This window comes from Hymenobacter gummosus, assembly GCF_003970915.1.
Classification (GTDB): domain Bacteria; phylum Bacteroidota; class Bacteroidia; order Cytophagales; family Hymenobacteraceae; genus Solirubrum; species Solirubrum gummosum.
Window position 1 is genome coordinate 57,672 of record NZ_RXOF01000009.1, and the last position, 112,456, is coordinate 170,127.

Below are 112,456 nucleotides of genomic sequence, written 5' to 3' on the forward strand. Positions count from 1 at the left end.
GGTGGCAGAACGTGGCCGAGGTATTCGAAGTGGCCCAGCCCGGGGCAGTAGCCGGCAAGCACGTGCTCATCGTGGACGACGTGCTGACGACCGGGGCCACCCTGGAAGCCTGCGCCGTAAAGGTGCTCGACGCCGGGGCTTCGGCCGTCAGCGTGGCCACCATTGCCTGCGCCGAACACTAAATCACGGATTGGTGCGAATTCGACGGATTTGGCTACGCCTTCCTGCGGTTCACGGATTTTGTAGACGATTGTCGTTCGGGCGCCTGGCTCTATTTGGATTTCATGCCGGCATGTTGAATTGCAACTAAGGGCCGGATTGATCAAGCCGTTAAAGCAAGAAAGCCACCCCGAGGGGTGGCTTTCTTGTTCGGTTTGTTTAGGCTTCCCGAATCGTCCACGAAATCCGTGTAATTCGAAAAATCCGCACGAATCCGTGATTATTACTTATTCGAGCCGGGGTTGATCATGGCGCAGCGGAAGCCGATGGAGGCCGTAGCCGAGTCCTGAGCCATGAAGCGGCGCGTACCGGGCGAGAGCCAGTAGGCAACGTCTTTCCACGAACCGCCTTTGTACACGCGCACCTTGTCGTCGATCAGCGACTGGTAGCCTTTCTTGTCGTACTTCGTCTCTTCGTCGAGCACGCCGTTGCGGCGGAAGGGGTTCAGGTCTTCCATGTCTTCGAACGACAGCGGGCGGTATACGTCCTGCACCCACTCGTTCACGTTGCCCGACATGTTGTACAGGCCGTAGTCGTTCGGGGGGTAGGCGTACACGTACTCCGTAATCATAGCGCCGTCGTTGAGCGAGCCGGCAATACCGGCGTAGTCACCGCGGCCGCGCTTGAAGTTGGCCAGGAACTGACCCATCTTCCGGCCGTAGGAGTTACGCACCTGGCGGCCGTCCCACGGGTATACGCGCTTGTTTTCCTGGTTTTCGTTGCCCACTTCCTGGGTGCCGATCATAGCCTGAGCGGCGTATTCCCATTCAGCTTCGGTGGGCAGGCGGTAGTTCGGCAGGGTGTTACCGTTCTCGATGGAGATTTTGGTCTTGCCCTCCTCGTCGGTAGCTGCTACGTCGCCGGTACCTTCAGCACCGTCGCCGGCATCGTCGCCGCCTTTGTTTTTCTTCTTCTTGGATTTCTTCGTCGAGGTGCCCATGTCGGCACCGGCGGCCAGGTTCTCGTTCACCTTGGCCGTACGCCAGGTGCAGAAGTCGTTGGCCTGCAGCCAGCTCACGCCCACCACGGGGAAGAAGCGGAAGCCGGGGTAACGCAGGTAGTAGTCGACGTAGGGGTCGTTGAACGACAGGTCGCGGGCCCACACGGTGGTGTCGGGCAGGGCCGACTGGTAGAACTCCTCGGAGGAGTCTTTCCGCACGTAGTGCAGGTATTCCAGCCAGTGAATGTTGGCCACCTCGGCTTCGTCCATGTAGAACGAGGCCACGGTTACGGTGCGCTCGAGGTTGTCGTGGGTCATGGCCACGTCCTCTTCGCCCGAACCCAGCACGGTGCGGCCGCCTTCGATGAACACCAGGCCCGGGCCATCCGGAATGCCCTGGTAGTCAGCCACCTTCATGCCTTCTTCGGTGTTGTACTCAATGCCCGTCGTGGACGAGTACTTGCCGGGCTTCTGAGCCGAGGGCGGACCGCTTTTGCAAGCCGACAGGGCGCAGGCGCCAACGACAGCTAAACGCAGGTACTTGGAAAAATTCATACTTGTTTACGTGGAACTCCTTGAGCGGAAAAGGCTTGAGAATGGCAAACTGAACGCAATGTTACGAGTTTTCAGAAGGTCGGACAAGGGGGAGCCGCGTAATTTTTGCGGCGCAGGCGCCGATACCCGGCTTCGAGCAAGTCAATCTTCTGTAAACACAATGTTACCTCGTGGGCGCCGCCGGCTTCGCGGCCGAACCGGTTGAGACTCACGTCGTAACTGTAGGCAAAGCGGAAACCGTTCCAGGCGACGCCGGCCAGGGCCACCAGGCTCTGCTGCGTCTTGCCCGGGCCGGGCGTGGCACCCCGCCAGATCAGCCCGGCGGTGACAGGGGTCCAGGTACCGTACAGGCCGATTTCGGCGCGGTCGGAGCCGCCCTGGTAGGTGTAAGTGGCCGTGGGCGAAAGGCTTACCTCGCGGTACACCCGCTTAACGGTGGCACGGCGGAAATAGTGTTTGTAGCCGCCGTGCAGGCTCAGCCGGAAGGGTAGCCGGGCTTCATCGGCGCGGCCTACGACGGGCTGATTCAGGTGCGACACCGAGGCCCCGCCCCAGGCGCGGTCGGTGTACAGCAGGCCGCCCAGGCCCATGGTGAGGTAGCGCACGGGCTCGTAGACCTGCGGAATCTGCTCGGCCGAAGGGCCGCTGATGGACCCGTTGGCGTCGAACTGGTCGCTGAACACCAGGTTGCCGTAGCTGATGCGCTGGGAGCCGTAGGCCGCATGCGCGCCGGCGCTGACGTACACGTTGCGGGCCAGCTTGGAGTGGTAGGCGTAGGTAAAGCCGCCCTCGAAGCGCGTCATGTCCAGGCCCCCGCCGCGGTCGGCGTTGATGAGCAGCCCGACGGCGCTACGCTGGTCCTGGAAGCGGTAATCGGCCGCCAGCTGGCTGGACTGCAGCGTGCCGATGAGCGTGGGGTACTGGTTGCGGTAGGCCAGCGTGACGCTGTAGTCGTCGAGCAGGCCGGTGAAGGCCGGGTTCAGGTGCAGCCGGGTGGCGTAGGCCTGGGAGTAAAACACGTCCTGGGCCCGGGCCGTAGGCACCAGAGCCAAGCTCGACAGGGCCACCATGCCGCCGGCCCACGCCGCCGCGGGCCGGAGACGCCGGCAAAGCAGAAAGGCGGGCGGAAAAGTGGCGCGCATAGAACCGCGGAAGGGCTGGAATGGCACGCGGTTGGCTACGCGGCGGCCACGCCCAAACGGGGCGGGCGGAGCGTGGAGCCGGACCGGGTGCTAGTTGGGTGTACTAACGGCCGGAAATCCGCGTTTGGTGCGCGGCTGCTGGGTGGCGGAACTAAAATTGCAAATTCGCTCCTGTTTAAGGTGCCACCTCGACTAGCGGAAACGGCTCCCGGAGCGGTTGTGGGCTAGTTGTCAACTGTTTATGCCATGCGAAAATTTTTTCTGGGCCTGCTGATTTTCCTCGTGGTGCTCGTGGCGGCCGTAGCGCTGACGCCAATACTCTTTAAGGACAAGCTTCGGGCCGCCCTCGACAAGCAACTCGCCCAGAAGCTGGCGGCCCGGGTGGAATATGAGCCCGAAAACGTAAGCGTGAGCTTGATTCGCACCTTTCCGGACCTGGACCTGAGCATCGAGAACCTGCGCATCATCGGCAAGGACTCCTTCGCGCTGGATACGCTGGCCTCGCTGCCCCGCCTCGACGTGGGGCTGGATTTGATGAGCGTCATCAGCGGCGACGAAATCAAGATTAACCAGGTGAACCTGGAGCGGCCCGACCTGCACATCAAGGTGCTCAAGAGCGGGCGGGCCAACTGGGACATCGTCATTCCGGACTCGGCCCTGGCCAGCAAGGGCGTGGACACCACTTCCTCGCCGAAAATTGCCATCAAAGGCTGGAAGCTGGACGACGGCCACATCCGCTACGAGGATTTGAGCATCCCCTTCAGCATGGAGCTGCGCGGGGTAAACCACTCGGGCTCGGGCGACTTTGCCGAGGACGTATTCGATATGAAGTCGAACACCACGGCCGAGGCGCTGACCATGGTGTACGACAAGACGGCCTACATCGAGCGGAAGAAGCTCACGGCCGACGTGACCATGGGCATGGACCTGGGGAAGATGCTGTTTACCTTCAAGGACAACCAGGTGCGGCTCAACGACTTCCCGTTCAGCTTCCAGGGCCAGATCGGGCTGCCCAACGAGACGGACATTACTTATGACCTGACCTTCAAGGCGCTGGAAACGGACTTTAAGAACATCCTGAGCCTGGTGCCGGGCGTGTTTACCAAGGATTTCCAGAGCATCGAAACGGCGGGCAAGGTGGCGTTTGACGGCTACTTCAAGGGCGTGCAGAACGCGGTGAAGATGCCCGGCTACGGCGTGAAGCTGCAGATTACCAACGGCATGTTTCACTACCCGGATCTGCCCCAGGCCGCCAAGAACATCAACGTGGACATGAAGGTGGACAACCCCTCGGGCTTCACCAACAACGTGATGGTGGACGTGCGGAAGTTTCACCTCGACCTGGGCAAAAACCCGGTGGACGGCAACGTGCGCATCGACGGGCTGGAGCCGATGAAGGTGGACGGCCGGGTGAAGGCCAACGTGGACCTGGCGGAGGCCACCAAGGTGTACCCGGTGCCGGATATGGTGGTGCGCGGGCTGCTGGCGGTGGACGCCACGGCCAAGGGTACTTACTCGAAGACCCAGATGCCGGTGACCCGGGCCGCGCTCCGCCTGACCAACGGCTACGTGAAAGCCAAGGCCTTCCCGGCGCCGGTGGAAAACCTGGCCCTGAACGGCACGGTGGTGAATACCACGGGGCAGATGAACGACACCCGCATCGACATTCCGCAGTTTAGAATGCTGCTCGACGGGGAGCCGCTGGAGGGCCGCCTGGCCGCCCAGAACATCGACAAGCCGGTGTTTGACGCCAACGTGAAGGGCGTGGTGGATTTGACCAAGCTGACCAAAATCTTCCCGCTGGAGGGCATGACGGTGACCGGGCGCCTGAACGGTAACATTGCCGCCAAGGGCAGCATGGCCGACATCGAGGCCGAGCGGTACCAGAACATCGTGGCTTCGGGCACGGTGCAGGCCCAGAACGTGACCTACAAAAGCACCGACCTGCCCCAGGGCGTGAAGGTGAATGCGGCCACGGCTTCGTTCAACAACGCCAGCATCACGCTGCAGAACATGACGGGGTTCGTGGGCTCCTCGGACGTGCAGGCGTCGGGCGTTATCAGCAACTACATGGGCTACCTGTTTACGCCCGGCCAGCCCCTGCGCGGCACCCTGAACGTCGCTTCGAAGCGCTTCAACGTGAACGAGTGGATGGTGGAGCCAACTGGCGCGGCCTCGGCGGGGGCGAAGACGGCGGCTAAGGCGCCGGCTACGGCCACCGCGGCCGACGGGGTGCTGCAGATTCCGAAGTTCTTCGACTTGAAGCTGAACGCCGACGTGGACCAGGTCATCTACGACAACCTGAAGCTGGACAATCTGAAAGGCGCGCTGACGGTGAAGGACGAGGCCGTGAACATGAACGGGCTGACCTTCAGTACCCTGGGCGGACAGTTTGCCACCAACGGCAGCTACAACAGCCGCGACCTGCAGCACCCCAAGTTCAACTTCGGGCTGAACATCAAGAACCTGAACTTCCAGAACGCCTTTGCCGCCTTCCCCTCGGTGAAGAAGCTCTTGCCGCTGGCCCAGCAGGTGGAGGGCATCTTCGGCACCAACTTCTCGGTGAGCGGGGAAATGGGCCAGGACATGATGCCGGTGTACAGCACCCTGACGGGCAAGGGCCTGTTTGAGGTAGTGCGCGCGGCCGTGGGTACCTCGCCGGTATTCAGTAAAATCAGCAACCTGACGCAGCTGCAGGAGCTGAAGAATTTCGCGGTGAATAACAAGGACGTGGCCGCCGAAATGCTCAACGGCAACTTCATCGTGAAGCCCTTCGACTTCACCGTGGGCCAGATCAAGGCCACGGTGGGCGGCTCCTCGAACGTGTCGGGCGGGGTGGACTACGTAATGGCCCTGGACGTGCCCACCGGCAAAGTGGGCAACGCCCTGAACGCCAAGCTCACTCAGCTGACCGGCGTGCAGGATATCAAGGGCACCGAACGGGTGACCATGGGCCTGAAAATCGGCGGCTCCATCACCAACCCCGACGTGAAGCTGAGCACCGCCGGCACCAAGGCCCAGGCCAAGGACCTGGCCAAAAACCTGGTGACCAGCGTGGTGCAGAGCAAGGTGGACGACGCCAAGCTGAAGCTGGCCGCCAAAGCCCAGGTGGCCCAGGACAGCGCCCGGAAGGAGCTGGAAAAGAAACAGCAGGAGCTGCAGGCCAAGGCCGCGCAGGAGCTGGAGAAAAAGCGCCTCGAAGCCGAAGCCAAGCTCAAGCAGAAAGCGCAGCAGGGGCTGAAAGACCTGCTCGGCGGCAAGAAGAAACCCAGCCAGCCGGCTACCCCCGCGCCCACGCCCACTCCGGCGCCCACGCCCGCACCCGCAGATACCGCCAAAGCCGGAGGGAATTAAGGGTTAGAGGGTATGGGGGTAGGAGGGTAAGAGTTGGTTAACGACTCATGCCCTCCTACCCCATACCCTCTAACCCTAATTCCCCCGCACTACCCGGCTTACCAGCTCGGTGCGGGAGCTGACCTGCAGCTTGCGGTACACGCGCTTGACGTAGGTGCGCACGGTTTCGGGCGAGAGGCCCATGCGGTGCGCCACCTGCTTGTCGCTCAGCCCATCGACGATGCCCTGGACCACGGCCTGCTCCCGCCCGGTGAGCAGGCCGGGCTGCGTCTGGGGCAGAAGATTGAAGTGGGCCAGCACTTTGCGCACCACGGCCGGGCTCATGGGGGCGCCGCCGCGGGCCACGTCGAGTACGGCGGCTTTGTACTCGGCCAGGGAGGCGCTTTTGAGCACGTAGCCGGTGGCACCCTAGCGCAGGGCCTGAAAGATGGTGTCGGCGTCGTCGAAGACGGTTTGCATGAGCACGTCGGCCTCGGGCAGGCGCTGGCGGATGAGCGGCAGCGCCTCAATGCCGCTCAGGCCGGGCATCTGCACGTCGAGCAGCACCACTTGGGACGGGCCGCTGCGCTGCCGGAGTTGCTGGTCAAGTTGGCGGCATCATTACCCAGCAAAAACGCCCGCCCGGCTATCGGGCGGGCGTTTTTGCTGGGGATTGTATCTATTCGGGCCTGACTTACGTTAGGAGAGAAATTTTCAGATTGATGGTGAATAGTATATTTAATGCCATGGGCTAAAAAATAAAGCCAGTATGGCTGTTTGGTTTTGCACTTTGCTTTTAAACAATTTTCTCAGCCCATGAAAGCAAACATTTCCTTCCTGACTGGTGCAATTGCACTAGCCACCCTGCTGGGCCTCGGCAGATGCGGCAAGGACAACGATAAAGCCGGTGCCGCCAAGCTGCGCATCAGCCTCACCGATGCCCCCGGCGACTTCCGCGCCGTCACGCTCGACGTGCAGCGTATTGAGCTGCACCTGAACCCCGAAAACGACCCCAACGGCTGGCAGACCCTACCGTTTACGCCTCAGAGCCTCAACGTGCTGGAGTACGTGAATGGCCGCTCGGCCCTGCTGGTCGACACCGATTTCGACCCGGGCACGCCGCAGGAAATCCGCCTGGTGCTCGGCCCTAACAACACGGTAACTACCCGTAGCGGGCAGACTTACAACCTGAAAACGCCCAGCGGCCAGACTTCCGGCGTGAAGCTGAAGCTGCAGAACGTGAGCCTGGTGGCCGGACAAACCTACCAGCTGCTGCTCGACTTCGACGTGGCCAAGTCCATCGTGGAGCGCGGTAATGGTAATGGCAACGGCAATCAGAACGAGCGGTACCTGCTTAAGCCCGTTATCCGGGTAGTGGCGCAGGATCTGAACGGGGCCATCCGCGGCACCGTGTCGCCGGCCGCCGCCCTGCCCCAGGTGCTGGCCATCCGCAGCAGCATCACCGTGCCCGATACCTTCAGCACCATGGCCGACGCCAGCGGCGCCTACCAGCTCTGGAGCCTGCCCGCCGGCACCTACACCGTGAAGTACTTCCCCACCGGCACCGCGCCTACCGGCCAGGCCGCCTACCGCGAAGCTACCCGCACCGGCATCACGGTAACCAACAACGTGACAACGGTTATCGACAATACCACGCTGCAGTAAAGGCGGCGGTGCAGTAGCAGTCATTGCGAGGCGAAGCAATCCTTCCTCTAGTAGCAACGCCGCTACAATTGGCAGAAACCTAAAAACGGCACCGCCCGGAACCTGGGGTACTTGGTTTCGGGCGGTGCCGTTTGGAGTTAGTGCGTTTGGTGCCGTCGTGCCGCGAGAGGAAGGATTGCTTCGCTTCGCTCGCAATGACAGTGTATGTTACCGTCTACCCTATTCCTTACTCCAGAACGGCCGGATAATCTGCATCATCTCGTCGTGCACGTGGCCATTGCTGGCAATGATTTCGCGGTTGAAAATCGGGTCCCCGTCTTCCAGGAACTGTGTGACGCGGCCCCCGGCTTCGCGCACCAGCAGCACGCCCGCCGCCACGTCGTAGGAGTTGATATTGAACTCAAAGAAGGCTTCGAAGCGACCGGCGGCCACCCAGGCCAGGTCGATGGCGGCCGAGCCGACACGGCGCACCCCGTTGGTTTCGCGCATGAACTCCTTGAGCATGCCCAGGTAGGGGTCGATGCGGTTGAAGTTGCTGTAGGGGAAGCCCGTAGCCACCAGCGACTTGCTCAGCGTGGGCGCGTCCGATACGCGGATGGGCCGCTCGTTGGCGAAGGCCCCGCCGCCGCGCACGGCCCGGAAGGTTTCGTCCTGGTTCACCTCGTACACCACCCCGATAACCAGCTCCGAGCCCTCCATCAGGGCGATGCTGACCGAGTACACCGGCAGGCCGTGGATGAAGTTGGTGGTGCCGTCGAGCGGGTCGATAATCCAGGTGTACTGCCCGGCGCGGTTGGCCGGCCCGGCGGTACCTTCCTCGGTAATGAAGCCGGCCTCGGGCAGCAGCTCGCGCAGCCCCGCCACCACAATGCGCTCCGACTCCTGGTCGACGTACGACACCATGTCGTGCAGGCCCTTGTTTTCGACGCGGCCGCGGTCGAAGCTGGCGGCTTCCTGGCGGATAAACTGGCCGGCCCGGCGGGCTACTTCGGCTACCTGGTGGCTGAGTTGGGTAAGGTCAAGCATGGAAGAATGGTATTGTCATCCTGAGTGCAGCGAAGGACTTTGTTATGTTTAGATAGATTACTAGCTGACGTAATAAGGTCCTTCGCTGCGCTCAGGATGACAGAAGGAAAAAAGTCATTTTACAAAGCGGTGCAGCAGCACCCACGCCAGCAGCAGCACCGCTAGCACCTGCGCGGCGTAGCCCAGCAGTTCGCCGTGGCGGGTGTAGAAGGTCAGCTCGTCGTTGAGGTGCACGGTGTAGCGCGAGGCGGCCTGCACCCACCAGCCCGTCTGCTGCACGATGTCGCCGCGCTGGTTGATGAAGGCCGACACGCCGGTGTTGGCCGAGCGGGCAATGTCGCGGCGGGTTTCGATGGCGCGCAGACGGCCGTAGGTCAGGTGCTGCTGGTAGCCGGGCGAATCGGACCACCAGCCGTCGTTGGTGATAATGCCGATGAGTGTGGCCCCGCGGCGCACGTACTCGCTCACGTAGTCGGAGTAGATGGACTCGTAGCAGATAACCGGCGCCACGCGCAGGGCGGAGTCGGCGGGCGTGGCCGTGCGGCTGCGAAACACCGTGCGCTGCTCCTGGCTGCCGTAGGAGCCCACCACGCCGCCGAGGTTGATGGTACCCAGGGCCGCTTCCAGCCAGCTCGGCACCTTTTCCACGCCCGGCACCAGCTTCGATTTGTGGTACACCTGCGTCGGGCCGGTGGCGCCGTCCACGTGCAGGGCGGCGTTGTACACGTCGTAGTAGCCCACGTCGTCGCGGTGGCGGGCCGTCTTGGAGGCCTGCTCCTTCGAGGGGTAGGTGCCCACCGAGGTCATGCCCGAAATCAGGCGCAGGCCGGGGTGGCTGCTGAGCAGCTGCCGGATGCGCTGCACGTCGGGGCTGGCGTCCAGAGAATGTTCCCAGTGGTATTCTTCCAGCGAAGTTTCGGGCCAGAGCACCAGCCGGGTCTGCGGCGTGACGGTCTGCTCCGTCAGCCGAATCATCCGCTCCCGCTGGGCCTCGGGCGTGATGTAGCGCGCCCCGCCCGCAAACTTTTCCTCGAAGGGGTCGACGTTGGGCTGCACCACCACCACCTCGGCGGCCGGGCCTTTTTCCTGCCAGCGGCTATTGATAACGAAGGACAAGAGCAGCGGCAGCGCCACGGCCAGCACGGCGGGCAGCCAGCGGGTCAGTGTTTCGTTGTTTGTTTTTTGTTGTTCGTTGTTCGTTGCGGCGGCCCTGTCAGGCAACGGCTCGTTGCCAAACAAGGCCCGGAACACGGCCAGGTTGGCCAGCAGCACCCACAAGGAGCCGCCGAGCTGCCCGGTGTACTCGTACCACTGCACCCAGCCCGGCACCGCCGCGAAGCCGTTGCCCAAGGTCAGCCAGGGCCACGACAGGTCCCAGGTCAGGTGCAGCTGCTCGAAGGCCAGCCAGTACACCACGAACGAGAGGTAGCCCACGGCCCGGCCGGCCCGGCAGCGCGTGTGCCAGAAGGCCACCAGCGGCAGGCTCTGCAGGGCCGCGTTCAGCACGTTGGCCGCAATGCCGCCGCCCACCGTGCTGTAGCCCACCCAGTAGGTGGTCAGCACGTTCCAGAGCAGCAGGTACAGGTAGGTCCAGCGCCAGAAGCGGCGGCCCGTGGCGCCCTGGGCGCGCAGCACTTGGGCCAGCCGCAGCAGCGGCACCAGCCCGACGAGCAGCAGCAGCGGGGCGGGGGCCGGGTGCACCGGCCAGCCGGCCCACAGCAGCAGGGGCCCCAGCAGCGTCAGCAGCCAGGGTTTATTCGCGAAGTCCTTGAACGACAATGACAATTTCTCCTTTGATGGTGGCACGGCGCCCAAACTCGGCGGCCAGCGCGGCCAGCGTGTCGGTTACCGTTTCTTCGAATAGTTTGGTCAGCTCCCGGCTCACCGAAGCCGGCCGCTCAGGGCCCAGCGTCTCGGCCAGCTGCTCCAGCGTCTTCACAATGCGGTGCGGCGACTCGTAGAAAATCATGGTTCGGGTTTCCTCGGCCAGTTCCCGCAGGCGCGTCTGCCGGCCTTTCTTCACCGGCAGAAATCCTTCAAACGTAAACCGCTCGGCCCCGAAGCCCGACTTGAGCAGGGCCGGCACGAAGGCCGTGGCGCCGGGCAGGCATTCCACTTTCAGCCCGCGGGCCAGCGCCTCACGTACCAACAGGAAGCCCGGGTCGGAAATTCCCGGCGTGCCCGCATCCGACACCAGGGCCATTTGTTCGCCCTTTTCCAGCCGGTCGAGCACCCGCTGCACCGTCTGGTGCTCGTTGTGCAGGTGGTAGCTGAGCATGGGCTTTTTCAGGTTCAGGTGCTGCAGCAGCCGGCCGCTGGTGCGCGTGTCCTCGGCCAGCACCACGTCGACCTCACCCAGGATGCGGATGGCACGCAGGGTGATGTCCTCCAGGTTGCCGATGGGCGTGGGCACGAGGTATAGGGCAGTCGGGGTGGGCTGGTCGGTGGGCTGCATAAGGACAAAGGTAGACCGCAGATGGTGACGGATACAGGAACGGACGCAGGGACGGTTCAGCCTGCTGTCATTGCGAGGAGGCACGACATTCCGCGCATCAAGCGGCGTCAATCCTTCCTCCCGAGGCACAACGGTTCAACCAGCAGAAGCCAAAACCAACAGAGTTCAAAATACCTCTAAAGAAAGGCAAAACTCCTCCCGTGCTCGGCGCCCTCCACGTTTCCGCGGCGAGCTAGAAACACCCGCGCCGCCCGCCGAAAGCTAGGCCGCCACTTCCTCGCCGCCGTACTCGGCGGCCAGCTTGTCGATGGCCTCGGCCAGCTTATGGTCGCGCTTGGTCACGGTGTTGCCCGCGTCGTGGGTGCGCAGGCGGAATTCCACGGTGTTGTACTCGTTGGCCCACCAGGGGTGGTGGTCCTGGTACTCGGCTTCCTCGGCCACGTCGGTCATGAAGCTGAAGGCCGTCTGGAAGTCCTTGAAGCGGAAGGTGCGGCGCAGGGAGTTGTCAGTTTCAGTCCACATAAGGGTTGGAAGCAGAGTTGAGACGCCGAAAAAGGCCTCGGCCAAGCTACGAAATACGCGGCTTGCGGCGCCGCCACCAGCCGACGCCGCAGGCCGCCAGCAGGCCAACCACGAGGCCGTGGGCCAGCGCATTGCCAAACAGCGTGGCGACCATGTAGCTGCCGCCCCATTCCGGGTCGTTCCAGTTGCCGAGCAGCTCGTCCGGCAGCAGCCAGATGGCCGACAGCCCGGGCTGCATAAACACCAGGGCCAAGACTGCCGCGCCCGTCCACAAACCCGCCCGCTGCGCCACCGTGAGCCGGTATTTCGAGGAAACGAACACGGCCATTATCAGCGGGGAAAGGATGCCTGCAATGACAAGGCCGGCCAGCAGCAGCAGAAAGAAAAACCACATCTATCGGGGGCTTAGCGTCAGAGTCGACTAACGGTCGGACAACCTAACGCGGGCCTGGGTGGGCGGCTTGCAGCCGCGCCCGCACTTCCATCAGGGCGAAGCCCAGCAGGTTCAGCCCGCGCCAGGCGGCCGGGTTCAGGGCCCGCGCATCGTTCTGCGCCAGCCCGATGCCCCAGATGGCGTCGACGGGGCTGGCCTCCACCAGCACCCGCACGTCGGTGCCGAGCAGGAACTCCCGTAGCGCTGGGTGCTGCCCGAACTTGGCTTCGTTGCCGCGCACCACGATGCCGAAGCGGGCCGCCTCCCACCGCTCCGCGTCGAAGCCCCGCACCTGCCGGCCGTATTTCTTGGCCTGATCGGGGTGGGTGGCCTGAATGATGGCCTGCCGGTTTTGCTCGTCGCCGAACAGGCGGGCTTTTTCGGCCATCATGTAGTGCTCGGCCGTGGGGTAGCGCAGGCCCTCCACCTCGAAAGGCGCCGGATACCACTGGCTCAGGCATTCCTTACCCACTTCGGTGGCCTTCGGGGCGGGCGTATGACCCCAGAAAAACAGGTACTTGGCCTGGTGCCCGGCGGCTAGGTGCCGCTGCAGGGTGTCGAGGTCGTAGATATCGGCGGCAAGGTATTCGTGGTCCATAGGGCGGTAACACAGGCTGACAACGCCTCAACATACGCAGCCGGAGCGAATTGGCAACCCAAACCCGGCCGGTGGAGTACACCTTTTCAAAACGACCTTCCTCCTCCCAAGAACCCAAACACCGCTCTTACTCCCATGTCTATCGACCCCAAAAACCGTCCCGTGCGGGAAATTCCCAACGATACGACCGACGAAGAACTGCGGGCTGGCCACATCATCCCCGGGGCCGATCCGCCCAAAAATGAAGATGCCCGCGGCGGCTTCGGCAACCGCGACGGTAAGCAGGGCTTCGGCACCGACTCCTCCGACGGTATTTCGGCCGTTTCGGTAAACGAAGACGCCGACAAGCCCGGCCACCCCGCCGACAACATGCGCGGCGACGATGAAGGCCGCCCCGTGGTGCCCAACGAGGACATGCCGACCCCCGACGTGCTCGATACGCGCCGCCTGCCCGACGCCATCGACGAAATCGAGGGCGACTCGCGCCGCGCCCGCAACGCCGGCGAAGACCTCACCGACGAGGACGACCTCGATGCGGTGGACCGCCGCAACAGCTTCGGCGACGACGAAGACGATGCCGGCTCGGGCCGTAGCGGCGCCGACCGGGGCCGTAGTGCCTCCGCCGGCGGCGCCATCGACTACAACTCCAAGGCCTCCGACGCCCGCCCCGATACCAACGCCGACCTTACCGACCCCGATGCCCAGGAATCGGGCATTGCCAAAGGCTTCTAGCCCCGGCTCGAAGCGGCTGGCTATTTACCACAACCACCCAAAACACCACTGCCATGCCTTACAAAAGCAATAATACCAACCACCAGTCCAAGGAAAACAAAGGCGGCCCCGCCGCCGCCGAGCAGCCCCGCGCTGCCGGCCAGCTGCCCGTAAACGACCGGGATGAGCAAACCGAGGACCGCCTCGAACAGGAAGCCCAGGACGCGCCCCAGCGCCACCCCAACCGCAACCTCGACAAGCCCGAGCTGGACAAGCCTAGCTACGGCGGCGGCCACTAATCGGCCCGATAATCAAAAAAGCACCGCCCAGACTAGGCGGTGCTTTTTTGTTGTGGGCGGTTTGATAGAAAGCGAAAAGCTCATCACGTCGAGCCCCACGAGCACTGATGTGCCGGCGTAACCGTCCACAACCGGAGGAGAGCGAAGCTAAAATCCGTGTCATCCTAAAAATCCGTCCCAATCCGTGATGCGTTACGCCACCACCGACCTCCACGGCTGCCTGCACTCCTTTCGCCAGCTGGTGGAAGACAAGCTCAAGCTCGGCCGCACCGACACCCTTTACCTGCTCGGTGACTACGTCAACAAAGGCCCCGACACCCGCGGCGTGCTCGACTACATCATGCGCCTGCAGGCCGAGGGCTACCAGCTGCACTGCCTGCTCGGCAACCACGATTTGGAGCTGCTGGAAGCCGCCCGCGGCCAGCGCCCCCTGGCCAGCTGGACTTCCGCCGCCGACCACAATATGACGCTGGGCAGCTTTGGAGTAACGCGCACCGAGGATATTCCCGAGGTCTATTTGCGCTGGCTCGAAGGCCTGCCCCTGTCAGTGGAACTGGCGGACTTTGTACTCGTCCACGCCGGGTTTGATTTCCGGCTGCCGCCCGACGAAATGCGCCAGCACCGGCATTCCATGCTCAACATCAAGGACTTCACCTTCGATGCTTCGCGCCTGCACGGCAAGCGCCTGTTGCACGGCCATAACCCCAAGCCCGTGGAGCACCTGCGCCAGCAGCTGGAGCAGCGCAGCGGGGCCGTCGATTTGGACACTGGCTGCGTGTACCGCCACAACCCCGAGCTACGCCACCTAGCCGCCCTGAACCTGGATACCTGGGAACTAACCCTACAGGAAAACATCGAACCGGGCTATCCTATTGGCAAACGCTAGAGCAGGATATGATTATTCAACGGTGCCATCGGTCGGTTTTTGTGATATGCTAAGCCTTGATGCAAAATACAAATTGCTTACAAATGGAATAGTTATATTATTATAATGTTGCTACATGTATCATGTGTTCTTGATATGAGCCAAATTAATTTAAAAGCCTTTTGTGACTTTTTATGTTGTAAGTATTTGAAATAAAGTATTTTAGTGATGATTTAAAAAGACTTTGTTTGCTTGATAATACAAAACAGTTAAAAAAATAGAGGTCTGCGGTAGGATTCCCAAAATGGTCCTTTATATTTGGTTAGTGACATTGGCTGTCATGTGAGCGTGGCAGCGGCTTAATGTCATTTTTTTGATTCCTGCCTATGGCTGACTGACTACTTCTCCCCTGCTTTTCCTGGTAATCAAGCCCCTGTTAGCTGCTTGATTGAGCCGTTTTCAGCGCCTTTGGGCGGGCTGACGGCCACTCCCTTGCCCTGATTGACCCTAGCCTGCTGCCTTTCTGCGCCATGAAACAAACTTTACTTTCCCCGAATTCAACCCCTGCCGAGCGGCCGATTTCGGTCACGCGGCGCCAGGCTTCCTTGGCCATGTGGCTGCTGCTGCTCTCGGCCCTCACCCTGCTGCTGGTGCAGCGCGCCCAGGCTCAGGCCCCGGTGGTGCTGCGCGTGGGCGCCGGCGGCTCCTACGCCACATTGACGCTGGCCCTGAACGCGGTGCCGGCTACCCTGAACGCGCCCTACGAGCTGCACCTCACCAGCGGCAGCACCTTTGAGGAAGACGTCCTGATTACGCGCCTGGCTAGCGCCGCCAACCCACTCACCATCAGGCCCGAAGCCGGCGCCACCGGCATTGTCATCCGCGGCACCGTCACCTTTGGGGGCGGGGCACGCTACGTAACGCTGAGCGGGCACAACGGCAACGCTTCCCGGCAACTGACGGTGCAGCAGGCCAGCACGGCCCAGCCCGCCGTGGCCCTCACCGACGACGCCCACCACATCACCGTCCGCGACGCCCGCCTGCTCGGAAACAACGCCTCGCTCAGCGGCGGGGTGGTGGAACTCGACGGCGGCGCGCTAACGGGCAACGACGACAATACGCTGATGGGCAACTTTATCGGCAATGCCAGCGGCGGGCAGCTGCCGGCCAACTTGGTGTACGCCGCGCCCGGCAACGGCGCCGCGGCCAACGACCGGGTGGCCGTGGCCGGCAACGAGCTGGTGAACTATGCCCAGTGCGGCGTGAAGGTGAGCAGCGGCAACGGCGACGGGTGGCTGATTCGCGACAACAGCTTCTACTATGCCCTCGGCACCGCCCCCACCACGGCCCAGACGGCCATCAGCTTCCTGCCCGGCGCCGCTTCCGACAACAACTCGGTCAGCGGCAATTATATCGGCGGGACGGCCCCGCTGGCGGGGGGCGCTACCTGGGTAAATGCCGGCGCCCAGGACTTTAAGGGCATCGAGGTGAGCTGCGGCACGGCCAGCGGCTCGGCGGCCAACGTGGTGGAAAACAACGTGGTGCGCAACATCAGTCTCTCGCAGCCCAGCAACCAGGCTTTCCAGGCCCTGCTGATGACCAGCGGCCGCAGCGAGCTGACGGCCAACAGCATCACCGGCGTGACCAACAACGGCACCGACGGCGTCAACGCGCTGGTGTCGCAGGCGCAGACGGTGCTCAGCAGCTTCACGGTGGCGCCCGGGCAGGTCATGTCGATTCAGAGCGGGCAGACGGTGGTGACGGGCAACCTCACCATTCAGGGCACGCTCAACCACACCGGCGGCGACATTGTGGTCAACGGCGACTTTACCAATACCGGCGCCTTCGCCCAAACGCTGGGCAACCTGGAGGTGAAGGGCAACATGAACAACACCGGCGTGTTCAGCTGCACCACCGGCGGCGTGCTGCTGACGGGCACCGGGCCGCAGCTGGTCAGCGGCGGGCTGTACTACAACCTGGAAGTGCGCGGCGCGGGCGTGAAAACCCTGGCCGACGACCTTATCCTGGCCAACAACCTGGTGATGAACGGCGGCATTCTGGACACCGGCCCTCTGAACAAAATCCGCCTCAACGCCGACGCCCTGCTGACGGAAACGGCCGCCAGCTACGTGCTGGGCCGGGTGGAAGCCCGCCGCACGCCCCGGGCCGGCACGCCCGAAATCTTCGGCAATGTGGGCCTGACGCTGACCCCGGCCGCCGGCTCCCTGCTGCCGGGCCCGACCACGGTAATACGCACCACCGGCACGGCCGCCACCATCAACGGCACGCCGGCCATCAAACGCTACTTCGACATCACGGCGCCGGTGACCAGCGGGCTGAACGTGGACATGCGCCTGGACTACCTAGCCGGGGAGCTGAACGGTCTGGCCGCCGCCGATTTGCGCTTCTTTAAATCCGCGGACAACGGCAGCACCTGGCAGCCGCGCGGGGTGAGCAGCGCCGGCAGCGGCTTCGCGGTGCTGACGGGCGTCGACGGCTTCTCGCGCTGGACCCTGGGCGAGCTGAACGCTCCGCTGCCGGTGGGCCTGACGGCCTTTCGGGCCCAGCGCCAGCAGCAAACGGCGGTGCTGACCTGGACCACGGCCCAGGAGCAGAACAACCATGGCTTCGCGGTGGAAGTATCGGCCGACGGGCGCAGCTTCCGGCCGCTGGCTTTCGTGAGCAGCGCGGCGGGCCAGTCGACGGCGGCCCGCAACTACCGCTACGTGGACGCGGAGAGCGGCAAGCAGGGCCTGCGTTACTACCGTCTGCGCCAAGTAGACCTCGACGGCAAGGAAACCTACTACGGCCCGCGCACGGTGAGCTTCGACAGCCGCCCCTCGCTGGCGGCCTTCCCCACGGCCTTCGACCAGAGCTTCGAGGTGGAGCTGGTGGCCCCGGGCACCGGCAACGCCGTGCTGACGCTGACCGACGCGCTGGGCCGCGTGGTGTGGACGCAGCAGCAGGAAGTAATGGCTGGTCCGGCCCGTCTGCGGGTGGCCCCGCAGTGCCCGGCCGGCAATTACCTGCTCACCGCCTCGGTGGATGGGCAGCGCTACCAGCAGCGCGTGGTGCGCAAATAGTCTGAATGGCCGGTATGCGGCCCGCTTGCGGGCCACGGTTAGGGAAAACAGTCGACCAGCAGCGGCCCATACCGGTCATTTACAGCTTTCAGGGTTGGTTGGAAGGGAAACCCGTCCGGGGCATCTGCCGCTCCGGACGGGTTTGTTGTTTTGGGAGTATCGACCAAGGCGTGCTGCCGGGCATCAACCCTCATCTGCTCACCATCAAACCATATCTGCCGTGCATCAAACGCGCGCTGCCCAGTGCTTAGACCGCGCTGCCGGGCATCAAACCACACCTGCCTACCTGCAAATCGGAGCTGCCCGTTGTTTAGAAGCTGCTGCCGTGCTATAACTAGACACTGACCACTTGTTAGCTTACACTGACCAGCAATAATTTGATGCTGACGTGCCCTTCGCGGATGCCGACGAGTGGTATTGAGGTGTGGAGTAGCACCAAAGCAACGACGCCCGCGCTGTGGCGCGGGCCTACGGGCACAGGTTCAGCAGCTGCCCCCTGTAGGATCAGCGTAGGCCGTTGCTTTGCAGGGCGCGCTGGGCGGTGGCGCGGTGGGGGTTGCCGGCGTCCTGGGCAGCTTGCTGCAGGGTAGTGCGGGCTTCTTTCAGCTTGTCCTGCTGCCAGTAGGTGAGGCCGAGGAAGAAGCGGGCCCGGCCGGCCAGCTCGGAGTCGGGCAGGCGGCTGACGCGCTCAAAGTAGCTTTCGGCGTACTCGGGCTTTTCCTGGCGTAGCAGGATGAGGCCGTTGTAGTACAGGAACGTGTCCTGGCCGAGGGCGGTGGTGGGCAGGCGGCGCAGGGTGTGCAGGGCGGCGGGGTAGCTGCCCTGGCGGTACAGGTTCATGCTCTGGGTGAGCAGGGGGCGGCCGTCGGTGACGTTGGTGGGCAGGCCGGGGTCATTCACGTCGTAGTCGCGCCAGGCGCGCTCGGGGGCGGGGCGCTTCGGCCAGAATACCACCAGGGCCGCAATCAGCAAAGCCAGCAACCCGGCCCCGATAAGGCCGAAACGTATCTGCCGCTGCCGCACGCGCTGCCGGATGCGCTGCATGGCGGCCGTGCGCTGGGCCACGCGCCGGTCTAAGGACTCGAGGCGCAGGCGCAGGTTTTCGCGGCCGGCGGCCCAGCGCAGGTCGGCGGCGTACTGCTCGTAGGCCAGGCAGGCCTGCCGTAGCTCCCCGTCGACGAGCAGCTGGGCGTCGAACTCGTCCTGCTCGGCTTCGCTCATGACCGCGTCGGAGGCGCGCTCCACTTCGGGCAGGTGGGCCAGCAGCTCGGCCGTGCCGCCGGCCCCGGCGCGGTTCAGGGCCTCGTAGAGCTTGCGCAGGGCGTCGGATTTCTGGCGCCGGGCCACAGCCGCGTTGGGGTAGCCCAGCTTGCCGGCCAGCGTCTCGAAGTTGGAGCCGCGGAAGTAGAACTGGTGGAGCACCAGCTGGTTGTCGGCGGGCAGCTGCAGCAGGGTGCGCTGCACCAGCTGGCGGCGGGCGGCTTCGGGGGCGGGCAGCGGGGCCTCGTCGGGCAGGGGCGAGTTGGTGGCCCGGGCGGTGAGCTGCTGGCGGGCGGCCCCGTAGAGGTGGGCCTTCAGGTCGGCGGGCCAGCGGCCGAGGCGGCCGTCGTTGGCCTCGTCGTAAAAAGCCAGCAGCAGCTCGCGCAGCACGGCGTGGGCCTGCTCGGGCGGGGTGCCAAACTGCCGCCGCGCCCAGCGGCCGAAAACGTCGCGCTGCTGCGCGTAGAAATCGGTGAGGGGCGTCAGCACGCCGGTGCGCAGGCGGGCCAGTTGTTCCGACAGGTGGTTACTCACGGCGGGAGGCAGAGAAGCAATGAACAATTATCAATGAGCAGCCGCGGGAAGGCGTAGCCAATGAACAAGGCTCATTGCCAGCCCGGGATGCGGCGGGTCCGGCGTCATAACGGCGCGGACGGGCTTACGGTTAGCCGGTAAGGTACAAAGTCGGCCGCAGGCTTCGGTTTCCAGCGCGTCAGGCAAAGCGCGAAGTCGAGACATGACGGCCTGCGTTTGGCTTTCCTCTTTATTCCTTCTTCCTTCCTCATTCCCCGCTGCCTACCTTTGGCGCATGGAAACCACGACCCGTACCCTCGCCCCCGACACCGTTGTGTTTGACCTGATCCGCCAGGAGAAGGAACGTCAGACCCACGGCCTGGAACTCATTGCTTCGGAAAACTTTGTGTCGGAGCAGGTGATGCAGGCGCAGGGCTCCATCCTGACCAATAAATACGCCGAGGGCCTGCCCGGCAAGCGCTACTACGGCGGCTGCGAAATCGTCGACCAGATCGAGCAGCTGGCCATCGACCGGGTGAAGGAGCTGTTTGGCGTGGAGTGGGCCAACGTGCAGCCGCACTCCGGCGCCCAGGCCAACGCGGCCGTGATGCTGGGCATCATCAAGCCCGGCGACAAAATCCTCGGCTTCGACCTGAGCCACGGCGGCCACCTCACGCACGGCTCCCCGGTGAACTTCTCGGGCAAGCTGTACGTGCCCTCGTTCTACGGCGTGGAGCGCGAAACCGGCCTCATCGACTGGGAGAAGGTGAAGGAAACCGCCCGCCGCGAGCAGCCCAAGCTCATCATCTGCGGCGCCTCGGCCTACTCCCGCGACTGGAACTACCAAGCCCTGCGCGAAGCCGCCGACGAGGTGGGCGCCCTGCTGCTGGCCGACATTTCGCACCCGGCTGGCCTCATTGCCAAGGGCCTGCTCAACAACCCGTTTGAGCACTGCCACATCGTGACGACGACCACCCACAAAACCCTGCGCGGCCCCCGCGGCGGCCTCATCATGCTGGGCCGCGACTTCGACAACCCGCTGGGCCTGAAAACGCCCAAGGGCGAAATCCGGCCGATGTCGTCGGTGCTCGACGGGGCGGTGTTCCCCGGCACCCAGGGCGGGCCGCTGGAGCACGTCATCGGCGCCAAGGCCGTGGCCTTCGGCGAGGCGCTGACCGACAACTACGCCGAGTACACCCGCCAGATCATCAAGAACGCCCAGGCGCTGGCCAAGGGCTTCGTGGACCGCGGCTACCAGATCATTTCGGGCGGCACCGACAACCACCTGATGCTCATCGACCTGCGCAGCAAAGGGCTGACCGGCAAGCTGGCCGAAAACACCCTCATCAAGGCCGACATCACCATCAACAAGAACATGGTGCCCTTCGACGACAAGTCGCCTTTCGTCACCTCGGGCATGCGCATCGGCTCGGCCGCCGTGACGACCCGCGGCCTCAAGGAAGCCGACATGGACACGGTGGTGGACCTGATCGACCAGACCCTGATGCACCACGACAACGACTCGCGCATCAGCGAGGTGCGCCGGCAGGTCAACGCCCTGATGAGCGAGCGGCCGTTGTTCGTGGGGTAATGGCTGAATGGTTAAATGGCTAAATGATTGGTCGCTCGGGCGCTGACCAACGAAGATTTGGTCGGGCGGCAAGCTTCCGGTGAGCTTTTATCGTAAGGTTGAACCGTCGACCGGCTCCAACCATTTAGCCATTTGACAATTTGACCATTTAACACATCCTCCCTTTGGAGTCTCCTACTCAAAAATTTCAGCAGAACCGGGCTGCGGCCGAGGGGGCTGAAATGTCCTTTATCGACCACCTGGAGGCGCTGCGCTGGCACATCATCCGGGCGGCCATTGCCATCGTGATTTTCACCCTGGCGGCGTTTCTGGCCAAGGACTTTCTGTTCGGCACCCTGATTCTGGGGCCTTCCCGGGCCGATTTCTGGACCTACCGCATGTTCAACGCCGCGGGCGAGTGGATGGGCGCAGCGGGCCTGCACATGGACAAGCCCACCTTCGACCTGCAGAACCGGCAGATGAGCGGGCAGCTGGCCATGCACATCAGCTCCTCGTTTGTGGTGGGGCTGGTGCTGGGCTTTCCCTACTTGTTCTGGGAGTTGTGGCGCTTCATCAAGCCGGGCCTGTACCCGCACGAGCGGGCCAACTCCCGCGGGGCGGTGTTCTTCGTGTCGGTGCTGTTCATTCTGGGGCTGCTGTTCGGCTACTACATTGCCGCGCCGCTGAGCATCAACTTCCTGGCCTCGTACCAGCTGGATGCTTCCATCGAGAACCAGATTGACCTGCAGAGCTACATCAGCACCCTGACCACCATGACTTTGTCGTGCGCGTTCGTGTTCGAGCTGCCCATGATCGTGTTCTTCCTGGCCAAGGCCGGGCTGGTGACGCCCGAAATCATGCGGCTCTACCGCAAGCACGCCATTGTGGTCATTCTGATTGTTGCGGCCGTCATCACCCCGCCCGATGTGTCGGCCCAGATCATCGTCACCATCCCCATTCTGCTGCTCTACGAGCTAAGCATCCACATTGCCCGCATCGTGCGCCGTAAGGATGTCAGCCGCCTCAACCAGGAGCTGGCCGACAACCAGGGCGTTGCTTAACTGTCAAATGGCTGAATGGTCAAATGGTTAGATGGCTAAATGGTTGATTGTTCTTGAACGACCAGCCATTTGACCATCGAGCCATTTAGCCATTCAAAGAAAGCAGAACGACCAGCCATTTGACCGTTTAACACTCTAACCATTCAACTCCATGACTCCTCTCGCCATCGGCTCCGACCACGCCGGGTTTGCTTACAAGGAACTGCTCAAGCCCTGGCTTACCGAGCAGGGCTACGACGTGAAGGACTTCGGCACTTACTCCGCCGAATCGGCCGACTACCCGGACTTTGCCCACCCGCTGGCCGCGGCCGTGGCCGGGGGCGAGTTTGCGCAGGGCATCCTGATCTGCGGCTCGGCCAACGGCGTGTGCATCACCGCCAACAAGCACCAGGGCGTGCGCGCCGCCATTGCCTGGCTGCCCGAGCTGGCCGCCCTGGCCCGGCAACACAACAACGCCAACGTCATCTGCCTGCCTGCCCGCTACGTGAGCGAGGACGCCGCCCGGCAGATTGCCCACACCTTCCTGACCACCGCTTTCGAAGGCGGCCGCCACCAGACGCGCGTCGGCAAGATTGATGCGTGTTAAATGGCTGGTCGTTCTGCTTTCTTTGAATGGCTAAATGGCTCGATGGTCAAATGGCTGGTCGTTCAAGAACAATCAACCATTTAGCCATCTAACCATTTGACCATTCAGCATACCAGCCAGCCATTTGACCACTGCAAAAGCCCAGAACGACCAGCCATTTAGCCATCCAGCCATTTGACCATCATTTCAGCCTATACACCCGCGGCGTGCTGGTGCGCTCGTAGCGGCCGAAGATGGTGGGCAGCTTGTAGCGCAGCTCGGGCAGCAGGCCGGCCTCGTCGATGAGGTAAGGCGGGGGCTGGGGCAGGTTTTGGGCCAGGCGGAAAACGGCGGCGTACTCGTTGAGGCGGCCGAAGTCGCGCTGGGCCAAGGTCCAGTCGAGGTAGGGCGTGGCGGCGTAGTTCTGGACGTAGGCCCCGCGGCCGCGGCCCAGCACCAGCACCGGCTGACCCTGCAGGGCGGCGTAGCGCGGCTCGGGCCGGGCGGCGTACCGGGCTTCGGCGGGCAGGTGCAGCAGCTCGTCGAGGCCCAGCACCGTGCGGTAGCGCACCGTGACTACCGCCCCCACCACCAGCAGCAGCAGCACCTCGGCTATCCAGACCCGGCGCGTGCGCTGCCACAGGTACAAGCCGAAGTAAGCGGCCGGCGCCAGCAGCACCGCCAGCAGCCCCGGCGCCGCCCCCCGCAGCGCCGCCCCCATAACCAATGCCACGGCCAGCCACACCAGCATCAGCTGCTGAAACTTCACCTGAAACACCAGCCCCAGCGAGGCGGTGAACATGCGCAGCACCCCCAGCAGCACCACCACGCCGGGCAGAATCAGCAGCTGCAGCTGCAGAGTGCGGGGCAGGGCATCGGCGCCGGCGGCCCAGTTCAGCATGGGCTCCAGGTGCAGCTGCCGGAACAGCGGCAGCGCGTCGGTGTAGAGAAAGAAGGTAGCCACCACGGCGTAGGGAAACGCGAAGCCGCAGAGCAGCAGCAGAAAGCTGCGGAAGGTGTTGGCCGCGAAGCTGATAACGGCGAACAAGCCCAGCAGCAGCAGCCAGGCCAGGGGCAGAAAGCACAGCGCCGCCAACCCCAGCAGAAAGCCCGCCCGGAACAGTCGGCTGCTGTCGTAGCCCTCCCGGGAGGTGGGTAGCAGGGAGCTCAGGGCAAACACCACGAACGTCTGCCCAATCAGCAGCGGCGAGAGGGTGTCCAGCTCGGCCGAGGCGCTGGCCAGCAGCACGTAAGTCAGCGCGGCCAGGTAGCCCCGCTCAGGGTGCACGTTGTAGCGGTTGAGCACCTGATTCAGCCGCACGGCCTGCACCAGCACCAGCGCCAGGGCCAGCAGGCGGTACAAAAACCAGGAACGCGGCAGCGCCACGTCGAGCAGGGCGTAGACGGCGGCGGCCAGCGGGGCGGTGTGGTCGTACACCTCGCGGTAGAGCAGGGCCCCGGCGTGCAGCCGCTCCCCCACCAGCCAGCCGCGCAGCTCGGCCAAGCTCAGCGGCACCTCGCCCAGCCAGATCAGCGGCAGGCGCAGCCCCAGGGCCAGCAGAATCAGCAGCACCAAACGAGTGGGCAGCGCGCTTCGGAAAAATTCGAGCAAGCGGGTAGGGTCTTGGGAGCTTGGAGTCTTGGGGGCTTGGGTTGACGACCAGCCCCGCTCGTTCAAAGGTAGCGGGCTGCCCCGCAATGTTTGATGCAGCTGCCAGCCAGCAGCCGGGGCCTGGGCCCATAGTCAGCGCGTTAGCCGTTGCTAAAGGCCGTATAGACTGAGCGGCCCGGATAAAACGAGCTGCCAAACCAAGTCCCCAAGACCCTAAGCTCCCAAGACCCCAAACCCTTACCTTTGCGCATTCTATGGATAGCAAACGACAGCAGAAATTCGCCAGCCTGCTCACTAAAGAGCTGGCCGAGGTGTTCCGGCGCGACGTGCCGCACCTGTTTCCCGGCACGCTGCCGCCCAGCATCACCGCCCTGCGCGTGAGCCCCGACCTCGGGGTGGCCAGCGTGTACCTGAGCGTGCTGCTGGCCCAGAACCCGCAGGAGCAGGTGCAGCTGATTCAGGACCACACCAAGGACATCCGCTTCGCCCTGGCCAAGCGCGTGCGCAACCAGATGCGCGTAGTGCCCGACCTGCGCTTCTTCCTCGACAACTCCGCGGCCTACGCCACGCACATGGACAAGGTCATTTCGGACCTGAACATCCCGCCCGCTCCGCCCGAGGACGACGACAAGCCCCAGCGCCCGCGCCTGTTTTCCGACGAAGACTAAATGGCTTTATGGCTAAATGGTCAAATGGCTGATTGTTCAGTACTGCCAGCACGACCAGCCATTTAACCATTCAACAATTTAACCATCCAGACCCTCCTTGCACTACGACCCGATTAAACGCTCCCTGGGCAACGTGTTTAACCGCACGCCCTGGCTGCGCCGGCTGTTTTATAACCTGCTCGACCTGCTGCTGCTGCGCACCTGGCACGTGCACCGGGAGCTGCGCCAGTGGGCTCAGGGCCGGCGCGACCAGCCCCAGAACATCCTCGATGCCGGCGCCGGCTACGGCCAGTACACCTACTGGCTGTCGGGCCTGAGCGAGAAGTGGCAGATCCTGGCCGTCGACGTGAAGGACGAGCAGGTGGCCGACTCGAACAACTTCTTTCGCCAGATCGGGCGGCGCAACGTGCAGTTTGCGGTGCAGGATTTGGTGCTCTACCAGCAGCCCAACTCCTTCGATCTGGCCCTGAGCATCGACGTGATGGAGCACATCCTGGAGGACGTGGAGGTAATGACCAACCTGCACGCCTCGCTCAAGGACGGCGGTATGCTCATCATCAGTACCCCTTCCGACCAGGGCGGTTCCGACGTACACGGTGCCGACGACGCCTCCTTCATCGAGGAACACGTGCGCGACGGCTACAACATCGACGAAATTCAGCAGAAGCTGCGCAAAGCCGGCTTCGACCGCATCGAGGCCATGTACTCCTACGGCCTGCCCGGGCAGATTTCCTGGCGCCTCTCGATGAAGTGGCCCATCCTGATGCTGGGCGTGTCGAAGGCGTTTTTCATCCTGCTGCCCTTCTACTACCTCGTCGTGTTCCCGCTCTGCCTCGTGCTGAACTGGCTCGACAGCACTACCCGCCACGACTCCGGTACCGGCCTGATTGTGAAGGCCTGGAAATAGCCGGGCCGGCGCGTATCTTGGCCAGCTGAACCCGCGTACCCCTTGTTGCTATGCCTGACCGCCACGACTATTCCGAAATCATTGCTGAAATCCTCATCGAACTGCAACGCCAGCGAGAGGTACAGACGCGCATGTTGGAACGAATGGAGCGTAGCGAAGAACGCATGGACCGCAGCGAAGCCGGCTTCAACAACTTCGCTATTGCCGTGCTTGACCACCTGCAAGGTATCAAGGATGAACTGCGCGACGTGAAAGCGGAGGTCAGCCAGGTCAAGGAAGAAGTCAGCCAGGTCAAAATGGAGGTCAGCCAGGTCAAGGAAGAAGTCAGCCAAGTCAAAGTGGAGGTGAGCCAAGTCAAATTAGAAGTCAGTCAGGTCAAAGACGAGGTGAGCCAGGTCAAAGATGAAGTCAGTGACCTGAAAACAGAGCAGCGTCGGACCACGGCAGCCCTCGAACACTTTGCCGACCACGAAGAGCGCCTGCGCCGCCTCGAAGACTTTATGCGCCGCGCCAGCTAACCCCACGGGCCGCTTGTCCGTTCACAAGCCGACTTTTACCGGTTCAGCCGCACCCCACCTTGAACGTTCCCTTCCTGATAGCCTGGCGCTACTTCCGCTCGAAGAAAAAGCGCAACATCATCAGCATCATCTCCAACATCTCCATGATCGGGGTGGCCGTGGGGACGATGGCGCTGATTATCGTGCTGTCGGTGTTCAACGGGCTCGAAGACCTCGTCCGCTCCCTCTACGGAAAATCCGACCCCGACCTGAAAATTACCGCCGTGCAGGGCAAGTCCTTCCCGGTCGACGCTTTCCTGGTGAACCGCCTGAAGGCGGTGCCGGGCGTGCAGCTCGTCACCGAGGTCATTGAGGACAACGCCCTGCTGCGCTACCACGAGCGGCAGATGGTGGTCAAGCTCAAGGGCGTGTCGGAGAACTACTACCAGCAGAGCGAAATCGACTCGGCCATCGTCGACGGCTCGCACGAGCTGCGCCGCAACGGGGAGGACTTTGCCCTCATCGGGGCCGGCGTGCAGCACGAGCTGAGCATTGCCCTCGAAAACCGCTTTGCCCCGCTGCAGCTGCTGTACCCGCGCAACACGCCGGGCAAGAAAACCCTCTCGATGAACCCCGAAACGGCCTTCAACCAGGAGCCCATCCTGGCCGGCGGCGTGTTTTCCATCGAGCAGCACGTCGACGACAGCTACATCTTCGTTCCCCTGGATTTCGCCCAGCGCCTGCTACGCTACGACAACCGCCGTACCGCCCTGGAGGTGAAAGTGCGCGAAGGCCGCTCCCTCGACGATACCAAATCGGAGCTGAAGCAGGTGCTCGGGCCGCAGTTCAACGTGCTCGACTCCGACGAGCAGCACGTGTCCCTGCTCAAGGCCATCAAGGTGGAGAAGATGTTTGTGTTCATCACCTTCGCCTTCATCCTGCTCATTGCCTCGCTCAACATCTTCTTCTCGCTCTCGATGCTGGTCATCGACAAGCGCAAGGACGTGGCCATTCTGATGGCCATGGGCGCCACGCCCAACATTATCCGACGCGTGTTCCTGATGGAAGGCGCCATCGTGGCCCAGGTGGGCGCCGCGGTGGGGCTGGCCCTGGGTATCAGCATCTGCTGGCTGCAGCAGCGCTTCGGGCTCGTGTCGATGGGCATGGCCACCAGCGTGGTCAACTCCTACCCGGTGAAAATGCAGGCTTCTGATGTGCTGTGGGTGGGCGTGGCCATCGTACTCATTACCATCGCCGTGTCCATCCGGCCGGCGCTGAACGCGCCCCAAATCGACCTGCGCGAGAATCTCTAACTGTTCAGCTGGCCGATTTTAGACCCAGCAAAACGCAACCTTCGGGGGTACTTATTGGTAATTGGGCGAAGCCTGTCTGGTCTTCACCCCATGTAAACCAATGCGTTACGCACTATATATAATTATTATGAGAATTTATTTTACTTTTTCTGAAAAAGATTAGATTTTAGCATTTGTTCCTACATTCGACGTTGCTTTCGATGCTGCTGCCATGAAGGTTTCTACTGCACAGCCCTTTCAAATCGTCTACTCGCTGCTTGCGCACGAGTATCTGGGCTATCTGTTTGAGTCTTATGTCGTACAGCTGAGCCCCAAGGGCCAGCTGACCCTGCAGCACCAGAACGTGTCGGCCATGAACGCGGCCGAGTTTGCCGACGGCCTCGACGAGAAGGACTTCGAGCTGATTGCCCTCACCGACCAGATTCAGCAGGACGCGGTTATCAAGGAATTCTGGCCCAAGAAGATTACCCCGGCCGATTTCTTCCTCAAGCAGTACGACCAGGACAAGGGCGACAAAGCCCTGCAGGAGCGCATCAGCCAGTACGTGCAGCAGCGCATGGGCCAGATTTTGCAGCGGCTGCAGGGCAAGCAGGTCTTCATCATGGGCAAGGACGGGGAGCCGACCTGGAAAGAAATCAGCGTGGCGCCCGAGCCGGCCTCGGTGCTGTTTCACTTCCGCCGCAACCCCGAGAATACCCACTACTTCCCCACCATACAGTACCGCGGGCAGAAGCTGGACTTCCAGCAGCGCGACGCGGTGATGGTGTGCTGCCAGCCCGCCTGGATGCTGCTCGACGGCGTGCTCCACAACTTCCGCAACGAGGTGGACGGCAAAAAGCTGCAGCCCTTCCTGTCGAAGAAGTTCATCATCATTCCGCGGCAGGTGGAGGACAGCTACTACCAGCGCTTCGTGGCGCCCCTGGTGGAGTCGTTCGACGTGCACGCCCGCGGCTTCGATATCCGCTCGGAGCGCTACCAGGCCAAGCCCCACCTCATCTTCTCCGACGTGCCCGCCGCCGGCGGCATCGGCTATGATACGGAGGACACCGGCCGCCGCACCGCCCTGGCCGACAACGGGGAGCAGATTCATTTCGACGTGGCTTTCCAGTACGGCAACCACATCGTGCGCAACCACGACAAGCGCGTGAGCGTGCAGCTGGAAAAGACCTCCGACTCCTACGTGTTCCACCGCCTCATCCGCGACCTGGAAAACGAGCAGGTGTTTATCCAGGAGCTGCAGGACCGGGCGCTGGAAGTGCGCAACGGCCGCGCCGTGCTCGAAAAAGCCACCGCCTTCAAGTGGCTGCACTCGCACGCCGAGGAGCTGGCCCGGCTGGGCTTTACGGTGCAGCAGGGCTCCAATTCGGGCAAGGACTACTTCATCGGCACGGTCACCGTCAACGTCGGCATCACCGAAAACAACGATTGGTTCGACATTCACGGCACGGTGCACTTCGGCGAGTTCGAAATACCCTTCGTGAAGCTGCGGCCCTACATCCTGCAGAAGCGCCACGAGTTCAAGCTCCCGAACGGGCAGATTGCCATCATTCCGGAGGAGTGGTTTACGCAGTATTTGGAGCTGTTTGCCTTTTCGGAGGAGCACCACCACACGCTCACGCTCAAAAAGCACCACGTAGCCCTGGTGTCGGACCTGGAAAACGGCAACCTGGCAACGGTGACCATGTCCAGGAAGCTGGAGAAGCTGCGCGGCTTCGAGGTGGTGGAAGACCGGGCCCTGCCGGCGGGCTTCCAGGGCACGCTGCGGCCCTACCAGCAGGCCGGCTACAACTGGCTCCACTTCGTGCAGGACTACCACTTCGGCGGCTGCCTGGCCGACGACATGGGCCTGGGCAAAGCCCAGCCCCTGCACGCCCGCATCCTGACGCCTACGGGCTGGACCACCATGGGGCAGGTGCGCGTGGGCGACGCAATCATCAACTCCCGGGGTGGCCGCTCCCGCGTGACGGGCGTGTTTCCGCAGGGCGCGAAGGAAATCTTCCGCGTCACGTTTACCGACGGTTCTACGGCCGAATGCTGCGCTGAGCACTTGTGGGCCGTGCGCAGCCCGGTGCAGAAGTACCGCGGGCAGGATTACCAAGTGAAGGAGTTGCAGCAGCTGCAACACGATTTGCACGACCAGCACGGCAACACCAAGTGGTTTGTGCCGCTGGTCGAGCCCGTCGCCTTCACGCCCCAGCCAGTAACCATTGATCCGTACCTGCTGGGCCTGCTGCTGGGTGACGGCTGCTTCCGCCGCCACAGCATTGGGCTGACTACAGCCGACGCGGAAATCGTAGCCTACGCCGCCGACGCGCTGCCGGCGGGCCTGCGCCTGCAAGCCGTAACGCCTGAGTCGTACGACTACAACTTGGTGAAGGCCAGCGGCTGGACCAACGCCCTGATGCAGCACATCAAGGCGCTAGGGCTAAAGGCAACAACGTCGAAAGACAAGTTCGTGCCCGATACCTACCTCTTCAATGATGCGACGGTACGTCTGGCGGTGCTGCAGGGTTTACTGGATTCGGACGGTTACGTCTCGAAAACGGGCGAGGTTTGCCAGTACACCACCGTTTCGCCGGCCTTGGCGGAGGGCGTCACGTTTCTGGTGCAGTCCTTGGGCGGCACGGTACGGCAGGCTAGCAAGGAGCCCAGCTACACGCACCGGGGCGAAAAGCGCCTGGGGCAGCGGGCTTACACGCTGACGCTCAGTCTGCCGCCGCAGGTGGCTCCGTTCCGGCTTGGGCGCAAGGCGGCGCTGTACCGGCCCAAGACCAAGTACCAGCCTTACCGCGGCATCAGGGCCGTGGAAAGCCTTGGCACTATGCCTGCCCAGTGCATCAGCGTAGACGCTCCTGACCGGCTGTACGTGACCGACAACTTTGTGCTGACCCACAACACCATTCAGACGCTGGCCATGCTCATGCAGCGCAAGGAGAGTGGCGCGGCGGCCGGGGCGGCTTCGCTGCTGGTGATGCCCACTTCGCTGGTGTACAACTGGCTGAACGAGGCCCTCAAGTTTACGCCCAGCCTGCGGGTGCTGACGTACACCGGCACCTACCGCGACAAAAACGTGGAGCAGTTTGCCGACTACGACCTGATTCTGACCTCGTACGGCATCGTGCGCCTCGACGCGGAGCTGCTCAAGACCTATAAGTTCGACTACGTCATCCTCGACGAGTCGCAGGCCATCAAGAACCCCTCGTCGACCACGTCGCAGGCGGTGCGGCACCTGCACAGCCGGCACCGGCTGATTCTGACCGGTACCCCGGTGGAAAACAGCACGATGGACCTTTGGTCGCAGATGTCGTTTATCAATCCCGGGCTGCTCGGCTCGCAGACGTTCTTCCGTAAGGAGTTTCTCAAGCCCATCGAGAAGGAGAAGGACGAGGTGAAGACGCGCCGCCTGCACGCGCTCATCAAGCCCTTTATCCTGCGCCGCCACAAGGCCCAGGTGGCTACCGAGCTGCCCGAGAAGATTGAGAATCTGAGCTACTGCCGCATGACCGAGGAGCAGCAGAGCTGCTACGAGGAAACCAAGAGCTACTACCGCAACAAGATTCTGCAGAGCATCGAGGAGCACGGCACGGCCAGCACCCAGTTTATGCTGCTGCAGGGCCTTACCAAGCTGCGCCAGATTGCCAACCACCCCCGCATGGCCGACGAGTGCTACGAGGCCGAGTCGGGCAAGCTGCGCGAGGTGGTGCGCATGATTCGCAACGTGGTATCGGAGGGGCACAAGGTGCTGGTGTTTAGCCAGTTCGTGAAGCACCTGGAAATCGTGCGCGAGGCCCTGGACGACAAGCAGATCGAGTACGCCTACCTCGACGGCAACACCCGCGACCGGCAGAAGGAAGTGGCGCGCTTCCAGGAAACGGAGGATTTGCGCGTGTTCCTCATCAGCCTGAAAGCCGGCGGCGTGGGCCTGAACCTCACGGCGGCCGACTACGTGTTCATCCTCGACCCCTGGTGGAACCCCGCGGTGGAAGCCCAGGCCGTGGACCGCGCCCACCGCATCGGGCAGCAGCGCACGGTGTTTACCTACAAGTTCATCACCAAGGGCACGGTGGAGGAGAAAATTCTGGCCCTGCAGAACCGCAAGATTCAGCTCGTGTCGGATTTGATAACCACCGACGAGGCCATCATCAAGACGCTGACCAAAGAGGATATCGAGGAGCTGCTGGGCTAAGGCCCAATCTGACAAAGGCCGCCGTTCGAACGGCTGTAAAACTGCGCCGGCTGCGTGCGTAACGGTTTGAACGCCAGAAGTTGTGAAGCTTCTGGCGTTTATCGTTCTTGGGGCGCCCGGTCGGACGGCTAGCCTCGCTTGGGCGGGCGTTCTGCGTACTTTGCCCTATGCAGTCTTTACTCGACTTCCTGCGCCAGATTCACCCCGTGCCCGACGACGAGCTGGCCCGGCTGCTGCCGCTGTGCCAGGAAGTGGAGTTCGGGCGGCGCGAGTTTATCACCCGGGCCGGGGAGGTGGGGCGCTACCTGTATTTCGTGCTGGAGGGCATTCAGCGCAGCTACCACCTGCGCGACGGGAAGGAGCACACCCTGGCCTTCACCTACCCGCCCTCGCTCACGGGCATTCCCGAGTCGGTGCTGCTGCGCCGGCCGTCCCCGCACTTTCTGGAGTGCATCACGCCGAGCCGGCTGCTGCGCCTGCCCTACGCGCAGTTCGACGAGCTGCTGCTGACTTCGCCCGCCCTGGAGCGGCTGCAGCGCAAGCTCACGGAGCAGGTGCTGGTGGGCGTGCTGCAGCGGCACACCGAGCTGCTGGCCTATTCGATGACGGAGCGGTTCCGGCTGTTCCTGCAGCGCGGTCCGCACCTGCTCAACGCGGTGCCGCACAAGCACCTGGCCTCTTACCTGGGCATGGACGCCACCAACTTCAGCAAGCTGCTGAACCAACTGGTGGTGTGAGGCGGCAAATCTTGGTGCAGACCAAGAGTTGCGGGCCGACGGCGCGGCAGCTTTGGAGCGTCAACCCAAACCGCCCGCTGCTATGCTTACTGCCGTTTCCGCTACCGCCCCCGTTGCCGCGCCGCCCGCCTGGCTCGATGCGCAGGCTTACCCCTTCGTCAGTCATTACCTGGATACGCCCGCCGGCCGGCTGCACTACGTGGACGAGGGCCAGGGCGAAGCCCTGCTGTTTGTGCACGGCACCCCGACGTGGTCGTGGCTGTACCGCCGGCAAATCCAGGCGCTGAGGGGGCAGTACCGCTGCCTGGCCGCCGACAACCTGGGCTTTGGCTTGTCGGACAAGCCCGCCGACTGGGACTACCACCCGAGCCGCCACGCCGACCACCTGCTGCGCCTGCTCGACCACCTCGGCTTGGACGAAGTAACGCTGGTGGTGCACGACTTCGGCGGGCCCATCGGCCTGGGCCTGGCCACCCAGTACCCCGAGCGGGTAAAGCGGCTGGTGGTGCTCAATACCTGGCTCTGGGACGCCTCAGCGCACCCGCAGGCCCGGCAGGCCGACCGGCTGCTGCACAGCTGGCTGGGCCGCTGGCTGTACCTGGGCCTGAACTTCTCGGCGCGGGTGCTGCTGCCCCGGGGCTTCGCCGACAAGGCCCTGCTCACACCCGAGCTGCGCCGCCACTACCGGCAGCCCTTTGCCCGCCGCGCCGACCGCACCGGGCCGTTGCGCCTGGGCCAGTGGCTGCTGCGCGCCGCCGACTGGTACGAAGCCCGCCGGCAGGAGCTGCCGCGCCTGCACGGCAAGCCCGTCCTGCTCGTCTGGGGCCGGCACGACCCGTTTCTGACCGAAGCCGACCTGGCCCGCTGGCAGCAGCTGCTACCCCAGGTCCGCACCCAGCTGCTCGATTGCGGCCACTTCGTGCCCGAGGAAAAGCCGCAGGAGCTGACGCAGGCGCTGCGGGATTTTCTGGGCGCCGGCTAAGCTGGCCGGAGCCAGCTGATTGCCGCTAACGGCTGCGGCCCGGGTTAATACAGCTCGTACGTGTAGGTGGTCGTCCGCGCCTGCGGGCCGTCAAACTCCCGCCCGCTGAATTTCTCCACCGCCTGGGCGAGCAGGCCATTTTGGTAAGTATACAGGCATTCGTAGTTCCAGCCCCCGTCGGTGGACGTGCGGCGGATGAGCTGGCCTGCGGCATTGTAGCTTAGCTCGTACGAGTGACCGTGCAGGCCAACGTGTACTTCCCGGCTGAGCCGGTGGGCGGCATCGTACTCGCCCTGCCATTCCTCGGTGCGGTTGCTGCAGGTCATCAGGCCCGGCTCCATCCCGAACACAATGCGGGTGAGCTGCCCCTGCGCGTTGTAGTGATACTGCTCCGTGCTGCCGCCCGTCACCGATTGCAGCCGGCCGTCGGGGTAGTAAGCCAGCCGGTAATTACCCGCGCTTTTCAGCTGCCCCCGCTTCGTGTAGCGGTAGGCAAGGCGCCTGGTTACCTCGTTCCGCAGGCTATCGGCGCAGACGGCAACTGCTATGAGCTTGCCATCGGGAGCGTAGTCACAGGCAAAAAAATGACTGTAGCCGCTGCTCGGCCGGTCGGGCCACTGATTCCACAGGCGCCGGTAAACGGTATGCCCTCGTTCGTCAAACTGCTCCGTATTCCAGCAAACGTAGCCGGCGTCCGTCGTTTTCTGGCGGATGGTCCTGATGCGCTTCTGCTTGATTTCCGCCATACTCATTGTTCCCTGAATCAGGCGGTTGCCGATAAACAGATCATCCGTGACCTGGGCGTAATCGGGTAGCGCGGCAGCGGGCTGAGCCGGGGCCGCCGCTTCGGCTGCGTGCGGCCGCGCGGTAGTGGCGGGCGCGTCGGGCAGGAAAAACAGCAGGAGCGGGGCGAAAAGACTGGAAAGCATGGCGAAGGAGTAACGCGGCGGCTGAAACGCGGCCGCACCATTGCCGGGCGGCCGCTCTGGCTAAGGATGCTGCTGCCCGGCAAATTCCACACTCAGCGCTGCCACCCGGGCCACGTCCTCGGCCGTGTGCAGGGCCGACAGCACTACCCGCGTAATGCAGGGGTCGGTGGGGGCGGGGTAAGGAAAGCTGGAAATGAGCACGCCGCGCGGCTGCAGGAAGTCGGCCAGCTCGTTGGCGGGCGTATAGAACACCGGGTAGTCGGGCAGGTGGCGGAACAAGTCCAGCCCGGCCGTAGCCGCCGCGAACTGCGCCACGTTACGGCTCAGCTGCGCCCGCGCCTGCTCGTACAGCGCCTGGGCGTGCACAAAAGCGTGCAGGTAGGCCGGCACCACCGGCGAGGAGGCTGCGAAAAAGGCGCTGCGCTTCAGCTCTTCCACGAAGGGCCGGGCACCCAGCACCACCCCGCCCGGCAGGCCGCCGGCCTTGCCCAGGGAGCTGACGATGACGAGCTGCACGCTGGCCGGCACCTCAATGCCGGGCGCAATGCCCGCGCCCCCGGGCCCAATGACGCCGAAGCCGTGCGAGTCGTCGATGAGCAGGGTGGCGGGGCGGTCGGTGGGCAGCTCCCGGGTCCAGCCAAAGTCGTAGGGCTCGGCGCGCAGCGGGTCCAGCGAGTTGGCCACGATGACCACCGGCGCGGGCGTTTCGTGGTGCAGGCGGCGCAGCAGGTGCCGGGCCCAGTCGGGGAAGCTGCGCGGGGTGCTGGTGGGTGCGGGGTGCTCGGTCAGCCAGGCCGCCGGGTGGGTGCCGGGGGCGTACTCGAAACGGCCGGCGCGGGCCAGGGCCTTCACCGCCATCTGCCCGGCCAGGTAGCCCGACGACACCGTGAGGGCCGCGGGCATGTGCGTGAGGTGGGCCAGCAGCTGCTCGGCTTCGTCGTAGATGCGCAGGCGCAGGGAGCTGTTGCGCGAGGAGCCGTAGTTCGAGCCGTAGCGCGCCAGCCCTTGGGCCAGCAGGGCGGCAAAATCGGCGTTGCGGGCCATGCCTAGGTAGCCAGTGCCGCTGCAGTACAGGTACTCGCGGCCGTCGTCGGCGAGCAGGGTGCGGCCGGGCAGGTGGTCGGCGTAGAGCATGGGCGGGGTAAGGAAAGCTGGGCTGTTGGGGCCAGCAACTTACGCGTTTGCGCGGCTCGGCGCTTCCCGCTGCTGCTGCGTAGCTTGCGCCATGCACCTGCTGCTCCGTACCGCCGTGGCCCGGCCGCCCGCCGAAGTCTGGGCCGGCTTCACCCGCCAGCTGTTCCTCGACCTGGCCCCGCCCCTGCCCCAGATGCGCCTGCTGCGCTTCGACGGCTGCCACCGCGGCGACCAGGTGCACATCGAGCTGCACCTGGGCCCCGTGGGCCTGGGGCGCTGGACCTCGCTCATCACCGAGCACGGCGAGCTGCCGGGTGGGGGGCGCTACTTCGTGGATGAGGGCCAGCAGCTGCCGGCTTTTCTGCGCTTCTGGCGGCACCGGCACCTGCTGGAAGCCAGCCCAAGCGGCGGTTGCGTCATCGTAGAAGACATCGAGTACCGCACGCCCCTGCGGCTGCTCGACTGGCTGGCCTACCCCTTCATGTGGGCCCAGTTTGCCTGGCGGCGCCCCATTTACCGGCGGTATTTCGGCCGGCCGTAGCGCGGGCTTTAGCCCGCGTCCGTTGTTTACACCGGGTACTGATTGGTCAACGAAGGAGTCACTACCGGACGGACGCGGGCTAAAGCCCGCGCTACAGCGGCAGCACCATGCGGATGTCGGCGCGCTGGTACTCGGAGGCGGGCAGCGGCGCCTCCACGAAGCCCAGCTTGCGGTACAGGCTCAGGGCCGGGGCCAGCCGGCGGTTGGAAAGCAGCTCCAGTTCGTGGGCACCAATTTCGCGGGCTTTGGCAATGGCGGCCTCGCCCAGCCGCCAGCCGATGCCCAGGCCCTGCGCGCTGGGCGTCACGGCCATCTTGGCCAGCTCGTACACCCCGCCGGGCTCCTTGATGAGGGCGCAGGTGCCCACGATGCGGCCCTGGTGCCGGGCCATGAAAATGTAGCCGCCAAGCGCCAGAATGTAGCCCTCGGGGTCGTCGAGCATGCGGCGGTCCAGCTCTTCCACCACGAAGTAGCGGCTGATCCACTCCACGTTCAGGTCGCGGAAGGCGGCCTGGTGCTCGGGCTGGTAGGGCAGGATATCGACGGGGGCTAGTTGCTGGGTCATGGGGCAAAAGTCGGGTTTGAAGCCGCGAAAAACGCCCCTCCGGCGTCACCGGGCAAGAGCGTACAGCCGCGCCGGGTTACTTACACCAGGCGAAGTTATGGCCGTACGGGGCCAGCAGCCGCGTTTTAGTTGGGGCTGACGCCGCCCGAAAGTTGCTGGCGCAGGTGGCCGCGGCCCCAGTACCACATCTGCTTGAGCACCGGGCACAGGGTGTAGCCGTGGGCCGTCAGGCTATACTCCACCCGCGGCGGCACCTCCGGGTACACGCGGCGCAAAACCAGGCCGGCGGCTTCCAGCTCGCGCAGCTGCTTGGCCAGAATCCGCTCACTGACTGCTTCGCCCAGGTGGCGGCGCACCTCGCTGAAGCGGCGGGGCTGCGGGTTCAGAAAGATGAGGATGTCGGCTTTGTGCTTGCCCTTGATGAGCTGCACCAGGGCGTCGATGGGGTTGTCCATGGGAGAGGGTATGCGGGTAAGGGGGGCGAGGGTGGGAGTTTAGGGATTGGAGGTATAGGTTATCCGCACAATAACGCTTACCCTCCTGCCCTCACATCCTCTGACCCTCTTAAACTCACACCCTCCTACCCGCTTAAACTGCTTAATGTTGGCGAACTTTGCGGCCCTTCGTTCGCGTTTGCCTCGTCTATGCCTCAATCCGTCGCCTCCGTAACCCTCAAGCCCGGTAAAGATCAATCCCTGCGTCGTTTGCACCCCTGGGTGTTTTCGGGCGCCATCGGCCGCATGCAGGGCGAGGTGGTGGAAGGCCAGGTGGTGGCGGTGCACGCCCACAACGGCGAGCTGCTGGGCCACGGCCACTACGCCCCCGGCTCCATTGCCGTGCGCATGCTCTCCTTCGGCCCCGAAGCGGCCCTCATCGACGCCGACTTCTGGGTAGAAAAGCTGCGCAATGCCTACCAGCTGCGCCACAGCCTGGGCCTGACCGGCCAGGGCAGCACCAACGTGTACCGCCTCGTGCACGCCGAGGGCGACGGGGTGCCCGGCCTCATCATCGACGTGTACGGCGACGTGGCCGTGGTGCAGGCCCACAGCGCGGGCATGTACCTGGCCCGTCCGCACATTGCCGCCGCCCTGCGCCAGGCCGTGCCCGGCCTGAAGGCCATCTACGACAAGAGCAGCGAAACCGTGCCCCAGAAGGCCGCGCCCGGCGCCCAGAACGACTACCTCTTCGGCCAGAGCAGCGGCCAGGAGCACGTGGTGCAGGAAAACGGGCACCAGTTCGCCGTGGACTGGGAGACGGGCCAGAAAACCGGCTTCTTCATCGACCAGCGCGACAACCGCGCCCTGCTGGCCCGCTACGCCCCCGGTCGCCGCGTGCTGAACACGTTCTGCTACACCGGCGGCTTCTCGGTGTACGCCCTGCAGGCCGGCGCCGAGCTGGTGCACTCCGTCGACGCGAGCAAAAGGGCCATCGAGCTGACCAACCGCAACGCCGAGCTGAGCGGGCTGGCCGACCGGCACGAAGCCTACGCCCAGGACGTGTTTGCCTTCCTCAAGGACCGCCACAACCAGTACGACCTCATCGTGCTCGACCCGCCGGCCTTTGCCAAGCACCTCTCGGCCCGCCACAACGCCCTGATGGGCTACAAGCGCCTGAACGTGGCCGGTATCAAGCAGATTGCGCCCGGTGGCCTGCTGTTCACCTTCAGCTGCTCGCAGGTGGTGAGCATGGAACTGTTCGAGGGCGCCATCATGGCCGCCGCCATCGAAGCCGGCCGCCCCGCCCGCATCCTGCACCGCCTCACCCAGCCCGCCGACCACCCCGTGAGCCTGTTCCACCCCGAGGGCGAGTACCTGAAAGGGCTGGTGCTGGCCGTGGACTAATAGCAGTTCAGGCGCTGAAGGCCCGGTCGTAGAGCGGTGGGCACTGGCGCAGCCTGCTCGTATCAGGACCTGAACAGCGCGCTGAGCATCAGAATCAGCACCAGCGCGCCGATGATGAAGAGGCCGGTGAAGTGCTTGAGCGGCCGGCCCACGCTGGCCTGGGCCGCCTCGAACGGCGCCCGGTACTGGGCCGGCATTTCCGCGGGTTCCAGCGCCTGTTTGCAAAACGAGCAGACGGACATGCCTCGGCGCTTGAAAGGAAACGTCGGTATCCAGTAAATGTGAAAATACTGCGAGTACACGGCGGCGGTCAGCGCGTCGTGGCCGCAGTTAGCGCAAGTCACGCCGGGCATGGGCCGGGTGCCGGCCAGGCTGGCTTTGGTGCCGAAGAAGATCATAGCAGAAGAGGCGCAGGGAGGAGGCTGCGGCCAAGCTACGGCCGCCGGGCGCACCGAGTTGGCCCCGAACCATTCCCACTCCCGTCCCGCTTCGGATGGCCGTTGGGGCCGTCCACCGGCTAAGCCGTGCAACCCGCCGCTACGGCATGCCCTGCTTCTTGCCCGGCGACTGAGTCACGCGCTTGTAGGTGAGCGTGTTGCCGCGGCCACCTACCGGGCTCAGTTGCAAGCGCGTGGCCGTGACGCTGACCACGTAGTAGCACATCACGTCGTCGGCCGCGCTGCCGCGGGTTTGCAGGTACAGCTCGTTGCCGGGCTTGGCCGCGGGCGGGGCGTCGCAGGGGCGGTTCAGCACCTGGAGGCTGCGCGCTTCGTCGGGCTGGCCGGCGTACCGCTCGATGTACTGCTGGTCGGTGATGGTGAGCAGCGCGTTTTTGTCGTCGGTGGCCTGCCAGGTACCGCGCAGCAGGGCACGGGGCGCGGCGGCCGGGACGGGACCGGGCTTGGCGGCCGGTTTGGCCGGCGACTGGGCCGCGGCGGGGAGCATCAGGAGCAGGCCGGTGGCCAGCAGCAGGTAACGAATCATAACACGAGGAAGTCTGGCCGAAGCTACGCATTGGGGCCCGAACTCCGGGCCATCCGGCACGAGCGCCGCGCCCTGCCTACTTTGCGCTATGCTTATTCGTTTGTCCTGCGCCCTGGCCGCTCTGGGCCTGCTGGCCGCCTGCGAGTCGCGGCGCCCGGCCGAGCCGCCAGCGGCTACCCGCCCCGCTGCCCAGGACTCCGTGGCCACACCGGCTGCTCTGGCACTTCCCGTCGATACTACCGACCTTAGTCAGACCCTTCACGGCTACGAGGAAGGCCGCGACACCAGTTTTCGCGTCGGCGGACAGAACTACAGGCTGCTGCTGCGCGCCGATACCGACTCTACCAAACCCCTGCTGGCCACCACCGAAGGAATTGTCGGCGGTGCGTTTGCCGACGATACCAGCAGTTTCGCCCAGAGCGGGCGGGTGCGCGGCTACGAAGGCGGCCACACCATCAGCCTACTCGACCCCACCGGCCGGCAGTTGTTTCGGCGCCGACTGCGCAAGCAGGACTTTTTCGGCGTGGCCAGCCCCGACATCGTGACGGTGAGCAACCCGGCGCGGCCGCGCTTCCTCGGCTACCACGCGCCCAGCCAGACGCTGGCCTTTGTGCTGGGCATAGGCATTCCGGGCAGCGACGTAGGCCAGCAGTGCATCATCGTGCTGGGCTTCGACGGCCGGGTGCGGCGTCTGCTCCCCAGCTACCAATCCAACTGGAGCGCGGCCGACTGCTCGCCCCGCCTGCTGCCCGATGGCACTTTGCTTACCTGCGAGGGTCTCATCTGGCCCGGCGGACTGGCTCACCTGGGCAAAGTCAAAGCCGAACTGATTGCCGCCTTCCCGCTGACCGATTCGACGCTGTTTACCATGTACCGCTACGGCGAGTACCGGGAGCGGCCCGACGAAGCCAGCGGCCTGCCCCCGACGGAGGTCAGCGCCGGTTTCCACAACCCGGAATGGGTGCCCGATCCGCAGATGCGCCGCTCACCCAATGCCTTCATCATCAACACCCGCGGCCGGGTGCGCCTGCCGCTATTCTTCCGCGGCTACGACGAAGCCATCGGATACTACGTGCCGCGGGCCTACGTGTGGCAGGCGCAACGCTACTACCTGCTCGACGACGACGGCAGCGTGCTGGTGCTCAACAAGCAGAATCCGCGCGACGCTGTGCGCGTGCGCCGCCGTCAACTGCAGGCGTTTCGGGCGCCGCGCCGGCCGGCCGAGCTGCGCTTCGAGCTGGCTTCGACCACCGCCGGCTCTTTCGCCTTCTACGTCGACCCGGCCCAGCCAACCCGGTTGCGCTATCAGCGTATCGACTAGCCCAAACCGTCGAGCCGCCGCGCGGTTTAGCTTCTGACTTCTCTGCCTTCTTCCCGCATGCCCTCATTGCCCGCCGGCCGCAAGCTGCGCCAGGCCTCTTCCCACAAGCAAGCCGTGGCCGTGGTGGGCGCCGGTATTGCGGGCATTGCCGCGGCCGTGCGCCTGGCGGCCCAGGGCCACGCCGTCACCGTGTTCGAGGGCCGCAGCTCGTTCGGCGGGAAGATGCACCAGTTTGAGCTGCCCGGCGGCTACCGCTTCGACGCCGGCCCCTCGCTCTTTACCCTGCCCGGCCTGGTCGACGAGCTGTTTCGCCACGCCCAGCGCGACCCGCGCGACTATTTCCGCTACGAGCGGCTCGACCCCATCACCCAGTACTTTTTCGCCGACGGCACCCGCCTCACCGCCTGGGCCGACGAGGAGAAGTTTGCCCGCGAAGTGGAGCACAAGCTGGGCGTGCCGGCTGCCGAGGTAACCCGCTTCCTGCACGGCTCCCGCCGCGCCTACGAGGCCACTGCGCCCACCTTCCTGCATAAGTCCTTGCACCGCCCCCAAAGCTACTGGAGCCGCGACACCCTGCGCGCCGTGGCCGAAATGCCGCGCCTGGGGCTGCTGAGCACCATGCACGCCCGGCACCGGCAGGCCTTTCCGCAGGACGCCCGCCTGGTGCAGCTCTTCGACCGGTTTGCCACCTACAACGGCTCCGACCCCTACCAGGCCCCGGCCACCCTTTCGCTGATTCCGCACCTGGAGCACGGCCTGGGCGCCTACTACCCCGAAGGCGGCATCTACAGCATTGCCAGCTCGCTGGTGCGGCTGGCCGAGGAGCTGGGCGTGGAGTTCCGGTACAACGAGCCGGTGGAGCAGATTCTAACCGCCGGCGGCCGCGTAACCGGCCTGCGCACCCCGCAGGACGTGTATGACTTTGGTTTGGTAGTCAGCAATATGGACGTGGTGCCGACCTACCGCCGGCTGCTGCCCCAGCAGCCGGCGCCCGAGCGCACCCTGGCCCAGCCCCGCTCCTCCTCGGCCCTGATTTTTTATTGGGGCATAGCTCGCGAGTTTCCCGAGCTGGGTTTGCACAACATCTTTTTCTCCCAGGACTACCGCCGCGAGTTCGAGGCCATCTTCCGGGAGCAGACCGTGGCCGACGACGTGACCGTGTACGTGAACATCACCAGCAAGCACACTCCCGCCGACGCCCCGCCCGGCCACGAAAACTGGTTTGTGATGGTGAACGTGCCCCACGACCAGGGCCAGGACTGGCCAGCCCTGCAGCAGCGCGCCCGCGCCGCCGTGCTGCGCCGCCTGAACCAAGCCCTTGGCCTCGACGTTGCCCCTTTGATCCGGGCCGAGCGCAGCTGGACGCCGCCGGGCATTGCCGCCGATACGTCCTCCTTCGGCGGGGCGCTGTACGGCAGCTCCAGCAATACCATGCTGGCCGCCTTTCTGCGTCACCCGAATTTTTCGCGCAAGCTCGATGGCCTGTACTTTTGCGGCGGCTCCGTGCACCCCGGCGGCGGCATTCCGCTCTGCCTGCTCTCCGCCCGCATTGTTGCTGACCTGATTAATTAAGAATGAAGAATTAACAATTAATAATTGACCTTGGGCACCGGCGGCCGAACAGTGAAAACGGGCCGTCGACACCAAACAATTATTAATTACTCATTCTTAATTATTAATTCTCCTCTCATGCCACAACCTGATCAACTGACCCCGCCTGTGGCTGCCCCTGCTGCTCCTGATGCCACCCCGCGCCGGCTGCGCGTGGCCCAGTTCGTGCTGCTGCTGTTTTACGTGACGGGCTTCGTGGGCCTGGGCTTCTCGCAGGACCCCGGCTTCTACCTGCAGTTTATGCCCCTCACGCTGCTGCTCACCGCCGCCCTGCTGCTGGGCTTCGACCGGCACAGTCCGGCCCCCAACTTCGGCTGGTTTGCCCTCACGGTCATGCTGGTCGGCTTCGGGGTGGAAGTGGCCGGGGTGCAGACCAGCGCCATCTTCGGCTCCTACTCCTACGGCACTACCATGGGGCCGCGGCTGTGGCAGGTGCCGGTTATCATCGGACTGAACTGGCTGCTGCTGACCTACATGGCCGGCGGACTGGCCCAGCGCCTGCCGCTGCCGGGCTTCGGACGGGCCCTGGTGGCGGCCCTGCTCATGGTGGGCATGGACGCCTGCATCGAGCCGGTGGCAGTGCACTTCGGTTGGTGGACCTGGCTGGCCGACGTGATTCCGCTGCAGAATTTTAAAGCCTGGTTTGCCCTCTCGCTGATTCTGCAGGTGTACCTGAACCGCAGCCACGTACAGCCCGGCCGCAACCCGCTGGTGCCCTTCGTGTACATGCTGCAGCTGCTGTTCTTTTTTGGATTGGGCTGGTTGATCGGCTAATTTCAGGCTGCCGCTCCACTTCCCGCCCATCCCCCAACATGAGTCCATCCCTACGCGACACCCTGCTCGACGAAGCCCGCCACCTGTTTATGCGCGAGGGCATCGAGAGCCAGTCGCTGGAGCAAATCATCAATGCCTTAGACGTTTCGCCCGCTACCTTCCGGGAAATGTTCCGCAACAAGGCGGATTTGGTCATGCAGGTGACGCTGTATGACATCGAGCGGCAGAAGCGGGAACACCACGAACTGTTTGCGCGCGTGGCCAGCCCGGTGGGGCGCTTGCTGAGCTTGCTGGAGATGGGCATCCGCGACTTGCGCCAGGTAACGGCTCCGAGCTACTTCCCCGATTTGGTGCAGCACTACCCCGAAGCCTGGGAAGCGGGCCAGCAGCACCTGAATAGCTACTCCTACCCCCAGCTGCACGGCCTGCTCAACGACGGCGTGGTGCAGAAGCAGCTGCGCGGCGACATCAACATCGGGCTGGTCAGCAAAATCATCATTGAGCAGCTCAACATGATGCTCAACGAGCAGATTTTTCCCTCCAGCCGCTACAACATTGCCGAGGTGTTCCGCAGCGTGTACCTCTACTATTTCCGCGGCCTCTGCACCGAGGAAGGCATCCAGGCCGCCGCTACCTATTTTGCCCGCATGTAGCAGCCGGTTGCGGCTGGTCAGGGCACTGATTGTCAGCGGCTGAGTGCTGCAGCGGGAGCCGGGTAGACGAGCCGAATATCGGCCTGCTCACATTATCATGTTATTGATAATTTATTGCATAAGGCGGAGCTTTGCCTAACGGTTAATCCTCCTCCTATGACCAAACACCTACTCCTGCTCTTCTTCGCGCTGTCGTTTCTGGCTTCTTCGGCCCTGGCGCAGAAAAAACCGCTGTCGGCCAAGGCCCGCAAGGCCAAGATTACGGCCGCCGCGGCGGCCCGCAACAAGGCCGAAGCCACCCGCCGGGCCGAGGCGGCCCGCATTGCCGCCAACGCGGCCGTTTCCGAAGGCCCCGATGCCACCGAGCTGCTGCGCATCGACGAGGTGCTGACCGAGGCCACCCTGCGCAGCGACGCCGAAACCATTACTCACCTGCTGGCCGATGAGTACCTCGCCGTCAACTCCAAGGGGTTGATAACGAGCAAGAAGGATTGGTTAGAATCCATTGCCAACGACGAAGCCAAGTGCGACATCAACAAGGGCTTCGACTTCGTGGTGCGCGTGTACGGCAACAGCGGCATGGTCGTGCACAATACCTCCTTCCGCGGGCAGCTCGACGGTAGCGCCACCACCGGCGAGTACCGTATCACGCGCTACTTTATCAAGCGCAACGGCAAGTGGCTGGTGGCCGCCAGCAACACCACTTACGTGGTGCCCGTGCGCCTGACGGCCCTGGCCCAGGCCGGTAAAAAGGCCAAGCGCGAGAAGAAAAAGACCAAGAACTCCTACGCCTCTGAGCGGCGGAAGTAGACTGAATTGGCAAACGGCCTGACGGTTAAATGGCTGGTCGTTCAACGAAACCGTTGGAACGACCAGCCATTTAACCGTCAGGCCATTTGGCCATTTAACTAATCGACACGCGCACCTTCTTGGTGTACTCGCGCAGGGCGGCGGTAAACTCGGCGCCGTGGTCCTTCATGTGGTTCAGAATCCAAATGGCGGCGAAGACGTGGGTGAGCTGCTCCCCGTCGTCGGCGCCTTCCACTTCGAAGGAGGGCTGCCGCTCGTCGAGCAGGGCTTCTTCGGCTTCCAGCAAGTCCTGCAGGGTCTGGTTTTCGACGAGGCGCTTGATAGCGGGGATTTTCATGGTGCGGGGCTTAGCGGATTTTCTCGATCAGGGAGTTTACGGCCTCTTCCTTGCTGGCGGCCACGCTGTCGACGAATTGCCCGTTTTTGAACACGGCGAAGAAGGGCAGGTTGGTCACGTTGGCCGCTTTGCGGGCCTCGGGGCTCACCTCGGCGTTGACGTCAAGGAAGGCTACGTCGGCGTTGCCCTCGGCTTCGGAGAGGCGCTTGAACTTGGGCGAGAACAGGCGGCAGTTGCCACACCAGTCGGCGTAGTATTTCACCACAACTTTGTCGTGCTGTTGTAGAAGCTGTTGGAAGTCAGCGTCAGTGGCTTTGGTAACGGCCATTATGCAGAAGGTAAGGTTAGGTTCAGCGAGGCAGATAAGAATGATTCTTATCTGGGTGCAAACCTAAAGCGTTTTGGGCAGAAAAAAGTTTGGCCGCCGGATTTCCGGCGGCCAGTACCATACGCAGCAGCTCCCGGGCAGGGTTAGGAGCGTTGCGGAAAGATACCCTGCAGCGCAATGTAGTAGGCCAGGGTATTGTAAGGTTGCAGATTGTTGTGCGGCTGGGCGTCGCCGGTGGCGCCGGTGGCCATGTTGCCCGCGCTGCTGCTGTGGTACTGCGGCAGGCCCGAAGCGTTGCTGGCCAGGAAAGCCCCGGCCGGGGAACCAGTGGTGCCCAGCGCGGTGCTGTACGTCAGCTCCAGGACGTGGCTGTGCGTGGGCATTTCCGAGGCCTGCAGCTCCACAGCAGTGCTGCCGCCTTCCGCGCCCAGTTCGCGGTCCGTCAGCCCCGGTCCCTGGCCCCGGCCGATGGGCACGCGGCCGTTCAGGTTGGGTAGGGCGAAGGTGGTGCGCCCGTCGCCGCCGTAGGTGGTGCCCAGCAGCGAAAACAGCGCCGTGTTCTGGCTGATGGCCATCAGCTGCCCGTCGCAGCGGGCGTAGCCGCTCGGGGGGAAGTTGAAGCCCGCCAGGATGATTTCGGCCACGAACGGGGTGCCGCCGCCACCGGTGAGCGTGCCCGCCGTGGCCGTGGCGCCGCGGCCGAACAGCGCCTGGAGCGGCCCGGCCAGGAAGCTGCCCGCCAGCACGCCCGACAGGCGCTTCAGCAAGCTGCGGCGGCCCGGCTGCTCGACGGAAGAAGGAGAAGTGGGCATTGGCATGGCTACCGCGAAGGAAATACGCCCTGGAGGGCAATGACGAAATTGATGGCCAGGAAGGGCTGCAGGTTGAGGTGGGCCTGGCTGCCCCCCACGCTGGTCGATACATTCACCGTAGCGCCGCCCGCGCCGACGGTAGCCAGGGTCGTGTTGGGGCTGCCGTTGTACTGCGGGGCGCCCCCGCCGCTGTCGGCCAGGTAGTGGTGGGCCACCGGGCTGGTCGTGCCCGATACCTGCTGGTTGCCGATGTCGGTGCTGCTCTTGATGCCGTGGATGTGCGGCACTATCTCGCTCAGCGACAGGGTGTGGCTGGCGGTGCCGCCGGTCTGGCCCAGGTTGAAGCCGATGCCATCGGATACCGGGATGCGGCCGCGCAGGTCGGGCAGGGCGAAGGTCGTCTGGCCGTTGCCGCCGTAAGTGGTGCCCAGCAGCGCAAACAGCGCCTGGTTCTGGTTGATGGGTAGCTGCTGCCCGTTGCAGAAAGCCCAGCCCCGGGGCGCGAAACCCCAGGAAATCATCATGATTTCGCCCAGGAAAGGGTCCTGGCCATGGGTCGACAGTACGCCGGCCTTGGCCGCCCGGCTCCGGCCCAGCAGCAAGCCGCCGGTCAGCAGCCCGCCCAGACCCTTCAACCAGCCCCGCCGCGACGACGAAGGCCTGGCCAGATCAGAATGGTTGTTCATGCGCGGAAGAGGTTAGTTGAAGCTCGGAAAGATGCCGTACAGCGAAATGATGTAGTTGACCACCAGAAAAGGCTGCATGTTCTCGTGGGGCTGCGAGCCACCGACAACGGGCAGGTTCTGGGCGGGCTGCTTCACCAGGCTGCCCGTATCCTGGGTGTACTGAGCCGAGCCGTTGGCGCCGTCGGCCGGCACGGCCCCGGAGGGCGAAGCCGTGGTGCCTGGCGAAGTACTGGCCGGCACAAAGTGGCTGTGCGAGGGTATCTGCTGCTGCGTCAGCGTGACTTGCTCCACGCCGCCGGTTTCGCTCAGCGTGTAGCCGTTGCCGCTGTGCATGGGCACGCGGCCGCGCAGGTCGGGCAGGGCAAAGGTCTGCTGTCCATCGCCGCCGTAGGTGGTGCCGATGAGCTGATACAGTGTATCGTATTCGCTGATTGCCAGCAGGCTACCGTCGCAGAAGGCCCAGCCGACCGGGGCAAAGTTGCCGCAGAAGATGCCTATCTCACCCACGTACGGCTGCCCGCCGTTGATGCCGTAAACCGAAGCCCGGGGAGAATAAGTGGGAGCAACTGCCGCCGGCGCTGCCGGCCGCAGCCAGCCCTGCAGACGCTGCAGCCAGGAGCGGCGCGTCGTCAGGGAAGTAGATGCTTGTGCCATTGAAGGAACAGAATCCGGAAGAAAAGGAAAAGCCCGCGCTACGATTCGCGGCGCCAGGCCCCGTTCGTGTAGATGAAGCGCACCGCGTAACCCGGCAGGATGTTGCCCGTGCCGCTGGCCGATACCAGCGGCAGGTACTGCGTGTCATTGTTGACGACCACCAGGCGCTGGCCTTCGACGCCGCTGCCCAGCGTCACGGTGCCGTTGGCGGTGGCGCTGCCGTTGCTGGTGTACTCCACCGTGGTAGCGCCGGGGTTCAGTGTGACGTTGGTGGTGGGGGCCATGATGGCAGTCTTGCTTTCCTGGTTGAAGGTGCCCAGCGACGCCCAGCCCGTGGAGAGGCGCTGGTAGAGGCCGGGCGTGCCGTCGGTTTGGTACACCACCAGGCCTTCCGGCGTGGTAATAAACGTGCGCTGGGCCTGCGTCATGCGCGGAAACAGCAGGCCCTTGGTGGTGCTGTTGATTTCCAGGGCCGCCGTGCCCGCCGCCGAAGCCGTGCCGATGGCCAGGGAGCCGCTGACGCTTTCATTGCCCGTCACGGTATTGTTGCCCGTCACCGTCACGTTGCCCGCGTCGGTGACGCTGATGCCGCCGGTTCCGTTGTTGGAGAGGGTGTTGCCGGCCAGCTTCAGGGCCGTGGTGGCCGTATGGCTGCCCAGGTTGTCGCCGGCGCTGGTCTTGTCGGGCAGCCACAGCCAGTTGGCGGTGCTGGTGGCACTGGCGTTGTAGTAAAAGCCGGCCTGGGCGCCATCGGTCTGGTACACCAGCAGCCCCTGGGCCGGGCTGCCGATGGCCGTGCGCTGGGCGCTGGTCATGCGCGGCACCAGCATGCCTTTGGTCGTGGAGCTGACGTCGAGGATGGCGGTGGTGGCGGGGGAATTATTGCCGACCCCCACGCTTTGTCCCATAGCGCCGGCCGCGGCCAGCAGGGCGCCGGCCAAGAGCGGGTAGAGTTTGTACATAGCAGGCTGTTGAGGTGAGACTTTAAATATAGGATTATTTGAAAGTATTAAGCCTGGTTAATGTATAAGTGTATGACGGTCAGAATAAAGATATGTCTACTGATGAGCTGCTTTTTTACCAGCACAGCCTGGCTGCTGTAGTTCCCGTACCACTTGGCAGCCTTCCAGCAGTCCGCTTATGCGCAACATCGTTTTCTTCGGCGACTCCCTCACGGCCGGCTACGGCCTGCCCGCCCCGCAGGCCTTCCCGGCCCTCATCCAGCAGAAAATCGATGCGCTGGGGCTGGCCTGGCAGTGCATCAACGCGGGCGTGAGCGGCGAAACCACCGCCGGCGGCCTGCAGCGCCTGCCCACGGTGCTCAGCCGCCGCCGCCCCAACGTGTTCGTGCTGGAGCTGGGCGCCAACGACGGGCTGCGCGGCATTCCGGTGCGCGAAACCACCCAGAACCTGCAGCGCATCATCGACGAGGTAAAGCGCCAGTACCCGGAGTGCCGCATCGTGCTGGTGGGCATGGAGTTTCCCTTCGACCTCGGCCCCTTCGGCGCCCACCAGTTCGTGCGCTACGCCCAGGAGTTCAAGGCCCAGTTTCGCCCCCTGGCCGAGAAAAACGGCCTCGACTTCGTGCCCTTCCTGCTGCAGGGCGTACTCGGCCGCCCCGAGCTGAACCTGCCCGACCGCGCCCACCCCAACGCCGCCGGCTACCGCCTCGTGGCCGACAACGTGTGGACGGTGCTGGAGGCTGTGCTGCGCACGGGGTGGTGAAATAGTGAGATGGTGAAATGGTGAGTTTGACGTGCGGCTGGCCCTAAATGCCCAACGGCCCTGACAACAGTTGTTGCCAGGGCCGTTGGGCGTTTGGGGTGAGTGGTGAATAAGGAGCCGCGTGAACGGCAACTCACCATTTCACCATCTCACTATTTCACCGCTACGAAGCGTTGTACATCAGCTCGTAGTACTCCGTGGCCATGCGGCCCGACTCGAACTGCGGCTCCACTTCGCGCATGGCGGTCTGCACGATTTTCCAGTACTCGGCGGGCTTGCCGTAGTACAGGGGCAGGATTTCGTTTTCGAGCACGTCCAGGGTGCCGGCGGCCTCGATGCGGTCCTTGTCGGCGTCGGGCAGCGTGAGGTCGGCCAGGGGGATGAGGAAGCCGTTTTCGCCGTGGCGCACGAATTCCGGAATCCAGCCGTCGGGGATGCTCAGGCTCAGGCTGCCGTTCATGGCGGCCGTCATGCCCGAGGTGCCCGAGGCCTCGCGCGGGAAGCGCGGGGTGTTCAGCCAGATGTCGGAGCCCTTCTTCAGCAGCGCGGAGAGGCCCAGCTCGTAGCCCACCAGCACGGCGCAGTTTTTTAGCGGCTTGCTGCGCTGAATCAGCTCGTTGAAGATGCCGATGGCGCCGTAGTCCTTGGGGTAAGGCTTGCCGGCCCAGATAACCTGCACCGGCCGGTCGGTGCGGCTGACCAGTTGCTCGAAGCGGGCGAAGTCGTTCAGGATCAGGTTGGCGCGCTTGTAGGTGGCGAAGCGGCGGGCCCACACCACGGTCAGCGCTTCCGGGTCGAAGATTTTGCCGGTTTGGTTGGCTACTTCCTTGAACAGCTCCTGCTTCAGCTCCCGCTTGCGGGCCTTTAGGTTCTTCACCGCCGAGGAGCTGGCCGAGTTCAGGGCCTTGTGCAGCGGGGCGTCGCGCCAGTAGGTGCCGTTCTGCGAGTTGGTGATGTGGATGATGGGGCAGATGCCCGCGTTCTGGCCCCACATGTCGCGGGCCACGCGGCCGTGCACCTCCGACACGCCGTTGGCAATGCGGGCCATGCGCAGGGCCGTGAGCGTGTAGTTCAGCCGCTCATTCTCCACCAGACCCAGCTCGCGCACTTCCTGGCCCGAAATGCCGGCGAAGAAGGTCATGTCTTCGAGCAGCTTCATGCCGTGCTCCTCGTTGCCGGCCAGCTCGGGCGTGTGGGTGGTGAAAACCAGGCGCTTCTGCACTTCCTCGAGCTGGCGGCCGTGCTTCTCGTAGAGGTAAAACGCCAGCGGCAGGCCGTGGCCCTCGTTGAGGTGGTACACTTCCGGCACGCGGTTGATCAAATCGAGCAGCTTGCCGCCGCCCACGCCCAGCAGGATGCTCTGGGCCACGCGGGCGGCCAGGTCCTGGTCGTAGAGGTGGTGGGAGATGGTGCGCGAGAGGTAGTCGTTTTCCGGAATGTCGGTGGTGAGGAAGAACATCGGGCAGGTGCCGAACACTTCCGGGGCCAGGTAGAAGGCCTTCACCTTCACCGGGGCCGAGTGGATGCTGATTTCGAACGTAAAGCCGGTGTCCTGCAGGTAGCTGTAGTGCTTCTCGGTGTAGTCCACGCGCAGGGTCTGGTCCTGCTGCCGGCCCTGGTCGTAGTAGCCGTAGCTCCACAGGATGCTGATGCCGATGAGGTTCTGCTTCAGCTCGTAGGCCGAGCGCATGTGCGAGCCGGCCAGAAAGCCCAGGCCGCCCGAGTAGGTTTTCAGGGCCTGGTCGATGGCAAACTCCATCGAGAAGTAAGCCGCGGATTTGCTGAATTCGGGAGCGGGTTGGTAAGACGAAAACGTGAAAGCCATGAGGAAGGGGAAGGGTGAAACACCGCTGGCCGGGCACTGCCGCCATCGGGCTGACAAACCTAAAAAAATGACGCAACAAAAGTGCCGCCGGGGGCAGCGCGGCAAAAAGGTACGAAGGCCGGCGCCACTGGGCGAAATCAACCGGTAAATGGCTGAGCTGCGGGCAAAAGGGCGAAATCAGCGCTTGGGGACGGAAGTATTGATATATATAGCAATTTGCTAGGTTAAAATTTATTAATCCGATAATTTAAGACCCGCTAACTCAGGCTTTTCTGCTAAGTAGCGCTGTTTCCCTCTTTCTCCACCATCAACACACCTTATGAAAATTTCTACTCGTCTGTGGGCGGCGCCGCTGCTGGCCCTGGCCGTCGGCTGCGCCAAAACCGACAGCCTCCCGCCGCAGGGCGCGCTGGCGCCTGTGGTAGCGGGCCAGGCCGCTTCGAACACGGGCTTCCCCGAGGGCTTCGAGTCGGGCACCAAAACGGCCTACACCGCGGGGTCGGTGACGCTGGGCTCGGGCTCCTGGACGCTCGACGACGCGCTGCTCGGCAACACCACCGCCGACCCCAAAACCGGCAGCCAGTCGGCACGGGTGCGCAACGCGGGCGTACTCACGATGAACTTCAACGTGACCGGCGGGGCGGGTACCGTCACCATCGCCCACGCCAAGTACGGTACCGACGCCAGCTCTACCTGGGAGCTGTGGAAATCGACCGACAACGGCAGCAGCTACGCCAAGGTCGGCTCGACCATCACCAGCAGCAGCACCACGCTCAGCACGGCCACCTTCACGGTGAATCAGACCGGCGCGGTGCGCTTCCAGATCCGCAAGACCGACGGCACGAGCAGCCGCGTCAACTTCGACAACGTTGATATTCAGACTTACAGCGGCGGCGGCACGGGCGGTACGGCCAAGAAATTCCTCATCGACGGGGCGCACGGCGAGCTGGCCGGCAATGCCGACTGGGTGTTCGACGTGGACGGCGGCCTGCCGGTGCGCTACCCCACCCCAGCGGCTTCGGGCATCAGCGCCACCACCGCCGAGACGTACTGGACCGGCGCCGTGTCGGCCTGGGGCGTGGCCCTGGTGAAGCTGGGCCACTCGGTGGAGCAGCTGCCCACGGGCACCTTCACCTACGGCACCACCGCCGCCCAGGACCTGCAGAACTACGACGTGCTCATCATCGACGAGCCGAACGTGCGCTTCACCACGGCCGAGAAGACGGCCCTGCTGCAGTTTGTGCAGAACGGCGGCGGCCTGTTCATGATTTCCGACCACGACATTTCGGACCGCAACAACGACGGCTGGGACTCGCCCGACATCTGGAACGATTTGATGAGCGGCAACCCCTTCGGCCTCACCGTCAACCTCGACAACATCGTGGAAAACAGCACCAACGAGCTGGTCTCGTCGACGAACCAGATTCTGAACGGGCCGCAGGGCGCCGTGTCGCAGCTCTCGTTCCACAACGGGGCCACGGCCACGCTCAATCCCACGGCTAACTCCTCGGTGAAGGGCCTGATCTGGCGCAACGCCGTCAGCCAGGGCAATGCCAGCGTGATGTGCGCCAGCAGCACCTACGGCGCGGGCCGCATCGTGTTCATCGGCGACTCGTCGCCGGCCGACGACGGCACCGGCTCGCCCGGCAACACCGTGTACGACGGCTGGAACGAGAACGTGAGCCACGCGCGCCTGCACCTGAACGCCTCGCTCTGGCTGGCCAAGGTGACGAATTGAGGACCAGCGGAAAAGAACGTCATGTCGAGCTTGTCGAGACATCTCGCGTGCTGAGGCCGGATAGTAACTCAATCGTTCAACGAGAAGATTAGTACCCGAGCGAGATTACTCGACTTCGCTCGGAATGACGTTCTATTCCACCGCGGATTCAAACAAAGCGCCGCCGCTTCGGGTGAAGCAGCGGCGCTTTGTTTTGGGGCTGGCCGTCAGCCCGGAATACAGTCCAGCTTTGACGCCCGCGCCGGATGTTTCTACCTTGCGGCCGCGCCGCAGTGGCGCTGATTTCTTGCGTTGTTTTTTTATGCTCCGACTGCCCCGCATTCCCGCTTGGCTACCCCTGCTGCTCTTGCCGCTCGGCGCCGCATCCACCGCCACTGCGGCCACTGAGCCGGCCGCAACTGCTGCGCCTGCCGCCAAGGCCGGCATCACCCGCATCGACCCCACGTTCTGGTGGGTGGGCATGAAGAACCCGGCCCTGCAGCTGCTGGTGTACGGTCCCGGCATCGGGCAGAGCACCGCCAGCATCGAGGGCACGTACCCGGGCGTGACGCTGACGGGGCAGCAGAAGCTGGAAAACCCCAACTACCTGCTGGTAGACTTGCGCATCGAGCCCTCGGCCAAGGTGGGCAAGCTGCCGCTGGCCTTCACCGGCGGCCCGAAGAAGCTGCGCTACCAGTACGAGCTGCGCGCCCGCACCACGCCCGGCGACAAAAGCAAAGTGCAGGGCATCAACTCGGCCGACTTCATCTACTTCCTGATGCCGGACCGCTTCGCCAACGGCAACCCTAAGAACGACGTGGTGAAGGGCACCCGCGCCCCGCGCGTGGCCCGCGACTCGATGTACGCCCGCCACGGCGGGGACTTGCAGGGCATCGAACAGCACTTCGATTACCTCAAGGAGCTGGGCGCCACGGCCATCTGGTGCACGCCGGTGACCGAAAACGACATGCCCAAGGCCAGCTACCACGGCTACGCCCTCACCGATTACTACGCCGTGGATTCGCGCTACGGCTCGAACGAGGACTACGTGCGCTTCGTGCAGCGGGCCCACCAGCAGGGCCTGAAGGTTATTCACGATGTGGTGCTCAACCACATGGGCTCCTACAACTACCTGTACCTCGACCAGCCGGCCAAAAACTGGTTTCACCAGTGGCCGCAGTTCACGCGCTCCAACTTCCGCGACGCGGCCTTCAATGACCCCTACGCCTCGCAGTACGACCGGCGGCAGTTCGGGGAAGGCTGGTTCGATACCACCATGCCCGACCCCGACCAAGCCAACCCGCAGGTGGCTACCTACTTGATTCAGAACTTCCTGTGGTGGGTGGAGTACACCGGCCTCGACGGCTACCGCATCGATACCTACTCCTACTCCGACCGGGGCTTTTTGATGAAATGGGGCGAGGCCATCCTTGGTGAGTACCCGCAGCTGGGCATGTTCGGCGAAACCTGGGTGCAGGGCCCGGCCCAGCAGGCCTACTTCGCCCGCAACGTCCTGCCCGCGGTGGACGGCTTCAAGAGCAACCTGCCGGGCGTGACGGACTTCCAGCTGCAGTACGCCATCAACGACGCGCTGACCAAAGACCCGGGCTGGACCGAGGGCATCAGCCGCATCTACTACACCCTGCAGGCCGACTGGCTCTACGAGGACCCGCTGCGCAACGTGGTCTTCCTCGACAACCACGACGTGAGCCGCTTCCTGTCGGTGGTGGGCGAGGATTACCAGAAGTATAAGATGGGCCTGGCCTGGCTGCTAACCACCCGCGGTATTCCGCAGCTGTACTACGGCACCGAAATCCTGATGAAGAACTTCTCCAACCCCGACGGCAAGGTGCGCGAGGATTTCCCCGGCGGCTTCCCCGGTGATAAGCAGAACGCCTTTACCAAAGCCGGCCGCACCGAGCAGCAGAACGCGGCCTTTGACTACGTGAGCAAGCTGGCCCAGTACCGCAAAACCCACCCGGTGCTGCACACGGGCAAGCTGACGCAGTTTATCCCCCAGGACGGGGTATACACCTACTTCCGCTACGACGCGCAGGGCAACACGGTGCTGGTGATGATGAACGCGGCCAAGGAAGCCCGCAAGGTGGACGGCGCGCGGTTTGCGGAGCGCACGAACGGGTACGCTTCCGCCGTGGACGTGGTGACGGGCGCGGCGGTAAACGATTTGAAAACCTTCAACATCCCGGCCCAGACGGCTTGGGTGCTGGAGTTGAAGCGGTAGTGTATATTTCTCGCAGAGGTCCGCAGAGGTTTACGCGGAGGTTCGCAGAGAATTATGCATGAGAATGATTTATCGTTTGATGTTCGTAAGTCCGCGTTCAAAGTGCATACTGCGCTAGGGCCAGGGTTGCTGGAATCGGTGTATGAGGTGGCTTTAACCTATGAGTTGCGCCAGTTGGGTTATGCTGTGCAGACGCAGGTGCCGCTGCCGATGGTTTATGCCGAGCAGCGGATGGAAGTCGGCTTTCGACTGGACTTACTGGTCGAACGCAAGGTTATAGTAGAAGTCAAATCAGTAGATGCTTTGTTGGATGTGCATCATAAGCAGCTGCTGACCTACCTGAAGCTTTCCGGCTGCAAACTGGGTCTGCTGATCAATTTCAACGTTTCGCGAGTAAAAGAGGGAATAGTCCGCATCGTAAACGGTTTAGAATAGCCTCAGCGGACCTCCGCGTAAACCTCTGCGGACCTCTGCGAGAAACCACACCAGAACAACCAGAACGATATGACCGACCTCACCAACCAAGTTGCCATCGTCACCGGCGCCTCCCGCGGAATCGGCCGCGCCATTGCCACCTTGCTGGCCCTGCAGGGCGCCAAAGTCGTGTGCGTCGCCCGCTCCGAGGATGAGCTGATCGAAGTAGCCCAGAAGACCAACGGGCTGGCCATCGTGGCCAACGTGGCCGACGAGCAGGACGCCCAGCTGGTGGTGGCCGAAACGCTGAGCCTGTACGGCCGCCTCGACATCGTGGTGTGCAACGCCGGCGTGGGCTCCTTTAACCTGCTCGAAAACTTCAGCGCCGAGGAGTGGGACCGGATGTTCGACGTGAACGTGAAGGGTACCTTCCTGCTCTGCAAAGCCGCCCTGCCCCACCTCAAGGAGCAGCAGCGCGGCCACATCGTGGGCATTGCCTCCGACGTGTCGAAGCGCACCTTCGTGCACGGCACGGCCTACGGGGCCAGCAAGTACGCCCAGCACGCCGTGCTCGATGCGCTGCGCAAGGAGGTGCGCGGGCAGGGCATCAAGGTCAGCGTGATTTACCCGGGGCTGGTGGACACCTACTTCAACGAATCCAAGCCCGGCGCGCCCGACAAGCAAGGCACCCACCTGCAGCCGCTCGACGTGGCCCAGGCCGTGCGCTACGTGCTCGAAGCCCCCGCCCACGTGGTCATCGACGAACTGATGCTGCACCCGCTGACGCAGGAGTGGTAATTAGGGTCTTGGGGGCTTGGGGTCTTAGGGGCTTGGCTGTCGTTTAAGAGCACCAAGCCCCTAAGACCCCAAGCCCCCAAGACCCCAATATTTATTCCGCAAGAAAAAAGTCCAAGTTACCAGGCCCCTAAGCCCCCAAGACCCCTAACTTTAGGGCTTATGCGACGCCCCATTCTGGTCACGGCTGCCCTTCTCACCCTCGGCCTGACCGCCTTTTCCCCCTCTTCCGTAGCCCCGCCCTTGGCGCACTACCTCACGCCCCTGCCCGCCGACCCGAACACCACCGACGAGCCGGTGGAAGACCACAAAATCATCATTTACCAGATGATGGTGCGGCTGTTCGGCAACCAGCAAACCGTGAACAAGCCCCACGGCACCCTCGCCGAAAACGGCGTGGGCAAGTTCAACGACATCACCGACAAGGCCCTGCAGGAAATCAAGAAGCTCGGGGCTTCCCACGTGTGGTACACCGGCGTGCTCGAACACGCCACCATGACGGACTACTCCAAGTTCGGCATCAGCCTCGACGACGCCGACGTGGTGAAAGGCCGGGCCGGCTCGCCTTACGCCGTGAAGGACTACTACGACGTGTCGCCGGACCTGGCGGTGAACGTGCCCAAGCGCATGCAGGAGTTTGAAGCCCTGGTGAAGCGCACCCATGCCAACGGCCTGAAGGTGTTCATTGACTTCATTCCCAACCACGTAGCGCGCAGCTATAAGTCGGATGCCAAGCCGGCGGGCGTGGTGGACCTGGGCGAGAAGGACGACAAAACCAAGGCCTTCGCGCCCAACAACAACTTCTACTACCTGCCCGGCAAGGCCTTCGTGGTGCCCAAGGGCGCCGACCCGCTGGGCCCCGCCGCCAAGGGCCCGAAGGAGGACGGCAAGTACCTGGAAATGCCCGCCAAAGCCACCGGCAACGACGTGTTCAGCGAGGCGCCGAGCATCAACGACTGGTACGAGACGGTGAAGCTCAATTACGGCGTGGACTACCAGAACGGCCGCAAGCTGCACCTCGACCCGATTCCAGACACCTGGCTGAAGATGCGCGACATCCTCCTGTTCTGGGCCCAGAAGGACGTCGACGGCTTCCGCTGCGACATGGCCGAGATGGTGCCGGTGGAGTTCTGGGCCTGGGTGATTCCCGAAATCAAGAAAGCCAAGCCCGGCATCCTGTTCATGGGCGAGGCCTACAACAACAAGGAGTACCGCACCTACCTGGAACGCGGGAAGTTCGACTACCTCTACGACAAGGTGGGCCTCTACGACGGGCTGCGCCGGCTGATGACCGGCGGCGGCAAAATCGAGGATATCAACTACGTGTGGAGCCAGGAAAGCCGCGGCTTCTCCTCGCACATGCTGCGCTTCCTCGAAAACCACGACGAGCAGCGCATTGCCAGCAAGGACTTCGCCGGCGACACCAAGCCCGCCATTCCGGCCATGACGGTGTCGGCCACGCTGGGCTCGGGGCCGGTGATGCTGTACTTCGGGCAGGAAGTGGGCGAGCCGGGCCGCGGGGCCGAGGGCTTTAGCTCCGAGGACGGCCGCACCACCATTTTCGACTACTGGGGCGTGCCCGAGCACCAGAAGTGGATGAACGGCGGCGCCTTCGACGGGGGCAAGCTGAGCCTGCAGCAGAAGCAGCTGCGCGACTTTTACGGCCGCCTGCTCAACCTCTGCGCCAGCAGCGAAGCCCTGCGCAAGGGCCGCTTCTACGAGCTGCAGGACGCCAACAACCTCGCCAAGGAGTACGACGACAAGAAGCTCTACAGCTTCCTGCGCTTCACCGACAAGCAGCGCCTGCTGGTGGTGGCCAACTTCAGCCCGACCCAGACCTACGTGCCCACGCTCAAAGTGCCGGACGCCGCCTGGAAGCTCATGGGCCTGGACCCGCTGCGCAACCAGTTCATCTACACCGACGTGCTCAACGGCCGCGCGGGCAGCACCTCCGCCCGCGTCACGCTGCCGCCCTTCTCGGCCGTCATCCTCGAAATCGAACCGAAAAAATAAGCGCAGCCAGCCAAGAACGTCATGTCGAGCGAAGTCGAGACATCTCGCTGGGTAGTAATTCCAATCGTTGAACGATGATTTTACTATCGGACATCAGCACGCGAGATTCCTCGACAAGCTCGGAATGACGTTCTGCTAATTGCTTCCTGCCCCAATTACACCCGCCACCGCATTCCCCGCTCCCGCTTATGGCTTCCGGCGCCACCATCAGTACCTCTACCTCCGCCGCGCGCAAGCCGCGGCTCTCGTTCTGGCAAATCTGGAACATGAGCTTCGGCTTCCTGGGCATTCAGTTCGGCTTCGAGCTGCAGAACTCCAACGTCAGCCGCATCTTCGAAACGCTGGGGGCCAACAAGGACGACATTCCGATCCTGTGGATTGCCGCCCCGGTCACCGGCCTGCTGGTGCAGCCCATCATCGGCTACCTCTCCGACCGCACCTGGAGCCCCCGGCTGGGCCGGCGCCGGCCGTTCTTCCTCATCGGTGCCATTCTGGCGTCGCTGGCGCTGCTGGTGATGCCCAATTCCTCGGCCCTGTGGATGGCCGGCGGCATGCTCTGGATTATGGACGCCAGCATCAACATCTCGATGGAGCCCTTCCGCGCCTTTGTGGGCGACAAGCTGCCCTCGGAGCAGCGCACGTCGGGCTTTGCCATGCAGTCGTTCTTTATCGGCGTGGGCTCGGTGGTGGCGGCCTTGCTGCCCTGGATTTTTGCCAACTGGCTGGGCCTGAGCAATACCGCCCCGGCCGGCGAGATTCCGCCCTCGGTGAAATGGTCGTTTTACGTGGGCGCGGCGGCCTTTTTCCTCTCGGTGCTCTACACGGTGCTGACCAGCAGCGAAACGCCGCCCGAGGACATGGCCGCCTTCCGGGCCGAAAACGCCAAGGTGGGCATGTGGGACGGGCTGCGCGAGTCTTTCGCGGGCATCTTCCACATGCCACCGGCCATGAAGCAGCTGGCCGTGGTGCAGTTCTTCACCTGGTTTGCGCTGTTTTCGATGTGGATTTATGCCACCAACGCCGTCACCAGCAACATCTACAACATGCGGGTGGACGCGCCGCTGTACGAGAAGCTCAAGGCCCAGATAACCGGCGGCGCGGCGGCTAATGCCAACGCCAAGGAGCTGGACGGGCTCAAGCGCGACGTGGCCGAAATCGACAAGTTCCAGGCTGATAAACCCGAGAAAACCCTCAGCCTGAACCTGGCCAACTACGCCGTGGACAAAGCCCCGCTCAGCGCCGAGGAAAAAGCCACTGCCAAGCGCGTGCAGCAGCAGTACAACGACGGCGCCGACTGGCTTAGCCTTTGCTCCTCGGTGCGCAACGGGGTGGCGGCCGTCTTCGCCTTTATCATCCCGCTGATTGCGGCCCGCACCAGCCGCCGCCGCACCCACATGCTCTGCCTGCTGCTGGGCGGCCTGGGGCTGGTGTCGCTGAAGTTCATTTCCAACCCCGACTTCATCATCGTGTCGATGGGCCTGGTGGGCATTGCCTGGGCCAGCATCCTGTCGATGCCCTACGCCATCCTGGCCGGCTCCCTGCCCGCCAACCGCATGGGCTACTACATGGGCGTGTTCAACTTCTTCATCGTGATTCCGCAGATTGTAGCCGCCACCATCCTGGGCTGGTTCACGGTAAACATCTTCCAGGGCAACACCCTGAACACGCTGGTGCTCGGCGGGGCCAGCATGGTGCTGGCGGGCCTGCTCACCCTGCGCGTGCGCGACGACGACGATACCCACGTGGCCGCCGTGATGGAAAACCCTGGCTACGACACGCCGGTGCTGACCAACCCACAGGCGTAAATCATTTGCCTGTTCAACGCGACACCGCCCCGGTTGCCAAGCGCAGCCGGGGCGGTGTCGCGTTTTGGGTAACGGTACGCCGTTTCAGGTGCCCAGCTGCAACCAGTGCTCGGCGGGTTTTTCCTCGGTGAACACGCGCACGTCGGCGCCGCGGCGCACTTCTTCGGGCAGTTCACCTTCCGCCTCCGCGCGGCGGGCCTCGATGGCCTCGGCCTGATAAGGCGTGACGAGGTAGGCCAAGCGGCGCGGGGCCGGCAGCACGCCGCGCAGCTGCGGCCGGAACGTGCGCAGCACCCACTGAAAGTCCTCCGCCGAGGCCAGGCCGCGTACCCGCAGGTCGATAAGCCAGTGGCTGCACTGCTGTGCCCGGGCCAGCTCCAGGGCGGCTGCGTAGCCGGCGCGGTGCTCCTCGGACGATACCGGCCGCGCCCAGCGCAGGAACAGCAGGTGCAGGTCGGGGCGGTAGGAAAGGCGGAGGTAATCCTGGTCGACGGCTTCCATGCGGGCAACTAAGGCAGCAACGATGAGCTTGGCGTGAAAGACGCGCGGGGGCGGGGCAACTCGGCTATAACACGGGCGGGGCGCACGCACGTACAGCCGCAAGCCGCGCTTCCACCCACTCAGCGCCCGTATGCTACCCGTCCACGGCTTTTTTGTTTTGTTTTTCGCGGTTTGCGGAGCCCTGCTGCTGCGCCTGCTCACCCATTGGCGCCGCCCGCGGCCCGCCCGGGCGCGGCCCCGGGTGAGCATCCTGCTGCCGGCCCGCAACGAGGCCCAGCACATCGAGCGGTGCCTGCGCAGCCTGGCGGCGCTGAGCTACCCGCCCGAGCTGCTCGAAATTCTCATCGGCGACGACCACTCCACCGACGACACGGCCGCCGTGGTGCGCCGCTTCATTGCCGATAAGCCGCAGTTTCGGCTCGTCAGCATCGGGGCGCCGGTGGGGCTGGCCCGGGGCAAGAGCAACGCCATTGCCCAGCTCACGCGGCAGGCCACGGCCGATTACTTCCTGCTCACCGATGCCGACATGGCCCTGGCCCCCGACTGGGTGCAGCACATGCTCGGCGCCGCCGAAATCGACCGGCCGGGCAGCCGCGTGGGCGTGGTGACGGGCGCTACCACGGCCACCGGCGGCGTGTTCGGCCGCCTGCAGGGCCTCGACTGGCTGTTCGGGCTGAGCGTGATTCGCCTGCTCTCCGACGCGGGCCTGCCCGTCACGGCCGTGGGCAACAACATGCTCATCACCCGCCGGGCCTACGACGCCATCGGCGGCTACGAGGCGCTGGCCTTTCAGATAACGGAGGACCTGCAGCTGTTCAGCTGCGTGGTGGGCGCCGGCTGGGACTACCGCAACCTCTGGCACCGCGCGGTGCTGGGCGTGTCGATGCCGCAGCCCACGGTGCACTGCCTGCTGGAGCAGCGCAAGCGGTGGATGCGCGGCACGGGGCGGCTGCCCTGGTTTTTGTCGGGCCTGTTCGGGCTTTACGGGCTGTTTTACGTGGTGCTGTTCTTTCCGCCGCTCATGAGCTGGCCCTTTACGCCGCTGGTGCTGGGGCTGAAAGTGCTGCTGCAGACGCTGTTTCTGCACCGCAGCCTGCGGCAGGTGGGCCGGCGGGAGCCGCTGTGGCTGCTGCTGCTCTACGAGCCCTACCTGGCCCTGATGTCGGTGCTGGTCATCGGCTATACGCTGCTGCCGGGCCACATCAGCTGGAAGGAGCGGCGCTACGCCTGGGCCGAGGTGTAGGTTTTCTCGCAGAGGTGCGCAAAGGGTTTCGCGGAGGTCCGCAGAGCTGTTCTTGAACTACTCAGCGAACCTCCGCGGCTCTTCTGCGCACCTCTGCGAGAAACCCGGCATCCGGCCGTTATCTTGCCTTACCGCTGTCCTCTTTTTCCCACCCTGCCACTATGAAACAACTCTACCTGCTGCTGACCGCCGCGCTGCTCCGCTCGCCCCACTTGGCCCCGGCCCAGACGCCCGCCGCCCCGCCCAAGCAGGAAATGCGCGCTGTATGGGTAGCCCACGTCTTCAACCTCGACTGGCCGCGCAACAAAACCCTCACGCCCGCCCAGCAGCGCGCCGACTTCATCAGCCTGCTCGACCGGCACAAGGCCAACGGCATCAACGCGGTGGTGGTGCAGGTGCGCGCCTCGGCCGATGCCATCTACCCCAGCACCCTGGAGCCCTGGAGTGAGTGGCTAAGCGGCACCCAGGGCGTGGCCCCGCAGCCGGCCTACGACCCGCTGCAGTTCATGATTCAGGAGGCCCACAAGCGCAGCCTGGAGTTTCACGCCTGGATTAACCCCTACCGGGCCGTCACCAACGCCAACACCTCCAGCGTGGCCGCCAGCCACGTCTCGCGCCTGCACCCCGACTGGGTGGTGCCCTACGGCACGCTGCGGGTGCTGAACCCCGGCCTGCCCGCCGTGCGCCAGTACCTCACCCGGGTAGTGCTCGACGTGGTGCGCCGCTACGACGTGGACGCCATTCACTTCGACGACTACTTCTACCCCGCCCCGCAAACTGGCCTGACCTTCGACGACGACGCGGCCTTCACCGCCGACCCGCGCGGCTTCACCGCCAAGGCCGACTGGCGCCGCGACAATATCGACCTGTTCGTGCGCACCGTGGCCGACAGCATTCGGGCGGCGAAGTCCTGGGTGAAGTTCGGCATTTCGCCGCCCGGCGTGTGGCGCAACGGCACCAGCGTGGGCGGCACCGCCACCACCGCCTTCCAGAGCTACACCGACATCTTCGCCGACTCGCGCAAGTGGCTGCAGCAGGGCTGGGTGGATTACCTGGCCCCGCAGGTGTACTGGACCAGCACCACCACGGCCGCCCGCTACGACCTCATCGTGCCCTGGTGGAACCAGCAGGTGTCGACTACCACGCCGCGCCACGTCTACATCGGCCACGCGGCCTACAAGGTCAGCGCCACGGCTACCGACGCCTTCAACCAGCCCACGCAGATTCCGAATCAGCTGCGCCTCGCCCGGCAGCAGGGCAACGTGAAGGGCAGCATCTTCTACAAATCCACCGAGCTGCTGGCCAACCCCTTGGGCGTGGCCGACTCCCTGCGTACCAACTTCTACCGTCACCGGGCCCTGGTGCCGGCCATGCCCTGGAAAGACGCCGTGCCGCCCACCACGCCGGTGCAGGCCAGCCTCTGGGACGACTCGCAGAACTCGGGCTTTGTGCACCTGAGCTGGCAGCCCGGCCCGGCGGCTTCGGATGGGCAGCTGGCCCGCTGGTACGTGGTGTACCGTTACCCGCGCCACGCCGGCCCCGCCACCGCCGCCGATTTGGCCAACCCCGCCCACATTGCCGCCATCCAGGACAGCACCCGCTTCCGCGACCTGTGGCGGGGCAGCAGCCCGGCCTACGACTACACCATCACGGCCCTGGACCGCGGCTACAACGAAAGCGCGCCGGTGACTAGCTTCACCATCCTGCTGCCCGCCAAAGCCGCCCGGGCCACGGCCGCCCTGGAGCCTGCCTACCCCAACCCCTTCACCGAAAGCACCGAGCTGCGCTTCCGCCTGCCCGCCGCCGGCCAAGTGTCGGTGCTGGTTTACGACGTGACGGGCCGCGTGGTGAGCCGCCTCGTGGAGGGCCCGCTGACTGCCGGGCCGCACAGCGTCACGCTCCGGGCGGGCAGCCTGCCGGCGGGCCTGTACGTGGTGCGGCTGCGCACCGAAGCCGGTACCTGGCAGCAGAAAGTGCTGCTGACGCGGTAGTGGCTGGATTTTGTTTGCGCCTATCGAAAGCGCCATCCGGACGACGGGTGGCGCTTTTTTTCTTGCTTGCTGCTAATGGCGCAAAAATCAGCCAAACGAATTTCCGCGCTACAGTCTACGCGGTTTTACGCCAGCCCTTCTAGCTGCTGGAAGACGGGAATCAACGCCTGACCTTTTGGCGTCAGGTAATGCTCGACGTGCAGGGGCTTTTCCTTCACCACCACCTTCTCCAGCAGGCCCGCTTCCTCCAGCTCCCGTAGCGCCACGGCCAAAGACTGCTTGTTGGCGCCCGGAATCTGGCGCAGCAGGCTGTTGAACCGCACGGGCGCTGTTACGGCCAGGCGGAAGATTTCGGGCTTCCACTTGCCGGCCAGCAGCTTGAGCAGCGCCTGCGCCGGGCAGGTTTCGGCCTCGTTGGGTAAGTTTTTGATAGTCATAAAATTCTGACTGGTTGACGGGCCTGCTCGCGCGGCGCAACTTTGCGCAAAAGTAACGGACTCGCCGCGGCCCATCCCGCCCGGCGCTGTCTAATAGATTCACCCATGAGCGTTTCTGCCCGCCCACTCTCGCTCGTAAAACCTCTGCTGCTCTTGCTGCTGCTGGCCACGCTGACCAGCGGCTGCAAGGGGCAGACCACCGCCACGAAGATGGAAACCACCAAGCAAAACCCGCTGCTCTGCGACCCGGAATCGGGCGTGTGCGAGATGCCCGTAGCCGCCGCCCCCGCCGTAGCCGCCGCCACGCCCGCGGTGCAGCGCGTCAAAATCATCTACTACACCGACCCCATCTGCTCATCGTGCTGGGGCATCGAGCCGCAGCTGCGCCGGCTGAAGCTGGAGTACGGCCCCGCCCTCGACATCGAGTACCGCATGGGCGGCCTGCTGCCCGACTGGAGCTACAACAGCGGCGGCATCAGCAAGCCCGCCGACGTGGCCCACCACTGGGACGAAGTCAGCCAGTACTACGACATGCCCATCGACGGGGACGTGTGGCTGGAAGACCCGCTGGCCTCGTCCTACCCGCCATCCATTGCCTTCAAGGCCGCCCAGCTGCAGGACCCCGCCAAGGCCCTGCTCTTCCTGCGGGAAATGCGGGAGCTGGTGTTCCTGCGGAAAAAGAACATTGCCAAGTGGGAGCATCTGACCACCGCCGCCACCGCGGCTGGCCTCAACGTGGCGCAGCTGAAAGCCGACTTCGACGGGCCGGCCAAAACCCTGTTCGAGCAGGACTTAGCGCTGGGCCGGCAGCTGGGCGTGCGGGGCTTCCCGACGTTGTACTTCGTCGATGCGGCCGGCGGGCGGGAAGTGGTGTACGGCTCCAAGCCCTACGCGACCTTTGAAGCGGCCGTGCTGAAACTGAACCCGGCGGCCACCAAAAGCCCGTACGGCAAAACCTGGCAGGCCTTGTTCAGTAAGTACGCGACGCTGACGGCCAGGGAGTTTGCGGAGCTGTCGGGCACGCCCCGGGCCGAAAGCGAGAAGGTGCTGAACGAGCTGGCCGCCGCCGGAACCCTGGAAAAGCTGATGACCAAAAACGGCGCCCTCTGGCAGCTCCAGCCGCGGTAAGAGGCTGTCCGGAAAACCCAGCCCGTCATGTCGAGCGAAGTCGAGGCATCTCGCTCGGAGGCTAATCTTCTCGTTGAACGATTGAGTTACTACCTGAAGTCAGCACGCGAGATGTCTCGACTTCGCTCGACATGACGTTCATAAACAGTCATATAAAGAAAAACGCCCCGACTGACTCAGCCGGGGCGTTTTGGTGCTAGTCGAAGCCACGCTTACGCGCCCGGCTTGGCGGCCATGCTCTTTTCGCGGATGGCCTTGAACTCCGAGCCGGGCTTCCACTGCGGGAACGTCGTTTCCTGGCCCAGGCGCTGGCCGATCTGGAACAGCAGGCGGGCGTCCTGCTCCATGCCGCCCAGGTCCATGTCGGCGCGGTACTCGTCGCTGGGCTGGTGGTAGTGCTGCTGCTCGTACTTCTCGTTTTGCTCGCGGGCGTAGTCCTTGCCCTTCTTCAGGCTCTCGAAGCGGCCGGAGGCGTACAGGGCCGGCACGCCCACGTGGGCCAGGCTGAAGTGGTCGGAGCGGAAGAAGTGGCCCTGCTCGGGCGTCTGGTCGGGCACGATGTAGCGGCCCTGGGCCTTGGCGGCCGCGGTGGCGTAGTCGTCCAGCTCCGACTGCCCGTAGCCCACCACGGTCAGGTCCTTCATCGGCCCGAAGTCGGCCAGGGCGTCCATGTTCAGGTCGGCCACGGTCTTGCTGAGCGGGAAAACCGGGTGGGCGGCGTAGTAGGCCGAGCCCAGCAGGCCCTGCTCCTCGCCCGTCACGGCCAGGAACACGATGCTGCGCTGGGGCTTCTGCTTGGCCTGCACGAAGGCCCGGGCAATGCTCAGCATGGCCGCGCAGCCCGAGGCGTTGTCCACGGCGCCGTTGTAGATGGAGTCGCCCTGCACGGGGGCGCCCACGCCGAGGTGGTCCCAGTGGGCGGTGTAGAGCACGTACTCCCGGGGGCGGGTGGTGCCCGGCAGCACGGCCAGCACGTTCTTGGAAGCCCGCCGTTCGATGGTGGTGGTGAGGCTGGTGCTCAGGTTCATCTTCAGCGGCCGGGGCTTGAAGCCGGGCTTGTTGGCGGCCGTCTGCAGGGCGGCAAAGTCCTGGCCGGCAGCCCGGAACAGGCGCTGAGCCGCGTCCATCGTAATCCAGCCTTCCAGCCCGCACTTGCTGGCGCCCTTATCATCAGTCTGCGGAAACAGCTGCTCCCCGGCCCAGCTGCTCTCTACCACCGACCACGGGTACGAGGCCGGCTTGGTGTCGTGCACGATGAGCACGGCGGCGGCGCCCTGCCGGGCGGCCTCCTCGTATTTGTAGGTCCAGCGGCCGTAGTAGGTCATGGCCTTGCCCTTGAACAACGTGGTGTCGCCCACCACGAAGCCCGGGTCGTTGATGAGCACCACCACGGTCTTGCCCTTCACGTCGAGCCCCTGGTAGTCGTTCCAGTTGTACTCGGGCGCCACCACCCCGTAGCCGGCAAACACCAGCGGGGAGTTATTGATATCGATGCGCGGCTGCTCCCGCTCGGTCACGGCCACAAAATCGGTTTTGTAGTTGAGCGTCAGCGGCTGCCGGCCCCCGCTGACGAGCATGGTCCGGGCCGGCGTGGTGCTGATTTCGACCAGGGGCACGTTCTGGAAGTAGGAGCCGTCGGGGCCGGGCTGCAGGCCGAGCTTGCGAAACTCCTCGGCCAGGTACTCCGTGGTCTTCGTCTCGCCCTCGGTGAACGGCTTGCGCCCCAGAAACTCGTCGGAGGCCAGCCGCTGGATGTGCCGGCCAATGTCGGCCGCGCTGATGCCGTCGGCGGGGGCGGCGGTACTGTCGGCCGCGGCGGCGGTGGTGGCGGAGTTGCCGGTCGAGGACGAGTTACCCTGACAGGCGGCCAGGCCGAGGCCCAGCAGCGCGGCCGCGGCGGGCAGGAGAAGTAAACGCATAGGCGGAGGCATAGGAAGGTTGTGCGCCGCAAAATGGGTTTTTTGCAGCGTTTGTGGCGCCCGGTGCCGCGTCGCACTCCGCTCCTGATGCATCTGGGGCGGCCGTTCTTGCTGGGCAGGGAGGTCAGCTCACCGCGCCTGTTTACCGCCGACAAGCGCCAACCAACATCCGCCGGTGGGCCCCACAGAAAATAATAGTTCTAACAGCCAGTGCATTATAGCGCGCAGCCAACGAACGGAAACTTTTTCCGCACTTCATGGCACGGAGTTGGAAATCTGCCGACTACCCCCACGCCTGTTCTGCGCTATGAAAACGTTACGCCTTGCCCTGCTTGCCGCTTCCCTGCTGGTTAGCCTCGCCTCCTGCGACTCCAAATCCAAATCGGAAGACCCGCAGCCCGAAGCCCCGGCCGTGGCCCGCAACCAGATGGACCGCATGTTTTACTACCCGGTCAGCCTCACGTCCGCCGGCATATCCTACGCCCCGGCCGATGTGAAAGCCACGGGCCGCCTGACCACCGACCAATTGCTGCTGTCGTTTGGGCCCGAGGCCGGCCAGGACGCGGTGGATTTCGTGCTCCCCGTGGCGCGGCTGACGGCGGGCCTCACCGGCACCTACGCGCTACAGTCGCTGCCCACGCCCGCCACCGGGGTTGTGCAGGTGGCTTACACGTTTACGACGAGCCGCACCGGCTCCGGTACCAGCGGCCGGCTGTTTCTTAGCAACGCCAACTACATGGATGGGCAGGTGGTCATCACAGCTTACGACCAGCGGCGGCGCCTGCTCAGCGGCAACTACACTGTGCGCATGAACGACATCAGCGACCCGTACAGCACCGCCATGAGCAGCCCGCCCGCCGCCCGCTGCAACCTGACGCTCAACGGCTCCTTCGAAAACCTGCCCCTGCAGTAAGCCAGCGGCCTTCCGCCCCTGTGCACCGCCCCGCGCCGGCTCGTCCGGCGCGGGGCGGTGGTGTTTGGGGGGCCGGCGAAAAGCGCCCACCGTACGCAGCCTTAGCCGCTTAGGTTGCGTCCTTCGCGCGAAATGCCGGCTGGGTTTACGTCAGCCTGCTTACCTTGCTTCCCACTCTCCTCAATCTCACTGTCCCCTTATGACCCGCAATCAACTGTTGCTGCTCGGCCTGGGCGCCTTCCTGACGGCCGCAGCGCCGCAGACGGCTTCGGCCCAGACCAAGGCCGCCGCCAAACCCGCCGCCAAAACTTCCACGGCCACCAAAGCCACCGCCGGCGGCACCGTGCTCAAAGAAAAAGTGACCCGCAAGCCGGGCGAAGTGGTGATTCCCTACGAGAAGTACGTGCTGCCCAACGGCCTCACGCTCATCGTCTCGGAAGACCACTCCGACCCGATTGCCCACGTCGACGTGACCTACCACGTGGGCTCGGCCCGCGAAACCATCGGTAAGTCGGGCTTCGCCCACTTCTTCGAGCACATGATGTTCCAGGGCTCCGACAACGTCGGCGACGAGCAGCACTTCAAGATTGTCAGCTCGGCCGGCGGTACCCTAAACGGCACCACCAACCGCGACCGGACCAACTACTTCGAGACGCTGCCCTCGAACCAGCTGGAAACCGCCCTGTGGCTGGAAGCCGACCGTATGGGCTTCCTGCTCGACGCGGTGACGGAAAAGAAATTCGAAGTGCAGCGCAGCACCGTGAAAAACGAGCGCGGCCAGAACTACGACAACCGCCCCTACGGCCTGGCCTACGAAACCGTCGGCCGCACGCTCTATCCCTACGGGCACCCCTACTCCTGGACGACCATCGGCTACCTGGAGGACCTGAACCGCTCGGACGTCAATGACCTGAAGAACTTCTTCCTGCGCTGGTACGGCCCGAACAACGCCACCGTAACCGTGGGCGGCGACGTGAAAACGGCCGACGTGGTGAAGCTGGTGGAGAAATACTTCGGCTCCATTCCGCGCGGCCCCGAGGTGCAGAACCAGAAGCCCATGGTGCCCACGCTGACCGCGGACCGCTACGTGAGCTACCAGGACAACGTGCGCTTCCCCATGCTGCAGATGGTCTTCCCGACCGTGCCCGGCAACCACCCCGACGAGCCGGCCATCGACGCGCTGGCGGCTATTCTGGGCGGCTCCAAGACCTCGCCGCTGTACCAGAACCTGGTGAAGGCCCAGAAGGCCGTGCAGGCGCAGTCGTACCACCCCACCTCCGAGCTGAGCGGGGAATTCACGATGGTGGCCCTGGGCATGCCCGGCAAGCCGCTGAGCGAGCTGGAAAGCGTGATGCGCGCCTCCATCGAGGAGCTGGCCAAGCGCGGCATTTCCGACGAGGACGTGGCCCGCTACAAAGCCTCGACCGAAGCCGACCTCATCAACCGCCTCAGCAGCGTGAGCGGCAAGGTGACTACGCTGGCCTCGTACCAGTACCAGACCGGCAACCCCAACCGCCTGCCCACCGACCTCAAGCGCATTCAGAGCTTGACCAAGGCCGACGTGGACCGCGTGTTCAAGCAGTACGTGCTCGGCAAGAAGGCTGTCATCCTGAGCGTGGTGCCCAAGGCCAACCCCGAGCTGGTAGCCAAAGCTGACAACTACACCGTCGACAAATCGGCCTTCAAGGCGCCCAAAGACGAGTACGCCGGCCTGAAGTACGTGAAGGCCAAGGACAACTTCGACCGCACGAAGCAGCCCAAGGCCGGCCAGGCCCCGATGGTGGCCGTGCCCGCCGTGTGGAAGGCGGACATGCCCAACCAGCTGAAGGTCATCGGCACGCAGAACACCGAAATGCCGACCACCACGCTGCTGCTCACCATCCGCGGCGGCCACCGCCTGGAGGGCGCCATGCCGGGCAAGGCCGGCATTGCCTCGCTGACGGCCAGCATGATGGAGGAAAGCACCGAGAAATACACCGCCGAGCAGTTTGACGCCGAGCTGGAGAAGCTGGGCAGCAACATCAGCATCTCGCCCGGCGACGACAACACCACGGTGTACGTGCAGACGCTGACCAAGAACCTGGACAAGACCCTGGCCCTGCTCGACCAGCGCCTGCTGCACCCCAAGTTCGAGCAGGAAGACTTCGACCGCCTCAAGAAGCAGACCCTGGAGGGCATTGCCAACCAGAACACCCAGCCGGTAGTCATTGCCAACAAAACCTACTCGCGCCTGCTCTACGGCCAGAACGACATCATGGCCACGCCTTCGTCGGGCACGGCCGCCTCGGTGGGCAGCCTCACGCTCGACGACGTGAAGCAGTTCTACCAGACCTACTACGCGCCCAACATCAGCCACCTGGTGGTGGTCAGCGACGCCCCGCAGGCCACGATTACGCCCAAGCTGAGCTTCCTCAACAGCTGGGCCTCGAAGCCGGTGACGCTGCCCAAGGCTACGGCCTCGGCCAAGACCGACAAGACCAAGCTGTACTTCGTCAACAAGGACAACGCCCCGCAGTCGGAAATCCGCATCGGCTACGTGGGCCTGCCCTACGACGCGACGGGTGAGTACTACCGCGCGTACTTGATGAACTACATCCTGGGCGGCGCCTTCAACTCGCGCATCAACCTGAACCTGCGCGAGGACAAGGGCTACACCTACGGCGCCCGCTCGGGCTTCCAGGGCGGCCACTACGCCGGCCCCTACACGGCCCAGGCCGGCGTGCGCGCCGATGCCTCGGCCGCCTCGGTGAAGGAGTTCATGAAGGAAATCGAGACCTTCCGCAAGGACGGCATCACCGATGAGGAGCTGGCCTTCCTGAAAGCCAGCATCGGCCAGAGCGACGCGCTGAAGTACGAAACCGGCCAGCAGAAAGCCTCCTTCCTGGCCCGCCTGGTAGAATATGACCTGCCCACCGACTACGTGAAGCAGCAGACCGAAATTCTGAACAACCTCACCAAGGAGGACGTGAAGAACCTGGCCGGCAAGTACCTGCCCGAGCAGATGTACATCGTGACCGTGGGCGACAAGAAGTACCTGCCGGAGCTGAAGCAGCTGGGCTACGAGGTAGTTGAGCTGGACGCCGACGGCAACCCCGTGGCCCCGGTTGTAGCCGCCGAGCCCGCCCCGGCTGCCGCCCCCGTAACGCCCGCCACCAGCGACAAAAAGACCAAGGTGAAGGTGAAGGAGGACGGTAAGAAGGACAAGAAGAAGTCGAAGTCGGACGAGGCCAAGTAAGCCCCGCCCGCCTTTCGGCCCGAGTGAAACCGGGGCGCTGCCGCAGTGGCAGCGCCCCGGTTTTTTTGTTGTCTGGCGGGGATGGTTGCAGCAGGCAGCGCGCCCGGCAACTGCCACGGCCCAGCTAACCCCGCGCCGGTGCGGTTCGACACCGCGGCTTCCCGGCCTGTAACCGCGAAGTCGCGGCTGCGAACCGCGAGCTTGCGGTCTGAAACCGGGAGCTTGCGGCACAAAACCGCGAAGTCGCGGTTACGGACCGCGAAGCTGCGGTCTGGAACCGCGAGCTTGCGGCTTGGAACCGCAGCCTCGCGGTGTAGAGCCGCGACCGTGCGGTGCGGAACCGCAACCGACCGGTCCGGCACCACCCGGAGGCGGTACCGAACCGGTCGGCGGCGAACGGTGGCGGGAGCGGGGCGGGCCTAGCCGGGCTGGCTGCCGGGCTTGGCGGGCTTGGCCGCGCCCTGGCGGTACTGATAGCGCTTGCGCATCTGCTGGTAAGGGGCCTGCACGGCGGCGGTTTCGCCCTTGTCCTTGCCCAGGTCCTCGTAGATGTCGTCGGCCGTCACCATCACGTCGGCGCCCACGAGGCGGAAGGTGTCTTCGAGCTTCTGGTAGAGCGGGGCCAGCACCGCCCGGATTTCGCGCAGGTCCTCCATCAGCTGCACGTCGCGCTCGTACTCGGCCAGCACGAAGGAGCGGCGGGTAAAGGAGAGGTCGGCGCGCACCGCGTCGAGGCCGGCCAGGGCGTAAGGCACCCCGTCGACGCCGATGTTGCGCAGGCTGCGGCTGTCTTCGGAAGACAGCGTAACGAGGAAATCGAGCGTTGCGGCCGCGTCCTTGAGGTGCTGAATAACCTGTTGCTTGTCGGGGGCCGTCAGCGCGGCCGAAATACGGTTGCCGTTTTTCATGGCAGGTGGAAATAGGAAAAGTGGTGGGAAGAAAGGCCCCCAGGCCGGCGCGGCGCGGGGGAAATACGAGGTTAGTGCGTCACCTGAATCTGGCGCTGCTCGGTGCGGTTGCCCCGGCGCAATTGCAGGTGGTAGAGGCCGGCGGGCAGCGCGCGGGTATCCAGGCGCAGGCGGCCCTGCGGGGCCTGCTGCTGGCGGCGGGGCTGGCCCTGTCCGTCGTAGAGGGTGGCCTGGAAGGCTGCGCGCTGGCTTTCCTCGATGGTCAGCTCCTCCTGGGCCGGGTTGGGGTACACGGCGTAGGCGGGGCGCTGGTTGGCGCAGCCGGGCGCGTAGGTAACCAGCACGGCGGTGGTCAGCCGCACCGGGGTGGGGCTGCCGGGGCAGGTTCCTGTGGCTTCGATAACGACCGGCATCTGGGTCTGCGTCGGGTCGTTGTCGGGCAGCGTATACTGCACCTGGGCCAGCCCGTTGTAATGGGGCAAAAAGCCCGCGTTGTTGATGTTCCAGCGGTAGTCGCCCTGCACGTTCAGCCCGTTGGCCGACAGGGTCACGGTGGAGCCGGCGCAGTCGCCGTTCACCGTTAGGTTCAGCTCGCTCGGACCCACCGTGACGGGCAGTGTGAGCGGGGCGCTTGCCTGATAACCCGTGCGCGTGGCGCGCACTTCAATTTGGCCCGTACCCGGCGTCGTCAGCCCGTATATGACCACGGAAGGCCCCACGCCCGTGCGCGTCTGGTCAGCGGGGTTGCCGGCCGAGAAGCTCAGCGGCCCGGTAAGCGTCCAGGTGTAGATGGTGCCCGGCTGCCCGGTGCGGGTGGGGTTCACGCACTGGTCGAGGGTGTACGTAGCCGATTGCCCGGGGCAGAGTGAGGTGGGCGCGGTGCTGAAGACCGGCGTTTCGGTGATGCCTGCCAGCTCCCGAAACAGGAAAGCCTGCATATCCGAGTCATTGACCGTGACGTGCTCCGTGTTGGAGGTGGCGGAAGCGTAGTAGGCATCGAAGGGGGTTTCGTCGTTGCACACCAAGTTGTAACCGCGCAGGTTAGCATACGGGTTCGGCAACGTGCCCGTAGATTGGTAGCTGCTCATGGAGCGGTACTGGTAACCCAGCGCGCTGACGGTAGGAATGAAGGTGTGCCGGGGGTGCAGGTTGAAAAACTGCATGTCGTAGCCTGCTTTGTCGTCGGCCTCCTCCCCGATGTCCCGAACCTGTTTCATGGCATCGTACCAGCCGCCGGGGGCCAGGTCGTAACTGCCGTTGGCCTGGGAGCGGGCCACCTCACGCCGGTGGAAGGGCGTGAAGTTGTGGAAGGCCACCACCAGATCAATGTAGCCCTCAAACACCGTACAGTTGTTGTTCAGGTGCGGGGTGAAGTTCATGCGGGCGTTGGAGAGCTTCAACAGCGAATTGCGCGGCACCAGAAACAGCAGGCGGGGATTGCGCAGCCAGATGTCCATGCGCAGGGCCTCGCCACAGGGCGTCCCGTGGGTGGCCAGCTGGCCGTTCTGGGCGCCGTTGGCAATGGCCACGCGGCGCAGGTTCTGGGGGTAGCCAAGCGAGCCGGGCAGGCCGTTGTCGCGCAGGGCGTACATAAACGGGTTGCGGAACGCGGGCGAGCCGGCGGCCGACTGCACCGTTTTGAGGTGGTGGTCGACGAGCATCTGCTGGGCGGCGGGCGAGTTGATTTTGACGTTCAGGTTGCGGTTGGCCGAAGCCGACATCATCCGGTAGAACGACAGAAAATACTGCGCCGCCAGCGGCACGTTGGCGCCCTGGTGCGGGGCATCAAACGAGAGCCACACGCTGGTGCGGTGGTCGTAGTCGGGGTTCAGGTAGGTGGGTTGGCCGTTGATGCTGCCGTTGGGGTCGTTGTAGTATTTCTCCATGAAGGCCAGCGCGTAGCGCGACACCAGCCCGCCCATGCTCGGCCCGATGATGGCGAACTTGTAGGGCTGCCCGGTGGCCGGGTCCACGGCCAGGCGGGGCTTAAGGGTGTTGAGCAGCTGCACCAGCACCATCGCGTTGCGCTCGATGTAGTCGGCCCCGCCGTCTATGTCCTCCGAGGTGCGCCCGCCTCCCTCTACGTCGCGCCGGGATTTGGGAAAGTTCAGGATTATCAGGTCCCGCTGCAATCTATCAAGAGTGGCCAGTACGCCGTTCCGCTGTAACTGATCGTACAGGCTTTCTTCATCTCCAGGTCTTGGAAAATACAGTTTGCGCTTATCCCCAAAATCTATCCCGTCGATAAAAATCACCGGATTCCGCAGCTGATAGTTCTGGGGATTGGCGCCGTACTCCGCCTGCGAAGCGGGGTGGTGCAGCACGGTCAGGTACTCCCCTTCGCCATAGATTCGGCCCACGTTGTAATAGCTGCCGTTGTTGGCGTAGCTTTCAAAGGGAATAGCCGCGCGGACGGTGCCTATCTGGTCGGTGAGCGGGAGCGACACCGCGGCGGGCTCACCCGGGCCGGGGCCGACGACGGGGCCGCCGGGCGCGGCGGCGCGGGCGGCCCCACCAGAGGCGCGCACCACCAGCCGCGCCTGGGCCTGGGCCTGCCCGCCCCCCGCGAAGTACACGGTGAAGCGCAGCAGCTTGCGGCCCGGCGCGGCGTAGCTGACGGCCACGCGCTGCCCCGGCTGGCAAGCCACTGCTCCCTGCCCGTTGTCGAAATCTACCAGCAGGCCGCTGACCCGCCGCCCGCGGGTGCTCAGCAGCAGCTCGGGCGCCACGTAGAAGTGGGCGGCAGCAGCCACGGTATCGGCCAGGGCGGCGGCCAGCGTGAGCTGCCGGGTGTAGAAGGGCGCGCGCGGGCGGCCCGCCACATCGTAGAACAAGCCGTTTTGCAGCGCCAGCAGCTGGTCGGGCATGGCCAGCGTGTCGAGCAGCTGAAAGCGGGCATCGAGCACGGCCAGCGGCACCGAGTCGCGGCGGGCCAGGTAGTCGAGGCGGTCATCGAAGCGCTCGGGGGCGGGCCGGGGCGGCACGGTGTACGAGGCCGCGTACAGCTCCAGGTAGGCCTGGCGAAAGTGCTGGGCCGAGGAGGTGTCGACGGCCGGCTCGAACGCGTGCAGCAGGGCCAGAGGCAGCACGCGGTCGTAAAGCAGGCTGCTGCTGACGCCGGACTTGCTCACGTGCTGCAAGAGCGAGTCGACCAGGCGGGTGTAAGGGTTGGTGGCCGGCATGGGGATGCTGATCGGCGGACCGCCCCCGCCGGGCGCGGCAGCCGTGGTCACGAGTGGGCGCTGGGCCAGCGCGGCCGAGGCGGCCACCAGCCAGCAAAAGAGCCACAGATAAGCGTGTTTCATATGCGGTAAGGAAAAAAGTGAAACAATGAACCTGGCCGCCACCGGGGGCGGCCTGAAAAAGCAATAGACTAAGCCCGCGGCCGGGGGCTAGAAGCGCGCGTCGAAGCGCCCCTGGGTGAGCTGGTGGGTCTGGCCCGTGTTGGGCTCACGCACGCTCATCTCGAAGGTGCCGCTGACCACGCGCGCCACCGTGTCGAAGCGCGTGACGACCAGCTCGCCCACCGCGTCCGGGCCCGTGAAGTAGTATCGGTCAGGTACCGGAGCATGCTCGAAATAGCTACCGCCAGCGGGATTACGGTCGCCGAGGGCGAGGCTAAAGCGTTGGTCGAGGCGGAAGGTGCCGGGCCGGCGAATGTCGGGCACAAAGAAGCCGGCTGAGGTGTCATCGGTAGCGCGCGAGAAGCCCACGCGCAGGGTACGCCCGGCCACGGTACGGCGCCATTCGGCGGCCACGGTGGGGCCGGCCGAAAGGTCGTCGCCCTTGGGCAGCCAGGCCCGGCCGTCGAGCAGGAAGCCGGCCGTGTTCTTGCCCTCCTGCGTGGCCCGGGGCAGCTTTTCTACTTCCGTCTTAGGTTCTTTCTTGCAGCCGGCAGCCAGCAGCAACAGGGTAAGCGGGAACAGGTAGAGCGGTTTCATAGCGGTACGAGTGGAGGGGTGGGAAACACGAATGCCCGCGGCCGGGGGCTAGAAGCGCGCGTCGAAGCGCCCCTGGGTGAGCTGGCGGGTCTGGCCCGTGTTGGGCTCGCGCACGCGCATCTCGAACGTGCCGCTGACCACGCGCGCCACCGTGTCGAAGCGCGTGACGACCAGCTCGCCCACCGCGTCCGGGCCCGTGAAGTAGTAGCCGTTGGGGAAGGCGGCATATTGACTGAACAGGCCATGAGCAGGGCGGTACCCGAGGGAGATATTCGGTGTGCGGTTAAGGAGGAAAGCACCAGCTATAAAAATTTCTGGAAGGAACAGATTAACCGTTACCCTCTCCGACGAAGAACCATTCCTGACCATATACACGGTCAGCGAACGGCCTTCTCTGCGTGCTCCGACTGGTCCACTGGCAGTCAAGTCACTGGCGCTAGGCAGCCAGGCCCGGCCGTCGAGCAGGAAGCCGGCCGTGTTCTTGCCCTCCTGCGTGGCCCGGGGCAGCTTTTCTACTTCCGTCTTAGGTTCTTTCTTGCAGCCGGCGGCCAGCAGCAACAGGGGGAGCGGGAACAGGCACAGCGGTTTCATGGCGGTAACAGTGAGGGGTGAGCAACGACAAGGCCCGCGGCCGGGGGCTAGAAGCGCGCGTCGAAGCGGCCGTGGGTGAGCTGGTGGGTCTGGCCCGTGTTGGGCTCGCGCACGCGCATCTCGAAGGTGCCGCTGACCACGCCGGCCACCGTGTCGAAGCGCGTGACGACCAACTCGCCCGGCGCGTCCGGGCCCGTGAAGTAGTAGCCGTTGGGGAAGGCTTTTTGCTCGTTGTAGCCACCATTGGCGGGGTTCCGGTCGCCGAGGGCGAGGCTGAAGCGTTGGTCGAGGCGGAAGGTGCCGGGCCGGCGGATGTCGGGCACGAAGAAGCCGGCATCAGTGTCGTCGCTTCTTCTGACAAAGCCCACGCGCAGGGTACGCCCGGCCACGGTACGGCGCCATTCGGCGGCCACGGTGGGGCCGGCCGAAAGGTCGTCGCCCTTGGGCAGCCAGGCCCGGCCGTCGAGCAGGAAGCCGGCCGTGTTCTTGCCCTCCTGCGTGGCCTTGGGCAGCTTTTCTACTTCCGTCTTAGGTTCTTTCTTGCAGCCGGCGGCCAGCAGCAACAGGGTAAGCGGGAACAGGTAGAGCGGTTTCATAGCGGTACGAGTGGAGGGGTGGGAAACACGAATGCCAGCGGCCGGCGCCCTCCGGGTGGGAGGGCCATGCGGGCAAGCTGGCAATAGGGGTGTGGTAAGGAAGAAGCGGGAAGCGGTACGTTAAATATAGAACTTTGCCGCACCGGTGCAAGCCCGCGGTGGAATAGTTACAATGCCGGGCTCAGGGCAGGCGCATGTCGAAGCGCCCGTCGGTGGCCTGCACGTCGGGGCAGCCGGCGCGGCGCAGCGTAAACGAAAAGCGGCCCGACACGACGCGCTGCACCCGATCCAGGCGCGTGATGTCCACCACCCCCGCTTGCACGCTCGTGAGGGTGTCGTATAGAGGGCAGGTGCGGTTGTCATCCGCAAACTCCACGTAACAAGGCTGGCCGCTAGCAATAGGATATCGGCCTGGGCCGCTGACGCCGCGCAGGCGGAAGTAAGTGCCTTGTTGAACAGGAGGACGGTCGTTTATCGCCATTATCATCAACCTTTCCTGCCCGAAAGACCCCGTGTAGTCGGCCGTGAGCGTGGGGCTGAAGTAGGCGGGGCTGGCCGTCCACACCTGCCCGTTGAGCCGGCAGCCGAAGGTGTTGGCGCCGGTCTGCGTCTCGGCCGGCAGCGTCTCGGCCACCGGGGGCCGGGGCTCGGGGTCGTCTTTACACTTGGAACACTGCGTCAGCAGCAGCAGGGCGGCGTAGAGTAACAGGCGGTTCATAACGAATGGATGTTGGGGCTGAAAAACACAAATGCCAGCGGCCGGCGCACTCCGGCACGGAGTACAACGCGGGCAAGCTGGCAATAGGGGTGTGGTAAGGAAGAAGCGGGGAGCGGTGCGTCAAGATATAGGCATTCGGCGGAAATGCAAATGCCTAACGGTTATTTCACACGCCGCCAGGCGTTTCAGTGCCCCTGCGCCGCCAGGTCGCCGCAGCGCAGCCAGTTTTCCCAGCGGCGGCGCTTGGGCGCGATGTTGCCGCGCAGGTACTTCTCCATAATCAGCGCGGCGCAGGGCGCGGCCGACAAGCCCCCGAAACCGGCGTTTTCGATGTACACCGCCACCACGATTTTGGGCTGGTAGGCCGGGGCGAAGCCGGCGAAGGTGGCGTGGTCGTCGCCCTCGTCGTTTTCCACGGTGCCGGTTTTGCCCGCCACGGTGATGCCCACGTCGGAGAGGCTGGCCAGCTCGGCGGTGCCGCCGCGGCGCATGGCGGCCACCATGCCCGGCACCAGCGCCTCGAAATGCACGCTGTCGACCAGGGTGTGGTGCCGCTCGGTGAAGCGCGCCAGCGGCCCGCCCTGCCCGATGCCGCGCACGAAGTGGGGCGTGCGGTACCAGCCGCGGTTGGCCACGATGGCCAGCGTGTTGGCCAGCTGCAGGCCCGTCAGGTTGATTTCGCCCTGCCCGATGCTGAGCGAGGCCACCGTGGGGTAGGTCCAGCGGCAGGCCCCGTACACCTTGTTGTAGTAGCCGGGTGCGGGCAGAAAGCCCGGCCGCTCCCGCCCCGCGTCCACGCCCAGCTCGGCGGCCAGCCCGAAGGAGCGCAGATGCCGCCGCCAGTTGGCCAGATGGGCGCTGCGCACCGCGCAGGTATCGGCGGCGGTGGCAGCCGAATCGGGCCGGGGCTCGGTGAGGGCCCGCAGCACCTGGTAGAAGTAGGGGTTGCAGCTGTATTTCAGCGCCATGGTGAGGTTGCGGGCCTGCGGGTGGCGGTGCACGCAGCGCATCAGCGACTGGTCGCAGCGAAACGAGGTATCGGCGTGGATGGCGCCCAGCTGCAGGGCCACGGCGGCGTTGACGAGCTTAAACACCGAGCCGGGCGGATTGGCCTGCAGGGCGGGGCGGTTGAGCAGGGGCTTGTCGGGGTGCTGCAGCAGCTCCCGCCGGGCCGCGGCAGCCGCAGTGCCGGGGGCCGTCAGCAGGGCCGGCGCGTAGGTCGGGGCCGAGACGTAGCAGAGGATTTCGCCGGTAGCCGGCTCCAGCGCCACGATGTAGCCGCGCCGCTCCCCCAGCAGCCGCTCGGCGTAGGCCTGCAGCTGCACGTCGAGGCTCAGGTGCAGGTCCTGGCCGGGGCGGTAGGTGGTATCGGTGGCCCAGGAGCCGCGGCGCCGGCCCAGGGAGTCGAGCAGGGGGTGGTAGTAGCCGCGCCGGCCGCTGAGCAGGGCGTTGTAGTAGCTTTCCACGCCACCGTTGCGCAGGCGGTAGAAGCGGCCCCGCTCCAGGCGCTGGGCCTGCTGCAGGAAGGGCCCGGCGGCGGCCGTGGGGTAACCCAGCACCTGCGAGGCCACGCTGGTGGTGTAGGTGCGCGCCCGGTACTGGCGCACCACCAGCCGCGGCCAGTCGCACTGGTGCAGGGTCAGGGTGTCGGCTTCGGGGGCGGTGAGGGGCAGCACCACGGCCTGGCCGGGCTGCCGGGCGGCGCGCACCCGGGCCTGCAGCGCGCCCTTGGGCCAGCCCAGCAGGCGGTTGAGGGCGGCCGAGTCGAGCGGGGTGCGGCGGGGCAGCGTCAGGGTGAAGTGCCGCCAGGTGCCCACCAGCAGCTTGCCGTTGCGGTCCAGGATGTGGCCGCGCTGGGGCGCAGGCGTTACCTCGCGCTTGGGCGTAAATTGCTCGGGCAGCACCAGCGCGGCCACCGGGTTATCGGCGGGGCCGGAACAGGCGGCTAGCCCACCGGCCAGCAGCCCGCCCAGGCCCGTGAGGTAGCGGTGGAGTCTCTGCCTGAGGAACAGCATGCAGTTTCGGGGTGGTGGGACGTAGCCCCCGGTAGCGCGGTAAGCGGTGAACAAATTTACTCTGGTCGGCCAGCGGTACCCAGGCCAGGTACTACGGGCAAAATCCAAGTTACGGTAATGTTTGGAATGGTCGGGTATCCGGGCTTTCACGGCTCGTCTATCCGCTGGCCTTCTAGGGGCGGGGGCGCCGGACTTCGTTTATCGTGCCAATAACCAGCTTTTCAGCTGGTTCGGGTAGGCGGTACTCGATGTGGCTGATGTTGTTAGCCGATTCGGCCTTGTCGGTATAATCCAAGAGCTGCAAGTCATTCAGCGCAACGCTCAGCTGTGCCTGGCTGCTCTCCACGGTCAGCACATCGGCAGGCGCGCGGCTGATGCCGGTGGCCTGGGGCTGCAGGTAGCAATGCAAGGCGGCCGGCCCGCCGGAGCGCAACGGCAACTCAAAAGTCTGGCTGCGGCCCAGCTGCTGGTTGTACACCGTCAGCCGCTGCTGGTACTCGCGCAGCAGCGGGTGGGCGCGCCGTTGGCTAAGCGTAATTCGGTAAGGCCCTTGGGTGAGCTGCCCGCGTTGCTGCCAGGGCTGAAACAGCGGAAAAATGGCGCTGGGCTTAAGGAGCAGCAGGGCCGCGGACAGTAGCGCCGCCAGGAGTACTGCCGCCAGCCCGCGGTGTCGCCTCAGCCCCACACCTTGGTGCCTTCGGTGCAGTTGCGGCACATTTCCACCTGGTCGCGGCCCTTGAGCAGGGCGCGGCGGAAACCCTGGTACTTGGCCCCGTGCCAGAGCTGCCGGAACGAATGCGTCTGCAGGTCGCCGAGGCGGTATTCGGCGTCCTTGTCGAAGCAGCAGGGCACCACCAGCCCGTCCCAGGTGATGACGCACGAGTGCCACATCTTCCAGCAGTGGTTGAGCAGGCGGTTCTTGATGCTCCACGAGCCGTCTTGATTGTTCTCGTAGCGCGAGTAGTAGTCGATGGTGGGGATGAGCGGGCTGCCCTGCTGGTAGTCGTAAATCTGCGCGGTCTTAAACCACACGTCGTCGACGCCCAGCTCCCGGGCCAGCTCCTTGGCCTCGTCGATCTGGTGCTCATTCGGCCGCACCACCAGGAACTGGAAGATAATGCGCGGGGTCTGCGAGTTCAGCTCCTTCTTGTACTTCACCACCCGCTTCACGCCGTCGAGCACCTTGTCGAGCCGGCCGCCCACGCGGTACTGCTGGTACACCTCCTGGGTGGTGCCGTCGAGCGAGACGATGAGCCGGTCCAGCCCGCTTTCCACGGTCTTTTTGGCGTTGGCCTCGGTGAGGTAGTGGCCGTTGGTGCTGGTGGCGGTATATATCTTTTTACGGGATGCGTACTGCACCATCTCCAGAAACTGGGGGTGCAGGTACGGCTCGCCCTGGAAGTAAAACGTGAGGTACCACAGCCGCGGGGCCAGCTCGTCGATGGTGCGCCGGAACACATCATCATGTAGCATACCGGTGGGCCGGGTAAAGGAGCGCAGCCCGCTCGGGCACTCCGGGCAGCGCAGGTTGCAGGAGGTCGTCGGCTCCAGCGACACGGCCAGCGGCAGCCCCCAGGCGCGGCTTTTCTTGGTGAGCCGGCTCAGCACGTAGGAGCCCGTCACCTGGGCCGCGTTCAGGGCGCGCAGGGGCGTGAGCTTGGACAGGAAGTTCAGCCCGTCCCGGACCGCGGAGGCTTTCAGCTGTGGCATTGGAGGGGCAGGTCGGGCGGGAAGAGGTGGATTCAGCCAGCTTAACCCCGGCAGCGGGCCGCAGGTTATTCGGCTAGGTAAAAATAGCACCCCGCCGCCGAAGCCCACCCGCGTGGTGTCCCGGCTCTGAAGTCGTGGCTCCACAACGTTGACGCCGCGCCATCTAAGCGGCATGAGTTACTTGTAGCTTAAAAGTAGTGGTGCCACGACTGTTGGAGTCGTGGCACCACTGCAGACGATAATCGTCTACAACCGAAGGCAAGCGGAGCTAAAATCCGTGAACCGAAGGAAGGCGAAGCCAAATCCGTCAAATCCGCACGAATCCGTGATTTAGTTTTTCCCCGGCGTCGACTGCACGCTGGTGTAGGTAGCGGCCTTGCCGAACGACTCCTTGATTTCGTCGACGGCGGCGCGGCTGCTCAGGCGCTTGGGTTTGGTATTCAGGAAGGTGCCGTCTTCGGCAATGAGGAAGTAGGCGGGCACTTCCTGCAGCATGTAGGCCCGGGCCAGGGGGCCGCGCTGCCCACCCGGGGCGCGCAGGTGGGTGCCGCTGAGTTTCTTGCTCACCACCAGCTGCTTCCAGGCCGGCTCGTTGTCGTCCAGCGCGATGTTGACGAAGGCAATGTTCTGGTTGTTGAACTTCTTGGCCAGCTCCTGGGCGTAGGGCAAGTCGCGCAGGGACAGGCCGCTGGTGGTGCGCCAGAAGTTCAGGTACACCAGCTTGCCGCGGAACGATTGCAGCGAAACCGTGTCGCCCTGGGCCGACACCAGCTTGAAATCGGGGGCCGGCGAGCCGATGGCGAAGTCCTTGTGGGCGTCGAAATCGGCCTTCAGGATGGGGTAGTACTTGTTTTTCTGGTCGACGCTGGCGCGGAAGTCTTCCAGCATGGCCGCCGACTGCTTCACGTGTCCGAAGCGGAACGACTCCTGCAGCACCCGGCCCATGACGATGGCCTTGGCCGGGCCGCTGAGCTTTTCTTTGGCCAGGTTGTAGCACACCTGGTAGAACTCCGGGTCGCCCTTCTTATGGCCGGCCGCGGTGGCGGCGTAGTGCACGTAGTTGAGCAGGAATTCCTGGTAGTTCTCGTTCTGCAGGGCCGTTTCGTTGTTGATCAGCGCCGCGTCGTTGAGGAAGGAGTAGTAAGTTTCCGACATCTTCAGCCGGCCCTCGGTGGCTACCACCTGCTCGCGCAAATCCTGGAAGGTGAGCCGGTCGTTGGCGTAGCTGTAGGCCAGCTCGGCTTTCATGTAGTTGCGGAAAGCCGGCGACACGGCCTGGTCTTCCAGCACGTCCTTCATAAACTTCTGCTCCTCCTTCTGCCGGTACTCCAGAAAGTGCAGGAAGCCGGGCTCGTAGAGCATGATGTTCTCGGGCAGCACCTGAAAGCCGTCGTTTTCCACGAAATGCTCGTCGAAATCGGCCAGGTAGGTATTGGCTTCGGCGCCCTTGCCCTTGAACTTCACCGACGTGGCCAAGTCCTCGCCCTTGAAGCGCACCTCCATGTTGGTGCCGGGCTCCAGCCACAGGCCGGCCACGTCGTCGGCGTACACCAGGTCGGCCTTGGTGGGGCCGTCCACTTTCAAGGCCAGCCGAAACTCCCCCTTGTCGTTGACCACCGCGTAGGTGAGCTGCTCTTTGGGGTCGAGCGGGTGCTCCCGCACCGATACGGCCACGGAATCGGCCGTTTTGCCGCTGATTTTGCCGGTAAGCACCACGGTGCTTTGGGCGCGGGCGGCCAGCGGCGCACACAGCGCGGCGGCCAACAGGCTCAGAACCGAAAAGCGGGAGGCGAAAGACATCAGGCGGCTAGGTATCTGGGTGAGGCAAAGCAAACAACAACTCTCATACGCGGCCGGGGCCGCCCCGTTGTGCTCCGATGGCTATAATGAGGACGCCAAGGGTTTCACGGGAAAAGTCAATTGCTGAACCGAAGATAAGACGATTGGATATACAAAGTCCAATCCTCAGCCTCACATTTTCGGGGGAGACGCCGAAAAAAAGGCCCTAACCAAATAGTCCGCTCAAAACTTCATCGAGCCGTCCTACCGGGTGCACCTTTAGTCCAAAGCGCCCGAGGTCCAGGCCGCGGCCGTTAAACTGCGAAATGTACATTTCCTGGAAGCCCAGCTTCTCGGCTTCCGACAGACGCTGGTCGAGCCGGCTTACCGCCCGGATTTCCCCGCTCAGGCCTACTTCGGCCGCCAGGCACACGCCGCCGGGGATGGGAATGTCGTTCAGGGAGCTGACGACCGCCGCGCACACGGCCGCATCGAGGGCCGGGTCTTCGAGGCGCAGGCCGCCGGCAATGTTGAGGAACACGTCGTGCTGGCCCAGGCGCAGGCCCGAGCGTTTCTCCAGCACCGCCAGCAGCATCTGCAGGCGCTTGGCGTCGAAGCCGGTGCTGCTGCGCTGGGGCGTGCCATAGGTGGAGGGCGTCACCAGCGCCTGCACTTCCACCAGCAGCGGACGGTTGCCCTCCAGCGTGGCGCCGATGGCCACGCCGCTGAGCTGCTCGTCGCGCTGCGAAAGCAGAATCTCCGACGGGTTCGACACCTGCCGCAGCCCCGAGCCCTGCATCTCGTAGATGCCCAGCTCGGAGGTGGAGCCGAAGCGGTTCTTGATGGTGCGCAGGATGCGGTAGGTGAGGTGCCGGTCGCCCTCAAACTGCAAGACCGTGTCCACCATGTGCTCCAGAATCTTGGGGCCGGCAATAGAGCCGTCCTTGGTGATGTGGCCGATGAGCAAGACCGGCACGCCGGTGTCCTTGGCGTATTTCAGCAGCTCGGTGGTGCACTCGCGCACCTGGCTCACCGAGCCCGCGCCCGACTCCACCAGCTGGCTGTGCAGCGTCTGAATGGAGTCGACCACGACCACGTTGGGCTGCAGCGCGTCGATCTGCTTGAAAATGTTCTGGGTGCTCGTCTCGGTGAGAATGTAGAGCCCGCCGTGCTGCTGGCCCATGCGCTCGGCCCGCATCTTGATCTGCTGCTCGCTCTCCTCCCCCGACACGTACAGGATGCGCAGATTCTTGAGCTGCATGGCAATCTGCAGCATCAGGGTGCTCTTGCCGATGCCGGGCTCACCGCCGATAAGCACCAACGAGCCGGGCACCAGGCCGCCGCCCAGCACGCGGTTCAACTCCCCGTCGTGGGTGTTCAGCCGCGACTCTTCCTCGTAGAGAATTTCGCCCAGGGGCTTGGGCCGGGCGGCCTTGCTGCTGGTGCCCACCGAGGTAGAGGCTTTCCAGGCAGTGGCGGGCGTCACTTCGGCCTTTTGCACCACTTCCTCCACGTAGGTATTCCACTCGCCGCAGCTGGGGCAGCGGCCAATCCACTTGGCACTCTGGGCGCCGCAGTTCTGGCAGAAATAAACAGTCTTGATTTTGGCCATCGGGCTGGTCGGAGCTAAAAGAAAAGAATGCTTCTGGCTGCTAAAAAGTTTGGCAAGAACGGGCTTTTTGCCGGCTTCCGAACGGGGACGCCGACGCCGCAGGGCAGACCCGCCTCGGTAAGCAGGCGGCCCGCTATATTGGGCCGAAATCTTCTCTCAACTCCCATGAACTACTTGCGTCATCTTCTCGGCACCGGCCTGCTGCTGGCGGCCGCCGGCACTGGCTACGCCCAGGGCGTAGTGCCCACGCCCACGCCCGACATGGCCACGGTGGTGTTCTACCGCCCGCCCATGCTGGCGCAGGCCGCCACCAACTTCACCGTGCGCGCCAACGGCGCCGAGCTGTGCCGCCTCAGCAACAAGCGCTACTTCGTGGTCAAGCTCAAGCCCGGCGAAACCTCCTTCACCTCCGTAGCCGGCGGCCTGAACCTGCCCGATCAGGACAAGTTCGACCTGACCCTGGAGCCCGGCAAGGTGTACTACGTGCAGGGCGACGTGAAAACCCGCCTGATGACCGTGAAAATGGTGTTTACGGAAGTCACCGAGTCGACCTACAAGAAGAAGAACGCCGAGCTGAAGCCCGACAACTGCGGCCAGGAAGCCGCCCCGGCCTCCGGCAAGTAGGCCCGCGTCGCCGTCCGCCGTTGCTGCCCTGAACCCGCGGCCCGCCCTACCCGGCGGGCCGCGGCTTTACCGGGGTATGCCGAGGCCGGCCCCGACCTCCGACGCGCTACTGCCACCCCACCGGGCGTCGTTGACATACATACTTGCGGGTGGCAGCCGGAGTCGTGTACTTTTAATGCTATTACCTGCCCTTCGCATGAAACACTTCTCCTCCCCGGCTCTTCTGTCTTTGCTTGTTGGACTGTTGGCGGCCAGTGGCGCCCGGGCCCAGGCTACCCAGAACTACGGCTTCAACGACCACGAAATCCTGCTGCGGGCCCCTTCCGACGGCCACCACGGCCTGGGCTGGTACGGCTTGGCCAGCAGCAGCAAGAACTGGCTGGGCCAGAACATCGACGGGCCGGTGCTCTACGGCTACACGGGCGGGGTGCTGGGCATCAACCGCGGCGGCGCCCGCGCCTCGGTGCTGACGTGGAACTACAACGGCAACGTCGGCATCGGCCTCAACGACCCGCTGTACCGGCTGCACGTCGCCGGGGCGGGCTACTTCACCGGCGCCCTGACCACTACCGGGGCCTTGGGCGTGGGCGGCAACGCGACCATTGCGGGCACGCTGAGCAGCACCGGCACGCTCAGCGGCTCTACGCTGGGCGTGGGCACGGCCGCTCCCGCGCTGCTGCTGCACTTGCTGCGCGACGACACCCCCGCCATCCGCATGGAGCAAACCAACACCGGCGGCTTCACGGCGCAAACCTGGGACATCGGGGCCAACGAGGCCAACTTCTTCGTGCGCGACCTGACCGGTGGCTTCCGCCTGCCCTTCCGCATCCGGCCCGGGGCGCCCACCAGCTCCGTCGACATCAGCGCCACCGGCAACGTGGGCATCGGCACCAATAGCCCGCAGGCCAAGCTGGACGTGCAGGGCAACGTGAAAATCCTGGGCGCCAACACGTTGGAATTCGGCGCGGGCGTGGCGAACAAGCAGGCCGCCGCGGGCACCATCGGCTACGGCAACCTCACGGCCGACGCGCTGAACATTGTGGGGGCGGGCACCACCAATAATGACCGTAAAATAGAGCTGCACGCTGGCGGGGGCGTTACCGTACAGGGCGGCGCCTCGGCCAGCGGGCTTACCCTGCGCGTGGCCAACGGCAATACGCCCGGCCTGCGCCTGGACCAGCTCGGGGCCGGCGGCTGGGGCACCCAGGTCTGGGACCTGGCCGGTAACGAGGCCAACTTTTTTGTGCGCGACGTGACCAATGGCTCCCGCCTGCCCTTCCGCATCCGGCCCGGCGCGCCTACCAGTTCCCTCGACATCAGCGCGGCGGGCAACGTGGGCGTCGGGCTGGCGGCCCCGCAAGCCAAGCTGCACGTGGACGGGAGCGTGAAAATCAACGCGGCCAACACCCTGGAATTTGGGGCCGGCCTCACCGGCAAGCAAACCGACGCGGGCACCATCGGCTACGGTAACCTGACGGCCGACGCGCTGAACATTGTGGGCGCCGGCACCAGCACCGCCGACCGCAAAGTGGCCATCTACTCGGAAGGCGGCCTAACGGTAACCGGCAACCTGACCCTCAACGGCGTGGTAGCCTCCAGCTCCGACGCCCGCCTGAAAACCGCCGTGCGGCCCCTTGCCGGTGCCCTGGCCGGGGTGCAGGCCCTACGGGGGCGGCGGTACCGCTTCAAGCCCGGGCAGGGGCCGCAGGGCGAGCAGCTGGGTTTCCTGGCCCAGGAGCTGGAGCAGGTGTACCCCGAGCTGGTCAGCACCGGCCCCGACGGGCTCAAGGCCGTCAACTACGCCCAGCTCACGCCGGTGCTGGTGGAGGCCCTGAAGGAGCAGCAGCGGCAGATCGAGCAGCTGCGGGCCGAGGTGGCCGCCGGGCAGGCCCAGCTGCGCCAGCAGCAGGCCCAGGCCAGCGCCGGCACCGTCGCCCTGGAGCAGCGGCTGCGGGCCCTGGAAAACCTGCTGGGCGCCAGAGCCGGCGGAAAGTAAGACGCGCTGCCGGGCCTCCGGCTGTATTCTGCTACCTTGGGCCGAAACCCCGCCGCCGCGGGGCGGTTGCTTTCGTGTAGACCTTCCAGCCCGCTTGCCATGCTCACTACCGCTACGCTCACCGCCGAAGACCTCACCGTGGTGCCCACCCTGCATGGCTTGCCCGACGAGGTGCTGCACTGGCTGCTGGCCCACGGCGAGCCGCGCGAGGCGCCCGTGGGCAACGAGATTTTCCGCCCCGGCGAGCCGGCCGAATACATGCTCATCCTGCTGCGCGGGGCCATTCAGCTCTGGCGCGAGCAGAACGGCCACCGGGAGCCTATTCTGCGCCTCGAAGCCCCGATGATAACGGGCGTGCTGCCCTACTCCCGCCTGCGCCAGGTTATGGCCCTGGCCGTGGTGACGGTGGACGCGACCCTGCTCCTGCTGCACCGCGACCATTTTCCGGAGCTGGAGCGCGTCAGCCCCGAGCTGGTGCAGCGCCTGGTGGGCCTGATGAGCGACCGGGTGCGCGAGGAGGCCCGCACCCAGGAGCGCGACGACAAGCTGCGCGCCCTGGGCAAGCTCTCCGCCGGCCTGGCCCACGAGCTGAACAACCCCGCCGCCGCCATCAGCCGCTCGGCGGCGGCGCTGGCGGCCCGCAACGGGGCCGAGCCCATGCTGCTGCAGGAGCTGCTTGCCGCCGGCGTATCGGCCGAGCAACTGCCGGGCATCTTCATGCTGGCCAGCCACTCTATGCTGCCCGGCGCCTCGCTCTCGGCCCTCGAAAAAGCCGACTGCGAGGAGGAGCTGGAAGACTGGCTGATGGACCAGGGCCTCGACGACGTGCACGGCCTGGCCGTGGGCCTGCTCAGCGGCGGCCTCGATGCCGACGTGCTGGCCCCGGTGCTGAAGGAACTGCCCGCCGCCGCCCGCCCCATTGCCTTGCGCTGGCTCGAAGGCCAGCTCACCAGCCGCCAGCTGGTGCACGACATTCAGGAGGCTTCCCGGCGCATTTCGGAGCTGGTCCGCAACGTGAAGGACTACTCCCACATGGACCGCGCCGGCGGTTTCGTGCCCACCGATATCCACGGCGGCCTCGATAGCACCTTGGCCCTGCTCAGCTACCCGCTGCGCCAGCACCGCATCCACATCGTGCGCGACTACGCTCCCGGCCTGCTCAGCATCATGGGCCAGCCCGGCGCCCTGAACCAGATTTGGACCAACCTGCTCGACAACGCCATCGACGCCCTGCCCGCCGAGGGCACCATCACCCTGCGCACCCGCCGCAGCGGGGAGTTTGCCCAGGTCTGCATCGAGGACGACGGCCCCGGCATTCCGGCCGAGGTGCTGCCCCACATCTTCGAGCCCTTCTTCACCACCAAGCCCATGGGCGAAGGCACCGGCATGGGCCTCGATATTGCCCGCCGCATCGTCCTCAGCCACGGGGGCCGCATCAACGTCAGCTCCCGCCCCGGCCGCACCGAGTTCTGCATCTGGCTGCCGATGGAAACGGAGTAGGCTGCCCTTTCTCACGGCAACGAAAGACCGTCATATCGAGCCCCGCGAGACATCTCGTGTGCTGACTTCCACAAGTAATTCCTCTCGTCCAGCGAGAGGATTACTATCGAGTGAACGGCGGTACAACCAACAAAAAAAGCCCGCCGGGAAGGCGGGCTTTTTCGGTGCTCAAGGAGCAGCGGTTACTTAAGCAGCAGCTTCTTCAGCAGCGGCAGCCGGTACCACCGTCACGAACGAACGGTCTTTGCGGCCTTTGCGGAACTGAACCGTGCCGTCAACCAGCGCGAACAGGGTGTGGTCTTTGCCGATACCCACGTTCTGGCCGGGGTGGTGCTTGGTGCCGCGCTGACGCACGATTACGTTGCCGGCAATGGCCAGCTGGCCACCGTAAAGTTTCACGCCGAGACGCTTGCTATGCGATTCGCGGCCGTTGTTGGAGCTACCTACGCCTTTCTTGTGTGCCATGGTGTTTTACAATTAAAAATTAAAAATGAAGAATTAAAAATCTGGCTACGGGAAGCCCCAACGGCCATTTTTAATTTTTAATTCTCAATTTTTAATTGAGTTCCGGCCTTAGCCGATGCTGTTGATCATTACTTTGGTGTAGTCCTGGCGGTGCGTGTTGAGCTTCTTGTAGCCCTTACGACGCTTCTTCTTGAAGACAATCACCTTGTCGCCGCGTACGTGGCCGAGGATGGTGCCTTTCACTTTAATGTCCGACAGGAAGGGGGCGCCCACGCTCAGGGTGCCGTTGTTGTCGGTCAGCAGTACATTGCCCAGTTCTACTTCGTCGCCGACGTTGCCGGCCAGTTTGTGGGCGTACACAAATTTATTGGCTTCGACTTTCGTCTGCTTGCCGGCTATGTCTACGATTGCGTACATCGGTTCTCCGCGGGTTTTCTGAAAATGGAAGGCAAAAGTACGAGGTCGGTTTCACATTACCAAACCTAACGCGCTAATCCTCTTGTACTCGCCCGGTTTTTCCTGCCCGGTCACCCCAAGCAGGAACGCGCTACGCTGGTATGCGAATAGTATTTTTGTGGACAACTTGAATTGTCAACAGCGCAAATGTGGAAAACTTTTGCGCAAAGCTGGGTTTTTCGCAGAATCGTTGGGTTTTGCCGGGAAACCGGCGCCGGACCAGCGGCCGGCCGCTTAGCGAAAAATTAACAGAGAAAAAAGCGGCCAACCGCCGGGCGGCTTGGGCTGGTCGGGCTATCTTTGGTCTTCTGTCGGCCGGAGCCAGCCACTTGCGGCGGCCCGGGCACCGCGCCGAACAATTGCCGCCGGCCGCGGTTGGCTTCCTCAGTTGCCGCGTGGCGCCCCGCCTTTTTACCCGACCGTTTCATCCCTGTTGCCAGCCTATGGAACCGCTCTTAGTTGAAAACCCCAACCGCTTCGTGCTCTTCCCGATCCAGCACGACGACGTGTGGCAGATGTACAAGAAAGCCGAAGCTTCCTTTTGGACGGCCGAGGAAATTGACCTCTCGCAGGACCAGAAAGACTGGGAAAGCCTGAACGACAACGAGCGGCATTTCATCCAGCACGTGCTGGCCTTCTTTGCCGCCTCCGACGGCATCGTGAACGAGAACCTCGCGGTGAACTTCATGCAGGAAGTGCAGATGCCCGAGGCGCGCTGCTTCTACGGCTTCCAGGTGATGATGGAAAACATCCACTCGGAAACCTATTCCCTGCTGATTGACACCTACGTCAAGGACCCGAAGCAGAAGGATTACCTCTTCAATGCGCTGGAAACCGTGCCGGCCGTGACCAAGAAGGGCAACTGGGCCCTGAAGTGGATCAACTCCGAAAACTTCACCGAGCGCCTGATTGCCTTTGCCGCCGTGGAGGGCATCTTCTTCTCCGGCTCGTTCTGCTCCATCTTCTGGCTGAAAAAGCGGGGCCTGATGCCGGGCCTGACCTTCTCGAACGAGCTGATTTCGCGCGACGAAGGCCTGCACTGCGACTTCGCCTGCCTGCTCTACGAGAAATACCTGCAGAACAAGCTGCCCCAGGAGCGCGTGCACGAAATCATCCGCGACGCGGTGAGCATCGAGCAGGAGTTTGTGACCGACGCGCTGCCCGTGAACCTGATCGGCATGAATGCCCAGGCCATGTCGCAGTACATCGAGTTTGTGGCCGACCGCCTGCTGGTGTCCCTGGGCTACGCGAAAATCTACAACTCCACGAACCCCTTCGACTTCATGGAAATGATTTCGCTGCAGGGCAAGACGAACTTCTTCGAGAAGCGCGTGGCCGAGTACCAGAAAGCCGGCGTGATGAGCGACCGGGAGCAGAACGTCTTCTCGCTCGACGAGGATTTCTAAGCCGGCTCCGACCCCCAAATACGCGAAGCCCGCGGCCGACTAGCCGCGGGCTTTTTCGTGACCACTCCCGGCGACTTAAACCCGGCGGCAGGCTCGGCAGTACAGGCAAATCGGACCGTCCTGCCTCCTTAGCCGTTGCTTTTATGATTACGCCACCTACCGTCCCGGTTGCCCATCCCGAATACATTCACAACCCCTGCCTGGCCTGCCGCCGCCCGTTGCGGCTGAATGGGCAACAGGCATTTACCACCTGCAGCTGCCTCAACTACGGCCGCAGCGTGACGGTGGCCGCGCTGGCGGCCGGCGTGGGGGCCGTGGCCCTGCTGGGCTTGCTGTGGCTGAGCCGCCGCGGGTAAGCGGAGTTCCTGACGGCTCACCCCACTGCGCCTACAGCGCTACTACCCGCACCACCTGCGTCGTGCCGCCGCTGACGAGCTGCACGTAATACACCCCGGGGCGCAGGCCGTTGCGGGCCCAGCCAAGCCGGTGCCAGCCGGCCCCGGTCGGGCCCTGGTGCAGCACGGCTACCTCCTGGCCCAGGCCGTTGAGCACCCGCAGGCGCGCGTCGGTGGGGGCGGGCAGGAAGAACTCCACGGTGGCTTCGGCGTCGAAGGGGTTCGGGACCACCGGGAACAGCCGGGCCGTGGGGCTGGGGGCGCGGCGCAGCGTGTAGCTGTCGATGAGGCGCTGGCGGCGGGTGAAGAACTGCAGGTGCAGGCTGTCGGCGTTGGCCTGCAACAGCAGGGCCCCGTAGTCGCCGTTGAAGCTGAAGCGGCTCTGGGGCACGGGCTGCATGCGCACGTTGTAGATGCTGCGCCCACCCAGGCCGTTGACGATGTAAACCAGACTATCCTGCTCCAGCCGCTCGTAGTGGTGGTCGTGGCCGGCCAGCACCACGGAGGCGCCCCACTCCCGGAAGGGCCACTGCAGGGCCGGGGTGTTGCCGTGGTAGCCCGAGGAGTAGGGCGCGTGGTGGAAGTACACCACCTTCCAGGGCTCGGGCGCGGCGGCCAGGGCGGCCCGCAGCCACTGGGCCTGGCGCGAAGTGCTGCCGATGCCGTCGGGCTCTTGCGGGTCGCTGTTGAGGGCGAAGAAGTGCACGTTGCCCCGCACAAACTCGTAGTAGCGGCCGTTGCCGGGCAAGGTGAAATAGCGGCGGTACGGTTCCCCGTTGCTGGTGTAGTAGTCGTGGTTGCCGAGCGAGGGGAAAAAGCGGTTGGTGCTGGCGCTGGGCCCGTAGCGGCCGCGGTAGTTGCCGATGTACTCGTGGTAATACTGCCCGATGTTCTGGTCGATGGTGAGCGAGTCGCCCACGTCGTAGTTGTTGTCGCCCAGGGTAATGATAAAATCCGGATTCCAGCTTTTGACCAGCGCGGCCACGTCGCGCTCGGCCGGGCCGGCGTAGCCATAGTCGCCGATGGCGGCGAAGCGCTGGGCCTGGGCCGGCAGCGTGAGCAGGCTGAAGCCCGCAAGCAGGCCGAAGAAAGCAGTGCGGAGGGAGGGGAAAAAGTGCGGCATTTTACTCGAACCTAGAAAAGAGCTGGACGGAAGCAAGAATATTGCGGCGCGCCGTGCAGCATTATTCTTTTCACCCGTAATTCGCAGCCCTTTTTACGAAGGCTATTCAATTTACAGCTGGATTTTTTTCCGCTCCCGGGGTTTATTATTTCCACAAATTCTCGGCGAATACGCTGGCCCAACCAAGGTCGTGATGACCGAAAACAGATGCCCCCGGAATCATCCCAATAGCCTGTTTTTCTGGCTGGAGCCCTCGTTTTTGTGGCTGACTAATAACTGCCAGGGCGGCGGTGGTCGATGAAAATGCCTCCTTCGTCCAGACTTACTTGAATTAGCCGCGGCCGCGCCTGAATTTTCGGCGCCTGCGCAAATAAATACGCTGGATTTCAGCCCCCAGAGAAAAAAACGCTGCGGCCTTACAACGTCTTGCCCGTCATCGGAATCAGCCCCGGTAGATACCTACGCATTTTACCCTACCCCCCGCATGAAAAACACAATTACCCTCCGATTACAATTGCTGGCATTGCTCGTGCTGCTGCCCGCCCTGGGCGCCCGCGCCGGCGACACCCTGCGCGTAGCCGCTCCGCTCTACCACCGCGATGCGGCCCACCGGCTCATCCTGGTCAACCAGAGCCTGGCCGCCCTCAACGCGGGCAGCACCGAAAACCGGCAGTTTCTGGCCCTGGACCAGGTCTACGAGTTTGTGCAGCCGGTGCGCACTTTCCGCACCGATTCGGCCTACCACGTAGCGGCGGGCGGCACCACCTACCAGCTGTACTTCACCGCGCTGCCCATCATCCACCTCGACACCCGCCACCAGATTGCGGATACGCCCAGCGTGTACGCCCGTTTTGCGCTGGTGCAGCCCTCGGGCGCCACGGTGCGCGCCAACGCCGGCGTGGAGTACCGCGGCGCCTCCTCGCAGGCCTACCCGAAGAAGTCGTTTGAGCTGTCGTTCTGGGACGATACCACCGGCGCGGCCTCCCGCGACGTGGCCCTGCTGGGCATGCGCACCGACAACAAGTACAACCTGCAGGCCATGTACAACGAGCCCCTGCGCCTGCGCAGCAAGGTGGCCAACGCCCTATGGCTGGAAATACACCAGATTTACTACCAGGCCCAGGAGCCCGAGGCCAAAAACGGCATTGCCGCCGAGTACGTGGAGGTGTTCGTCAACGACGAGTACCGCGGCGTGTACGCCCTCAGTGAGCGGGTTGACCGCAAGCAGCTCAAGCTGAAGAAGTACGCTAACAACACCATCACCGGGGAGCTGTACAAGGGCGCCGACTGGGTGGGCGGGGCCACCACCTTCTCCGCCGTGCCGCCCTTCGATAACCGCTTCGATACCTGGGGCGGCTTCGAGTACAAGCACCCCGAGGAGCGCATCGACTGGACCTACCTCAGCAACTTCTGCTCCTTCGTCGTCAGCAGCTCCGACGCCGACTTCTACAGCAGCTACAAGCAGAAATTCCACCTCGGCAACGCGGTCGACTACTACCTGTTTCTGAACCTGACTCGCGCCCTCGACAACACCGGCAAAAACCTCTACATCGCCAAGTACAAGCAGGGCGAGCCGTACTACTACGTGCCCTGGGACCTCGACGGCGTGTTCGGCACCGACTGGTCGGGCGGCTACACCGGCTCCGTCAACGACATTCTCTCCAACGGCTTCTACGACCGGCTGGAGCGGGACTGCTCGCCCGGCGGCTTCCGCGAAACCCTGCGCACCCGCTGGGCCGCCCTGCGCGCCACCGTGCTGACGGAGGCCCACATCATGGCCAAGTTCCGGGCAAACTACGACTACCTGCAGGGCAACAACGTGTACGCCCGCGAGCAGCTGGTGTGGAGCGCCTTCCGGGCCGATTCGGCCGACCTGGCTTCCACCGCCGCCTGGGTGCGCCAGCGCCTCGGCTACCTCGACGGGGAGTTCGGGCAGGCCTGCATCACGGCCGCCGTGCGCCAGACGCCCGGCCTGCTTAAGCTCTACCCCAACCCCGCCACGGAGGTGCTGCGGGTGGAGTGCACCGCCCCCGCCTACGAGCTGAGCATCCGGGATTTGAACGGCCGCGTGGTGCTGCAAACCGCCCTGAAAGGCCCGCAGAACCAGGTCAACATCGGGGCGCTGCGCGCCGGGCTGTACGTGGTGACGGTGCAGACGCCCACCGCCACGGCTACGCAGAAGCTGGTGGTGGAGTAGCTGCTTTCCGCAGCTTGCCGGCCGCCACCCAGCCGCGTAGCGGCGTCACGTCAATAGCACGTCAAGAGCAAGAACGTCCTGAGCTCCGGAGGAGCGGCACTTCAAACCGCGCAGGTAAGGTGCCGCTCCTCCGGAGCTCGGGGCATTCTTGTGGGACGTAAGCTATTGACGTGACGCCGCTACGCGGCTGAGTGTTACTTACACCAAACACGGGCAACAGACGTTATCAGCGCATGCTAAAACGACTATTCCAACGACTACGCCCGCTACTACCCTACCTCAATATCCTGCTGGCCGGCGCCGCCTACATGGCCAACGAGTATTTCGTGCAGGGCTTCTGCCAGCCGGTAACCTGGGCAGCCTGGGTGTTGGGGCTGAGTACGGCTGCGTTTCTCGCCTGGCCCTGGCTGCAGCGGGCACCCCGCGCCGTGCAGGTCGTAGCCATGCTGCTACAAGGTCTGAGCTTCACTGTCTGCCTCTACTGCGCGTGGTTTATCGGGCTGGAACCTCGGTACTATCTGGTCGGGCTGCTGCTGGGATTTCTGCCGCTGCTGGTGTGGGTGCCGGTATTTTTCGGGGTGCAGTTGTGGCACCGGATGCGCACGGCTGCGCTGCCGTACGCCCGCCTCTGGTTTGGCCTGGGTGTCCTGGCGCTGCTGCCCGCCCAGCTCTGGGCTGAGTGGCAGTACCAGCAGTTCCAAGCGGCCGTCAGCAGAGTCCACATCGACCCACGGTACAACGCCGCGCCCTACGCGGCCGCCATGCGACGGGTACTGCCGCGCAGCTATGTCACCGAACGGGTGCTGGGCATGCGGTTTCGCTACCACACTTACCCCAATTTTGAGGAAGACGGCTGGCGCCCGCCCCTGCACGATCCACTGCTGACCGTTCTCATGCGGGGCGAGCTGTGGCATAATGACCCGTTCTACTGGCTGGGCATCGAGCGGCGGGCGGCGCTGTATCAGCACCTGTTCCCGGGTATGCGAGCCAAAGCAAACTGCGCCTGCGGCCGCAGCAGCGACGCCACCGGCTACTGGCGCTGGCAACCGGAATGGAACCCGCCGGGCGTGCCGCGTTCCTGGGCCGGGCTCGACAGCCTCAGCGCGTTGCCAGTCCGCCCATTAAGGTCGATGATGGGGGGACGCTAGCGCTGGTTTGTGCGGACGCCAGCCCGCCAGAACGAATCAGTGCAATCAGCGAATCATCATCACCATCAGCGCCCCAACCAGCTTAGCAAAACCGGCCGAAATCAGCAACCCGATTTTGCCCGCTGCGGCAACCAAAAACGACCCGCGAAAAAACCCGGCAAATCGGCCCGTAGGGTAGCCAGAACCGATTGTGGAAAACTTTCCGGGCGCGAACTGATTCAGGCAAACAACGCGGCCGAGTATATTCGGACAGTTCACGGCGCGGGCCTGGTATGAAACGAGGGGGCGGAAGCCGTTCTTGGTCTGCCAGGCCCGCGCCGGCACAACCCACACACCTTCAATTCTTTCCTCTCCAAACCTTGCCCCACGCCTATGCTGGTAATTAAACGCGACGGTCGGCGCGAGTCCGTCAAGTTCGATAAAGTCACGGCCCGCATCGAAAAGCTCTGCTACGGGCTGAACATGCTCTTCGTCTCCCCCATTGAGGTGGCCAAGAAGGTCATCGACGGGATTTACGACGGCGTGACGACCGTGGAGCTGGACAACCTGGCCGCCGAAACCGCCGCCTCGCTCACCACCAAGCACCCGGATTACGCCATCCTCGCCGCCCGCATTGCGGTGAGCAACCTGCACAAGGTCACGTCGAAGTCCTTCTCCTCGACGATGAAGCGCCTCTACACCTACGAGGACCCCAAAAACGGCGACAACGCCTCTCTGGTAGCCCGCGACGTGTGGGAAGTGGTGCACAAGCACGCCGCCCAGCTCGACTCGGCCATCATCTACGACCGGGACTACAACTACGACTACTTCGGCTTCAAGACGCTGGAGCGTAGCTACCTGCTGCGCCTCGACGGCAAGGTGGTGGAGCGGCCCCAGCACATGCTGATGCGCGTGGCCGTGGGCATTCACAAGGACGACATCGAGCAGGCCATCGAGACCTACAACCTGATGTCGGAGCGCTGGTTTACCCACGCTACGCCTACCCTCTTCAACGCCGGCACGCCCAAGCCGCAGCTCAGCTCCTGCTTCCTGCTGACGATGAAAGACGACAGCATCGAGGGCATCTATGACACGCTCAAGAACTGCGCGCTGATTTCGCAGTCGGCGGGCGGTATCGGCCTGGCCGTGCACAATGTGCGCGCTACCGGTAGCTACATCAAGGGCACGAATGGCACTTCCAACGGGCTGGTGCCGATGCTGAAGGTGTTCAACGACACGGCCCGCTACGTGGACCAGGGCGGCGGCAAGCGCAAGGGCGCCTTCGCCATCTACATCGAGCCCTGGCACGCCGACATCTTCGAGTTCCTGGACCTGAAGAAGAACCACGGCAAGGAGGAAATGCGCGCCCGCGACCTGTTCTACGCCCTGTGGGTGAACGACCTGTTCATGAAACGCGTGGAAGCCAACACCGACTGGACGCTGATGTGCCCCCACGAGTGCCCCGGCCTCGACACCAGCTGGGGCGAGGACTTCGAGCGCCTGTACCAGAAGTACGAGCGCGAAGGCCGCGGCCGCAAGACCATCAAGGCCCAGGACCTGTGGTTTGCGGTGCTGGAAAGCCAGACCGAGACGGGCACGCCCTACATGCTGTTTAAGGACGCGGCCAACCGCAAATCCAACCAGCAGAACCTGGGCACCATCAAGTCGTCGAACCTGTGCACCGAAATCATGGAGTACACGGATGCCGACGAAATTGCCGTCTGCAACCTGGCTTCGCTGGCTTTGCCGCGCTACGTATCCGAGCAGGACGGTAAGCCCTTCTTCGACCACCAGCGTCTGTTCGAGGTGACCTACCACGCCACCAAGAACCTCAACAAGGTTATCGACATCAACTACTACCCCGTGCCGGAAGCGGAGCGCTCCAACAAGCGCCACCGCCCCATCGGCCTGGGCGTGCAGGGTCTGGCCGATACCTTCATTGCCCTGCGCATGCCCTTCGAGAGCGAGGAAGCCAAGGGCCTGAACAAGGACATCTTCGAAACCATCTACTTCGCCGCCGTCACGGCCTCCAAGGACCTCGCCAAGCGCGACGGGCACTACGAGACCTTCCCCGGCTCGCCCATGAGCAAGGGCCAGTTCCAGTTCGATATGTGGGGCGTGACCCCCGAATCGGGCCGCTGGGACTGGGCTGCGCTGCGGGCCGAGGTGATGGAGCACGGCGTACGCAACTCGCTGCTGGTGGCCCCCATGCCCACCGCCAGCACCGCCCAGATTCTGGGCAACAACGAGTCGTTTGAGCCTTACACCTCCAACATCTACGTGCGCCGCGTGCTCAGCGGGGAGTTTATGGTGGTGAACAAGCACCTGCTCAAGGACCTGGTGAAGCTGGGCCTCTGGAACGACCAGATGAAGCAGGACATCATTGCCCGCAACGGCTCGGTGCAGGACATTCCGGCCATCCCGCAGCACATCAAGGACCTGTACAAGACGGTTTGGGAAATTTCGCAGCGTACCATCATCGACATGGCCGCTGACCGCGGGGCTTACATCTGCCAGAGCCAGAGCCTGAACCTGCACGTGCAGAACCCCAACTTCGGCAAGCTCACCTCCATGCACTTCCACGCCTGGAAAAAGGGCCTGAAAACCGGCATGTACTACCTGCGCACCAAAGCCGCCGCCGACGCCATCAAGTTCACCGTGCAGAAGCAAGCCGCCGAAACGCTGGAACCCGTGTATGACCAGGCCGCCGCAATGGCCTGCTCCCTGGATAATCCCGACGCCTGCGAAGCCTGTAGCGCGTAGGATAATTTCAAATACCTTGGTATAATTAAGGCCCGTTTATCTATTGGATAAGCGGGCCTTTATACATAAAAAATAAAGACCAAGACGATGCAAACTGTCAAACGAGTTTTTCTTGTGGGAAATGGATTTAATTATTTGGTAGCAAATATTATTAAGAGTCATGACGGAACTGGTTTATCAAAGCGGGTCGTCGATGCAAAGGACGCTTGTATCAATAACATTGAATTTCTTACTCGTCTCTGGGAGCGTTTTGATGAAGCATTTGCAGAGTTGAAGAAAGAAGCTAAGGGTTTGAATGAAGAAGAGTTGATAGGGCTTGTTCAGTGTGTAATTAACTTCTTGTCATGTTTAGAAGGCCTAGTTGAGAATGTAGATATTAGTCAGATACAAAAACTCCTGGGTACTCTATTTGACAAATTCCTAGTTCAGAAAGTCATTGAAATAGCCCAAGATTTCAGACGACACGAGAACATAGAGGAATATAAACACATAAAACAGTATTTTAAGATTATACCGTATGAAATTGAATCATTTATAAAGAGTAATCCACAATGCCTATTTAATTTATATACTACAAACTACGATGGTATACTAGAAACAGTATTTGCAAAAGAAAGAAGAGAAGGTGTGTCTGGCTTCTTAGGGGAAGATGGTTTTATAAGAAAAATTTCTGAAAACCCTGTACGTCTTGCACTTGACAGAACGCGTCTTGAAAATCAAAAAATTAAGTTTCTACATTTACATGGTTCATACAAATTCGCTAAGAATTTTGGCATGACGTGCAAAATCCTTGGCAACACTCAAAACAATAATCCGGTGATGGTATTTAATAGACCCGAACATAAAGGCAATCTTGTCAGAGGTGACGATGTGCTTAACACATATTTTGAAAAATTGCGCCGTGATTTGTCAACATGTGACAAGTTTATCATACTTGGAAATTCAATGAGGAACGAACCGCATATAAAAGAGTTACTAAGGGATAGTATAAGGTCAGAGGCCACAATTGTAGTATGCTCTAGGAATCCAAAGGAAATAAAAGACCAGATAAAGTCATTCGTGAGATGTAAAATCGAAGAGGAAAGCACTCAAAGTATTACAAGCGAGGTTGATTTGATTGATTTTCTAATCAAGGTACTTTCTTAAAATATATTTAACAACTGTTCTTGTTTAGCATAACTTTATGGTAGTATAACTACAGTTTCTCAATCCTCACTAGCAATGTTCGATTCCTACGAAACCGACTTCGGCAAAGTCAACTGGAACTGGTGCCACAGCGTGTGCATCCAAATGCACGAGATAGAAGAACTACTCGGGCTACCGACACGAACGGAGCTTTACCTGAAGTCGGCGCATGAGTATGAAGTGGTTGGCTACACGAGCGAACGAAAATTTCTTTCCGTTACTTTCATTTTAGCAGCCGACCGCATCGTCGTTGAAAACGTAAACCTGCCTAGTTATGAAAGCATCCGAGACGTCATCATCCGCCAATTCCTCGCCGCGGCCGAGTGATTTCAGCATGACCGGCGAGCCAGTAGAAGCCGTGGAAGCCAAGCGCATCAGTGGGCCGCTCTCGAAGCAGGAGTTTCTGGCCTACCTGCGCAAGATTGGCAAGCTGCCACCGGGTGCGGAGTGGCAAGTAGGAGCTAAAACCGGTTCCTGATAACTTGTAAGCCCCTGCCGCGAGGTTGGGGCTTTTTTGTGACTCTTATTGTCAGTTGCTATGGGCATGTTCAATACGCTGCACGCGCCGCTTCTGTGTCCCGCTTGTCACTTCATCTGCTTAGGCAGCTTTCAATTCAATTTTGGTATGACGTGGTTACTGGATTACCAGCTAGGGGATAGGCTGGAATGGGATGGAGGCAGGAGTGATATAGGGGTGCCGCAGCTGCCGAAGGTGAAAATCTATGCCCTGTTGGTAAATGTCACCTGCCCAAACTGTGGCGCTACGCGGGGTGAGTACGAAGACGAGTTTGACCTTTACGCCGAGAATGATGTGCTGCTATCCTTGATGCCGATGGAGACATACGACATCTATGCGAATGAGCCCAAGGCAGAAGGTCAGTTTGCAATAGTGTATTCTTGGTAACAAGCCGCCCCCAGTGTCCCCCAAGACACTCCCCGCCGCCCGGATACTAGCCATCCGGGCGGCGGGACTATTTTAGCAGTTCCACCTTCCTTTGAAACACCGGATGAACCGCCTGCTGATTCTTAGCCTATTCTGGCTGCTGAGTACCGAAGCCATGTGCGCCCCTCCCGGAGTACTGTTGGTGCAGCTAAAACCGTATGTCGGCACCATTATGGTCACCCGCGGGGTTGGCAAGACCGAAACCATTCAGCAAAAGCCAAACATTCCAAAGCACGAGCAAGAAAATATTGAACAGTTGCACACCCTGTTTGCGAAGCTCTATAGCGAAGGGTTCGTGCTGCAAAACAGTGCTACCTCTGGTAGTGTGACGCTGCACACCGAAATAGTAACCTACGTATTTGTGAAGCCCTGAACGTAGCCCCAAGACACCACCGCTGCCCGGATACTGGCTATGCGGGCGGCGGTGTTCGTTTTCAAGCGCCCAAATAGGACCTACCTAACGCTACCCCAGTGGAAGTAGCTCAAAACCGATGGTTTCCGGGCACCTGCTTAGTGGAAGCCGCTCGAAAACCATTCGTTTTGGCGGCATTCCAAGTGGAAATTGCCCGGAAACCATGCAAACCGTGCCATTACCACTAAGAATGTGCCCGGAAACCAGTGTTTAAGAGCAGATCCACTGGGAAGTTGCTTCCAAACCATGCGTTTTGAGCCGCTGCCACTGACACTTGGTTTTTTTAGCTACAACTGATAGTATTTTCGCTATACAAGCCTATATTCCAAGACAAATACAACAAAACACCTTTATCCATGTCAACTTCTGTTACTGGTCCCGACGCTACGGCGCCGACCACCAAGACCGTGCGGCGCACGGCGCAACTTCCCACCAAGGCGGTGCCCCTAGGCATCCTGGCTACCACGGTGGCTGGCAAGTGGCAAGCCTCTCCACTGCCGCCCCTGTTGTGGTTGAGTAAAGACGACTTCGCCGCGCAGGTGGCCGTTTTTGTGGCCAGCCACAAGGAGGCCGATGCGGCCGGTAATGCCCGGAGTCCGCAAACCAAGCGCCTCAAAGCCCTGGACAAGCAGTTTGATAGTGGGCTGCGCTACGTGAAAGGCTATCTGGAAGAAGAGTACGACGACCACGAGGGCTATTACGGGGAGTTCGGTATCGAAAAAGTGGGCAAGAAATACGTGCTCCCCCTGAGCCGTCCCGAGCGGGTAGAAGCCCTCAGCAAGCTGCTGGCGGCCCTGCGCAAGCACAAGTTCGACAAGAAGAAGTACGGCGTGGCCTACTGGCAGCCGCTCTACGACGAGTACGCCCCGCTGGTAGCCGCTACCACCGAAACCACCGGGCAGCGCAGCGGCAAGGTGAGCCAGAAGGACCAGGGCGCGGCCCAGGTGCGCAAGGGCCTGCGCAGCATCATTCACCACGTCAAGGCCAATTACCCCGATACCTGGGAGGCGGAATTGCGCGGCTTTGGGTTCCAGAAGGAGTCGTTTGGGGGCTAGGCGGCCCGCCGTAGAATACCTGACCGGCCCGGTTGCCCTGCGTGGGCAGCCGGGCCGGCACGTTTAGGGGTGGTGGGTTTTGCTGTATATTCCGGTAGGCGGCCAGCAGCCAGCCGGCACGTTATGGACATCTACTACCAGACCCTTGCGCCGGCCGCCCACCTGCGGCCCTTCATCCGGGAGCACCTGCTGCTGGATGTGGCGGCCGCGCCCGGCGAGGTGGTGCCCGCCAAGGCCCTGGCCGCGAATACGGAGCAATGCCTGGTGTTTTACCTGCGCGGGCAGGTCAGGGCCGTGGAGGCGGCCTCGGGCGCCGCCACGGTGTACGCCCCCACGGTGCTGAACGGCACGCAGCCGGCCCGCTTCGACATGCACATCACGCCGCGGTTTCGGATGCTGTCGGTGCAGTTTCAGCCGGGGGTACTGAGCAAGATTCTGCGCCAGCCCCTGCCCGAATTTACCAATGCCCGCATCGACGCGGAGGCGGTGCTGGGGGCCGAGCTGCGGCAGGTGCAGCAGCAGCTGCTCGACGCCCCGACCTACGCGGCTATTATCGAGCGGGCCGAAGCCTACCTGTGGCGCCGGATTCAGCGCCTGCGCGTGGAGTTCGGGCCCTTCGACCGGGCCTTGCGGGTGCTGGCGGCCCAGCCGCACGCCTACGCCCTCGACCAGCTGGCCCACGACGCCTGCCTGTCGGTGAGCCAGCTGGAGCGGCGGTTTCGGCAGCAGCTGGGGGTGGGGCCCAAGCTGTATGCGCGCATCAGCCGCTTCGGCCAGGCCCAGGCCCTGAAGCAGGCCCGGCCCGCGCTGGACTGGCTGCAGGTGGCCCTGGAATGCGGCTACTACGACTACCAGCACCTGGCCAAGGACTTCCGGCAGTTTGCCCACGCCACCCCGCCCGCCCTGCTGCTGGCCCAGGCCCAGGCCCCCGACCGGCTGGCGCGGCCGGGGCTGTGGCCCGGCAATCAGTAGGGGCGGGGCGGCAGATTGCGGATTTTTTACCACCCCGCGGGGCCGGTCGGCGGGTAGGTTTGCGCCAGTCATTCACCGCACTTTCCCGCACGCTCTATGAACAAGCTATTCGGCCTCGGGGCCGCGCTGCTGCTGGCCGCGGGCCCGGCGTGGGCCCAGAGCAAGGACGAGCCCGAAATCCGTCGGCTCGAAGAACTTGAAATCAGCACCGTGCAGCGCGGCGACACCGCGACGCTGTTTCGGCTCTGGCACCCGGACTTCGTCGTCAACAACCCCTACGGCCAGATCGTGACGCGGCCCCAGATTCTGGGCTTTATCCGCCGGGGGCAGATTGACTATTCGACCGTGCAGCGGGTGGTGGAGCGCGTGACGATAGTGGGCAACGTGGCCATTGCCATGGGCCGGGAAATCGTGACGCCGCAGCGCGCTACCGAGTTTGCCGGTAAAGTCGAAACCCGGCAGTACACCAACGTCTGGCTGAAAACCCCGGCCAGCTGGCGCCTGACGGCGCGGCAGGCCAGCATCGTGGCGCTGAAATAGCGGCTACGAGGCTGGGCGCGGCCCAGGGGCGCAAGGGCCTGCGCAGCCTCATTCACCACGTCAAGGCCAGCTACCCCGACACCTGGGAGGCGGAACTGCGCGGCTTCGGGTTCCAGCAGGAGTCGTTTGGGGGCAGGCCCCGGCCGCCCCGCCCTCAGTCCCGCCGCCCGGATACCGGCTATCCGGGCGGCGGTATTTTTAGCGACGGCGCCACTCAGTCAGTATGACTTCTATATTGCCGGCCTACGCCATTGCCTTATGCGCCACTTGTTTCTGCCGATCGTCGCCGCTGTAGTAGTAAGCTGCGACCAGCCTGCTACCACGTCATCAACGGTGACGGAGGCCCGACCGGGGGCGGAGCCCGTAGCAGCGGCTTGCGCGCTACCGGTGTACGATTTGGCTCACCTGCAGCCGCCCGCTACCCGGCGCCTCGACTCGGTGCAGGTGGTGCGGCTGTATGCGCAGGACGCGGGCTTGCGGGGCGTGCTGGAGCACTACTACCCCGAGGAGCACGTCTACGCGCTCGATACCGTGCGCTGCGCGGGTTTTGCGCTGCTCACCGTGTACCACGTCGACGAATCCGGTCACCACGACCTGTACTACATCACCCTGGACCCAGTCGTGCAGCGGGTGCGGCAGGTAAAGCTGGTAGCGGCCTGGGGCAGCGACGGTGGCTGGCGGGGCGAAACCACGATGCAGCGTCGCGGCCAGCGTTTGCGCGTAAGGGCGGTCGATGAAATCGTAGACGAAGCTAGTCACGACGCCTACACTACCCGGACGACGGAGTCATTTACGGTCGATTACCACCTCAGTCCGGCCGGCCAGCTCGTGCAGACCCGCATCGACAGCAGCCGGCGGATTGTGCACACCAATACGAAGTAACGCTGCGCATGGGCTGGCGTAAGTGCAGCCCATGCGCAATGGCTCCCCTTGATACTGCCGCCTCCCGGATACTGGCTATCCGGGCGGCGGTGTTCGTTCTGGCGCAGAGCCGCCCCGACAAATCCGTATCTTTCCCTTATGACTGACCTGCTTGCCCGCATCACCATCGATCCGAACATCTGCCACGGCCAGCCGACGGTGCGCGGCCTGCGCTACCCGGTGCAGCACGTGCTGGAGCTGCTGGCCTCGGGCATGACGGAGGCCGAAATTCTGGACGACTACCCCGACCTAGAGCCCGCCGACCTCCGCGCCTGCCAGGCCTACGCGGCCGAACTGCTCAAAACCAAAACCACCTACCGCCTGGCGTCCTGACCGATGGAGCCGACGCTACGGGTACTGGTAGATGCCCAACTGCCCCGCCGGCTGGCACGGTGGCTGACCCAGCAGGCCGGCATTGATGCCGTGCATACGCTGGACCTGCCAGCCGCCAACCATACGCCGGACGGACACATCAATGAGCTGTCGATGCAGGAGGGGCGGGTCGTCATTACGAAGGATGCCGACTTCGTCAATACTTTTTTGCTGCACGGACGGCCTTACAAGCTGCTACTTGTATCGACGGGCAACATCAGCACCACGGAGCTGCTGGAGCTATTCCAGCAGCATTTGCCGCTACTCACCCGTACTTTACTCTGGAACCGCTATGTGGAGTTATCACGCGAAGCGCTGGTGATTCACCAGTGAAGCGCCCCAGCGGCGGCGCCTTTGCAGCCGGCTTTTATGCCAAGAGTAGGTCGAGGGCGTGGGTACCGGGCAACGCCACTAGCCTATTGCGCCGAGCCGCCGTTCCAATCCCGACTACACGCTTAGCCAACCACACCTGCTATTGGCATGAATCGTAATACGCTGGACAAGATTGCCCAGGTCTTTCTCGGTGCTTTCTTTTTAGCGGCCCTAGTCTTCACCTGCCGCTCTTACTACTACCGCGGCAAAATCAAAGACGAAGGCGTCTACGTCAAGGCCTTGGTTACCGATAGATGGAAGGCCAGAGGCGACTACAAAGTGAAGCTTCGGTTTGTATACAAGGGTGAAACCTACGACGAAACGGGGGCCGTGCACAGCGAATCCGGGCAGGTGGGGGATAGTATGTACATCCGTTTTTTAGCGGACGACCCGACCGGCTATATAATCCTCTACCCGGAGCTGAAAAACCTAAGCCAGTAGCCGCCGCATCTGCCAGCTGCCAATGAAATAGGGTGGTTTCATCCATTCCCACAGGTGCCCCCGGCCCCGCTGGCGCGCATCCTCTTTCGCCTACGCTGCTCGTGAACTGGTCCCGTAAATCAATCCTGGCGGTGATTATGGCCGTCGAAATCCTGGGGTGTATTACCCTGCAGGTGGCGCAAACCGACAGTCCTTTCATCGAAGGGCAGAACGTCATGGTAGCGGCCCCGGGCTTTCTGGGGACGCTGCTGCTGTGGATTTATCAGCGTTACCGGGCCAAAGTGCTGGTAGGCTTGTCGGTTGTCTTGCTGCTTATATCTTCTTTCCTCCTCGTTGCCCTGCTGCTGACAGCCGTTGCATACGGTGGCGCGGAGAGTGTTGAGGTCGACGCGCTTGGGGTTGTCGTGCTGCTCGTTTATCTGGTTTGCAACGTGGTGACGGTGTTCCAATACCGCAAGGAATAACGGCCGCCGCCCTGCCCGCCGGGGCCGGCCTTGGGTAAAGGGCTTACCGGCGGATTGGCGGTAGAGTTGCCGGCACGGAAAGCTAGGGCTAGAAGTTAGGTTAGGGCTAGTTCCCCTCCTCAGATGATTCCGCGCATCAAGCGGCGTGGGGCTAGGGGTGGTTGACCTGCCGTCAGAACGATAAAACTCGAACGTCATGTCGAGCTTGTCGAGACATCTCGCGTGCTGACTTCCACAAGTAATTTCTAACTCTAGTTTTCAACCACCCCTAGCCCCACGCCGCTTGATGCGCGGAATCATCTGAGGAGGGGAACTAACCCTAACTTCTAACCCTGGCTTTTAGCCTTGGCTTACCCTGCCTGGCAACTCTACCTGCTATCCGCCAGTAAGTCTTACCAGAGCCGTCGAGCTTTATCCACCCTAGCCCAACCCACCCGTATGACGCCCGCCGAACTGGAAGCCACGCCGTGCAAATCCGTGCAGGAGCTGCTGGAGCGTTACAGCGCCATTGCCTACGACAAGCAGAACGACCTGGCCGAGGTCATCGGGGAAAACAACTGGAACTTCGACATGGACGCGGGCACGATTTCGTTCGGGCCCGGGCTGGTGTTTCCGATGCAGATTATGGGCACGTTCTCCTACTCCTCGCGCACCTGGCTGTGGGCCTGGGCCAACACCCGGTCCGGCATTCCGGCGGCCCTGCTGCAGCAGGGCCGGCAGCTCAAAACCTACGGGGAGCAGCAGGAAATCGACCTGCTCAAGCACGACGCCGTGGACGCGGAGGAAAGCGACCTGCACCTCATCGGCACCATCGCCTCGGGTATGTTCGACGCCAGCGGCTACTACCTGGCCGACTACGGGCAAGGCGTGATGGTGCTGACGGTGAAAAGCCCGCTCATCGACGCGCAGCGCAAACGCGACTTTCCGCGGCTGCTGCACGCCTTTCCGCAGGCCATTTCCCTGTTTGAGATGCGCCACCGCCCCGCCTTTATCAGCTACGCCCGGCTGAAAGGCTACGAGCTGAGCGAAGGCGGCGCTACCGTCACGGCCCGCAGCGGCAGCACGCGCATCACCGCCACCTTCGACGACCTCGACCGGCTGACCAACCTGAACGGCACCAACGGCGCTGAATAGTAACCGGCGCTTCGGGCCGTCCGGCGGCCGATTTGGGCCACGGCGGGGCGGGCAGTAGCTTTGGCGCCGGGCTGATTCGGGAGTGGGTGGATTGGCACGGCGGCTTCTGACGACCCGGCCGGGCCAGGCCGCGGGCCCGTGGGCGCAACTTTGCCGGCCCGGGCGTACGTAAGGACGGGTATCAGGTGCCGTCGGCAGCGCATGTAAGCTGTCGGCGGCACGCTTTTGTAAGCCCGGCCTATGCACCGTACCCTGGAAATTACCGTTCCGCCTTCCGTTACCGATTCGCTTGGCCAGGAGCTGGGCCAGCTGGAAGAAGTTATCGGCCTGACCCTGCAGCGCGGCGGCTCCCTGAAGCCCGCCGGCGACGTGCTGACCGTGCACGTGCTCAACACCGGCGCCGACGAAGTGCTGCGCCGCGCCCGCGCCGCCGTGCCCGACCACCAGCAGCTGAGCGTGGTGACGGCCGAAGCCACCAGCTTTATCACCCCCGAAGACCACCACCTCGTGCGCGACGACCGGGACGAGGCCATTTGGGAGGAAATGGAAAGCGGGCTGCGGCACCAGGGGCGCATCACCGTCAATTACCTGCTGCTAATGGCCTTGGGCGGCATCATTGCCACCGTGGGGCTGGTATCCGAGCCGGTGCCGCAGGCGGTGGCCTTCGTGGCCTCGGCCATCATCGCGCCCGGCTTCGACCCCATGACCACCGTGGCCCTGGGCCTGGTGCTGCGCCGCTGGCCGCTGGTGCGGCGGGGCTTCGTTTCGGCGCTGGCCGGCTACGCGGCCCTCGTCGGAGCCGCTGCGGCCACTATGGCCGTCATGGTGTACACGGGCGAAGCCAACGCCGCCCTGCTGGCCGGCAACAAGGAAGTGCAGCACCTGGCCCACCCCATGCTGATGGAGCTGGTGGTGGCCGGGGCCGGGGCGCTGGCGGGCGTGGTGATGCTGGCCGCGTTCCGCCGCAGCTTCCAGGCCGGGCCGCTCATTGCCATGGCGTTTATCCCGGCGGCGGCGCTTATCGGGGCCGGGCCGGTGGTGGGCCACTGGGATTTGGCGGTGGAGGGCCTGGAGCGTTTCGGCGCCGACTGGGGCTTCATCCTGGCTCTGGGCACGCCCTTCCTGTGGCTGAAGCAACGCTTTCTGCACCGGCGGCAGCCGCTGGTATAGGCCCGAAGGGCGGGGTTGAGTTTGTCGGCGACGGAGTGTTTCTTTGGGGTCTATGCTGCTATCCTGGTTCCTGCTACTGCTGAATTGCTCCGCTCCGGCCACCCCAGCCGAGCTGGACTTGCGGGTAAACTACATGTATTACGCCTGCGAGCCGTGCACCGACAACTACCAGGTAGAAAGCAGCGCCACACCCCAGGGACGGGCGCTGGTTGGCCAGGACATAACCATTCTGTACGAGGGCCAGCCATTGGAAAGCACCCACGCTTTTCCCAGTTCCGTCCGGCCCGGGCGGGCGCGTTTTCGCATTTGGGGGCAGCTGCGGGCGCGCAGCTTATCCCAGTGGCTGTCTGGCGGCCGCACCATAGCAGCCCGGCGGGTGCAGTGGCTGGGCTAGGGCGTCCGCGGCAGCCGAATACAACGCCAACTAATTCCCCCGCCGTCACGATACGAATTGAAAAAGCCGGTCGGGGGCCAAACAGAATTTGTTTGACCCCCGACCGGCTCGCAGTTTCAGCGGCCCAACTCGTTGGCGTCGGCGGTGGGCGTGAGCAGTTGCTGCAGGGCGGGCGTGGCGGCCACGGTCTGGTCGAAGCATTCGGCGCGGTAGTACCGGTCGGTCTGCGGGTTCAGGCGGGTGAAGAGGGCTTTGCGGCTGCTGCTGTTGGGGCGGCGGTGCTCGGCGGCCGTTTCCTGGTAGATGATTTCCTTACCGGTTTTGGGCTGGGTAAACACCAGCACGTACACCCGCTGCATGCTAACCTGGTGCGTCTGCGGGTTGTAGCTCAGCAGCACCAGCTCTTCGTTCTGGTGGGCTTTGGCCGCGCTCAGGGCGGCGGGCATGTCCTTTTTCAGATAGGTCAGGGGCAGATTCAGTGCGCAGGTGCTCAGCTGCTGCTCACCAGGAAATAGCTCGGGCGCGGCCGGGGAAGCCGGGGTGCCGAGCAGCGGGGCCAGGGCGGCCCAGAAAACAAACGAAAACATGGTGGAAAGGCGGATAAGAAGGAGAATTAATCGGGCAGTTGGCTGATGTCGCGGGGCTCTACGCGGGGCTGCGCGTTCATGTGGTGGCGGTAGGCCGTCGACCGTTCGTAGGCCTTGATGCGCACCCGGTTGATGGAGCCCAGCGGCTGGTGCTCGGGCAGGCAGTGGAAGGGGTTAAACGACAGCTGGTCATCGGCAAACACCCGGCGGGCGGGGCTGAACGACTCCTGGGCCGGAATGACGAGGCGGCCCAGTGGCTGGTAAGGGCTTTGGTCCTGGGGCCAGTCCACCGAGCCGTCCTCCACGGGCATGGTCTGCAAGTCGGTGCTGAGCTGGGCGCGCAGCTCGTACTCGGCGCCCTGGGCGCGGAAAAACTCCTGCACCAGCTGACTCCAGCCCTCGGGCTCCTTGATGTCGACCTGCTGCCCGGCCAGGGCGCGCACGTTGTCCGACAGCGGGGCTACGCTGATTTTGGCCACGTACTCGCCGAAGCGGAGGGCGCCCAGCGTGGTGTAGGTTTCGCCGAGGATGTTATTCTTCGGGTGGGGCGGGGCAATCAGCGGCACTTCCTTCTTGATGCCCACGGCCTCCAGGGCCTGGTTGGCCAGCGTACCGGCTTCCGTGAGCAGGTTCTGCACTACGGGCGGGGTGTGCAGCATGATTTTCTCCTGGCGCAGCTGCAAATCGTGGTAGCTCTTGATGTCGCCGGTCGGAATGACCGTGTCGTTGACCATCAGGAAGTCCTGGGTGACTTCGTCGGCCTGCTCGGGCAGAAACTTGCGGCCCTCCACCCCGATGATTTTGACGGCCAGGCCCTTCACGGCCCAGTGCGTATCGGGGTTGATAGCGCCCGGCGCCGACGACAGCCGCAGAATTACCGGGTACACCCGGGCCTCGCGGAACAGGCCCTGGGCCAGGTGCGCGGGCAAATCGGGGTAGATGTGCAGCTCGCCGCGCAGCACGCCGTGGCTTTTGGCGTGGGCGTCGCGGATGGCGTGGCGGTTCTTTTCGAACATGAAGCGGTTGACCCGCGCCATCGACTCCACGGTTTCGTCGATGAGCTGCTGTTCGTTGGGTTGTTCTTGTTCGACGCCGTCGGCAAAGCGGACGTAGGCGGGCGTAGCGGAAGGGGGCATAGAAGACCTTTGCGGCAAAAGGATAACGGGCTTGCTTTTGTCTTACGCCCGGCCGCGGTATTGGTTGGTAGCGGGGCCGCGGCAGCCGAAACGTGCCTGTCGAACAAGCGGATAGCCGGGCCGGCATCTTCACGGAAGCATAATGCCCCGGTGCCCTGCACAACACAGTGGCGGCGCACCTTTGCCGCGGCTTAAGCCTCGGGCCGAAGCCGTTGTTTCTCCCGCCAACCAACCCCCATTGCGCCTATGAAAACGCTGCTGCAAACCTCAGCCCTGCTGGCCCTGCTGCTAATCGGGGCCGGCCGCCCGGTCACGGCCCAGGAGCCCCTCGGGCAGCCGGTGTGCCTCGATCAGCTGGCCGACTGCGTGTACCTGGTGCGCGTGAGCAACCCCGCCCAGCTGCCCAGCCGCCTGCAGCTGGTGCGCGCTGCCGACGGCGCCGTGCTCTACGAAAAAGCCAGCACCGCCCCCTCGTTCGGCGAAAAGCTCAACGTGCAGCAGCTGCCCGACGGCCGCTACGCCGTGGTGGTGCAGCGCGGCCCCGATATGCGCCGCTTCGCCCTCGATTTGCACACCACCCAGACGCGCAGTGCCCGGCTCATCAGCCTGGCCACGCCCCGGCCCTGACGGGTACGGCCAGGCACGCCAGACCCCCGGCTCATCAACAAGCGGCGCCCGTTGCCCCGCCCACTTCACAACAAAGCAGGCGGGGCAACGGGCGCACAGGCCGGACGGATGGGTAAGGCTAGGCCTTAGTTGTTCCGAATCGGCCGGTCGACGGTGATGACGCCCTTGCGGTGCTTGGCGGCCCGCCGCTCCTCGCGTTTGCGGGCTTT

106 protein-coding genes (2 of these 106 only partly in view) are annotated in these 112,456 nt (G+C 63.8%); 61 read left to right on the top strand and 45 right to left on the bottom strand.

Translation table 11 applies throughout. The features are described from left to right. Window positions 1-182, top strand: partial view of a ComF family protein gene (locus tag EJV47_RS15795; RefSeq protein ID WP_126694139.1) — the end only. Its footprint begins 520 nt before the window's first position; 182 of the gene's 702 nt are visible here — the last part of the coding sequence; the start codon falls outside the window, past its left edge; the stop codon is at window positions 180-182. Window positions 183-442: 260 nt separating this feature from the next. Here EJV47_RS15795 and EJV47_RS15800 read toward each other — a convergent pair whose 3' ends face one another. After that, window positions 443-1,714, bottom strand: coding sequence for an SUMF1/EgtB/PvdO family nonheme iron enzyme (locus tag EJV47_RS15800; RefSeq protein WP_126694140.1), 1,272 nt, complete (start codon window positions 1,712-1,714; stop codon window positions 443-445). A gap of 71 nt (window positions 1,715-1,785) precedes the next feature. Further along, window positions 1,786-2,856, bottom strand: coding sequence for a PorP/SprF family type IX secretion system membrane protein (locus EJV47_RS15805; protein ID WP_126694141.1), 1,071 nt, complete (start codon window positions 2,854-2,856; stop codon window positions 1,786-1,788). A 246-nt stretch (window positions 2,857-3,102) separates the two neighbouring features. Here EJV47_RS15805 and EJV47_RS15810 point away from each other — a divergent pair, with 246 nt between their 5' ends. Next, the gene (locus tag EJV47_RS15810; RefSeq protein ID WP_126694142.1) at window positions 3,103-6,210 is read left to right on the top strand and encodes an AsmA family protein; all 3,108 of its coding nucleotides are present in this window, start codon (window positions 3,103-3,105) and stop codon (window positions 6,208-6,210) included. 75 nt (window positions 6,211-6,285) lie between these two features. Here the strand turns inward: EJV47_RS15810 and EJV47_RS15815 are convergent, their stop codons facing one another. Further along, window positions 6,286-6,603: a response regulator transcription factor gene (locus EJV47_RS15815; RefSeq protein ID WP_126694143.1), complete on the bottom strand. Its 318-nt coding sequence runs from the start codon at window positions 6,601-6,603 to the stop codon at window positions 6,286-6,288. 15 nt (window positions 6,604-6,618) lie between these two features. Further along, window positions 6,619-6,759, bottom strand: coding sequence for a response regulator (locus EJV47_RS15820; RefSeq protein WP_126694144.1), 141 nt, complete (start codon window positions 6,757-6,759; stop codon window positions 6,619-6,621). Between the two features lie 246 nt (window positions 6,760-7,005). Between EJV47_RS15820 and EJV47_RS15825 the strand changes: the two genes are divergently transcribed. Beyond that, on the top strand, window positions 7,006-7,854 hold the full coding sequence (locus EJV47_RS15825) for a DUF4382 domain-containing protein (RefSeq protein WP_126694145.1): 849 nt from the start codon (window positions 7,006-7,008) through the stop codon (window positions 7,852-7,854). 219 nt (window positions 7,855-8,073) lie between these two features. Here the strand turns inward: EJV47_RS15825 and EJV47_RS15830 are convergent, their stop codons facing one another. The 6 genes from EJV47_RS15830 to EJV47_RS15855 all read right to left on the bottom strand — a co-directional run bounded on the left by EJV47_RS15830 (window position 8,074) and on the right by EJV47_RS15855 (window position 12,888). Beyond that, entirely contained in the window at window positions 8,074-8,880 is an 807-nt protein-coding gene (locus tag EJV47_RS15830; protein ID WP_126694146.1) for an inositol monophosphatase family protein, read from the bottom strand. A gap of 114 nt (window positions 8,881-8,994) precedes the next feature. Continuing rightward, window positions 8,995-10,686, bottom strand: coding sequence for an apolipoprotein N-acyltransferase (gene lnt / locus EJV47_RS15835; protein ID WP_243651187.1), 1,692 nt, complete (start codon window positions 10,684-10,686; stop codon window positions 8,995-8,997). After that, window positions 10,634-11,335: a 16S rRNA (cytidine(1402)-2'-O)-methyltransferase gene (gene rsmI / locus EJV47_RS15840; protein ID WP_126694148.1), complete on the bottom strand. Its 702-nt coding sequence runs from the start codon at window positions 11,333-11,335 to the stop codon at window positions 10,634-10,636. Before rsmI ends, lnt begins: the two co-directional genes overlap by 53 nt. 261 nt (window positions 11,336-11,596) lie before the next feature. Further along, on the bottom strand, window positions 11,597-11,857 hold the full coding sequence (locus tag EJV47_RS15845; protein ID WP_126694149.1) for a 4a-hydroxytetrahydrobiopterin dehydratase: 261 nt from the start codon (window positions 11,855-11,857) through the stop codon (window positions 11,597-11,599). A 46-nt stretch (window positions 11,858-11,903) separates the two neighbouring features. After that, window positions 11,904-12,251: a hypothetical protein gene (locus tag EJV47_RS15850; RefSeq protein WP_126694150.1), complete on the bottom strand. Its 348-nt coding sequence runs from the start codon at window positions 12,249-12,251 to the stop codon at window positions 11,904-11,906. Window positions 12,252-12,294: 43 nt separating this feature from the next. Beyond that, a complete protein-coding gene (locus EJV47_RS15855; RefSeq protein WP_126694151.1) occupies window positions 12,295-12,888 on the bottom strand; it encodes an NADAR family protein in 594 nt (197 codons plus the stop codon). A gap of 135 nt (window positions 12,889-13,023) precedes the next feature. Here EJV47_RS15855 and EJV47_RS15860 point away from each other — a divergent pair, with 135 nt between their 5' ends. The 4 genes from EJV47_RS15860 (at window position 13,024) to EJV47_RS15875 (ending at window position 17,846) form a co-directional block, all read left to right on the top strand. After that, window positions 13,024-13,620 (top strand): hypothetical protein, encoded by a 597-nt coding sequence (locus EJV47_RS15860; RefSeq protein ID WP_126694152.1) that lies wholly within the window; start codon window positions 13,024-13,026, stop codon window positions 13,618-13,620. 53 nt (window positions 13,621-13,673) lie between these two features. Beyond that, entirely contained in the window at window positions 13,674-13,898 is a 225-nt protein-coding gene (locus EJV47_RS15865; protein ID WP_126694153.1) for a hypothetical protein, read from the top strand. A gap of 187 nt (window positions 13,899-14,085) precedes the next feature. Then, on the top strand, window positions 14,086-14,784 hold the full coding sequence (locus EJV47_RS15870; protein WP_243651194.1) for a metallophosphoesterase: 699 nt from the start codon (window positions 14,086-14,088) through the stop codon (window positions 14,782-14,784). Between the two features lie 509 nt (window positions 14,785-15,293). Further along, window positions 15,294-17,846, top strand: a complete 2,553-nt coding sequence (locus EJV47_RS15875) for an autotransporter outer membrane beta-barrel domain-containing protein (protein ID WP_126694155.1) — start codon at window positions 15,294-15,296, stop codon at window positions 17,844-17,846. A gap of 504 nt (window positions 17,847-18,350) precedes the next feature. On the opposite strand, the gene EJV47_RS15880 is transcribed toward EJV47_RS15875, so the two are convergent. Further along, the gene (locus tag EJV47_RS15880) at window positions 18,351-19,640 is read right to left on the bottom strand and encodes a tetratricopeptide repeat protein (RefSeq protein WP_126694156.1); all 1,290 of its coding nucleotides are present in this window, start codon (window positions 19,638-19,640) and stop codon (window positions 18,351-18,353) included. Between the two features lie 274 nt (window positions 19,641-19,914). On the opposite strand from EJV47_RS15880, the gene EJV47_RS15885 reads away from it, so the two are divergent. The 3 genes from EJV47_RS15885 to rpiB all read left to right on the top strand — a co-directional run bounded on the left by EJV47_RS15885 (window position 19,915) and on the right by rpiB (window position 22,836). Further along, window positions 19,915-21,210, top strand: a complete 1,296-nt coding sequence (locus tag EJV47_RS15885; protein WP_126694157.1) for a serine hydroxymethyltransferase — start codon at window positions 19,915-19,917, stop codon at window positions 21,208-21,210. A 221-nt stretch (window positions 21,211-21,431) separates the two neighbouring features. After that, window positions 21,432-22,250: a twin-arginine translocase subunit TatC gene (tatC, locus tag EJV47_RS15890; protein ID WP_126694330.1), complete on the top strand. Its 819-nt coding sequence runs from the start codon at window positions 21,432-21,434 to the stop codon at window positions 22,248-22,250. A gap of 151 nt (window positions 22,251-22,401) precedes the next feature. Beyond that, window positions 22,402-22,836: a ribose 5-phosphate isomerase B gene (rpiB, locus tag EJV47_RS15895; RefSeq protein ID WP_126694158.1), complete on the top strand. Its 435-nt coding sequence runs from the start codon at window positions 22,402-22,404 to the stop codon at window positions 22,834-22,836. A gap of 181 nt (window positions 22,837-23,017) precedes the next feature. Here the strand turns inward: rpiB and EJV47_RS15900 are convergent, their stop codons facing one another. Next, window positions 23,018-24,427 (bottom strand): hypothetical protein, encoded by a 1,410-nt coding sequence (locus tag EJV47_RS15900; protein WP_126694159.1) that lies wholly within the window; start codon window positions 24,425-24,427, stop codon window positions 23,018-23,020. Window positions 24,428-24,681: 254 nt separating this feature from the next. Here EJV47_RS15900 and EJV47_RS15905 point away from each other — a divergent pair, with 254 nt between their 5' ends. The 7 genes from EJV47_RS15905 to EJV47_RS15935 all read left to right on the top strand — a co-directional run bounded on the left by EJV47_RS15905 (window position 24,682) and on the right by EJV47_RS15935 (window position 33,717). Next, window positions 24,682-25,095 (top strand): ribosome-binding factor A, encoded by a 414-nt coding sequence (locus EJV47_RS15905; protein ID WP_126694160.1) that lies wholly within the window; start codon window positions 24,682-24,684, stop codon window positions 25,093-25,095. A 97-nt stretch (window positions 25,096-25,192) separates the two neighbouring features. Further along, complete coding sequence (locus tag EJV47_RS15910; RefSeq protein ID WP_126694161.1) at window positions 25,193-26,002, top strand: class I SAM-dependent methyltransferase; 810 nt, start codon at window positions 25,193-25,195, stop codon at window positions 26,000-26,002. 50 nt (window positions 26,003-26,052) lie between these two features. Beyond that, window positions 26,053-26,520 carry a hypothetical protein gene (locus EJV47_RS15915; protein ID WP_126694162.1) on the top strand — a complete coding sequence of 156 codons (468 nt, stop codon included), beginning with the start codon at window positions 26,053-26,055 and terminating at the stop codon, window positions 26,518-26,520. Between the two features lie 59 nt (window positions 26,521-26,579). Next, window positions 26,580-27,812, top strand: coding sequence for an ABC transporter permease (locus tag EJV47_RS15920; RefSeq protein ID WP_126694163.1), 1,233 nt, complete (start codon window positions 26,580-26,582; stop codon window positions 27,810-27,812). Between the two features lie 211 nt (window positions 27,813-28,023). Continuing rightward, a complete protein-coding gene (locus EJV47_RS15925) occupies window positions 28,024-31,998 on the top strand; it encodes an SNF2-related protein (protein WP_126694164.1) in 3,975 nt (1,324 codons plus the stop codon). Window positions 31,999-32,165: 167 nt separating this feature from the next. Then, window positions 32,166-32,735 (top strand): Crp/Fnr family transcriptional regulator, encoded by a 570-nt coding sequence (locus EJV47_RS15930; RefSeq protein ID WP_126694165.1) that lies wholly within the window; start codon window positions 32,166-32,168, stop codon window positions 32,733-32,735. A gap of 82 nt (window positions 32,736-32,817) precedes the next feature. Further along, on the top strand, window positions 32,818-33,717 hold the full coding sequence (locus tag EJV47_RS15935; protein WP_126694166.1) for an alpha/beta fold hydrolase: 900 nt from the start codon (window positions 32,818-32,820) through the stop codon (window positions 33,715-33,717). A gap of 44 nt (window positions 33,718-33,761) precedes the next feature. Here the strand turns inward: EJV47_RS15935 and EJV47_RS15940 are convergent, their stop codons facing one another. Beyond that, window positions 33,762-34,646: a hypothetical protein gene (locus EJV47_RS15940; RefSeq protein WP_126694167.1), complete on the bottom strand. Its 885-nt coding sequence runs from the start codon at window positions 34,644-34,646 to the stop codon at window positions 33,762-33,764. 60 nt (window positions 34,647-34,706) lie between these two features. Continuing rightward, the gene (locus EJV47_RS15945) at window positions 34,707-35,780 is read right to left on the bottom strand and encodes an aminotransferase class I/II-fold pyridoxal phosphate-dependent enzyme (RefSeq protein ID WP_126694168.1); all 1,074 of its coding nucleotides are present in this window, start codon (window positions 35,778-35,780) and stop codon (window positions 34,707-34,709) included. Between the two features lie 91 nt (window positions 35,781-35,871). Between EJV47_RS15945 and EJV47_RS15950 the strand changes: the two genes are divergently transcribed. Continuing rightward, window positions 35,872-36,321: an SRPBCC family protein gene (locus tag EJV47_RS15950; RefSeq protein WP_126694169.1), complete on the top strand. Its 450-nt coding sequence runs from the start codon at window positions 35,872-35,874 to the stop codon at window positions 36,319-36,321. 91 nt (window positions 36,322-36,412) lie between these two features. On the opposite strand, the gene EJV47_RS15955 is transcribed toward EJV47_RS15950, so the two are convergent. Then, complete coding sequence (locus EJV47_RS15955) at window positions 36,413-36,886, bottom strand: GNAT family N-acetyltransferase (protein ID WP_126694170.1); 474 nt, start codon at window positions 36,884-36,886, stop codon at window positions 36,413-36,415. Window positions 36,887-37,011: 125 nt separating this feature from the next. Next, window positions 37,012-37,341, bottom strand: a complete 330-nt coding sequence (locus EJV47_RS15960) for a winged helix-turn-helix transcriptional regulator (protein ID WP_126694171.1) — start codon at window positions 37,339-37,341, stop codon at window positions 37,012-37,014. Window positions 37,342-37,530: 189 nt separating this feature from the next. Between EJV47_RS15960 and EJV47_RS15965 the strand changes: the two genes are divergently transcribed. Next, on the top strand, window positions 37,531-38,727 hold the full coding sequence (locus EJV47_RS15965; RefSeq protein WP_126694172.1) for a class I SAM-dependent rRNA methyltransferase: 1,197 nt from the start codon (window positions 37,531-37,533) through the stop codon (window positions 38,725-38,727). 62 nt (window positions 38,728-38,789) lie between these two features. Here EJV47_RS15965 and EJV47_RS15970 read toward each other — a convergent pair whose 3' ends face one another. Both EJV47_RS15970 and EJV47_RS15975 read right to left on the bottom strand, forming a co-directional pair. Next, the gene (locus EJV47_RS15970) at window positions 38,790-39,125 is read right to left on the bottom strand and encodes a hypothetical protein (RefSeq protein ID WP_126694173.1); all 336 of its coding nucleotides are present in this window, start codon (window positions 39,123-39,125) and stop codon (window positions 38,790-38,792) included. 139 nt (window positions 39,126-39,264) lie between these two features. Next, a complete protein-coding gene (locus EJV47_RS15975) occupies window positions 39,265-39,711 on the bottom strand; it encodes a hypothetical protein (RefSeq protein ID WP_126694174.1) in 447 nt (148 codons plus the stop codon). An 88-nt stretch (window positions 39,712-39,799) separates the two neighbouring features. Here EJV47_RS15975 and EJV47_RS15980 point away from each other — a divergent pair, with 88 nt between their 5' ends. The 5 genes from EJV47_RS15980 (at window position 39,800) to EJV47_RS16000 (ending at window position 44,880) form a co-directional block, all read left to right on the top strand. Further along, the gene (locus tag EJV47_RS15980; protein ID WP_126694175.1) at window positions 39,800-41,032 is read left to right on the top strand and encodes a hypothetical protein; all 1,233 of its coding nucleotides are present in this window, start codon (window positions 39,800-39,802) and stop codon (window positions 41,030-41,032) included. Window positions 41,033-41,089: 57 nt separating this feature from the next. Beyond that, window positions 41,090-42,604: a 1-hydroxycarotenoid 3,4-desaturase CrtD gene (gene crtD, locus EJV47_RS15985; protein ID WP_126694176.1), complete on the top strand. Its 1,515-nt coding sequence runs from the start codon at window positions 41,090-41,092 to the stop codon at window positions 42,602-42,604. 147 nt (window positions 42,605-42,751) lie between these two features. Then, window positions 42,752-43,417 (top strand): carotenoid biosynthesis protein, encoded by a 666-nt coding sequence (locus EJV47_RS15990; protein ID WP_165903784.1) that lies wholly within the window; start codon window positions 42,752-42,754, stop codon window positions 43,415-43,417. Window positions 43,418-43,455: 38 nt separating this feature from the next. Then, the gene (locus tag EJV47_RS15995) at window positions 43,456-44,070 is read left to right on the top strand and encodes a TetR/AcrR family transcriptional regulator (protein WP_126694178.1); all 615 of its coding nucleotides are present in this window, start codon (window positions 43,456-43,458) and stop codon (window positions 44,068-44,070) included. Window positions 44,071-44,226: 156 nt separating this feature from the next. After that, entirely contained in the window at window positions 44,227-44,880 is a 654-nt protein-coding gene (locus EJV47_RS16000; protein WP_126694179.1) for a nuclear transport factor 2 family protein, read from the top strand. A 94-nt stretch (window positions 44,881-44,974) separates the two neighbouring features. Here EJV47_RS16000 and EJV47_RS16005 read toward each other — a convergent pair whose 3' ends face one another. From EJV47_RS16005 to EJV47_RS16030, 6 genes are all read right to left on the bottom strand, one after another. Then, the gene (locus EJV47_RS16005) at window positions 44,975-45,217 is read right to left on the bottom strand and encodes a DUF6952 family protein (protein WP_126694180.1); all 243 of its coding nucleotides are present in this window, start codon (window positions 45,215-45,217) and stop codon (window positions 44,975-44,977) included. Between the two features lie 10 nt (window positions 45,218-45,227). Next, window positions 45,228-45,545: a thioredoxin family protein gene (locus EJV47_RS16010; RefSeq protein ID WP_126694181.1), complete on the bottom strand. Its 318-nt coding sequence runs from the start codon at window positions 45,543-45,545 to the stop codon at window positions 45,228-45,230. A gap of 143 nt (window positions 45,546-45,688) precedes the next feature. Beyond that, window positions 45,689-46,357: a phage tail protein gene (locus EJV47_RS16015; RefSeq protein WP_126694182.1), complete on the bottom strand. Its 669-nt coding sequence runs from the start codon at window positions 46,355-46,357 to the stop codon at window positions 45,689-45,691. A gap of 8 nt (window positions 46,358-46,365) precedes the next feature. Next, the gene (locus tag EJV47_RS16020) at window positions 46,366-47,043 is read right to left on the bottom strand and encodes a phage tail protein (protein ID WP_165903785.1); all 678 of its coding nucleotides are present in this window, start codon (window positions 47,041-47,043) and stop codon (window positions 46,366-46,368) included. Between the two features lie 12 nt (window positions 47,044-47,055). Next, complete coding sequence (locus EJV47_RS16025) at window positions 47,056-47,697, bottom strand: phage tail protein (RefSeq protein ID WP_126694183.1); 642 nt, start codon at window positions 47,695-47,697, stop codon at window positions 47,056-47,058. 38 nt (window positions 47,698-47,735) lie between these two features. Then, the gene (locus EJV47_RS16030; RefSeq protein ID WP_126694184.1) at window positions 47,736-48,659 is read right to left on the bottom strand and encodes a hypothetical protein; all 924 of its coding nucleotides are present in this window, start codon (window positions 48,657-48,659) and stop codon (window positions 47,736-47,738) included. 178 nt (window positions 48,660-48,837) lie between these two features. On the opposite strand from EJV47_RS16030, the gene EJV47_RS16035 reads away from it, so the two are divergent. Further along, window positions 48,838-49,422: an arylesterase gene (locus tag EJV47_RS16035; RefSeq protein ID WP_126694185.1), complete on the top strand. Its 585-nt coding sequence runs from the start codon at window positions 48,838-48,840 to the stop codon at window positions 49,420-49,422. A 163-nt stretch (window positions 49,423-49,585) separates the two neighbouring features. Here the strand turns inward: EJV47_RS16035 and glgP are convergent, their stop codons facing one another. Next, on the bottom strand, window positions 49,586-51,247 hold the full coding sequence (gene glgP, locus EJV47_RS16040; RefSeq protein WP_126694186.1) for an alpha-glucan family phosphorylase: 1,662 nt from the start codon (window positions 51,245-51,247) through the stop codon (window positions 49,586-49,588). Between the two features lie 319 nt (window positions 51,248-51,566). Between glgP and EJV47_RS16045 the strand changes: the two genes are divergently transcribed. The 6 genes from EJV47_RS16045 (at window position 51,567) to EJV47_RS28680 (ending at window position 60,233) form a co-directional block, all read left to right on the top strand. Next, window positions 51,567-52,985: a hydrolase gene (locus EJV47_RS16045; RefSeq protein ID WP_126694187.1), complete on the top strand. Its 1,419-nt coding sequence runs from the start codon at window positions 51,567-51,569 to the stop codon at window positions 52,983-52,985. 301 nt (window positions 52,986-53,286) lie between these two features. Further along, window positions 53,287-55,206, top strand: coding sequence for a glycoside hydrolase family 13 protein (locus tag EJV47_RS16050; protein WP_126694188.1), 1,920 nt, complete (start codon window positions 53,287-53,289; stop codon window positions 55,204-55,206). 54 nt (window positions 55,207-55,260) lie between these two features. Continuing rightward, window positions 55,261-55,641, top strand: a complete 381-nt coding sequence (locus EJV47_RS16055) for a GxxExxY protein (RefSeq protein WP_126694189.1) — start codon at window positions 55,261-55,263, stop codon at window positions 55,639-55,641. A gap of 69 nt (window positions 55,642-55,710) precedes the next feature. Continuing rightward, window positions 55,711-56,418 carry an SDR family oxidoreductase gene (locus EJV47_RS16060; RefSeq protein WP_126694190.1) on the top strand — a complete coding sequence of 236 codons (708 nt, stop codon included), beginning with the start codon at window positions 55,711-55,713 and terminating at the stop codon, window positions 56,416-56,418. Window positions 56,419-56,577: 159 nt separating this feature from the next. Next, window positions 56,578-58,428, top strand: coding sequence for an alpha-amylase family protein (locus EJV47_RS16065; protein ID WP_126694191.1), 1,851 nt, complete (start codon window positions 56,578-56,580; stop codon window positions 58,426-58,428). Window positions 58,429-58,616: 188 nt separating this feature from the next. Further along, a complete protein-coding gene (locus EJV47_RS28680; RefSeq protein ID WP_126694192.1) occupies window positions 58,617-60,233 on the top strand; it encodes an MFS transporter in 1,617 nt (538 codons plus the stop codon). Between the two features lie 84 nt (window positions 60,234-60,317). Here the strand turns inward: EJV47_RS28680 and EJV47_RS16075 are convergent, their stop codons facing one another. Further along, window positions 60,318-60,734: a hypothetical protein gene (locus EJV47_RS16075; RefSeq protein ID WP_126694193.1), complete on the bottom strand. Its 417-nt coding sequence runs from the start codon at window positions 60,732-60,734 to the stop codon at window positions 60,318-60,320. 130 nt (window positions 60,735-60,864) lie between these two features. Here EJV47_RS16075 and EJV47_RS16080 point away from each other — a divergent pair, with 130 nt between their 5' ends. Then, window positions 60,865-61,977, top strand: coding sequence for a glycosyltransferase (locus tag EJV47_RS16080; protein WP_126694194.1), 1,113 nt, complete (start codon window positions 60,865-60,867; stop codon window positions 61,975-61,977). Window positions 61,978-62,138: 161 nt separating this feature from the next. Next, entirely contained in the window at window positions 62,139-63,968 is a 1,830-nt protein-coding gene (locus EJV47_RS16085; protein ID WP_126694195.1) for a family 10 glycosylhydrolase, read from the top strand. A gap of 125 nt (window positions 63,969-64,093) precedes the next feature. On the opposite strand, the gene EJV47_RS16090 is transcribed toward EJV47_RS16085, so the two are convergent. Continuing rightward, entirely contained in the window at window positions 64,094-64,405 is a 312-nt protein-coding gene (locus tag EJV47_RS16090) for a winged helix-turn-helix transcriptional regulator (RefSeq protein ID WP_126694196.1), read from the bottom strand. Window positions 64,406-64,510: 105 nt separating this feature from the next. Between EJV47_RS16090 and EJV47_RS16095 the strand changes: the two genes are divergently transcribed. Further along, complete coding sequence (locus tag EJV47_RS16095; RefSeq protein WP_341539265.1) at window positions 64,511-65,533, top strand: ClpXP adapter SpxH family protein; 1,023 nt, start codon at window positions 64,511-64,513, stop codon at window positions 65,531-65,533. A 212-nt stretch (window positions 65,534-65,745) separates the two neighbouring features. On the opposite strand, the gene EJV47_RS16100 is transcribed toward EJV47_RS16095, so the two are convergent. Next, on the bottom strand, window positions 65,746-67,452 hold the full coding sequence (locus EJV47_RS16100) for a M28 family metallopeptidase (RefSeq protein WP_126694197.1): 1,707 nt from the start codon (window positions 67,450-67,452) through the stop codon (window positions 65,746-65,748). A 307-nt stretch (window positions 67,453-67,759) separates the two neighbouring features. On the opposite strand from EJV47_RS16100, the gene EJV47_RS16105 reads away from it, so the two are divergent. Continuing rightward, window positions 67,760-68,365, top strand: a complete 606-nt coding sequence (locus EJV47_RS16105; protein ID WP_126694198.1) for a hypothetical protein — start codon at window positions 67,760-67,762, stop codon at window positions 68,363-68,365. A gap of 199 nt (window positions 68,366-68,564) precedes the next feature. Then, window positions 68,565-71,600, top strand: coding sequence for a M16 family metallopeptidase (locus EJV47_RS16110; protein ID WP_126694199.1), 3,036 nt, complete (start codon window positions 68,565-68,567; stop codon window positions 71,598-71,600). 419 nt (window positions 71,601-72,019) lie between these two features. Here EJV47_RS16110 and EJV47_RS16115 read toward each other — a convergent pair whose 3' ends face one another. From EJV47_RS16115 to radA, 11 genes are all read right to left on the bottom strand, one after another. After that, window positions 72,020-72,508 carry a hypothetical protein gene (locus EJV47_RS16115; protein WP_126694200.1) on the bottom strand — a complete coding sequence of 163 codons (489 nt, stop codon included), beginning with the start codon at window positions 72,506-72,508 and terminating at the stop codon, window positions 72,020-72,022. 71 nt (window positions 72,509-72,579) lie between these two features. Next, complete coding sequence (locus EJV47_RS16120) at window positions 72,580-75,813, bottom strand: T9SS type A sorting domain-containing protein (RefSeq protein WP_126694201.1); 3,234 nt, start codon at window positions 75,811-75,813, stop codon at window positions 72,580-72,582. Between the two features lie 87 nt (window positions 75,814-75,900). Then, entirely contained in the window at window positions 75,901-76,449 is a 549-nt protein-coding gene (locus EJV47_RS16125) for a Riean_0653 family protein (RefSeq protein ID WP_126694202.1), read from the bottom strand. A gap of 48 nt (window positions 76,450-76,497) precedes the next feature. Beyond that, the gene (locus EJV47_RS16130) at window positions 76,498-77,040 is read right to left on the bottom strand and encodes a Riean_0653 family protein (RefSeq protein ID WP_126694203.1); all 543 of its coding nucleotides are present in this window, start codon (window positions 77,038-77,040) and stop codon (window positions 76,498-76,500) included. 47 nt (window positions 77,041-77,087) lie between these two features. Beyond that, on the bottom strand, window positions 77,088-77,636 hold the full coding sequence (locus EJV47_RS16135) for a Riean_0653 family protein (protein ID WP_126694204.1): 549 nt from the start codon (window positions 77,634-77,636) through the stop codon (window positions 77,088-77,090). Between the two features lie 181 nt (window positions 77,637-77,817). Beyond that, window positions 77,818-78,354: a Riean_0653 family protein gene (locus EJV47_RS16140; RefSeq protein ID WP_126694205.1), complete on the bottom strand. Its 537-nt coding sequence runs from the start codon at window positions 78,352-78,354 to the stop codon at window positions 77,818-77,820. A gap of 185 nt (window positions 78,355-78,539) precedes the next feature. Further along, window positions 78,540-80,369 carry a peptidoglycan D,D-transpeptidase FtsI family protein gene (locus tag EJV47_RS16145; RefSeq protein ID WP_126694206.1) on the bottom strand — a complete coding sequence of 610 codons (1,830 nt, stop codon included), beginning with the start codon at window positions 80,367-80,369 and terminating at the stop codon, window positions 78,540-78,542. 172 nt (window positions 80,370-80,541) lie between these two features. After that, window positions 80,542-81,054: a hypothetical protein gene (locus EJV47_RS16150; RefSeq protein ID WP_126694207.1), complete on the bottom strand. Its 513-nt coding sequence runs from the start codon at window positions 81,052-81,054 to the stop codon at window positions 80,542-80,544. Continuing rightward, window positions 81,045-82,079 carry an SPASM domain-containing protein gene (locus tag EJV47_RS16155; RefSeq protein ID WP_126694208.1) on the bottom strand — a complete coding sequence of 345 codons (1,035 nt, stop codon included), beginning with the start codon at window positions 82,077-82,079 and terminating at the stop codon, window positions 81,045-81,047. Before EJV47_RS16155 ends, EJV47_RS16150 begins: the two co-directional genes overlap by 10 nt. A gap of 330 nt (window positions 82,080-82,409) precedes the next feature. Then, on the bottom strand, window positions 82,410-83,879 hold the full coding sequence (locus EJV47_RS16160) for a TlpA family protein disulfide reductase (RefSeq protein ID WP_126694209.1): 1,470 nt from the start codon (window positions 83,877-83,879) through the stop codon (window positions 82,410-82,412). 205 nt (window positions 83,880-84,084) lie between these two features. Beyond that, complete coding sequence (gene radA, locus EJV47_RS16165; RefSeq protein WP_126694210.1) at window positions 84,085-85,470, bottom strand: DNA repair protein RadA; 1,386 nt, start codon at window positions 85,468-85,470, stop codon at window positions 84,085-84,087. A 165-nt stretch (window positions 85,471-85,635) separates the two neighbouring features. Between radA and EJV47_RS16170 the strand changes: the two genes are divergently transcribed. The 3 genes from EJV47_RS16170 (at window position 85,636) to EJV47_RS16180 (ending at window position 89,590) form a co-directional block, all read left to right on the top strand. Beyond that, window positions 85,636-86,094: a DUF2846 domain-containing protein gene (locus EJV47_RS16170; RefSeq protein ID WP_165903786.1), complete on the top strand. Its 459-nt coding sequence runs from the start codon at window positions 85,636-85,638 to the stop codon at window positions 86,092-86,094. A gap of 196 nt (window positions 86,095-86,290) precedes the next feature. After that, window positions 86,291-88,090 (top strand): tail fiber domain-containing protein, encoded by a 1,800-nt coding sequence (locus EJV47_RS16175; RefSeq protein WP_165903787.1) that lies wholly within the window; start codon window positions 86,291-86,293, stop codon window positions 88,088-88,090. A gap of 99 nt (window positions 88,091-88,189) precedes the next feature. Next, complete coding sequence (locus EJV47_RS16180; RefSeq protein ID WP_126694213.1) at window positions 88,190-89,590, top strand: sensor histidine kinase; 1,401 nt, start codon at window positions 88,190-88,192, stop codon at window positions 89,588-89,590. A gap of 186 nt (window positions 89,591-89,776) precedes the next feature. Here the strand turns inward: EJV47_RS16180 and rpmA are convergent, their stop codons facing one another. Then, window positions 89,777-90,055, bottom strand: a complete 279-nt coding sequence (gene rpmA, locus EJV47_RS16185; protein ID WP_126694214.1) for a 50S ribosomal protein L27 — start codon at window positions 90,053-90,055, stop codon at window positions 89,777-89,779. Between the two features lie 108 nt (window positions 90,056-90,163). Then, the gene (rplU, locus tag EJV47_RS16190; protein WP_111480453.1) at window positions 90,164-90,472 is read right to left on the bottom strand and encodes a 50S ribosomal protein L21; all 309 of its coding nucleotides are present in this window, start codon (window positions 90,470-90,472) and stop codon (window positions 90,164-90,166) included. A gap of 482 nt (window positions 90,473-90,954) precedes the next feature. On the opposite strand from rplU, the gene EJV47_RS16195 reads away from it, so the two are divergent. Then, on the top strand, window positions 90,955-91,917 hold the full coding sequence (locus tag EJV47_RS16195) for a ribonucleoside-diphosphate reductase small subunit (RefSeq protein ID WP_126694215.1): 963 nt from the start codon (window positions 90,955-90,957) through the stop codon (window positions 91,915-91,917). Window positions 91,918-92,060: 143 nt separating this feature from the next. Continuing rightward, on the top strand, window positions 92,061-92,273 hold the full coding sequence (locus EJV47_RS16200) for a hypothetical protein (protein WP_126694216.1): 213 nt from the start codon (window positions 92,061-92,063) through the stop codon (window positions 92,271-92,273). 31 nt (window positions 92,274-92,304) lie between these two features. Here EJV47_RS16200 and EJV47_RS16205 read toward each other — a convergent pair whose 3' ends face one another. Continuing rightward, the gene (locus EJV47_RS16205) at window positions 92,305-93,435 is read right to left on the bottom strand and encodes a metallophosphoesterase (protein ID WP_126694217.1); all 1,131 of its coding nucleotides are present in this window, start codon (window positions 93,433-93,435) and stop codon (window positions 92,305-92,307) included. A 484-nt stretch (window positions 93,436-93,919) separates the two neighbouring features. On the opposite strand from EJV47_RS16205, the gene EJV47_RS16210 reads away from it, so the two are divergent. From EJV47_RS16210 to EJV47_RS16295, 19 genes are all read left to right on the top strand, one after another. Continuing rightward, on the top strand, window positions 93,920-95,632 hold the full coding sequence (locus EJV47_RS16210) for a CotH family protein (RefSeq protein WP_126694218.1): 1,713 nt from the start codon (window positions 93,920-93,922) through the stop codon (window positions 95,630-95,632). A gap of 233 nt (window positions 95,633-95,865) precedes the next feature. Continuing rightward, window positions 95,866-96,780 (top strand): hypothetical protein, encoded by a 915-nt coding sequence (locus EJV47_RS16215; protein WP_126694219.1) that lies wholly within the window; start codon window positions 95,866-95,868, stop codon window positions 96,778-96,780. A 372-nt stretch (window positions 96,781-97,152) separates the two neighbouring features. Beyond that, entirely contained in the window at window positions 97,153-99,522 is a 2,370-nt protein-coding gene (locus tag EJV47_RS16220) for a ribonucleoside-diphosphate reductase subunit alpha (RefSeq protein WP_126694220.1), read from the top strand. 87 nt (window positions 99,523-99,609) lie between these two features. Continuing rightward, window positions 99,610-100,668 carry an SIR2 family protein gene (locus tag EJV47_RS16225; protein ID WP_126694221.1) on the top strand — a complete coding sequence of 353 codons (1,059 nt, stop codon included), beginning with the start codon at window positions 99,610-99,612 and terminating at the stop codon, window positions 100,666-100,668. Window positions 100,669-100,743: 75 nt separating this feature from the next. After that, window positions 100,744-101,034, top strand: a complete 291-nt coding sequence (locus EJV47_RS16230) for a hypothetical protein (RefSeq protein ID WP_126694222.1) — start codon at window positions 100,744-100,746, stop codon at window positions 101,032-101,034. Between the two features lie 7 nt (window positions 101,035-101,041). After that, a complete protein-coding gene (locus tag EJV47_RS28090) occupies window positions 101,042-101,185 on the top strand; it encodes a hypothetical protein (protein WP_165903788.1) in 144 nt (47 codons plus the stop codon). A 60-nt stretch (window positions 101,186-101,245) separates the two neighbouring features. Continuing rightward, the gene (locus EJV47_RS16235) at window positions 101,246-101,611 is read left to right on the top strand and encodes a hypothetical protein (RefSeq protein WP_126694223.1); all 366 of its coding nucleotides are present in this window, start codon (window positions 101,246-101,248) and stop codon (window positions 101,609-101,611) included. 103 nt (window positions 101,612-101,714) lie between these two features. Beyond that, window positions 101,715-102,023 carry a hypothetical protein gene (locus tag EJV47_RS16240; RefSeq protein WP_126694224.1) on the top strand — a complete coding sequence of 103 codons (309 nt, stop codon included), beginning with the start codon at window positions 101,715-101,717 and terminating at the stop codon, window positions 102,021-102,023. A 395-nt stretch (window positions 102,024-102,418) separates the two neighbouring features. Beyond that, window positions 102,419-103,117 carry a hypothetical protein gene (locus EJV47_RS16245; protein ID WP_126694225.1) on the top strand — a complete coding sequence of 233 codons (699 nt, stop codon included), beginning with the start codon at window positions 102,419-102,421 and terminating at the stop codon, window positions 103,115-103,117. A 123-nt stretch (window positions 103,118-103,240) separates the two neighbouring features. Next, a complete protein-coding gene (locus EJV47_RS16250) occupies window positions 103,241-104,089 on the top strand; it encodes an AraC family transcriptional regulator (protein WP_126694226.1) in 849 nt (282 codons plus the stop codon). Between the two features lie 96 nt (window positions 104,090-104,185). Continuing rightward, window positions 104,186-104,629 (top strand): nuclear transport factor 2 family protein, encoded by a 444-nt coding sequence (locus EJV47_RS16255; RefSeq protein WP_126694227.1) that lies wholly within the window; start codon window positions 104,186-104,188, stop codon window positions 104,627-104,629. Between the two features lie 396 nt (window positions 104,630-105,025). Continuing rightward, window positions 105,026-105,511 (top strand): hypothetical protein, encoded by a 486-nt coding sequence (locus tag EJV47_RS16260; RefSeq protein ID WP_165903789.1) that lies wholly within the window; start codon window positions 105,026-105,028, stop codon window positions 105,509-105,511. Window positions 105,512-105,649: 138 nt separating this feature from the next. Continuing rightward, window positions 105,650-105,883 carry a DUF433 domain-containing protein gene (locus EJV47_RS16265; protein WP_126694229.1) on the top strand — a complete coding sequence of 78 codons (234 nt, stop codon included), beginning with the start codon at window positions 105,650-105,652 and terminating at the stop codon, window positions 105,881-105,883. A 3-nt stretch (window positions 105,884-105,886) separates the two neighbouring features. Further along, a complete protein-coding gene (locus EJV47_RS16270) occupies window positions 105,887-106,255 on the top strand; it encodes a DUF5615 family PIN-like protein (protein WP_126694230.1) in 369 nt (122 codons plus the stop codon). A 147-nt stretch (window positions 106,256-106,402) separates the two neighbouring features. After that, window positions 106,403-106,735 (top strand): hypothetical protein, encoded by a 333-nt coding sequence (locus EJV47_RS16275; RefSeq protein ID WP_126694231.1) that lies wholly within the window; start codon window positions 106,403-106,405, stop codon window positions 106,733-106,735. 101 nt (window positions 106,736-106,836) lie between these two features. Then, window positions 106,837-107,199 carry a hypothetical protein gene (locus EJV47_RS16280; protein WP_126694232.1) on the top strand — a complete coding sequence of 121 codons (363 nt, stop codon included), beginning with the start codon at window positions 106,837-106,839 and terminating at the stop codon, window positions 107,197-107,199. A 438-nt stretch (window positions 107,200-107,637) separates the two neighbouring features. Continuing rightward, a complete protein-coding gene (locus tag EJV47_RS16285; RefSeq protein WP_126694233.1) occupies window positions 107,638-108,333 on the top strand; it encodes a DUF6882 domain-containing protein in 696 nt (231 codons plus the stop codon). Between the two features lie 240 nt (window positions 108,334-108,573). Continuing rightward, on the top strand, window positions 108,574-109,503 hold the full coding sequence (locus tag EJV47_RS16290; protein ID WP_126694234.1) for a DUF389 domain-containing protein: 930 nt from the start codon (window positions 108,574-108,576) through the stop codon (window positions 109,501-109,503). 52 nt (window positions 109,504-109,555) lie between these two features. Continuing rightward, a complete protein-coding gene (locus EJV47_RS16295; RefSeq protein WP_126694235.1) occupies window positions 109,556-109,897 on the top strand; it encodes a hypothetical protein in 342 nt (113 codons plus the stop codon). A gap of 116 nt (window positions 109,898-110,013) precedes the next feature. Here the strand turns inward: EJV47_RS16295 and EJV47_RS16300 are convergent, their stop codons facing one another. Next, window positions 110,014-110,484 (bottom strand): hypothetical protein, encoded by a 471-nt coding sequence (locus tag EJV47_RS16300; RefSeq protein WP_126694236.1) that lies wholly within the window; start codon window positions 110,482-110,484, stop codon window positions 110,014-110,016. 26 nt (window positions 110,485-110,510) lie between these two features. Then, on the bottom strand, window positions 110,511-111,620 hold the full coding sequence (locus EJV47_RS16305) for a catalase family protein (RefSeq protein ID WP_126694237.1): 1,110 nt from the start codon (window positions 111,618-111,620) through the stop codon (window positions 110,511-110,513). A 246-nt stretch (window positions 111,621-111,866) separates the two neighbouring features. Here EJV47_RS16305 and EJV47_RS16310 point away from each other — a divergent pair, with 246 nt between their 5' ends. After that, window positions 111,867-112,247 (top strand): hypothetical protein, encoded by a 381-nt coding sequence (locus EJV47_RS16310; protein ID WP_126694238.1) that lies wholly within the window; start codon window positions 111,867-111,869, stop codon window positions 112,245-112,247. Window positions 112,248-112,372: 125 nt separating this feature from the next. On the opposite strand, the gene EJV47_RS16315 is transcribed toward EJV47_RS16310, so the two are convergent. Next, window positions 112,373-112,456 carry the 3' portion of a hypothetical protein gene (locus EJV47_RS16315; RefSeq protein ID WP_126694239.1) on the bottom strand. 249 nt of this gene lie beyond the right edge of the window, so the window shows 84 of its 333 coding nt (coding positions 250-333); its start codon lies off the right edge, out of view — the gene reads right to left on this strand; its stop codon occupies window positions 112,373-112,375.

Coding starts and splice junctions, on each gene's coding strand:
- crtD (WP_126694176.1), top strand. CDS start 41,090: ATGCCCTCATTGCCCGCCGGCCGCAAGCTGCGCCAGGCCTCTTCCCAC.
- EJV47_RS16270 (WP_126694230.1), top strand. CDS start 105,887: ATGGAGCCGACGCTACGGGTACTGGTAGATGCCCAACTGCCCCGCCGG.
- EJV47_RS16255 (WP_126694227.1), top strand. CDS start 104,186: ATGAACAAGCTATTCGGCCTCGGGGCCGCGCTGCTGCTGGCCGCGGGC.
- EJV47_RS16180 (WP_126694213.1), top strand. CDS start 88,190: ATGCTCACTACCGCTACGCTCACCGCCGAAGACCTCACCGTGGTGCCC.
- EJV47_RS16030 (WP_126694184.1), bottom strand. CDS start 48,659: ATGTACAAACTCTACCCGCTCTTGGCCGGCGCCCTGCTGGCCGCGGCC.
- EJV47_RS16000 (WP_126694179.1), top strand. CDS start 44,227: ATGACCAAACACCTACTCCTGCTCTTCTTCGCGCTGTCGTTTCTGGCT.
- EJV47_RS16140 (WP_126694205.1), bottom strand. CDS start 78,354: ATGAACCGCCTGTTACTCTACGCCGCCCTGCTGCTGCTGACGCAGTGT.
- EJV47_RS16075 (WP_126694193.1), bottom strand. CDS start 60,734: ATGGAAGCCGTCGACCAGGATTACCTCCGCCTTTCCTACCGCCCCGAC.
- EJV47_RS16285 (WP_126694233.1), top strand. CDS start 107,638: ATGACGCCCGCCGAACTGGAAGCCACGCCGTGCAAATCCGTGCAGGAG.
- EJV47_RS15930 (WP_126694165.1), top strand. CDS start 32,166: ATGCAGTCTTTACTCGACTTCCTGCGCCAGATTCACCCCGTGCCCGAC.
- EJV47_RS15870 (WP_243651194.1), top strand. CDS start 14,086: ATGCGTTACGCCACCACCGACCTCCACGGCTGCCTGCACTCCTTTCGC.
- EJV47_RS15860 (WP_126694152.1), top strand. CDS start 13,024: ATGTCTATCGACCCCAAAAACCGTCCCGTGCGGGAAATTCCCAACGAT.
- EJV47_RS15960 (WP_126694171.1), bottom strand. CDS start 37,341: ATGGACAACCCCATCGACGCCCTGGTGCAGCTCATCAAGGGCAAGCAC.
- EJV47_RS16300 (WP_126694236.1), bottom strand. CDS start 110,484: ATGTTTTCGTTTGTTTTCTGGGCCGCCCTGGCCCCGCTGCTCGGCACC.
- EJV47_RS16110 (WP_126694199.1), top strand. CDS start 68,565: ATGACCCGCAATCAACTGTTGCTGCTCGGCCTGGGCGCCTTCCTGACG.
- EJV47_RS16295 (WP_126694235.1), top strand. CDS start 109,556: ATGCTGCTATCCTGGTTCCTGCTACTGCTGAATTGCTCCGCTCCGGCC.
- EJV47_RS16020 (WP_165903785.1), bottom strand. CDS start 47,043: ATGAACAACCATTCTGATCTGGCCAGGCCTTCGTCGTCGCGGCGGGGC.
- EJV47_RS16105 (WP_126694198.1), top strand. CDS start 67,760: ATGAAAACGTTACGCCTTGCCCTGCTTGCCGCTTCCCTGCTGGTTAGC.
- EJV47_RS28090 (WP_165903788.1), top strand. CDS start 101,042: ATGACCGGCGAGCCAGTAGAAGCCGTGGAAGCCAAGCGCATCAGTGGG.
- EJV47_RS16310 (WP_126694238.1), top strand. CDS start 111,867: ATGAAAACGCTGCTGCAAACCTCAGCCCTGCTGGCCCTGCTGCTAATC.
- EJV47_RS15850 (WP_126694150.1), bottom strand. CDS start 12,251: ATGTGGTTTTTCTTTCTGCTGCTGCTGGCCGGCCTTGTCATTGCAGGC.
- rplU (WP_111480453.1), bottom strand. CDS start 90,472: ATGTACGCAATCGTAGACATAGCCGGCAAGCAGACGAAAGTCGAAGCC.
- EJV47_RS16005 (WP_126694180.1), bottom strand. CDS start 45,217: ATGAAAATCCCCGCTATCAAGCGCCTCGTCGAAAACCAGACCCTGCAG.
- EJV47_RS16235 (WP_126694223.1), top strand. CDS start 101,246: ATGGGCATGTTCAATACGCTGCACGCGCCGCTTCTGTGTCCCGCTTGT.
- EJV47_RS16130 (WP_126694203.1), bottom strand. CDS start 77,040: ATGAAACCGCTGTGCCTGTTCCCGCTCCCCCTGTTGCTGCTGGCCGCC.
- EJV47_RS16090 (WP_126694196.1), bottom strand. CDS start 64,405: ATGACTATCAAAAACTTACCCAACGAGGCCGAAACCTGCCCGGCGCAG.
- EJV47_RS15940 (WP_126694167.1), bottom strand. CDS start 34,646: ATGCTTTCCAGTCTTTTCGCCCCGCTCCTGCTGTTTTTCCTGCCCGAC.
- EJV47_RS15995 (WP_126694178.1), top strand. CDS start 43,456: ATGAGTCCATCCCTACGCGACACCCTGCTCGACGAAGCCCGCCACCTG.
- EJV47_RS16095 (WP_341539265.1), top strand. CDS start 64,511: ATGAGCGTTTCTGCCCGCCCACTCTCGCTCGTAAAACCTCTGCTGCTC.
- EJV47_RS16065 (WP_126694191.1), top strand. CDS start 56,578: ATGCGACGCCCCATTCTGGTCACGGCTGCCCTTCTCACCCTCGGCCTG.
- EJV47_RS16240 (WP_126694224.1), top strand. CDS start 101,715: ATGAACCGCCTGCTGATTCTTAGCCTATTCTGGCTGCTGAGTACCGAA.
- radA (WP_126694210.1), bottom strand. CDS start 85,470: ATGGCCAAAATCAAGACTGTTTATTTCTGCCAGAACTGCGGCGCCCAG.
- rpmA (WP_126694214.1), bottom strand. CDS start 90,055: ATGGCACACAAGAAAGGCGTAGGTAGCTCCAACAACGGCCGCGAATCG.
- EJV47_RS15810 (WP_126694142.1), top strand. CDS start 3,103: ATGCGAAAATTTTTTCTGGGCCTGCTGATTTTCCTCGTGGTGCTCGTG.
- EJV47_RS15865 (WP_126694153.1), top strand. CDS start 13,674: ATGCCTTACAAAAGCAATAATACCAACCACCAGTCCAAGGAAAACAAA.
- EJV47_RS16200 (WP_126694216.1), top strand. CDS start 92,061: ATGATTACGCCACCTACCGTCCCGGTTGCCCATCCCGAATACATTCAC.
- EJV47_RS16160 (WP_126694209.1), bottom strand. CDS start 83,879: ATGTCTTTCGCCTCCCGCTTTTCGGTTCTGAGCCTGTTGGCCGCCGCG.
- EJV47_RS16080 (WP_126694194.1), top strand. CDS start 60,865: ATGCTACCCGTCCACGGCTTTTTTGTTTTGTTTTTCGCGGTTTGCGGA.
- EJV47_RS16290 (WP_126694234.1), top strand. CDS start 108,574: ATGCACCGTACCCTGGAAATTACCGTTCCGCCTTCCGTTACCGATTCG.
- EJV47_RS16225 (WP_126694221.1), top strand. CDS start 99,610: ATGCAAACTGTCAAACGAGTTTTTCTTGTGGGAAATGGATTTAATTAT.
- EJV47_RS15905 (WP_126694160.1), top strand. CDS start 24,682: ATGGATAGCAAACGACAGCAGAAATTCGCCAGCCTGCTCACTAAAGAG.
- EJV47_RS16120 (WP_126694201.1), bottom strand. CDS start 75,813: ATGAAACACGCTTATCTGTGGCTCTTTTGCTGGCTGGTGGCCGCCTCG.
- EJV47_RS16205 (WP_126694217.1), bottom strand. CDS start 93,435: ATGCCGCACTTTTTCCCCTCCCTCCGCACTGCTTTCTTCGGCCTGCTT.
- EJV47_RS15845 (WP_126694149.1), bottom strand. CDS start 11,857: ATGTGGACTGAAACTGACAACTCCCTGCGCCGCACCTTCCGCTTCAAG.
- EJV47_RS16195 (WP_126694215.1), top strand. CDS start 90,955: ATGGAACCGCTCTTAGTTGAAAACCCCAACCGCTTCGTGCTCTTCCCG.
- EJV47_RS16025 (WP_126694183.1), bottom strand. CDS start 47,697: ATGGCACAAGCATCTACTTCCCTGACGACGCGCCGCTCCTGGCTGCAG.
- EJV47_RS15975 (WP_126694174.1), bottom strand. CDS start 39,711: ATGATTCGTTACCTGCTGCTGGCCACCGGCCTGCTCCTGATGCTCCCC.
- EJV47_RS16265 (WP_126694229.1), top strand. CDS start 105,650: ATGACTGACCTGCTTGCCCGCATCACCATCGATCCGAACATCTGCCAC.
- EJV47_RS15925 (WP_126694164.1), top strand. CDS start 28,024: ATGAAGGTTTCTACTGCACAGCCCTTTCAAATCGTCTACTCGCTGCTT.
- EJV47_RS16175 (WP_165903787.1), top strand. CDS start 86,291: ATGAAACACTTCTCCTCCCCGGCTCTTCTGTCTTTGCTTGTTGGACTG.
- EJV47_RS15965 (WP_126694172.1), top strand. CDS start 37,531: ATGCCTCAATCCGTCGCCTCCGTAACCCTCAAGCCCGGTAAAGATCAA.
- EJV47_RS16155 (WP_126694208.1), bottom strand. CDS start 82,079: ATGCCACAGCTGAAAGCCTCCGCGGTCCGGGACGGGCTGAACTTCCTG.
- EJV47_RS15915 (WP_126694162.1), top strand. CDS start 26,053: ATGCCTGACCGCCACGACTATTCCGAAATCATTGCTGAAATCCTCATC.
- EJV47_RS16060 (WP_126694190.1), top strand. CDS start 55,711: ATGACCGACCTCACCAACCAAGTTGCCATCGTCACCGGCGCCTCCCGC.
- EJV47_RS16230 (WP_126694222.1), top strand. CDS start 100,744: ATGTTCGATTCCTACGAAACCGACTTCGGCAAAGTCAACTGGAACTGG.
- EJV47_RS16055 (WP_126694189.1), top strand. CDS start 55,261: ATGCATGAGAATGATTTATCGTTTGATGTTCGTAAGTCCGCGTTCAAA.
- EJV47_RS16250 (WP_126694226.1), top strand. CDS start 103,241: ATGGACATCTACTACCAGACCCTTGCGCCGGCCGCCCACCTGCGGCCC.
- EJV47_RS16220 (WP_126694220.1), top strand. CDS start 97,153: ATGCTGGTAATTAAACGCGACGGTCGGCGCGAGTCCGTCAAGTTCGAT.
- EJV47_RS16215 (WP_126694219.1), top strand. CDS start 95,866: ATGCTAAAACGACTATTCCAACGACTACGCCCGCTACTACCCTACCTC.
- EJV47_RS16170 (WP_165903786.1), top strand. CDS start 85,636: ATGAACTACTTGCGTCATCTTCTCGGCACCGGCCTGCTGCTGGCGGCC.
- EJV47_RS28680 (WP_126694192.1), top strand. CDS start 58,617: ATGGCTTCCGGCGCCACCATCAGTACCTCTACCTCCGCCGCGCGCAAG.
- EJV47_RS16010 (WP_126694181.1), bottom strand. CDS start 45,545: ATGGCCGTTACCAAAGCCACTGACGCTGACTTCCAACAGCTTCTACAA.
- rpiB (WP_126694158.1), top strand. CDS start 22,402: ATGACTCCTCTCGCCATCGGCTCCGACCACGCCGGGTTTGCTTACAAG.
- EJV47_RS15935 (WP_126694166.1), top strand. CDS start 32,818: ATGCTTACTGCCGTTTCCGCTACCGCCCCCGTTGCCGCGCCGCCCGCC.
- EJV47_RS15830 (WP_126694146.1), bottom strand. CDS start 8,880: ATGCTTGACCTTACCCAACTCAGCCACCAGGTAGCCGAAGTAGCCCGC.
- EJV47_RS16115 (WP_126694200.1), bottom strand. CDS start 72,508: ATGAAAAACGGCAACCGTATTTCGGCCGCGCTGACGGCCCCCGACAAG.
- EJV47_RS15805 (WP_126694141.1), bottom strand. CDS start 2,856: ATGCGCGCCACTTTTCCGCCCGCCTTTCTGCTTTGCCGGCGTCTCCGG.
- EJV47_RS15945 (WP_126694168.1), bottom strand. CDS start 35,780: ATGCTCTACGCCGACCACCTGCCCGGCCGCACCCTGCTCGCCGACGAC.
- EJV47_RS15980 (WP_126694175.1), top strand. CDS start 39,800: ATGCTTATTCGTTTGTCCTGCGCCCTGGCCGCTCTGGGCCTGCTGGCC.
- EJV47_RS16305 (WP_126694237.1), bottom strand. CDS start 111,620: ATGCCCCCTTCCGCTACGCCCGCCTACGTCCGCTTTGCCGACGGCGTC.
- EJV47_RS16045 (WP_126694187.1), top strand. CDS start 51,567: ATGAAAATTTCTACTCGTCTGTGGGCGGCGCCGCTGCTGGCCCTGGCC.
- glgP (WP_126694186.1), bottom strand. CDS start 51,247: ATGGCTTTCACGTTTTCGTCTTACCAACCCGCTCCCGAATTCAGCAAA.
- EJV47_RS16275 (WP_126694231.1), top strand. CDS start 106,403: ATGAATCGTAATACGCTGGACAAGATTGCCCAGGTCTTTCTCGGTGCT.
- EJV47_RS15875 (WP_126694155.1), top strand. CDS start 15,294: ATGAAACAAACTTTACTTTCCCCGAATTCAACCCCTGCCGAGCGGCCG.
- EJV47_RS15950 (WP_126694169.1), top strand. CDS start 35,872: ATGCACCTGCTGCTCCGTACCGCCGTGGCCCGGCCGCCCGCCGAAGTC.
- EJV47_RS15885 (WP_126694157.1), top strand. CDS start 19,915: ATGGAAACCACGACCCGTACCCTCGCCCCCGACACCGTTGTGTTTGAC.
- EJV47_RS16245 (WP_126694225.1), top strand. CDS start 102,419: ATGTCAACTTCTGTTACTGGTCCCGACGCTACGGCGCCGACCACCAAG.
- rsmI (WP_126694148.1), bottom strand. CDS start 11,335: ATGCAGCCCACCGACCAGCCCACCCCGACTGCCCTATACCTCGTGCCC.
- EJV47_RS16210 (WP_126694218.1), top strand. CDS start 93,920: ATGAAAAACACAATTACCCTCCGATTACAATTGCTGGCATTGCTCGTG.
- EJV47_RS16100 (WP_126694197.1), bottom strand. CDS start 67,452: ATGCGTTTACTTCTCCTGCCCGCCGCGGCCGCGCTGCTGGGCCTCGGC.
- EJV47_RS16085 (WP_126694195.1), top strand. CDS start 62,139: ATGAAACAACTCTACCTGCTGCTGACCGCCGCGCTGCTCCGCTCGCCC.
- EJV47_RS16145 (WP_126694206.1), bottom strand. CDS start 80,369: ATGCTGTTCCTCAGGCAGAGACTCCACCGCTACCTCACGGGCCTGGGC.
- EJV47_RS16015 (WP_126694182.1), bottom strand. CDS start 46,357: ATGCCCACTTCTCCTTCTTCCGTCGAGCAGCCGGGCCGCCGCAGCTTG.
- EJV47_RS16035 (WP_126694185.1), top strand. CDS start 48,838: ATGCGCAACATCGTTTTCTTCGGCGACTCCCTCACGGCCGGCTACGGC.
- EJV47_RS16125 (WP_126694202.1), bottom strand. CDS start 76,449: ATGAAACCGCTCTACCTGTTCCCGCTTACCCTGTTGCTGCTGGCTGCC.
- EJV47_RS15970 (WP_126694173.1), bottom strand. CDS start 39,125: ATGATCTTCTTCGGCACCAAAGCCAGCCTGGCCGGCACCCGGCCCATG.
- EJV47_RS15800 (WP_126694140.1), bottom strand. CDS start 1,714: ATGAATTTTTCCAAGTACCTGCGTTTAGCTGTCGTTGGCGCCTGCGCC.
- EJV47_RS15825 (WP_126694145.1), top strand. CDS start 7,006: ATGAAAGCAAACATTTCCTTCCTGACTGGTGCAATTGCACTAGCCACC.
- tatC (WP_126694330.1), top strand. CDS start 21,432: ATGTCCTTTATCGACCACCTGGAGGCGCTGCGCTGGCACATCATCCGG.
- EJV47_RS16135 (WP_126694204.1), bottom strand. CDS start 77,636: ATGAAACCGCTCTACCTGTTCCCGCTTACCCTGTTGCTGCTGGCCGCC.
- EJV47_RS16050 (WP_126694188.1), top strand. CDS start 53,287: ATGCTCCGACTGCCCCGCATTCCCGCTTGGCTACCCCTGCTGCTCTTG.
- EJV47_RS15955 (WP_126694170.1), bottom strand. CDS start 36,886: ATGACCCAGCAACTAGCCCCCGTCGATATCCTGCCCTACCAGCCCGAG.
- EJV47_RS15855 (WP_126694151.1), bottom strand. CDS start 12,888: ATGGACCACGAATACCTTGCCGCCGATATCTACGACCTCGACACCCTG.